Raw genomic sequence first — 115343 nt, 5'->3', positions numbered from 1 at the left:
GCGTGTCCTCGTGGGCTTACTTCCCGTTCTCTTGCCCCTGTCAGTCATTGTTGTGCCCATGGGGGATCTGGTCGCTACCTCCCTGATTCGTATGAAAAACGGGAAGAGTCCCTTCCATGCAGACCGGTCGCACTTCCACGACCGTCTGCTTGCCCGCGGCCACACCCACCGCGGCGTGGTGACAATCCTGTGGTTGTGGACGGCGCAGGTGTCACTGTCTGCCGTCTCCCTCTTGAATTTCCCCTGGCATTACGTCGCTTTGGTGTCGGTGCCAACCCTCGTCCTGGTGTTGATCTTCACCGTGGCGGAGTTTCCCTGGATGCGTGAAGCTGCTCGCAAGGCAGCTACGCATGGAAAGGATGAAGATGACCGACACTCCTGCGAATGAGGCTCAAAGCCCTTCAATCACCGTCGCTTCCGAACAGCAGGGGAGGCCAGTGACTCAGGGGAATCCTGCCCTCGCGCGTGCGGGTGAGAAGATCCGCCTCGTCACCCTTGCCCTGGGGGCGCTGGTGATGATCGGCGTGGGGGCGTGGATGGCGGCCACCACCTCGGATCTGAGGGTGCTTACTGGCCTGTGGGCGATGGGTGCTGTGGCAGCGATGGCCCTCTTTTCCGTCCTCATCGTCAAGCGTGTGTTTAGTGCTGCTCAGGCCTCCCTGCCCGGATGGTTGGGTCTGGGCTACCTTGGTCGCATTCTCATCGTGGCGTTTTCCCTCATTGGGGGGCGTTTTGCAGGGGCTGAGGTGCGCATTATTGGGGTGGCCCTCATTGTCATGATCCTGCTATCGACCCTGGCTGAAGTATGGCTGCTCAGCAGGGCGCGAATCCTCAATGTCGTGCCATTGGACACGTCTGTGTAAAACTCAATGAGATGGCGTCCATATCCCTTGACGGGACTGGTACAGTTGTCTCTGGCTGTTATTTGCGCCCAGTAGTTACGCCGTCAGTCATCGACGCCTGAGAGTCCGGAAGGATACCCTGTTGACGATCACCACGACCGAGGCTGAGTCAACCCGCGCCTACCGCACCCCCGTCTGGTACTGGGTGGTGATGGCCCTCATTCTGGCTGTTCTGGCTCTCACCGCCGTCCCCGCTTTCACGCAGGCGCCGCACGCTCCTGGCATCGGGGACTTCTTTCCCGCAGCGATCTTCGGCGAAGGTACCCTCTTTGAGTTCAACCGCCTGACCATGGCCCGCTTCATCATGGGTGGCCTGCTGTGCGTGGTTGCCCTCCTGGCTGTGCGTAAGGTGAGCCTTGTTCCCGGGCGCGGCCAGGCGTCGATGGAACTCGTCGCTGAGTTTATTCGCGGCAATATCGCCGTAGAAATGCTCGGCCCCAAGATGGGCCGCCGCTATGCTCCCTACCTGGCCATGGCCTTCATGGCGATCTTCTTCATGAACATCTCGGGCATTCTCCCCGGTATCAATATCGCCGCTACCTCCGTGGTCGCAGTGCCGATGATGTTCGCCCTCTTCACCTACGTGACCTTCATCGGTGCGGGTATCCGCGCCCAGGGCGCAGGGCACTTCTTCAAGTCCCAGCTCATGCCCTCGGGCCTGCCAGCGTTGATGTACCTCATTATCACGCCCATTGAGTTCCTCTCGAACTTCGTGGTGCGTCCCGTGACGCTCACCCTGCGTCTTTTGAGCAATATGCTCGTCGGCCACATCCTGCTGGGTATGTCCTACTTCGGCACGGCCGTCCTCCTGTCTGAAATCAATGCGATGACCTCGGTTGCGGCCCTGACCGGCCTGGCCATGGTTGTCATGACGGTCTTTGAGATCTTTGTGGCCTTCCTGCAGGCCTACATCTTCACGATCCTCTCTGCCGTCTACATCAAGCTGTCCGTCGAAAGTCACTGACGGTCCGACCCCACTCAGACGTCCACAAGGACGTCCCAACATGAAAAGGAAACCCACATGGGCATCTCCCTCGCCTACATTGGTTACGGCATCGCCACCCTCGGCCCCGCAATCGGCATCGGTTACCTCGTGGGCAAGACCCAGGAATCCACTGCTCGTCAGCCTGAGGTTGCTGGTCGTCTCTTCACCAACATGATCATCGGCGCCGGTATGGTCGAAGCCCTCGGCCTCATTGGTTTCGTGCTGCCCCTCGTCGTTAAGTGATGAAGACCCTCCTGGCAGCAGCGGGGGACCACGGCACGGAAGGCTCCGTCGTCTGGCCGCCGCTGTATGAAGTTTTCTATGCAGCACTCATCCTGCTTCTGATCTGGGTGCTCGTTGGAAAGTACGCTCTGCCCAAGATCTACGCCATCCTCGATGAGCGTCAGGCGAAGATCGAAGAAGGCCTCGGCGCAGCCGAGAAGGCCAAGGCAGACGCCGCTTCCGCCGAGCGTCAGCGTGAAGAGATGCTGCGCGAGGCAAACGCCGAAGCGCACTCCATCCGCGACCGCGCCAGCGAAGAAGCCAAGGGTATTGTTGCCGCTGCTCGTGAAGAAGCTCAGGCTGAAGCCGCACGCATCCTTGAGAACGCTCAGCGTCAGATCGAGGCCGAGCGCGCCGCCGCTGAAGGCTCGCTGCGCACCGAGGTCGGCATTCTCGCCACCCAGCTGGCTGAGAAGATCGTCGGTGAGCACCTGACCGACACGGCACTGACTGCACGCGTTGTCGATCGTTTCCTTGACGATCTTGAGAGGGAAACGGCCGCAGCCCCGGTAGGTGGAGTGAACTGATGAGAACCTCGGGAGAAGTGGCGCTCGCAAGCGCTACTCGCACATTGAACGCCGCCCTGGCTCAGCCCGGGGTGGACGCGATGCGCGTCGCTGAGGATTTCTTCGGTCTATCCGACCTCGTCCGTGAAGATGCCCGCCTGCGTCGCGGCATGACTGACCCTGCTCGTTCCGTTGAGGACAAGCGCGCTCTGTCCCGAGGCGCTGTCGGTTCCGTGGTGACCCCTACCACCGCCACCGTCCTTGACGACCTCGTGGGCTCGCACTGGTCAGATCCCATGGATCTACACGACGCCTGCGAGGTCCTGGGCATCATCGCCACCATGGAAGACGCTCGCCGCAATGGCGCTTTGGAAACCGTCGGACAGGAACTCTTTGCAGTCGCTGACTTCCTTGCCAACTACCGTGACCTGCGTCTTGAGCTGTCCGATATGGGCCACGGGAACCGCCATGAGCGTGGTGACCTGGCGCAGTCGATCTTCAAGGACCAGCTGACCAAGTGGACCATGCGTCTGGTGCGTCGCGGCGTTGGCCGCACCTCACACGGACGCCTGCTCTCCACCCTGCGTCGATTCGCTGAGCGCGCTGCTTCCATGATGAATAGCGTGCTCGTCTCGGTGCAGGCGGCGGCCCCCATGACAGACGCTCAGATTGAGCGACTGCGGGGCGTGCTGACCCGCAAGCTTGGTCGCGATGTCACCCTGACCGTGTCGATTAATCCGGCTCTCGTAGGCGGCTTCCGCTTCGAGGTCGGCAATACGGCACTCGATTCCTCCATCCAGACGCAGCTCAATGATCTGCGTCGCGCACTGGTTGGCTCGCGCTGACCACCCCACACGTACACACACTGCTCACAGAAGGAATGCTCAATGGCTGATCTTTCCATCAGTCCCGAGGAGATCCGGGCGGCGCTGGACTCCTTCGTGGACTCCTACCGTCCCTCTGAGGTTGCCACCGAAGAGGTCGGCTACGTCACCGAGACCGCCGACGGTATCGCCCGCGTTGAGGGACTTCCCGGCACTATGGCCAATGAGCTCCTGCGATTCGAGGATGGCACGCTGGGCGTGGCCATGAACCTCGATCAGCGTGAGATCGGCGCTGTGGTCCTGGGCGACTTCTCCAACATCGAAGAAGGTCAGATCGTTCATCGCACGGGTGAGGTCCTCTCCGTGCCCGTCGGCGATGGCTACCTCGGCCGCACCGTGGATCCCCTGGGTCGTCCCATTGACGGCCTGGGCGAGATCGCTGACCTTGATGGCCGTCGCGCTCTGGAACTCCAGGCCCCCGGCGTCATGATGCGTAAGTCGGTGCACGAGCCCCTCCAGACCGGCCTGAAGGCTATCGACTCGATGATCCCGATTGGCCGTGGCCAGCGTCAGCTCATCATCGGTGACCGCCAGACCGGCAAGACTGCCATCGCAATCGACACCATCCTCAACCAGCGTGAGAATTGGAAGTCGGGCGACCCCAGCAAGCAGGTGCGCTGCATCTACGTCGCTGTCGGTCAGAAGGGTTCGACCATCGCTTCGGTACGTTCCACCCTGGAAGATGCCGGTGCGATGGAGTACACGACCATCGTTGCCTCCCCGGCATCGGACCCCGCAGGCTACAAGTACATGGCCCCCTACACCGGTTCGGCCATCGGCCAGCACTGGATGTACCAGGGCAAGCACGTCCTCATTGTTTTTGATGACCTGTCCAAGCAGGCAGAAGCCTACCGTGCGGTGTCCCTGCTGCTGCGTCGTCCCCCGGGCCGTGAAGCCTACCCCGGCGACGTCTTCTACCTGCACTCGCGCCTGCTGGAGCGTTGCGCAAAGCTCTCCGATGACCTCGGGGCAGGTTCGATGACGGGCCTTCCCATCATTGAAACCAAGGCAAATGACGTGTCGGCCTACATTCCGACCAACGTGATTTCCATTACCGATGGTCAGATCTTCCTCCAGTCCGACCTCTTCAACTCCAACCAGCGTCCTGCTGTGGACGTCGGTATCTCGGTGTCCCGCGTTGGTGGCGACGCCCAGATCAAGGCTATGAAGAAGGTTGCTGGTACCCTCAAGCTCACCCTGGCTCAGTACCGCTCAATGGCAGCCTTTGCCATGTTTGCCTCTGACCTTGATGCTGTGACCCGTAGGCAGCTCATCCGTGGTGAGCGTCTGATGGAGCTGCTCAAGCAGCCTCAGAACTCCCCCTACGCTGTGGCCGACCAGGTCGCTTCCATCTGGGCGGGCACCAACGGTTACCTTGATGATCTTGAGGTTGCCGACGTGCTGCCCTTCGAAGAGCGTCTCCTGGACCACCTGCGTCAGAACTCCTCGGTCCTGACCACCATCACCGAGACCGGCCTGCTCAGCGATGAAACCGAAGCTGAACTCAAGGCTGCTGTTGAAGAGTTCCACACTCAGTGGGTCAGCGCCCGCGGCACCATGGAACTGGATGATGCCGAGGTCGAGGCCGAGCAGTCCCGCGAAGAGATCACCGTTCGTCGCGCTGGCGGAAAGGCCTGACGCATGGGTGGTCAGCAGAGGATCTATAAGCAGCGGATCGCGTCCACGCGAACGCTGAGCAAGGTCTTCCGCGCGATGGAGATGATCGCAGCCTCTCGTATTGGCTCGGCTCGCCGCGCGGCGGCAGAGCTTGGACCCTACGAAAAGGCTTTGACCCAAGCAGTGGCGGCGGTGGCCGTCCACACGGACTTGGATCATCCGCTCACTGTTCATCGCGAGGACACCTCGCGCGTGGCTGTGCTTGTTGTGGCCGCAGACCGCGGCATGGCGGGTGCCTATTCGGCAACAATCCTGCGCGAAACGGAGCGTTTGATCTCCCGCCTGCGCACAGAAGGCAAGGAGCCCGTGCTCTACGCCTGCGGCCGACGCGCCCAGAGCTACTTCCGTTTCCGTGGCGTGCCCATTGAGCGCGCCTGGGAAGGGGAGTCGGATTCGCCGACGGTCACAACCAGTCGAGAGATCGCCGCAGAACTACTCGAACGCTTCCTGGATAAGGATCCAGCGACGGCAGTGTCTGAGGTACACCTCGTCTACACGCGCTTCAAGTCGATGATGAGTCAGGTCCCTGACGTGCGTCAGATGATGCCCTTGACCATCGTTGACACTCCTATCTCGGATGAGGAACGCGGAGGTGAGATGGGGTGGACTGACAACCCCGACCTGACCTTCCCCGAATACGAGTTCATTCCTTCGGCGGAGGCCGTTCTGGATGGTTTGCTTCCCCTCTACATGGAGAGCCGCATCCATAACGTCCTTTTGCAGGCGGCAGCCTCCGAGCTGGCTTCGCGTCAGCGCGCAATGCGCACCGCCGTCGACAATGCCGAAGAGCTCATCACTAAGTACACGCGCCTGGCCAACTCGGCCCGTCAGGCGGAGATCACGCAAGAAATTAGCGAGATCGTTGGCGGGGCCGACGCACTGGTTCAGGGCTGAGTGCCCATGGAAGCGGAGAAGAACACCATGACAGAAACAGTCACCGGCGGCGAGGGCCGCGTCGCGCGAGTCGTTGGACCCGTCGTCGACGTTGAGTTCCCGCCCGACCGCATCCCGCCTCTTTACAACGCCCTCCACGTGGACGTGGATCTGGCGGGACAGGGCGAGGACGAGGGCACCTTCACCATGACCCTCGAGGTCGCTCAGCACCTGGGCGATAACCTCGTTCGTACCATCGCTCTCAAGCCCACCGACGGCCTCGTCCGTGGCGCGAAGGTGACCGACACCGGCAGCCCCATCACGGTGCCCGTCGGTGACGTCACCAAGGGCCACGTCTTCAACGTGACCGGTGAGCCCCTCAACCTCAAGCCGGGTGAAACCCTTGAGGTGACTGAGCGTTGGCCCATCCACCGTGAGCCCCCGGCCTTCGATCAGCTCGAAGCCCGCACCAAGATGTTCGAAACGGGCATCAAGGTCATTGACCTTCTCACCCCCTACGTGCAGGGTGGCAAGATTGGCCTCTTCGGTGGTGCAGGCGTGGGTAAGACCGTTCTTATCCAGGAAATGATCCAGCGTGTGGCCCAGGACCACGGTGGTGTGTCCGTTTTCGCTGGCGTCGGTGAGCGTACCCGTGAGGGTAACGACCTCATCCACGAAATGGAAGACGCTGGCGTGTTCGATAAGACCGCCCTCGTCTTCGGCCAGATGGATGAGCCGCCGGGCACCCGTCTGCGCATCGCCCTGACCGGCCTGACCATGGCCGAGTACTTCCGCGATGTTCAGCATCAGGACGTGCTCTTGTTCATCGACAATATCTTCCGTTTCACCCAGGCGGGTTCTGAGGTGTCGACCCTGCTGGGCCGTATGCCCTCGGCCGTGGGCTACCAGCCCAACCTGGCTGATGAAATGGGTCAGCTGCAGGAACGTATTACCTCTGCAGGTGGTCACTCCATCACCTCGCTGCAGGCGATCTACGTTCCCGCTGACGACTACACCGACCCCGCTCCGGCAACGACCTTCGCCCACCTGGATGCGACCACGGAGCTGTCTCGTGAAATCGCTTCGCGTGGCCTCTACCCGGCCGTTGACCCGCTGGCCTCCACCAGCCGCATCCTCGATCCGGCAATCGTGGGCCGCGAGCACTACGACGTGGCAACCCACGTCAAGGCGATCCTGCAGAAGAACAAGGAACTGCAGGACATCATCGCCATCCTCGGTGTCGATGAACTCTCCGAAGAGGACAAGATCACCGTTGCGCGCGCACGCCGCATCGAGCAGTTCCTCTCTCAGAACACCTACATGGCTGAGAAGTTCACCGGCGTTGAAGGCTCGACCGTTCCCCTGTCGGAGACCATTGAGGCCTTCAAGCGCATCGCTGAGGGCTACTACGACAAGGTGCCCGAGCAGGCCTTCTACAATATTGGTGGCATCGAGCACCTTGAGCGCCGTTGGCACGAGATTGAGAAGGACGCCTGATGGCTGGGGTTCTTCAGGTCGAGGTCGTCTCCGCCGAGGGGCGTCTGTGGACGGGCACATGCTCGCAAGTCCAGGTGCCGATTCTCGATGGCTCCTTGGGTATCTTGCCGCGCCGTCAGCCCCTGCTGGCTGCTCTGGGCACCGGACAGATTACCCTGAGCACCACTGACGGTGAGAAGCGCTATTTCACTGTCGACGGAGGCTTTGTCTCCGTGGACTCTGACTTCGTCACCGTGGTGGCGAACAGCGGTTCCGAATCCTGAAAAATGAAGGGTGGTTGGTCCTGACGAAAGGGCCAACCACCCTTCATTTATACTCGCATCACGATATTTTTTGGCCTCCCCCAAAGGCGGGGCCCGATACGAAAGGAACTGTCATGACACCTATGGGCATTATTGGGTGGGTACTCGCGGTACTGGGTGTGCTGGCAGTCCTGGCTTTGGTGTTTATTAATGTGCGTGCCCAGCGCCTCAACCGCACGGTGGGCTCATTTTCTTGTGCCCTGCAGGTGGGTGAGGAAGGTAAATGGTATGCGGGCGTTGGGCATTACGGGGCCGATCATCTGACGTGGTATCGCCTGGTGTCTATGTCGAATCGTCCCTATTTGAGGCTGGCCCGTCGCACGCTTGAGCTCTCTCCTGCTCGCCCTCATGGCACGGTGGAGGGCATGCTTGAGGTCACAATCACCTCTGGCGATGAGCAGTGGGATTTAGCCGTTGATCCGCAGACTTTCAACGGTTTGGTCTCCTGGGTGGAGTCCGGCGCGCCTCACCACACTGCCTTCTAAGTGCCGCTCATACGGTAGGCTCACCTGCGTGCGTGTTGTCTTTACTCGGTGCACCGTTGATTATTCCGGTCGCCTCACAGCTCATCTTGATCCCGCCCTGCGCGTCATCATGCTCAAGGGTGACGGCTCAGTGCTCATCCACTCTGAGGGCGGCTCCTACAAGCCCCTGAACTGGATGACTGCTCCCTGTACCGTCACTGTTTCTGAGCCCTCGGACGAGGACCACCTGGGTGAAGATACCCATGAAGTGTGGACTGTTCAGGCGGCCAAGAGCGATGACAAGCTCATTATTCGTATTCATGAGATCCTCCACGACGTCACTGAGGATCTGGGCATTGACCCGGGCCTGGTCAAGGACGGCGTGGAGGCACACTTGCAGCACCTGCTCTCCGAGCAGGTTGCCACCCTGCTCGGGCGGGGCTGGGAGCTGGTGCGACGCGAGTACCCGACCGCGATTGGCCCTGTTGATCTGCTCGTGCGGGACGCCGAGGGCGTGCATGTGGCCATTGAGGTCAAGCGACGCGGCGGTATTGATGGCGTCGAGCAGCTGACCCGCTACCTGGCCCTTCTCTCACGTGACCCTCTCCTTGAGGGGGTTCGTGGTATCTTCGCAGCTCAGGAGATTACGAAGCAGGCGCGAACCTTGGCTGAGGATCGCGGCATTGAATGCCTGGTGTTGGACTATGACGCCATGCGAGGCGTGGACGACGTTGAGTCGCGCCTCTTCTAAGTCCTTGGGGGCCAGTATGCCTAATGATTTTTCCTTGCTGCGCATGTGCTCGCTGGGCCTGGTTGAGGCCACGCGAGGTGACACGCCCGCCCAGGTTGTCCAGGCCACGCTAGCGATGCAGGGCCAGCAGGTTTCGGCCCTCCCTCACGCAATCACCGCGCGTCTGCGCAGCGGGGGAGGGGCCAGCGTGTGGCAGGCTTTTGCCGAGCAGCAGATCCTGCGTTCGTGGCCGATGCGCGGCACGGTGCATATTTCCACCCGGGAGGATCACCACTGGCTGCGTGCCGCCCTCGCGCACCGCTACGGCCCATCCCGCTTCACTGACGCTGAGTTGGCGCGCAGTGCCGAGGTCGCCGGCGAGGTGATCGCGCGCACCGGTGGGGCAACACGCGCGCAACTGCGTCGAGCCTGGGAAGAGGATGGGTTGATTGATCCTGACTCTGAGGAGGCTCAGGCTCGCAGGCGAGCTTTCCTCCTGCGCCTGCATATCGAAGGCCGTGCTGTGGGCGCCCAGCAGGTTGGGGGAGAGCACCTCATTGTTGACGCCTCGGGCTTGCCGGATGCCGATTCGAGTCCTGCAGGCGTGGGCGTGGCTTTTGGTCAGCCCAATCATGAAGTGGCTCTTGCGCAGATTGCTGCGCGTTATGCCTGGGGGCATGGGCCTGTGAGCGTTGCGGACCTGGCACGGTGGACGGGACTGAGCTTGAGCGTGAGTGCGCGTGCCCTGCTGGCGGCGGTGGAGGCCTCGGCCTCGTCGGGCGGTGGGAGCGCACCGACGTTTGTGCCCGGCCCGCTGGTGTGGGTGCGCGCGTTGTACGAGGGCGAGGCCGAAGTGGGCGTTGAGGTCTGCGAGCCTCTTTTAGCGCGTCCTGGGGGCGTGAGTATGCCGGGCTACTATGTGATGCGCGCTGACCTGCTCGATATCCTCAGCGCGAATCGGCAGGAGGCGGAGGCATTGCACTACCTGCCGTCTTTTGATGAACTCCATGTGGGATTCAAGAATCGTCTGAGTTTGACGGACGCGGCTGGGGAGAAGCTTATCTGCCCGACGAATAATGGCCTTTTCCGTCCCCTGTGCGTTGAGGGAGGGCGTGTCATCGCCGTCAACCCGGTGAATAAGGGGTTGTTGTGGGCTGATGGAGTGCGGGTGACGGAGGCGCTGGAGGCGCGAGTGCGTGAGGCGATTGAGGTTGCTCGCCTGCGCGTGGCCGAGTAGCGACAAGTATGCGGGCAGGGCGCCTTGGGATACGGGGCCAAAAGTGGGAAGATGGGAACATGTCAGACAACATGCTGGTCCTTCGAGGACGTGTGATCCTGCCCGAAACCGTCTGCGATGACGGAGTGATCCTCTGTGCTGGCGACACCATCACCGCCGTGGGTGATCGTGACATCGTCATGGCTGAGCATCCCGAATACGCCGACCTCCTCAAGGATGCTCCCCACACTGGCCTGACGTATATGCCGGGCCTTGTTGACGTGCATTGTCACGGCGGCGGTGGCGAATCCTTCCCCAATGCCACTACCCGTGAACAGGCCATGGTCGCTATTGAGGAGCATCGCGCTCATGGGACGACGACTCTTGTGGCATCGACGGTGACGGCAGCCCCCGAGGTGCTCATTGAGCGCGCGACCCTGCTGGGCGCCCTGACTGACGAGGGCGAACTGGCGGGCATCCACTTTGAGGGCCCCTTCGTGTCGCATGAGCGTAAGGGCGCTCAGGATGGCACCTACATTATTGATCCTGATCCGCAGCTCACTGCGCGCCTCATTGAAGCGAGTAATGGCAATACGGTGACGATGACTCTCGCGCCCGAAAAGCCGGGCATGATTGGTGAGGGGTCCGTGGTAGAAGTGCTCATTGAAGGTGGCGCACTGCCTTCCTGGGGGCACACGGACGCTGATCCGGCGGCTGCGAAGCTCGCTTTGGAGTATTCCCGTGAGGTCCTGGATCGCACTGCGCAGCGTCGCTCGGATCGCGCGACTGTGACGCACCTCTTTAACGGGATGCGTCCCTTACATCATCGTGATCCCGGTCCGATTGCGGAGTTCCTTGCTGATTCTTCCCAGGGGGGTGCCGTGGTGGAGATGATCTGCGATGGTATTCACCTGGATCCTGCGATCGTGCGTGAGGTGTACACGATTCTTGGGCGTGAGCAGTGTGTCTTTGTCACCGATGCGATGGCTGCTGCGGGTATGGCCGATGGTGAGTACCAGTTGGGCCCGCAGAAGGTGCGCGTGGAAGCAGGCGTTGCGCGGCTGGCTGAAGGCGACTCGATTGCTGGCGGAACCGCGCACCTGATGGATTGTGTGCGTGTTGCTGTGACGCAGGCGCAGATTCCCCTGGTCGATGCGGTATATATGGCGACTGCGACGGGTGCGGCGATCCTGGGTGACTCCACTGTGGGGCGTCTTGAGGCTGGCTGCTCGGCTGATGTTGTTGCTGTTGATGAGGATCTGGCTGTGGTGTCGGTGTGGCGTCGCGGTGAACAGGTGCGCTGATGGGGCGTCGTTCCTCGAAACGTCCGTGGGGACAGGAGCATCGCCCTCTTGATATGGGGCGCTTGGCTTCTGTTCCGCGGACAGAGAGCGGTCCTGGAGGTGAGCCCTACCAGGTGCGCCGGGTGCGTGGAGGAACGAAGGATTACGTGTGTCCAGGCTGTTTGCATACGGTGGCGGCCGGGGTGGCGCATGTCGTTGCCTGGCCTGAGGAGGCTCCTTTTGGGATGCCTCAGGGTTTGGAGGGGCGTCGACACTGGCATTCAGATTGTTGGGACAGAAGATTGAGGCCCCGTTAGCCCTGAAACACTAGAATTACATGAGTAATACTGCGTTTTCGGTGAGTTTTTTCTAATAGGGCGCTCTCATTCTGACAGCATTGCCACATTTACCGTATCGTTGTAAGGATCGCTAGCAACAGCCGTCACAAGGAGCATGACTTATGGAACGCCTTCAACAATTTGCTGCAGCGCTGGTTGCTGCAGCGCTGGCTGTCCTCAGCATGATTGTGGGCATTTTGGGACTGACAGTGTGGAAGCCTGCACAGGAAGTGGTCGCTTCGGTGACTCCCTCGCAGCCTTTCGTCATGACGCGTGATGGCGTCCTGCCGCTGTTTGGCGAGAACGTCAGGGTCACTGCTTCTGCTGCGCAGGACGAGGATGTCGCCCTCGTGGTGGGTACTCCGGCAGACATTATGGGCTGGATTGGTACCTCTGCATACACCGAGATTATTGGTGTGGAGGGCGGCTTGACGATGCTCAAGACCACTGAGCATGATTCCGCGAGTGCCCAGGCTGCTCAAAGCGCGCAGGGGACCCAAAGTGGCACACAAGCGCAGAGCGGCACGCAGGCCCAGAGCGGCGCTCAGGTGCAGAGCGGCGCGACGACTGCCCCTGCTGCAGCTGATGCAGCGCAGTCTGGCCAGAGCGTGGTCCGTGAGCTCGTCTCCAATGACATGTGGCTGCGGGAAGTTAGCGGTAAGGGCTCAGTATCCTTGGATCTGAGGGATGTCGCATCGGGGCAGGCGATTATGGCAGCTACCGAGTCGGGTACTGTCGCTCCGACGATTACCCTCACCTGGGGTGTGAAGAAGGCAAACGTTGTTGCCCTCTTTGCATGGGGGATGGCGATCCTTTTCGCAGCTGCTGCTGTGTTCTTGGCCTACCGCCAGTGGCGTCTGCAGAATGCTCGCCTTGAGCGCGCAGAACGCATTGCTGCTCGTGAGAGTGCCGATATTACGGACACTCAGGCGATCTCTTTGGAAGAGATCGCTGACTATGCGGCTTCTGTGGAGGGCCAGGACGCTGAGAGTGGCGTTTCCTCCACAGATGTGGAGGAAACGCCAGGCGATGCTGCTGAAGAAACCGCACCTGACGAGGCTGAATTGGCAGAAGCGGATGTGGAGAAGGCAGACCAGGGCGCGTTCTCTAGTGAGGCAACGCCCGAGGTGGAGGCCCCTGCACAGCCCCTTATGTCCGATGAGGGGGCTGCTAGCGGAGACGCTGGGCATACTGACGCTGGGGATTTCGCTTCCCTTGAGGAGGCACCTGCAGCGTCCCCCGGTGAGGAGGTTCGGAACGAGGATCTGCCTTCACCGGTAGAGCACACCATTGGGGTCTTCTCCACTGCCCCCGATGAAGGGTGGGCTCACCCTGAGACCTCCGATGAGCACGCCCCGGAGCATACCACCGCTCACGACGAGGCGAGCTACCTGCAGGGATACGCGCAGATGGTGGATTCCCAGGTGGAGGATGCTCACGACCTTCACGAATCCGAGTATGACGGTGAGATGGAGGTCAGTGACGATACTGCCGACGTGCCGGTCATGTCGCCGCAGGACGCTCCGAAGGCGCCAGCTGAACCTGAGCCTCGAGTATTGACCATTGGCCGTCATGCCGCCAATGGCGGGCCCATTGAGATCGACCCGCCCGAGACTGTCCCCACGGATACGGGAACTATCGACCTGTCGTCGATCCGACCGGGGGCAGCAATCCTTCCCTCGCGTCGGGCCCTGCGCGAAGCACGCGAGCGAGGCTTGGAACGCCTGGTCATCGATGGCCGCGAATTCGACACGGGCCTGTTGCCCGTGGTGACCCGCCAGGAGGATAGTCCTCGCACTGACAGCGCCGCCCCGGCGGCGGAAGAGGATTCCTCGAAGGAACATGAAGACGATTCCTCCTCCCACGGTGGGGGATGGAGCTCCTTGATGTCCTCGTGGATGAAGCGTGGTACCACCTCGAAGGAGGACCAATGACGAACGCACGACCTCTGAGCGCCCTGCTTGCTCTGGCGCTCCTCGCCTCGGGATCATTGGCAGCCTGCTCGGGCGACGTGGTGGTTGATTCCCCCACCCAATCCGAGAGCCAGAGCGGCACGCCTAACCTTGATGCGGAACGCATCGATGCGATGTTGCGCGAGGCTCAAGAAACCATTGATGAGGCGGATAAGGCGGGCAAGGCCGAGCTTCTGACCGAACGCGTGAGCGATCCTGCGCTGAAGATGCGCGCAGCTCAGTACACCCTGGCCTCCAAGACGGGTGCTGCTGTTCCTCATCTGGATCTGACTCCGCAGCTTTTGACGGTGACAAATTCGGCTGAATGGCCGCGTGTCGTTGTCGATATTTCGAAGGCAGAAAGTGGTGCCCTTCCGGCAGCCTATGTTTTCGTTCAAGAGGATGCGCGTTCTGGCTACAAGCTCCAGAACTGGACGCGACTGCTTGGCGGCACGAAGATTTCAACACTGTCTGTCCAAGAGGGCTCCCCTTATCTTGCTCCCGATGCAGCGGGGTTTGTTGTGACTCCGAAGGATGCGATTGCCAAGTACGCCGAGGTGTTGAACTCGGGTACGGCTGGCTCGGATCTGTTCACTGCTGATGAGTTCACTCAAAACAGCTACCTCAAAACAGTGAAGGACCTTAATGAGGCAGTGTCCTCTGCTGGTACGGTAACAGCGAAGGCTCAGACAGGTGATTTCCCTGTGACCGGTGTTCTCCTGCAGGATGGGTCAGCGCTTGTATCGGGTACTGTGACCTACTCTCACACGTACGATCGCACGATTGCCCGTTCAAAGATGCAGTTGGGTGGTTCTCCTGCAGCTTTGGCAGGGGATGCCAATGTCGTGGGTAAGGTAACGGTCAACTACTTGCTGAATGTGTTGATCCGTGTTCCTGTGGAGGGATCGAACGATAAGGCCAGTGTTATTGGCGTAGAGCGGGCCATTGAATCCGTGACCCGTGATGACGCCGCGAAGCCTGAAGGAGAGTGACCCTGACGATGACGCAGCCAATGGGAGCCTCTGAGCCTCAGACGCCCTCAGCCCCGGCAGATTCTCACGGGGCGATTGATTTGGCGGCGCATGCTGCCCAGGGAAGCCCTGTGGGAGTTCCTTCTGAGGGGCAGGCGCCGGTGGGTGATGCCACTCAACGCGAGGATGTGGTGAGTGTTCGTCTGGACGTGCCGCTCATTACCCAAGCTGATGAGTCCACTTTTGAGCTGGTCATGTCGACCTCGCGGGCAGTGCCGGTGGTCATTGTGCTGTGGGCGCAGGCCTCTTTGGAGTCACGCAGCACTGTCACGATGATGGAAGATGTTGCCCGCCGGTTCGCGGGTCGCTTCCAGCTTGTGGAGATTGACGCTGCCGCATCGCCTGCGATTGCTCAGGCTTTCCAGATTCAGGCTCTGCCGACGGTGGTTGCTGTTATTGGCGGTCGTCCTGTGCCCCTTTTCCAGGGGTCTGCTGCGGCTGAGCAGGTTGTGCCGGTGATTGAGGACCTTCTGGCTGCTGCCGCGCAGATGGGTGTGACGGGCGGGGTGAAGGTGTCCGAAGCCGACACCGCTGCCCCGATCCCTGAGGAACACCTGCCTGCTCTTGCCGCAGAGGAGGCCGGGGACCTGCTGGGCGCGATTGCCGCCTGGGAGAAGGTCATTGAGCACCACCCGAAGGATGAGGCAGCGAAGGCGGCTGTGGCTCGCGTGCGTCTGCTGGCGCGCCAGCAGGGCTTGTCTGACGAGGCCGGAGCCGTCGGCGAAGCCGGAGCAGAGGAAGCTGCCGCTCAGGCGGACGCCCTTTTTGCCGATGGGCAGCATGCCCAGGCTTTTGAGGTGCTCCTGGCTGCGATTGCCTCAACAGCGGGGGAGGAGCGTGACGCTGCACGACTGCGTCTCTTGGACTTGTTCCGTATTGCTGGGGCTACTGACGAGGTGCGCGCTGCCCGGCAGAAGCTTGCCACGCTGCTGATGATCTGAGGGATCAGTTCAGCGGATCGGATTGTCCGGCATCTTCGAAGGTGCTCTCTTCGGCCTCCGAGGGAGCGCCGATAGGGGGTAGTCCTTCCTCGCTGCGGCGAATCTCTTCGAGGTAGTCGGGTTCGGGCACGTCTTCGCGATTGAAGCTCGAATTGCGGCTACATTCCGAAAAAATCCACTCGGCCGTGACTGGATCACCGACGAAGGAATACGGCCTTGCACCCAGGATCTCGGTCTGCTCTTTGACCTGGTGGAAAAAGGTTTCTGTCTCTCGGTGATACTGCTCTGGCGAATACCCTGGTTCAACGATTCGGTTGCGCACAAAACAGGCAACAAGGATCTCGAAACGGTTGTAGTTCGAAGGATTTTCTCTGATGTCTCTGTAGAGGAACTCGATGGCGTGGTAGCCGGTTTGCTTCTGGCAGTTGCTCTCTGCGGCATCGTACACGGCCCGAGTGACAGTGGCATCGTTCCCACCGTCCCCAGTGAGACTTGCGGTGAAACCGCTGACACCATTGCCGATCATGCAGGCTGAATAGGCATCGAGCAGTTCGAGCATCTCCTGCTCGCTAATAATGTTGTCCTCAAGAATTTGCTGGGCTAGGGGTGAGGAGGCAGAATCACGGCGCGCCTGGTCAAACTCGGTGGCATACGCCTGGCCTGAGACCTCCGCCGTGACGCCGGTGTCCTGTGGGCCTATCGTGCAGCCTGTCAGGAGGATGCTACCCAGGCAGCCGCTGGCTAGCCAACGAATGGGCGTGCCAGCGCGCAGGTACTGGCCTGAACGCCCCGCATGAACCCGCTGCATGTCCCCGCTGTCCTTTCGCCATTGCGCGCCTATGACGCGGAGGACTGTCCTGTTCTGCCGGTGTTTTCCGTCGTTTCCCCATTGCGTTCACGGCGCATCATATCGACCCATGCGGGTTCGCTGACCGCCTGGCGGTCGAAACGATGATCGCGAGAACACTCGCCGTGGATCCATTCGGCTGTGGCTGGATCACCCAGGAAGGGGAATGACGGACCTCCAGCAACAACACTATCTTCGGTGATCGCCCGACCGAAGTCCTCAGCGACCTTGTCGTACTGTTCTGCGGTGAATCCAGGTTCAAGCACCTGATTGCGCGTGAGGCACTGAACGGTGAGCGCACTCCAATTGTAGTTCTCAGGATTAACGGTGATGCTCCGATAGAGGATGCTCACCTCGAAATAACCAGTTTTTGCGATGCAATTCTCTTGAGCGCGTTCATAGACCTCCCACGGCACCGAATCATCCCACTTCAGTGAATCCGGGTCCAGCCCCTCTTGGTAGCCTGTCACGCCATTGTCCTGCATGCAGGTCGACCACAGGTCCAACATACCGATCATCTCGGCTTCAGTGATGCGATTGTCAGCGAGGATCTCTTGTGCGAGGGGAGCGTTCGCTGTGCGTTGGCGCGCTTCTTCAAATTCGGCGGCGTAGAGCTCGGCGCTGCGAGCGGCTGAAGCGTCCTCATCCCCGCCGCTCATGGCCGCACACCCCGCACTGAAAGATATGAGGGGGATGAGGGCGGCGCAGGCGCCCCAACGCTTCCAAGAGCGTCGGTCAGCCTGGAGGGAAGGAGACAACGATGATGAATGCGCTGTGTGTGTCATAGGGCTCACCTATTCTTGAAGAAGGACAGGAGGTGCTTCTCGCGCACGCCAAGGGTGGCAAGGAAAGCGCCGATCAGGCACGAGGCCGCGCTGAGAAACAGGTAGAGAAGCACCATCATCCACATCTGACCTTGGTCAGCGGCAGGATTGCGCAAAACCATCCAGGTCATGACAGGCAGGGCCAGAATCTGTGTGGCCGTCACCCAGATGGCGCTCTCCCACATGAACTTCACGAGGATATCCGCGCGCGCCACACCAGCATGCAGATCTGAGGAGATCTCCAAGCGCCTGCGCCACACGCTGGCAGCACCAATGAGCACACCAAGCACCGCTACAAGCCACGGCGCATAAGCACTCAGACGATCGTGAAAGAGACCATTACCGTCAAAGGTAGCGCCCAAAGAAGAATTGAAGGGGTAGAGCTTGGGGCTCAGATGCGGAAGATTCTCGCCCGCCTCAACGCTTCCACGGATCATGGAATCGAGCGCAGGGTTCATCGGCCAAGTCTCCACCCAGCACTCATCGAAGCTCCCCCGGGGCGGCACCGGCAAAAAGAGGGAGTAGGCAAAACCGGGGCGGCGCCCGTCGGCCTCGTCCCACGGAAAGATCCCCATTGTCATCGTCTGCTGGCCGCCGAGGCTGAAGCGCTCGCCAGGGCTGAGCGCTAAGGTTTCGGCCACACTTTGGGACACGTAGGCTCCCACCTGCTCGGGCGCAATGTCAGTACCCGCGCGCTCCGTCACGGGGATACGAAGGATGCGCTCCACACCGGGGGTGGACTCGTAGGTACGGATCGAGGAGGAGGGCAGTGCGTCAGCGCTCACCTGCTTCTCGGGGGAACGCACGGCAACGACGGCATGAACGCCCGGCTGGCGTGAGAGCGCAAGGCAGGCGTGAGCATTGATCTTCCCCTTGGCCTCCATCACCATAATCGAGGCCATCGAGGAGCGGTAGTGCTCGGCCTGAGCATTAATCCTGCTCACCAAGAGCACGTCGGCAGCGGCCAGCCCCGTCAAGAGCACAGAGGCAACGAGCGTGAATATGACACTCCACGCAGTGCCGGTCGAGATATCGCGCCAGATTTCGCGGCGCAATGCGGAGGACTTCACGCTCCCACCTCCGCTGCTGTAATGCCCTCGTCATCATCGAAGGAGACGAAGTCGGCCAAATCAATGACCGAGGAACACTGATCGCGCACCGAGGGGTCGTGAGTGGCAATAATGACCGCCACGCCACGGCTTTGCAGGGCAGTCAAGGTTCCTGCGACCTGGTGTGCGGTGCGCTGGTCAAGCTGGGCAGTGGGCTCATCAACGAGGAGCACATCAGGAGCTGCAGCAAGAGCGCGAGCAAGCATGAGACGCTGGCCCTCACCGCCTGAGAGGGTAGCAAAAGGTCTGTCTGCGACATGGCTGAGCGCAAAGTCTTCCATGAGGGCCTGCGCGGCCTCCTGCGCTTGGGGAATAGTAAAACCGCGCGCAAAGAGAGGAACCATCACATGATCGATGGCGCTGCGGCGCGGCACGCCATGAGGATTCTGGAACACCCAGTTGAGTCTTGCCGGAGAGCCATCCGCGCGCGGGGCAATCTCCACTGCGCCCTCGGCAGCGCCAATCCACCCAGCAATAATGGCCAGCATCGTTGACTTCCCCGAACCCGACGGGCCAATCAACGCTGTCACGTCACCTGGCACGACCTGGGCGTTCACCGTGCGAAACAGCCACGGGCCACCGGGGAAACGGTGTCCAAGATCGCGCAGAATCACGGACATTTCAGGCCCTCCACCTGCAGGTCAACCTCGGTCAGAGGCTCGGCGGTGGTGATGAAACTTTGTCCCAGTTCAGAGGCAATGATCGTCACAGGTAGGATCTTTCCCCCACTGGAGACACATGCCGTCTCAGGCGTGACATCAAAGAGAGCCGCAGCAGGCACAGCCTGCACGTCAATGGGCTCAGCGAGCTTCCACGGTAAAGACAGCACCGCGTCCTCCTTGCCTTGCTGTTGCATCTGGCCAAAGGTGTAGGCCTCAGAAGCAACGATGGCCTGGAGGAGAGCTTGATCTTCGATAATGCCGGTGTCAGGAACGGGGTAGTCCTTGCCGCTGACTTTAAGGACGCGCGAGCCGTCAACAGCTCCCGGTGGCAGGGTAATGAAGCCGCTACTCGCCCCGCCTGTGAGCGTCACCAGCTCAGCGTTGGGTTCTAGCACGTCGCCCAGGTGTGCGTTGACAGCCTTAACGTTGACCTTCTGGGCAGGCAGCCAGAAGATAAGGTCGTGGGGGATCGAGGCGGGCACACCGCCATTACCGTCATCAATGTCGAGCAGGTCAGCTAGAGCATAACGTGTGCCCCAACTGCCGCGGCCGGTGACAGCAATGTCGTAACCAAGGTTAACGAGTTCGTTTTGAAGAGCTTCAATATCGGTGCCGACTGCCTCGTCATTGATTTCGCGATAGAGAGGCGTTGCAGTATGAAGAGCGATAATGCGATGACCGTCAAGGCTGAGCATAGGAGAGCCGGAGGTGAGCTCGCTACCAGGGGTAACATTCAGCGCTGTGACACGTCCGGCTCGTGGAGTAACGGCAGCATCGGCTTCTTTGATCTTGAGAGTGATAGTCACGGTGCGTTCATCAACGAAGGAGCGACTGCTCACAGCTGCTGAGGTAATGGAAGGGGGCGTGCTCAAGGAACTGGGAACTGGGGGAGCAAAGGTGAGGGCTCCGAGCGTGGCGCCCAGAGCGCCAACAATGAGGACCCCTGTCAGGCCAAGACCAATATGCCGAAGAGATAGTGCCATGGGGGTGCTCCTTCGCGTCCCGATGTGTCACAGTAAGCGGATATTCAAATATTACATACTTTTCCGTGGGGGGGGGGGAAGCCCTGACCAGCGTTGATAGGCAGCGAAGAGCGTTCACAGTAAACGCAACCCCAGCCCCTCATCGGACAGCGAGGCTGGGGCGCACTGAAAAGGTCTGAGGCTCTGCTTGGACCTGACGCCTAGCAGCCAGCGCTTACCAGCCAGTGCTTAGCAGATGGCACCTACCAGATGGTCACGAGGACATGCTGTCCCGAGGCCACCGCAGCCGTGTAGAACGCCCGCATGGCAGCAAGGCAACTCCTGATCTCCTCTTGGAGGTCATCCCACTCGTCCTCGTCATCCCACACATCGGGGTAGAGTTCAGCCTCTGCGCCCGCCCGCATCGAAAAGCCCGCCATCGCGGCCTCACAATCGAGCGCTTCAAGTGCAGCCGCAATATCGGGCACGCGGACGGCCTCGGTCAAGGCGGCATAATCGTCAATATCGAAGGCATCAACGCCGACGATCGACTCACTCAGCGCGTCATCCTCTGGTGGTTCATCAGAGGCAACGCCCGTCAGAATAAAGTGCAGGATGTCCCACATCTTGTCAATGTCGAGGCCCAGTTCAGATGCTTCAAGCAGCTGTTCAGCAAGCTCGCCAAAGGCTTCCTCGCCTTCTCCAGCGGCTTTGACCAGGGCGCGCGCCTCATCATCAGTGACCAGGCAATAATTTGCTCGTAAACCCATAGCCCCAAGAATAAGCGAGGGCGGGTACGTCCGCTCAGAATCGCACCCGCCCACGACGATCAGTCACCCGCCAAAAGAGCGAGGAACATTAGCCTCGCTTGGGACGCAGCCACACGGCGCCCAGCGGCGGTACGCGCAACTCCACCGAGTGAGCGCGCCCATTCCAGCCGATATGCTCGGCGTAGATGGTGCCCACATTGGTCACACCCGAACCACCAAAGGCCACATCGTCGGTGTTGAGGACTTCCTCCCACTCGCCCCCAAAGGGCAGGCCCACGCGGTAGCCCTCGTGGGGGTTGCCCGCAAAGTTTGCCACGCACACGAGCACATCCTGCTCGCCACCCTCCACTGCGCCCTTACGCAGGTAAGAGATGACATTGTGGTCCCCGTCAGAGGCATCAATCCACTCAAAGCCCGTGTAGTCGTCATCCCACAGGGCAGGAGAGGAGGTGTAGACCTTATTCAACGCAGCCACCAGGCGGTTCAGGCCCGCGTGATCGGGCTGGTCAAGCAGCCACCAGTCCAGGCCGTAGGCCTCCTGCCACTCCACCTCCTGAGCGATCTCCTGACCCATGAAGAGTAGCTGCTTGCCAGGGTGGGACCACTGGTAGGCAAAGAGGGCGCGCAAGCCAGCCATGCGCTGCCACTTATCGCCCGGCATCTTATTGATCAGCGAGCCCTTGCCGTGCACAACCTCGTCATGAGACAAGGGCAGGACGAAGTTCTCCGAGAAAGCGTAGACCAGCGAGAAGGTCAGCTCTCCATGATGCCAGCGACGATTCACCGGGTCTTCTTGCATGTAGCGCAGGGTGTCATTCATCCACCCCATATTCCACTTCATCCCAAAGCCCAGGCCGCCACCCGAGGTTGGTGCCGTGACGCCCGGCCATGCGGTGGATTCCTCCGCGATCATCATGATGCCAGGGTGGGCGCGGTAGGCGGTCGCGTTGGCTTCCTGGATGAACTCAATGGCTTCCAGATTCTCGCGTCCACCAAATTGGTTGGGGCGCCACTGGCCGTCATTACGCGAGTAGTCGAGGTAGAGCATTGAGGCCACCGCATCCACACGTAGGCCATCAATGTGGAACTCTTCCAGCCAGTACAGGGCATTGGCCACCAGGAAGTTACGCACCTCGCGCCGACCGAAGTTAAAGACATAGGTGCCCCAGTCAGGGTGCTCGCCGCGCAGCGGGTCCGGATCCTCATACAGGGCAGTGCCATCAAAACGAGCCAGCGCCCAATCGTCCTTGGGGAAGTGAGCGGGCACCCAGTCCAAGATGACGCCAATGCCCGCCTGGTGCAGGCGATCCACCAGGTAGCGGAAGTCATCAGGGGTGCCATAGCGTGAGGTTGGCGCATAGTAGGAGGTCACCTGGTAGCCCCAGGAACCACCGAAGGGGTGCTCGGCAACGGGCATGAACTCCACGTGCGTAAAGCCCATCTTCGTCACATAGGGCACCAGCTCGTCAGCGAGTTCGCGGTATCCCAGCCCCTGACGCCACGAGCCCACGTGAACCTCGTAGATCGACATCGGGCCCTCGTGGGGGTTGGTGGCTGCGCGCTTGGCCATCCACTCATCGTCTTCCCACTCATGGAAACGATCAGTGACCACCGAGGCCGTCGCCGGGGGAATCTCCGTGGCGCGAGCCATCGGGTCAGCCTTTTGGAACCAGTTACCGCCAGGCCCCTGGATCTCGAACTTATAGCGGGCACCCACCTTCACGCCCGGCACGAACAACTCCCACACGCCCGAAGCACCCAGGGAACGCATGGCGGTCGCGGTGCCATCCCAGAAGTTAAAGTCACCCACCACGCGCACAGCCCGCGCGTTGGGGGCCCACACGGCGAAGGCGACGCCCTCGACAGGCCCAAGCTCACCCTCGAAACGCATGATGCGCGCACCCAGGACCTTCCACAGGTCCTCGTGGCGGCCCTCAGAAATGAGGTAGGTGTCCATCTCACCCAGGGTGGGCAGGAAACGATAAGGGTCGTCCACCTCGGTGGTGTGATCCCCGTAGGTGACGCGCACGCGATAGTCGGGGATGACTGTCAGGGGCAGTACCGCCACCCACACACCCGAGCGCTCGTGAACGGCAGGGAAGGAACCCTCAGTGGTGACGATCTCGACGGCATCAGCCAGATGATGAACGCTGCGGATCGTGACGCTGTCTTCGCCCAGATGGGCGCCCAGCACGGCATGCGGCATGTAGTGGTGGCCTGCGGCAACGGCGTCAAGCAGGGACGTATCCACGGTAATTGGTGTCAGCTCCATCGGTTAATCCTCCCAGGTGGAATGCGTGCGGGACGGCACTACTGCCATGATATGCCCCAGGCGAGTCCAGGGCGACAAACGGACCCAGTTCTTTGTGCCCCAGGTGTAGTGGCGTCCGTCCAGTTCATCAACCAGGTCAACAAGGTGATCCCCGTGACCGCCGGATTCTCCGACGCCCATTTCACTCAAATCAAGTTCAATCGTGCCCTCGACGGTGTCGTGAGGATTCAACGACAAGACGGTGATGACCGTATCTGTCTCACCCGAGGTGGTAAAACGTCCATCAACTTGGCGGGAGAAGCACAAAATTTCAGGGTGGTCGGTGTGGTGGAAACGAATCTGATGCAACTGCCGCAGGGCCGGGTGCTTCGCCCGCGCGGCATTGAGCAGGGTGAAGAGCTGAGGAATACCCGTCGCCTCGGCTTCTTCCCATACGCGTGGGCGGTACTCGTACTTTTCGTTATTGTTCTGCTCTTCAAAGCCGGGGCGAGGCTCATTCTCGACAAACTCATAGCCAGAATAGATACCCCAGGTGGGTGAGGACGTGGCCGCCAGGATTGCTCGCAGCGCAAAGATCGCCGTTCCACCCGTCCACATCTGAGGGGTCAAAATGTCGTGCGTGGTCGGCCAGAAAGCCGGGCGCATAAGGTGGGCGGTCTGGGTGGAAACCTCGGTGAGGTAGTCGATGATCTCGTCCTTGTCGACCCGCCAGGTGAAATAGGTGTAGGACTGGTCAAAACCAATTGCCCCCAGCGTGCGCATCATGGCTGGACGGGTGAAGGCCTCCGCCAGGAAGATGACCTCGGGGTGGGCGGCGTGGAAGTGATCGAGGGTGTCCTTCCAGAAATTCAGCGGCTTTGTGTGGGGGTTATCGACGCGGAAGATCGTCACCCCGTGATCGATCCACACCTGGATCACATCACGAATAGCATCGCCTAAGCCTTCAGGGTCTTTGTCGAAGTTCAGGGGGTAAATGTCTTGATACTTCTTGGGAGGGTTTTCCGCATAGGCAATGGTTCCATCGGCTCGGACATTGAACCATTCGGGGTGTTGGGTGACCCAGGGGTGGTCGGGGGAGCATTGGAGGGCCAGATCAAGGGCGACCTCCATACCATTGGCCTTCGCGCGAGCGACAAAAGCGTCAAAATCGTCGAAGGTGCCCAGATCAGGGTGGATAGCGTCATGACCGCCCTCGGCGGAACCAATGCCGTAGGGGGAACCTGGGTCGCCTTCACGGGCTGTGAGGGTATTGTTTTTCCCCTTGCGGTGGGTGGTACCAATGGGGTGGATGGGGGTGAGGTAAATGACGTCAAAGCCCATCGAAGCGATACGCGGCAGGTCCTCTGCTGCGCCGCGCAGGGTGCCCGACACCCAGGTTCCGTCAGGCTTTTGGAAGGCTCCGGCTGAGCGAGGGAAGATCTCATACCAGGCGCCTGCCAGTGCGCGTGAGCGTGCCACGTCCAGGGGGTAGGCCTCGGTTGAGTCCAGGAGATCACGCACGGGGTGGGCCGCAAAGGCGGCCTTCACCTGCGAAGCTAGGCCCGCTGAAAGGCGTTGCTGGGGGGTCAGGGTGCGGTCGCGTAAGGACGAGGCCGCCGCCGTCAGCACCTCACGCAGGGCGGCGGGAGCAGGAGCCTGGGTGGGGTTTGCAATCGCCCTCCCGGCAATGCAGCGTTCCATGAGGCGCGCGCCCTCTTCGCACATGAGCTCAACATCGATGCCCGCCTTGATCTTGATCGTCGCATCGTGGCGCCAAGTGGCATAGGGGTCAGCCCAAGTATCCACGCGGAAGGACCAGTCTCCGGGCGTGGGCGCCATTACCCACGCCTCGTAGCGGTCCAGCCCCTTGGCAATGTCACGCATGAGCGTGCGGGAGTGGACAGCGCCGCTGGGGGTGAGGAGGACGGCCTCAGCGGCGAGGGCGTCGTGTCCTTCCCTGAAGACGGTGGCGCGGATGGGGAAGGGTTCTCCTTCAGTGGCCTTAGCGGGCAGGCGGCCTCCCTCAACGACGGGGAAGAGCTCAACTGCGGGAATGCGTGTCATATGGAATGTGCTCACCCCACTAGCCTACTACTGACCGAGGCAAAGGTGTGGGGCAGAGCACACGGTTGTGTGCAGGGTGCTAGATATTTACTCCAAAGAGGTGGCCCACCCAGTAGGTCAAGCCCATTGCCACACCGCCACCAATAACCAAGCGTGCCGTTGCTTTAAGGCGCGGAGCCTGCCCCAACCAGGCCGAGAGCCAGCCGGTCAGTGCCAGAGCCACCGTCACCGCAACGAAGGTCGCTCCGATACGCCACGCCACCGGCGATACAAGCATCGTGATAAAAGGCAGGAGGGAGCCAATGACGAAGGCAATAAAGGACGAGATCGCTGCAGCCCACGGACTGGTCAGATCGTCGGGGTCAATATTGTGTTCCGTCGTCAAATGCGCATCAATGGCATCATGGGCAGAAAGTTCGGCGGCCACAGCCTTCGCTGTCGTCTCGCTCAAGCCCCGATCGACCCAGAGCTTGGCCAAACGAGCTTCCTCCGCTGCAGGGTTATCAGCCAGCGCTAACCACTGCTTGCGTACCAGCTCCTGCTCGGTATCCAACTGCGTCGACACCGACACGTATTCACCCACCGACATCGACAGGGAAGCAGCAACAATACCGGCCACGCCTGCCAGAGCAATCGCCGTGGTGTTTGCGGGGTCAACGGCGGCCACACCCACCAGCAAGCCAGAGATCGACACAATGCCGTCATTGGCGCCCAACACGCCAGCGCGTAGCCAATTCAAGCGCGAGGCAACAGAGCGTCGCTTCTCGCCAGAGGTCGCGCGCTCGGCGCTCGTGCTCAGGTCAGCGCGCTGACCTTGAGCCGGTGACATCGAGGCCAGCTGCGAAGGTGAAAGTGCTGCACTCATACCAGCACCCTATGCCTCGGAAAATGGCCTGTCTACGAAGGAAAGCCGCTCCTGAAGGCCCCCAGGCAAGCCTGGCCTTAACCCTATGAATTGAGGGAGCGCAGGGCTCCGACCACCTCGTACAGGGCGCGAAAACTCGGTCGCATAGCGGCGGTTGAGCCGAAGTTGATGACGATATCAGCATCATGAACGGGATCGTGCCAGAGGTGTGCGGCACTTATTCCCAAGTGCCCAGTCAGACGCGGCCAGCGTCTGGCCCAGGGAGAGAGTTTGGCGAAATCAACGATCATTGCGCCCATCCCGTAGTCAAGACCCATGCGGAAACGATGCCTCACCGTTCCCATCTGCTCCCAGGAGTCGCGTGACATCAGCGTGCCACTGCGGAGGCTGCGGATGAGTCGAAGATAGTCACGTGGAGTGGCTGCAATGGCGCCCCCTGCCCAGTCCACCGTCACAGCCGGGGAAGTGTCGACTCGCGTTCTTCCCAGCCACATGGGAGCAATGCTGCTTGTGCCCTGCTGAGGGGCCGAGCGGTAGGGCATGAAAGCACTCGTCATCCCCGCAGGAGAAAACACCCGCTCGTGGACGAGGGCCTCAAAGGACACGCCGCTAGTCTCTTCCAGGATGCGCCCGAGCAGAACAAAACCGGTATCGCTGTAGAAAAAGCGCTCTCCGGGCTTGCCAACGGGGCGTTGATTGATACGAGTGTGGTCGAGCAGATCCTGCGGTGACCAGGCTCGGTCCAGATCATCAAGGGCGCGCTTGCTCAGTTTGCCGCCCGTAGCCCGCCCCTCGAAATAGTCATTCACGCCCGAGGTATGGGTCAGGAGGTGTTCAACGGTGACCTCCTGGTGGTGCCCCTCTGCAAAGAGGCCGTGAAGGTCTGCGGAAGAGAGGATAGTGGTGACGGGGGTGTTAAGAGTGAAAGAACCACTTTCTACCTGCTGCATGATGCAGGCCGCCGTGACGAGCTTACCCACGCTCGCCCCATGAAAGGGAAGGTCAGGCGGCCCATAGTGGAAGTCAATACCCAGATGCGGTGACGAAATGGCGACTTGAGGCTGCCAGCTGTGGGCGGAACGGTCAAAGTGGCGCGTCAAGCGCGCATGAAAACCCTGCGCGTCCATCCTGTACTTCTTCCCTTAAGGTCTGGTTCTCGTCCGTATTCATTGAGCAAGTGTGACGCCCGGTGGAGCGAAAGCTACAGGCTCATGTGGTCTGCGTCGCTTGTCCTGATGGGGTGTTCCTCCTGAACCTGAGGTGCTGAGAATGAAGGCAATGCTGAGCTGACTTTGAACGGACTCTCCATCTCGGGAGCAAATAGCTGGTCGAGGGTGGATTCTATTCGTGCTGCAATGTCGGTGTGCGACTCGGGTCGAGTGCGGAGCCGTGCTGCCCACGGTCTGCCAGGGTGGAGGGTGTCCCATACAGTATTCAAGCCGTTGTATCGGCCTTTGCCAGGATCGTGGTTTCCAAAGCCATCAACGAGTCGATTCCACAGTGGAGCAAACCAGTGAATGAGGATGCTCTCACCTAGAGGAATCCAAATTGGTTCAATCACTAACCAACGGACGTGGAAGTCGGCGATATCAAGGTTTGAGACTTGCTCAATGCTCTTTGCATGGTCAGAAGCGAGTCGATTCCACAAAGCAGTTGTCGTCTGATCTGCTGAGGTAGGAAGCCCTCCCTTGCGGGCTCCTGGAGGTACCGCCTTGCCGATATAGATCGGCGCATCAAACGCTCCATTGTGGTTACGAGCCGACAAAAGGGTGTAAGCGGGGAAGTTTCCGCTGTAGTAGATAGCGTAGATCCCCGCACCAGTGAACTTGGGAATGTTTCCTAGGGGGACGACAGCCTGCTCAAGGAGCGCATGCCCCACACTCTTGGCAAGATTCATCATGTCAAGAGGGTTGTATGGAGTTGTCATGAGACCTCCGTGAGCTGCTGGGAAATATTGAGTCCTGCATTACCCTGCTGGTCTACTCTCTTGAGTTGCGTTGCAATGCTCTGAGCGACAATCTCCGCGAGTCGAACCGGTACGGCATTGCCAAGCTGTCTCATCGCTTCTGACCATGAACCGTGTAGCTCATAAGTGTCGGGGAAGGTCTGGAGACGGGCGCTCTCGCGGACAGTGAAATATCGGACCGAACCGTCAATGTCGCGCAACATGTTCTCACCACCAGGCACACCATGCGCTCCAGCTTTGAGAGTTTTAGCGGGCTGATCCAGAGGACTTCCCGTATGCCCTGGATAGATCTTGGCACCAGGCTGGAAAGTGTGATTGAGGAAGCGTTGAGCGCTCGGTGAAGTTGGGGCGGGAAGGCCGCTAAGCGCGTCTCGTACAGTACTCCATGGATCGCCGAGGGCTTGGGGATCGGTATTGAGCAGTTGCTTGCGTTTAGTGTCCACATTTGCAGGTGCCTCAGGACGTTTCTTGAGAGGAACGCGGTGACGTTCCCAGTACTCGCCGCTCACCCACTGCGAATAGAAAAGGGCATCTGCTGAGTGTGTAGGAGAAGGAAAAGACCACTCAGCCCCAATATCGCTGCGAAAACCTACCAGAAAAACGCGGTGTCTCCGTTGAGGCACTCCGTAGTCAGCCGCGTCGACAACGGTTGGGAAGACGTTGTAATGAAGTCCTGTGTAGCACTCGGTTGTTGCTTCGGACTGTAAGCGTCGAAGATGGTCGAACCAGCTTTCGCCGTTTCGTGCAACTACTTCAGGGTACTGAAGTCTGAGCTGGATGAGTTGGTAGTAGTTTGCAAAGGCAGACCGAGTCAATCCTTTAACGTTTTCAATCAAGAAGGCTCGGGGTTGCAACTGCCGGATCACTTCGGCAGCAGCTGGGAACATGTCGCGCCTGTCGTCGGCAGCTTGTGCTTTCCCACCCATGCTGAAGGGCTGGCACGGTGGTCCTCCAGTGACAAGATCAACGGGGCCGTTGATGGAAGTCCAGTCAACATCTCGGACGTCACTCTCATGAACAGTCCATCCCGACACGAGCGGGAATCCAGCAGCTTGGTTCTCGCGGACAGTATCGCAGGCCCAACGATCCCACTCGACAAAAATCGAGGGGGTAAAGCCCGCTAGTTCTGCTCCGAGTGCAAGGCCTCCTGCCCCGCCGAAAAGCTCAACTGATTGCATGCCAGTATCGTATCCAGAGCACCCCGGATTTGAGTGCAGCATTCCAATGGGGCACATGAAAGCGCCCGTGATTCTCAATACTCGTTTGAGAATCACGGGCGCGCCACGACAGGTAATGGATTAGTACACCATCTGCATGGCCTGGCGGACCTCCTGCAAGGTGGCCTCAGCCTGAGCGGTGGCCTTCTCGTTACCGGCAGCCAGCACGGAACGCAGGTAATCCTCGTTCGCCACCAGCTCCTCACGGCGGGCACGGATGGGAGCCAGCATGTCGTTGAGGGCCTCAGTCACGGTGGCCTTGAGGACGCCACCACCACCATCACCAATACGCTCGGCGATCGCCTCGGGAGCCTCGCCAGAGGCCATCGACGCCATCATCAGCAGATTCGACACCTCAGGACGATTCACCGGATCAAAGGTAATGACGCGATCGGCATCAGTCTTCGCCTTTCGCAAGATCTTCGCCGTCTCATCAGCGGTCATGGCTAGCTCAATGGTGTTGCCACGCGACTTCGACATCTTCGTACCATCGGTGCCCAGCAGCAGGGGCACCTCCGACAGCAAAGCATCAGGACGCGGGAAGACAGGACGCTCAGGATCAACGCGGCCATAGCGCTTGTCGAAACGTTGAGCAATGAGACGCGACTGCTCCAGGTGGGGCAGCTGATCCTGGCCGACGGGCACAATATTGGCCTTGCAGAACAAAATATCGGCAGCCTGATGCACCGGGTAGGTCAACATCAGTCCCGACATCGCACGCCCATCGGTAGCCTCCAACTCGGCCTTCACCGTGGGATTACGGTGCAGCTCCGACTCAGTGACCAGCGAGAGGAAAGGCAGCATCAGCTGGTTGAGGGCCGGAATCGCCGAATGGTTAAAGATCGTCGTGCGCTCCGGATCAAGACCCACCGCCAGGTAGTCCGCCACCAAACCCATGACGCGCTCGCGGATAGGACCCACGCCATCGCGGTCGGTAATCACCTGATAGTCGGCGACCAACACCCAGGTATCCACGCCGCGATTTTGCAAAATCACACGGTTTTGCAGGGTGCCAAAGTAGTGGCCCAAGTGCAGGCGGCCCGTTGGACGGTCACCGGTGAGCATACGGAAACGCGAAGGATCAGTGTCGATCGCAGCATCAATCTCCGCGCTGCGAGCGCGAGAACGCGCCAGGGAAGCCTCGTTCGTGGAATTAGCCAGGATGTCTTCGGAAGTAGTCACCCGACAAGTCTAAACGCCGAACTCACGAGAGCAGAATTACCACCGACTGCGGCTCCAAACCAATGCTCGTCTTATCACTCTTGAGCATCTTGAACTCTGGGGTAGCGCCACTATCAAGGGCATCGAGATCAATTTCGCCATCACGGGGAGTGGTCCATGCAGAGTCAAACGCGATGCTCCACCCCTGCTTGTGGCCTACAGGGAAGTGCACGGTGTGAGGTTCCAGGGTGCCATTGATAACAATGAGGGCATCCTCGCCGCCCCAACGCTGCCCCGAACGCATGAGCTGGAAGACGCGATTACGCTGATCACCCCACCCGTGGTCAGGCATCGGCTCGCCCTCGGCTGTCCACCAAGACACATCGGGAATAGAGTCCCCATTGATGGCCTTGCCCTCACCAAAATCGCAGGGGCGCAGCGCAGGGAACTGGCGGCGCAAATACAGCAGCCAACGGGTCGTATCAAAGAGGTCACGCGGGGCCTGGGCAAGATCCCAATTCACCCAGGAAATCTCATTATCCTGGCAGTAGGCGTTGTTATTCCCAAACTGAGTGCGACACATTTCATCGCCGCCAACGATCATGGGCGTGCCGGCCGCGACCAGCATCGTGGCCAAGATATTACGGCGCGTGCGCAGCCGTGAGGGCATGAGGTCCTCAACAAGTTCGGCAATGTCAGCGTTGGGGACGCCATCAACCAAGCCGCGGGCAGTGGTGCCCTCAATGCCGTGATTCCACGAACGATTATCGTTCGTGCCGTCACGGTTCTCCTCAAGGTTGGCCATATTGTGCTTGTGATCAAAGCAGGTCAGGTCAGCCAGGGTGAAACCATCGTGAGCGGTCACAAAGTTCAGCGACGCGCGCGGGCCACGCAGGTAGCCCACGCCGTTGCCGAAGAGGTCCTCAGAGCCCTGCAAGCGGGTGGCCAGGTCATTGGGGCCGGGGGCGCCGCGGCCAGCGGCAAGCTCACGCATATCGACCAGCCAGAAGTTACGCACGGAGTCACGGAAGCGGTCATTCCATTCCGAGAAGGTGCCGGGGAAGTTACCGGTCTGCCAGCCACCCATACCGACATCCCAGGGTTCGGCGATGATCTTATCGAGGCTGAGGCTCGCGTCAGTGGTGATCGCCATGAGCAGCGGGTGGGTGGGGGTGAAGCCGGTGGCGAAGCGGCCAAGGGTTGCCGCCAGGTCGAAACGGAAGCCGTCCACGCCCATGTCCTCGGACCAGTATCGCAAAGAGTCCATGATCATCTGCATGGTGCGGACATTCTCGACCGCTAAGGTGTTGCCGCAGCCCGTGACGTCGACAATATGGCGAGGGCGTTCGGCGCTGTGGCGGTAGTAGGTGAGGGAATCCAGGCCGCGCCACGACAGTGAGGGGCCTTCATGGTTGCCTTCGCAGGTGTGGTTGTAGACGACGTCAATAATGACTTCGATGCCAGCGTCATGCAGGATCGACACCATGCCGCGGAACTCATCCACAACTGCCTGAGGGCCGCGTTGGCGGGAGATCTCCGTGGCGTAGGAGGGCTCTGGAGTGAAGTAGTTGAGGGTCGAGTAGCCCCAATAGTTCGTCAAACCACGCTGGGTGAGGAAGGTTTCCTCGTACTTGGCGTGGATGGGCAGCAGCTCAACGGCGGTCACTCCCAAGCGCTTGAGGTGCTCAATTGCAGCCGGGTGAGCTAAACCAGCGTAGGTGCCGCGCAGTCCCTCAGGGATGGCCGTCATGAGCTTGGTGAAACCCTTGACATGGATCTCGTAGACGACGGTGTTCTCCCAGGGAGTGCGAGGCTTGGGAGCAATCGGGAAGGAAGAGTCGACCACGACAGAGAAGGGCATATGCCCCGCTGAATCCAAGTCGGAGCGCGACGCGGGAGTGGAGGTGGGCGCCAGATCAGAGTTCACGACATGGGCGTAGACCTCAGGGGAGAGATCAACCGCACCATCAAGACCGCGAGCGTAGGGGTCGATGAGGAGCTTGGCGGGATTGTGGAAAAGGCCGCCTTCTGGGTCCCACTCGCCGTGGACGCGGAAGCCGTAGCGTGTGCCCACGCCGTAGCCTTCCAGGCGCCCATGCCACACGCCATTATCAGGGCCGAGCAGCGTGTAGCGTTCCTCGTGGGCAAGGTCCCCGCCAGGGAACACACAAAAGTCCACTGCGCTTGCCTGCGAGGCAACCACAGCAATGTTGAGCGCGCCATCTTGGTAGTGCACGCCCAGCTTTTCCGGCAGGGGATTAGGCACAGTCAAGGGGTGGGCGGTAAACATAGGGCTCCTGGGATGGGGCGAAAGGGATTTAATGACGCTCTATCCTAATACCGGAGGCTGAAGAAGAGGATCTAGGCCGCTGTGAACTACGCCCATGTGATGGCCTTTTCCTGGGAAACACTGAATATGTGACATGTTACGGGACGGGCTGTCAGGGGCAGGTTTTTTCGTCATTTTGTGGCACCCTTAATGGCATGAGAATCGTAGTGTGTGTCAAGCACGTTCCTGATGTGCAATCCGAACGTCGCTTTGAAGACGGTCGTCTGGTGCGCGGCGAGGACGATGTCCTCAACGAACTTGACGAAAACGCCGTAGAAGCAGCCGTGAGCCTCGTCGAAGAACACGGCGGTGAAGTGATCGCGCTGACCATGGGTCCCGCCGACGCTGAAGACGCGCTCATGCGCACCCTGCAAATGGGGGCCGACCGGGCACTACTGATCTCCGACGATGCCCTGGAAGGCACCGACGCCGTCGGAACCGCCGCAGTCCTGGCAGCGGGGGTTGCCCGCATTGAAGACGAACACGGCCCGGTTGATATGGTCGTCACCGGCATGGCTTCCCTTGATGCCATGACCTCCCTGGTGCCCGCAGCCCTGGCCGCCCACTTGGGCCGCCCTCTGCTGTCCCTCGCCCACGCCCTGGACATCTCCGGTGAGGGCCCCTGGACGGCTACCATTACCCGCAGCGTTGATGGCATGGACGAGGTCCTCTCCGCTTCTACCCCACTGGTCTTGTCGGTCACCGACCAGATCAACGAGCCGCGCTACCCCTCCTTCAAGACTATGAAGGCCGCCCGCTCCAAGCCCCTCGACGAGCTCAGCCTCGACGACCTGGGGTGCGAAGCCCCCCGTTGTGCCACCATCGTCAACCAGACGGTGGAACACCAACGTGACGGCTCGGGCACGATCGTCACCGACTCCGGTGACGCCGGCGAGCGCCTCGCCCTCTACCTGATTAACGAGGTGAAGTGACATGACTCTGACCAGCCCTATCCTCGCCATCGTTGACCACGACGAGGCCGGCGCCCTCACCGCCCCCTCCGCTCAGGTGCTCACCGCCGCCCGCGCCCTGAGCAGTGGCCCCGTTGTTGCCCTCACCCTGCAGGCGCCCGACGCTGAGGCCCTCGCGCGCTACGGTGCCGCCCGCGTCCTCGTTGCCGACCTGGGTGGGCGCAGCCCGCGTCTGAGTGCCGTCGTCGCCGAAGCCGCGCAGGCCGCCATGCAGGCCGTTGGCGCAGAAGCTGTCCTGTGCGTCTCCCACTACCTGGGTCGCGAGGTTGCCGCCCGCCTGGCCGTCGCCGTTGGCGGCGCCCCCATCGTGGACGTCACCCGCACGTGGGAAGAAAACGGCAATATCCACGCCTCCAAGCCCGCTCTCGCTGGAGCGTGGGAGACCTCGATCCACGTCGAGGACGTACCCGCGATCCTCGCCATCCGCCCCTCGGCTATTGACGAGGTCGAAGCCCCTGCTGAGGCCGCCGTTGAAGCTCTACCTGTGGACTTCACCGCCGCAGCTGACGCAATCAGCGTCGTCTCCTCCACCCCGCAGGAACGCACCGGACGCGTGCCACTGACCGAGGCGCGCACCGTCGTTGTGGGCGGTCGCGGTCTGGAAGGCGACTTTGGCCCCGCTGAAGAACTCGCCGATCTGCTCGATGCAGCCGTGGGTGCCACACGCGTCGCCACCGACGAAGGCTGGGTCTCGCGTAGCCTGCAGGTGGGGCAGACCGGTGTGTCGATCTCACCCAACCTCTACATCGGCCTGGGCGTCTCGGGCGCTATCCACCACACCGTGGGCATGCAGTCCTCCCGCCACATTGTGGCCGTCTGCGATGATCCTGACGCGCCGATCTTTGAGATCGCAGACTTCGGCGTGGTGGGCGACCTTTTTGAGGTCATCCCCCAGGCCATCGAGGTCCTGCGTCGTGAGGGCTACGGGCAAGCGTGACCGCAGCCGCCACAACGGCCTACCTGGACTACGCAGCAACAACACCCATGCTTCCTGAGGTTGAGGAAGCATGGGTTGCTGCTGTGCGCACCCTGCGCGCCAACCCGGGCAATCCCGCTGCCCTTCATGGCGGCGGGCGCACCGCGAAGTGCATGTTGGAAGATGCCCGCGAACGCGTGGGCGCCGCCCTAGGCGCGGAGCGGGCAGAGGTGGTTTTCACCTCCGGAGCCACAGAATCCTGCGCACTGGGGGTGAGCGGCGCAGCCCGCGGGGTGCGTGCCCGCCACCCTCAGCGCAACGTCGTGTACTACTCCCTCGCCGACCACGATGCCGTCGCCCACCAAGAGGGCGTCCTGACAGCAGCAGGCTTGGATGTGCGTGCTTTTGCTTTGGACGAGCAGGGCGTGAGTGTCCTACCCGAGAACCTGGAAGAAGAGCTGCCCCGCACGGCGCTGCTCACCCTCCCAATGGTCTGCTCTGAGCTGGGCAGCGTGCAGCCCCTGGGTGAGCTTGTTGCGCGCGTACGCGCCGCTGATGGGCACAGTCCGCAGGAAGGTGGCCACGGCCCGGCAGGGGAGGGGCGCGCCCTCATCCACACCGACGCCGCCCAAGCCCTGCGCACCCATCCCATTGACTTTGCCTCCATGGGCGTGGACCTACTGAGTTTTGGCGGGCACAAGATTGGCGCGCCTGTCGGGGTCGGTGCCCTGCTGGCCAAACGCGGCACGCCCCTGATGACCGACCGCCCCGGTGGCGGCCATGAACGAGGCCTACGCTCAGGCACGCCCGACGTTGCCGGAGCCGTGGCGCTCGCGGTCGCCCTCGAATATGCGGTGAAAAAGCGCGAGGCACACCATGCCCACCTGAGTGAGTTGCGCGATTACCTCGTGATGGAGCTGCGCCGAAGCCTTGCCGAGGCTGAAGGCGCCTCCCGGCTGGACGAGGTTGCCCTGACGGTTCCTGCGGGGGTGGCCTCGCCGGCCATTATTCACCTGTCCATCCCCACCACCCACCCCGAAGCCGTCCTTATGGCCATGGACATGGCTGGGGTCATGGTGTCAGCAGGATCGGCCTGCCACGCGGGGGTGACGCGCCCCTCTGCGATGGTCATGGCCATAGGGCGCAGCGCCGACCAAGCCCTCGGCGTCCTGCGTGTCTCTATGGGAGAGGCCACCACTCGCGCCGACCTCGACAGATTCCTGGCGGCCCTGCCGACCGCCATCCGAGCCGGGCAGGCCCTTGACGCCCGCGACGCACGAAAAAACCGCTCACACGCTACTGATGAAAGGGGCGCACAATGAGAGTCCTTGCCGCACTATCGGGTGGCGTTGACTCCGCAGTCGCCGCCGCAAAGGTCGTCGAAGCCGGACATGACGTCGTCGGCGTACATATGGCTCTGTCTACTAACCCCCAAGAATGTCGTATCGGCTCGCGAGGCTGCTGCTCGGTGGAGGATGCTGGAGATGCCGCCCGCGCTGCCGAAATCCTTGGCATCCCCTTCTACGTGTGGGACCTGGCCGAAGAGTTCGAAGAAACCGTCATTGCGGACTTTGTTGAGCAATACCAAAAGGGCCACACTCCCAACCCCTGCGTGCGCTGCAATGAGTTCGTCAAATTCCGTGAGCTCGCCGAACGCGCCCGTGCACTCGGATTCGACGCCGTCTGCACCGGCCACTACGCCCGCATTGTCGACGGCCCGACAGGCAAGGAATTGCACCGCGGATATGACACCCTCAAGGACCAGTCCTATGTGCTGGCTGTCATGGGCGAAGACGAGCTTGAGCGAGTCCTTCTGCCCCTAGGGGAGGCCCCTAATAAGGCGTGGGTGCGTGCCGAGGCCGACCGTATGGGCCTGGGTGTGGCTGATAAGCCCGACTCCTACGACATCTGCTTTATTCCTGATGGCGATACGCAAGGCTTTCTGCGAGCCCGCTTAGGTTCCACGCCGGGGCAGATCGTTGATGCACAGGGACAGGTCGTGGGTGAGCATGACGGCTACTGGAACTTCACCGTCGGCCAGCGCCGAGGCCTGCACCTGGGGAACCCCGCAGCAGATGGGCGCCCACGCTACGTCATTGAGACGCGGCCAGAGAGTAACCAGGTGATCGTTGGTGCTGCTGAACTGCTGAGTGTGGACCGGATTGAGTGTGAGGACGTCATCTGGCTGGCAGGGGATGACCAGGGTGAGGATCCTCACGACCTGTTCGTCCAGGTGCGCGCTCATGGTACGCCGGTGCCGGTTGCTGCTCTTCGCCATGAGGGGCCAGGATTGCGCGTTGATCTGGAACAATCCCTGCGGGGCGTGGCTGCCGGGCAATCCCTGGTGGTCTACCGTGGAAGCCGTGTGCTGGGCGAAGGAACCATTCTCAAGGCTTCGCGGCGGGAGTGACACGTGGGCACACTCTGCGGGATGTCTCCGGCAGCCTGTAGCATTGAGTCCTGGCAACTAATGAAAAGTCTGAAAGATTGAGTGAGGGCGTGACGCCATGCTGACCTTGCCAGAAAACATCCAAGCCCAAGTGGGTGCGGCGCGACATAAAGTCAACGCCTCGGCCAATATCGGTCACTACCTCGTCGGCGCCATCATGGCCGGCCTCTTCATCGGCCTTGCCGATATCTTCATGATGACCGGCGGAGGTCCTCTCCGCCTGGCAGGCTCTCCCTGGGCATCCCTCGTTGAAGGCGGCGTCTTCGGTATCGGCCTGATCCTCGTCGTCTTTGCTGGTGGCGAGCTCGCCACCTCCGCCATGATGATCCTGCCCATTGGCCTGAAGGAAAAAGGTATTTCCTCTTCCGGGGCGGCGCGCGCCTTCATCATTATGATCGTGGGCAACCTGCTCGGCTCTATCCTGGTGGCCGCCCTCGTGTGGGGTGGCGGCATTATGGCTGACGACACCGTGCCTGGGGCGGCCCTGGCCTCTGTCGTCGCCGCCAAGGCCCATAAGACCACCGTGGAACTCTTCTTCCGCGCCATCCTGTGTAACATCCTCGTCTGCCTGGCGATCTGGTCAGTCTCACGCGCTCAACACGAGGTCGCCAAGATGATCCTCATGGCCTGGTGCATGGCTACCTTCGTTGCCTCTGGCATGGAGCACGTCGTCGCCAATATGACGACCTTCGCCCTGGGTATCATGCATGGTGTTGACGGTGGCACCTGGGCTGAGGCTGCCCGTAATCTCTCTGTGGTGCTGGCAGGCAATATCGTCGGCGGGGCGCTCTTTGTGGGCGCCACCATGTGGTTTGCCGCGCAGGCTGACCGTAAGCTCGTCCACTAAAATCCTGGCTCTCGCCCGTGGGGGACCCCTCATTAACAGTGGGTGAGAGCACCACCAAGGCTGATCAGCAGGGAAGAAAAACCCTGTAGAATAGCCACGGTACGCGTGAGTGGCGGAATTGGCAGACGCGCTGGATTTAGGTTCCAGTGTCTTCGGACGTGTGGGTTCAAGTCCCATCTCGCGCACGAAATGATATGCCGCGACATCTTCTGATGTCGCGGCATATTGCGTGGAGCTCATCTCTTAGGCTGTGGGGGTTGTGGGGCTGTGGGCCGGAGGATGGGAGGGTGGAGAACCGTCGCATCGGGTGCGCTGGTGCTGGATGCGCGATAGAGTGCTGCCGGTCGTCCGACGCCGCTTGAGGTGTTCCCCGTGACCTCAATGAAATCCTTGGCGCCTGTGGCCTTGCGGTGGAAATTGCGCGGGTCAAGAGAGGTTCCCCAGACTGTCTCATACACTCGCCTGAGCTGTTCGATGGTGAACTCTTTGGGGCAAAAGGCAGTGGCGAGCCCGGAGTATTCAAGTTTTGCGCGTGCGCGCTCCACTCCATCGCGCACAATCTGGACATGATCAAAGGCGAGGGTGACCTCGTTGCTGAGGATTGCGTCAATGGGTGCCCACTGGGCTGCGCGGGCGTCGCCTCCGGCGGTGGGGAGGTTAAAGGTCGGCGCGATGACGAGGTAAGCCACTGACAAGACTGGGCCGCGGGGGTCACGGTCAAGGGGGCCGTAGGTGCGCAGCTGTTCGAGGTGTCCGGTGGGGGAGATGCCTGTCTCTTCGGTAAGTTCCCGGCGAGCAGCCTCGTCAAGGCTCTCGCCCTCCAGTATGAAACCTCCGGGAAGGGCGAGCGCGCCTTCGAAGGGCGGAAAGGCGCGCTCAATGAGGAGGGTGCATAGTTTTCCCTCCTGAATGGTTAACAGGACCACGTCAACGGTGGCGGGGAAGTGTTTGGCGGTTTCGGGAAAGGGTGGGTGGGGGTCCGTGTCGATCATGAGACCACCCTATCTTATCGTCAAGTTGACAGAAAAGGGGGTCGTCGATTATCGTCATAGTGACATTAATTAAGGAGGTCATCATGGGACACATCAGCCGCTACCCCTTCATCGCCCACTACCAAGGCGCCCCCACCGACCACATCGTCCACCTCATCAACGGCACCCCCCGCCACGAAGGCGTCGGACGCACCTTCTGGTTCCGCCCCACCACCAGCGCCCTGGCCGAAGTGCCCGCCATCGACCACGAGCACTCCGCCCTCTTCCATGCCGTCACCCAAGACCGCCAAGACCTCGCCGTGCAGGCCGTCGTCACCTACCGATTCTCCAACCCCGCACTGGTCTCCCAGCACTTCGACTTCAATATCTACCCCGTTGCCAAAGACCACCAACCCAATGGCCCGCGCCAAGTCGCCAAACTCATCGAACAACTCGCACAATCCATCACGACCCACGTCATCGCGAACCTGCCTCTCGCAGAAGCTCTCCACAGTGGCATCTCTCGCGTCCACACCGCCCTCGTCGAACAACTCTCCCAACAAACGCGCCTCAGCGACGCTGGAATCAGCATCTACGACGTGCGCGTCCTCTCCCTACGCCCAACCCCCGAGGTAGAAAAAGCCCTCCAAACGCCCCTGCGCGAACGCCTCCAAGCTGAAGCCGACCGCGCCCTCTACACTCGCCGCGCTCAAGCCGTCGAACAAGAACAGCGCATCTCAGAAAACGAAGCCGCCGCCAAACTAGAACTTGCACGCCGACGCAAAGAAATCATCGCCCAAGAAGCCGCCAACGAACGCCTCCAGGCCGAAGAAAAAGCCGCCTCCTCCCTCATCGCCGCACGCGGCGCCGCCGAAGCCACGGAAGTGAGCGAAAACGCTCGCGCTGCCGCACTGCGACTCATCGGCCAGGCAGAAGCAGACAATGAACGCGAACGCCTCGCCGCCTACAACGCCATCTCGCCCGAGATCCTCCGCTCCCTCGCCCTGCGCGAGCTCGCCGCCAACCTCCCTGCCATCGGGCAACTCAACCTCACCCCCGACATGCTCAGCACAGCACTCGGACAACTCGTCGCAACCTCGAAGGAGTAACCCATGAGCATCCTGCGCCCGCGCCTCGTCCTCGTCTATCGCAACAGCGAACTGACCGAACTCCTCGCCCGACACTCCACGCGAGGACAAGCGGAATTCTTCCTCCGCTCGCGCGGGCGCAGCCTCGACGACGTCGACAAAGCCCACGCCACCACCGAAGCCGCCCTCGGCGCCATACGCGCAGCCGTCCCCACTGAATGGAACGTCGCTGAGGTTGAACGCAACGACCTCTCACGCTTCCTCTTCCTCCCACAGGACGTCATTGCCGTCGTCGGCCCCGATGGGCTGGTCGCCAACGTCGCGAAATACCTCAAAGGACAACCCGTCTTCGGCATCAACCCCATGCCAGGCGTCAACGCCGGAGTCCTCGTCCCTCTCTCCGTCCAAGCAGGAGCGCAACTTCTCGGTCACTACGCCGCAGGCCGCACCCCCACAACCACACCACTCACCATGGTTCGCTGCGAACTCGACGACGGCCAAGAACTCAACGCACTCAACGACATTTTCATCGGGCACACCTCCCACCAATCCGCCCGCTACCTCCTCAATGCCGACGGTCGCCAAGAACGGCAATCCTCCTCAGGCATCATCGCCAGCACAGGAGCAGGCGCTACCGGCTGGGCAGCCTCCCTCGCACCCGCCTACGGAAACCCGTCACTACCAGGCCAAACAGATCGTGCCATTGCCTGGTTCGTCCGGGAAGCCTGGCCCTCACCCACCACAGGAACAAGCCTCATCTGTGGCACAGTGACCGAGTCCGACCAGCTCACCCTCACCGTCCAATCCGAAAGCCTTGTCGCCTTCGGCGACGGACTCGAAGACGACCGCCTGAGAGCCCAATGGGGCCAAACCCTGACAGTGGGCGTCGCCAAGGAACACCTGCATCTTGTCCAGCCCCCACGGCGCTAGGACACCACAGACGCGCCCCACATACGAGGCGCCCCTGTGAGCACCGTACACACGCGACTCACAGGGGCGCCTCAGAATCGAAGCAGTGCCCGAAGCTACTCTAATCAGCTGTTTTTTCTGCAGGTGGGTCAACCTCGACAGTCATCAACTTACGGCGACGACGCAAAATCTTCGGGCGATTAAAGGAACGCAGCACCGGCTCCGTATCATCCGACATGAGGATCGCCAAGGGGCGGGTCGCCGGAATCTCCTTGAAGATGATCGTCAGAATGGACGTCAACGGCACAGCAAGGATCGCACCCGCAATGCCCCAAATCGCCGACCAGAAGGACAAAGCCACCAGCACCACAAAGGGGGAGAGGTTGACCTTGCGGCCCAGCATCTTCGGTTCAAGCACATTACCGGTAATGAGCTGCACAACCTGCAAAGCAATAAAGAGGATCAAGGTCTGCGTCCAGGACCCAAATTGAACAAGGCTCAACAGCGTGGGCAAGAGCACCGCAATGATCGAACCAATGTAGGGAATGTAGTTGAGCAGGCCAATCAACAACGCCCAAAAAGCCGCGTAATCCAAGCCGAAAGGCAGCATCACCAGGTAAGAGACGATGCCGACGATGATATTAATCAAGGTCTTCGCACCCAGGTACTGACCCACCGACTCATTGATCGCCGTAATGATGTTTTGCGTGCGCTCTGCCTGCTCCGGATTGGGGAATGCCTCCCGCAACTTCGTCGCAAAACCTGCGCGCTCACCAGCCAGGAAGAACACGTAGATCAGGATGAGGAAGAACATGCCGCCAGCAGAGGACAACTGCGAGGCAGTCGCAGATAACCATGCCTGAATATCGATACGCTTAACGATCGCTGCGCGCGCAGTCTCCCAGTCAGGGAGGCGTTCAATGGGCAGTGCCGAGGTGAGCTCGCCAAAGAGCTTCGTAAGGTTTTCCTGATAGAGAGGCGCTTGGAAGATCAGCTGCTGCACCGTGCTGGAAATCAGCGTGGCCAAACCCGCAACGAGGGCGATAAACACTAGGTATAGGCTGATTTTACGCAGCCATGTTGGCAGGTGACGGAGCAGAGGAACTCGTCCGAGGAACTTATCGAAGGCCGCAACAATGTAGACGAAAATCAGTGCCAGAATAATTGGCAACAGCAGAGACTGCCCGATAACGAGCAGCCACCCGATGAGCACAGTGAAGATCGTCGCATAGGTGATGTTCTGAAGCGTCCGACCTTGAGGTTTCTCAGGGTTCACAGGGGCTTTCCTTCCTTTTTAACGGAGAATAGCCTAGCGGTAGATATCGCGTTGCGCGCGAGAGCGTGCGAACATGGACCAATGACTGAACTTGTTGCTGGGCAAAAAGCCCCAGAATTCACCCTTGAATCCACCGTTGGCCCCCTGACCCTCTCCGCCCTGTGCGAGCAGGCCGACAAGGGTGTCATCATCTACTTCTACCCCAAGGCTTCCACCCCCGGCTGCACGACTCAGGCCTGCGACTTCCGCGATAGCCTCAATTCCCTGCTGGGCGCTGGCTACACAGTGGTGGGCGTTTCGGCCGACTCCATGGAGGCCCTGCAGCGCTTCACCGAGAAGCAATCCCTCAACTTTCCTCTAGCCACCGACCCCTCCAAGGGGATGCTCACCGAATGGGGAGTGTGGGGCGACAAGAAGAACTACGGCAAGATCTTCCAGGGAATTAAGCGCTCCACCATCGTCATCGACAAGGACGGTGTGATCGTCCTGGCCAAGTACAACGTCAAGGCCACCGGGCATGTCGCGCGTCTGCGTAAGGAACTCGGAATCGACGACTGACGGTCGTTTGTCACGAAACAGCCCATCGGCGTTTGCCTCGTTGGTCAATGGCTCATTGATCAACGAGGTCGACGCTGCGGGCGTGAGAGTGTGGAGAATCAACGTGGCGTGGGTGGTACTGATTGGTTCAGGCCTGTTTGAGGCAGTGTGGGCGACGGCTCTGAGTAAAAGTGAAGGATTTACCCGCCTGGTTCCCTCGTTGGTGTTCCTCGTCGGTCTGATCATCTCAATGGCGGGCCTGGCCTGGGCGCTGCGCGAGATCCCCGTTGGGACGGGCTACGCGGTGTGGGTGGGTGTAGGTGCTGGTGCCACCGTCGCGTGGGCAATGGTCACCGGCGCGGAAACCGTTTCTGTCGTGCGCGTCGCACTGTTAATCGGTTTAATTGCCTGTATTGCTGGTCTGAAAGTAGTGGGGGAGTAGCCCAATGTTTGGACGCTCAAAGAAAGAGATCATGCCCGCAGGTGAGGGTGTGAGCAGCCTGATCCCTGGCGCGAAGGCCCTCAGCCCTGAAATGGCCTCTTTTGTGGACGGAGAAACCGAAGAATTCGCCGCCTCTGTTCTGCGCAGGGCAGCTTCTCTTCCGATGGTGAAGGTCAATCGTGAGGCATTCTTGCGTAAGGAGATCGCACGCCACTACCCGGGTGTCGATATTGAGCGTGCTGTTGCGCTCTCTCCCACCGCTGCAGGCTTGACCCTCGCTCAGATCGACAAGATTGCCCGCAGGGTCATTCAAGCCGAAACGAAGCAGACCGCAGGCCTGTCCTTCCTGACCGGTTTGCCGGGCGGTATTGGCCTGGCTGTTGCTGTGCCCGCCGATGTTGCCCAGTATTTTGCGCACGTCATGCGCGTTGAGCAAAAGCTTGCCTACCTCTACGGTTGGCGGTCCATGCTCAATGAGGACGGCGAGGTCGACGACAACACCATGAACCAGCTCATGCTCCTCATGGGCGTCATGCTGGGAGTGGAGGCAGCTGAGAAGGCCGTGACCTCCCTGGCGACAACGGTCGCCCAGCACTCTATGGCAAAGGCTGCCAAGCGTAAGGCCCTGATGGCGACCGCTGAGTCACCGGTCCGGCGCTTGATCCTGCGTGTCCTGGGCATCAAGCTCACCGAAGAGGCCGCGTCGAAGGCCGTAGGGAAGATGATGCCCCTCGTGGGTGGCGTGATCTCCGGTGGCATGACCTATGCAACCTTTAAGCCTTCGGCAAAGCGCCTGCAAGCCTATCTGCGGACTTTGCCGCCCGCTAAGGGGGTTGGCGTGATTGAAGGGCACGTCGTGCATGGGCAGGTTGTAGACGCGCAGGGCTAGGCGACGCTGCTAGGGGCGAGCATCCGAGTGAAGGGCAGGAGCGCTTGTCGAGGGGAGACTCCGGGCCGGATGTCCAGAGGGCTTGCCATGCGCGAAGGCAGTTGCGTGGTTGGCCGCCCAGTGCATGTCGGCCTGCTCAGAGCTTGCTTTGCGCGAGGGGAGTTGCGTGACACTTGTTGCATGAAGGAGCATGTGTGTCCTTGCGTGACAGGTAGAGATGTCACAAAAAGTCGCAACTGTCACCCAGCGCAACAAGTGTCACCCAGCGCAACAAGTGTCACCCAGCGCAACAAGTGTCACCCAGCGCAACAAGTGTCACCCAGCGCAACAAGTGTCACGTCATCAACAAGCAAGATCAGACCGCGGCCGTGATTCCAGGTATTCGTTCGTGGGGTGCACCCTCGCCCTTCATCGGTCGAAACCTCGCCTCACACACGAAACAAAGGGGGCACAGGACTGCTATCTTGTACACCCGACAGCATCTCGGCGAGGTCAATGCGCGGGGCAGCACTGAGGCGCCCAGGAGCCCGGCAAGACAAAACCCCGAACCGTTATACGATCCGGGGGAAAAGTGCGTCATGAGGGAATCGAACCCCCAACCCGCTGATTAAGAGTCAGCTGCTCTGCCAATTGAGCTAATGACGCGGGATCTGCATGATCCACAACTAGTGTTGAGCACCATTCAGATGGTGCGTCATGAGGGAATCGAACCCCCAACCCGCTGATTAAGAGTCAGCTGCTCTGCCAATTGAGCTAATGACGCGGCGTCTTTCGACAAAAGAAAACTCTAGCGGGGGAGCGGCCCACCTGGCAAATCCATAGTGTGCGGATCGGGCCACATTTTCTGACCGCTACGCGCCCCGCGAAACCCCCTATGCTTAGCTATGACTCGCTAAAACTAGGGGGAGGATGGCATGAGCACCGAGGCGAAAAGAGCCCGCACCGCTGTCACCGAGGACTACCTGAAGGCCATTTGGTCGGCGGAGACCCGCGGTCAGGGTATCTCAATCAATGAGCTCGCCGCCAAAATGGGCGTCGTTCCCTCCACCGCATCCGAGAATGTTAGCCGCCTCAAAGAGCAGGGCCTTGTTGATCACGCCCCCTACCAGAAGGTGCACCTTTCTGACGAGGGGCGGGCCATCGCGGTGGGGATGGTGCGTCGCCATCGTATTATCGAAACCTACCTCCATGAAGCGCTCGGTTTTGAGTGGGACGAGGTGCATGTTGAAGCTGAGATCCTTGAGCATGCCATTTCAGACCGCTTACTCGACCGACTCGATCAGGCCCTGGGCTACCCCACACGCGATCCTCATGGTGATCCGATCCCGACAGCGACGGGGGAGTGGGTAGCGCCCCTGACCCGGCCGCTCAGCGAGTCGCCTGCCGGAGACGAGGGTGTGGTCGCCCGCATCTCTGATCGAAACGCCCAAGTCTTGCGGGATCTCGAGCGCCAGGGGATCGCCCCGGATGTGCGGATCCGCGTTGTGCAGATCCATGAAGGACGAGGCTTGAGCGTGACCATCCTCGGTGAAGACAGCGAGCGTCGCGTCGTGTTAGGTGTTGAGCACGTCCAGTCTGTGCACCTCGTGGCTGAAGAGGCCAGCGTCTGATACCGGCCAAGCCCTGTGTGAGGCGGGCTAGCGCAGTGCGAGGCGGCTTGCCATGTCGGGCTCAAGGATTAGCGTGAAGTCGGCGGGCAGACGTTCATCTCCGGGGGTATGAACTCTCCGAAGCCAGCCTCGACCAAAGCGGTGCGTAGACGTGCAGTGGTGTCGTCGAGAGCCTCATCGGAGGCGGGGGTAGCGTTAGCCAATGAAACATCAGCCTCCGAACGCAAGGGGATGACGTGAAGGTGCGTGTGGGGAACCTCGAAACCGGCGATGACCAGGCCTGAACGTGGCACATCGAAAACCGTTTCCTGCACGCTGCCAATAATCCGCGCCACCTCAAAGAGGCGGGCGGCAACCTCGGCGGGCAGATCCGTCCACTTCGCCCACGGCTCACGTGGGACAACCAACATATGGCCAGGGGCGGTGGGCGCAATGGTGGCAAACACGACGCAGGAATCTTCTGCCCAGCAGAAACGCCCCGCCCACTCGCCGCTGATGATCTTTTCAAACACGGTACTCATGCCTCCCATTGTGCGCTAGCACGCCCTCCAAGGCCAGCGCGGAGCGACGCGATGACAAGCTGGCCTGCACTGAGGTGAGCGCGCCAGAGCACTCCGACACGCGCACCCCAGAAAATGGGTCAATCTCACCCGGACGTCTCCAAGAAAAACGGGGTGAATGAGCTACCCTTGAAGGGTTGATTTCACGGAAGAAATGGGAGACACCACGTGAGTGAGGACCAGGCCGTTCAGGCGCCTGTGGCAACTGAGCCCACCTACCGCTACACCGCCGAAATGGCCGGTGACATCGAACAAAAATGGCAGGAACGCTGGGAGGAACTCGGCACCTTCCACGCTGACAATCCCGTCGGCGACCTTGTCGGCCCCCTCGCCGAGCGTGCCCCCTTCTTCCTTCTGGACATGTTCCCCTACCCCTCGGGTAAAGGCCTGCACGTGGGCCACCCCCTGGGCTACATTGCGACCGACACCGTCGCACGATTCCGCCGCATGAAGGGCGACAACGTCCTCTACACCATGGGCTACGACGCCTTCGGCCTGCCCGCCGAGCAGTACGCCGTCCAGACCGGCCAGCACCCGCGCATTACCACCGAAGAAAACGTGGCGAATATGCGCCGCCAGCTGTCCCGCATGGGCCTGTCCTACGACTCTCGCCGCAGCTTGTCCACCACTGACGTGGACTACGTGCGTTGGACGCAGTGGATCTTCCTCCAGATCTTCAACTCCTGGTTTGATCCGGAAGCCACCGCCCCCGACGGCTCTATTGGCGCTGCCCGCCCCATTGACGAATTGCGTGCGAAGCTCACCTCCGGTGAGGTCGCCGTTCCCGACGGCCGCAACTGGGCTGAACTGAACGCCGTTGAACAAGCAAAGGTGGTTGACTCCTTCCGCTTGGCCTTCATCTCTGAAGCGCCCGTCAACTGGTGCCCCGGCCTGGGCACCGTTCTCGCCAACGAGGAAGTCACCGTCGATGGCCGCTCCGAACGCGGCAACTACCCCGTATTCAAGCGCAACCTGCGTCAGTGGATGATGCGTATCACCGCCTACGGCAAGCGCCTCACCGACGACCTTGACGGCATCGACTGGCCTGAGAAGGTGCGCACCATGCAGCGCAACTGGATCGGCCGTTCTGAGGGCGCCACCGTGCGTTTCGAGGTGCCCGCAGCCCACGAGGTCGGCGCCGCAACCTCGAGCCTGGATGTCTACACCACGCGCCCCGACACCCTCTTTGGTGCGACCTTCATGGTGGTCGCCCCCGAGCACCCGATCCTGGGGGGCACCGTCGCCGGTGAGGCCGCAGACGCCGAGGCGCTGACCGTGCCCGCCACCTGGCCTGAAGGCACCAAGGATGCCTGGACCGGAGGGGCCGGCACCCCCGTGGAAGCCGTCGCCGCCTACTGCGGGCAGGCAGCAGCCAAGTCTGAAACGGAACGCACCGCTGACGACCGTGAAAAGACAGGTGTCTTTACCGGCCTCTTCGGCGTGAATCCCGTGGATGGACGCCAGGTGCCGATCTTCGTCGCCGACTACGTCCTGTGGGGCTATGGCACGGGCGCCATTATGGCCGTCCCCGCCCATGACGAGCGCGACTGGGCTTTCGCCACGAAGTATGAGCTCGACATTATCCGCACTATTGGCCCCGCTGATGACCCCTACGGTCACGACCTGAGCGAGAGCGCCTACACGGGCGATGGCATCGCTGTTGACTCTGCCAATGACGAGCTCTCCCTCAACGGCCTGTCCAAGGACGAGGCTAAGGCCGCCATGATCGAATGGCTCGTTGCCAAGGGGCTGGGCGAAGGTACCGTCACCTACCGCCTGCGCGACTGGCTCTTCTCCCGCCAGCGCTACTGGGGTGAGCCCTTCCCCATCGTGTGGGACGAGGACGGCCTGCCCCACGGCGTGCCCGAGGATATGCTGCCCGTCGAACTGCCTGAGATCAGCGACTACTCGCCCCGCACCTTCGACCCCGAAGACGCCAACTCTGAGCCTGAAGCTCCGCTGGGCCGCGCTCAAGAATGGGTCAATGTTGAGCTTGATCTGGGGGATGGCCCCAAGATGTACCGCCGCGAAACGAACACTATGCCCCAGTGGGCAGGCTCGTGCTGGTACGAAATGCGCTACACCGATCCTCATAACGATGAGGCCTTCTCCGCCTTGGAGAACCTCAACTACTGGATGGGGCCGCGCGAGGGCAAGCCTATGGGCGGTACTGATCTGTACATCGGTGGCGTCGAGCACGCGGTGTTGCACCTGCTCTACGCGCGCTTCTGGCAAAAGGTCCTTTTCGACCTGGGCCACGTGCCTGACGCTGAGCCCTACCATCGCCTCTTCAACCAGGGCTACGTCCAGGCTTACGCCTACAAGGACGCGCGCGGCCAGTACGTGCCAGCTGACGAGGTTGAGGGCGACGCTGAGGCTGGCTTCACCTGGCAGGGCGAACCCGTCACCCAGGAATACGGCAAGATGGGTAAGTCGCTGAAGAACATCGTCACCCCCGACGAGATGTATGACGCCTACGGCGCCGACGTCTTCCGCGTCTACGAGATGAGCATGGGGCCGCTGGACCTGTCCCGCCCCTGGGACACCCGCGCCGTTGTTGGCTCGCAGCGTTTCCTCCAGCGCCTGTGGCGTAACGTCATTGACGAGGCCACCGGTCAGGTCACCGTTTCTGACGAACCTGCCGATCTGGAAACCAAGCGCCTCGTGGCTCGCACGATTGCTGATGCCACTGTTGAGTTCGAGAACCTGCGTATTAACACGGGTATCGCCAAGCTCATCGTCCTCAACAATCACCTGACGGGTCTGCCCGTGGTGCCTCGTGAAGCCATCGAGCCCCTGGTTCTCATGGTCTCTCCGGTCGCTCCGCACATTGCTGAGGAGCTCTGGGAGCGTCTCGGCCACAGTGAGTCCCTGGCCCGCGTGCCCTTCCCCCTGGTGGAGGATGAGTCCTTGCTGGTGGAGGACTCTGTCACCTGCGTTATCCAGGTCAATGGCAAGGTGCGTGCCCGCCTTGAGGTTGCCCCCTCGATTAGCGAGGACGACCTGCGTGCTGCCGCCTTGGAGTGTGAGCCGATCGCTCGCGCTTTGGATGGTGCTGAGCCGCTCAAGGTCATTGTGCGCGCACCGAATCTGGTGAATGTGGTGCTGCCGCGTAAGTGATGGCTACCTCGGGCGCGAGAGCCGAATATTGTCCATGATGGTGTTGGCAGGGGCGCAAGCCTCTGCCAACACCATTGTCATCACGCCACTGCATGATAGGTCTGCGATGAAAGAAGAGTTCCATGCCTGAAGGTGATGCCGTGCGGCGTCTTGCCACCACATTGACCGATGTCTTTGGTGGGCAGAGCTGTGAATTGAGCTCCCCGCAGGGGCGTTTTGCCTCCTCAGCGGCATTGCTTGACGGGTGGGTGATGGAGCGCGTCCACGCTCACGGCAAGCACATGTTTATTGGCTTCGTCCCGCCGGAGCTCTCCGACGGCGGCGAGGCAGACATTGATCACTGGATCCACATCCACCTAGGACTGTATGGCACCTGGCGATTCAGCGGCGATGAAAGCCTCGTGGACCACGGGCATGGCGTGGTTGAGCGCCTCGCCCCCGAACCTGCGCGCCCCGGCCCCGAGGGCGCCCACAAGGCCGAGCGGTGGAATTCAGGTGGTTCCTACGAGGGAGGCGCCTGGAATCCGCCTGCTCCTATCGGCCAAGTGCGGCTGCGTATCCTCACCCCCTACGCGGTGGGAGACCTGTCTGGCCCCAACCGCTGCGAGGTGATTACCGACGCTGAACGGCAGGTGGCCCTGGCAAAGCTGGGCCCCGATCCGCTGGTTCCCGGCGCGCGCGACGATCAGGAGGCGACAGAAGCATTCGTTCAGGCTGTGCGCTCTCGTAAGCGAGCAATTGGAGAGCTCATGATGGATCAGTCGATTGTTGCAGGAGTGGGCAATATCTACCGCGCAGACATTCTTTTCCTCGCGGGGCTTTCGCCCATGAGGACAGGGAATCGCATTGCTGCTTCGCGGGTGGCAGAGCTGTGGCGACTCACCTGTGACATTATGAACCGAGGGCTGGCGGCCGGGCGCCTCGATACGATGGACCCGCAGGAAGCCCCCGAACAGGAGATTCCAGGGGATGCGGAGGCCTCGCGCTGGTACGTCTACCACCGGACGGGCCGCCCCTGCCTACGTTGCGGGACGCCCGTGGCGGAAAAGCCCATGCAGGGGCGTCGTTTGTTCTGGTGCCCCAGTTGCCAGCGCTAAGGGCGCTCTCCGCGACTTTTAGGCGGGGACGTCGGTGAAGCCCAATAGCTCGTAGAGCTTTGCAGCAGCCCCGTGACGTGGCCCTACCCTGAGGGTCAGGGATCCCCAACCCCATTCGATAGCGCGCCGCGCCAGTTCGGCAACGAGGCCGGTGGCGATGCCGCGGCGACGATACTCGGGATCAACCATGAGGTCGATGACGCATGGGCCAGTGGGGAAGTCATCCCAGGGGGATTGGGCAACGCAGAGAATAGCTCCCACCAGCAGCCCGTCGTCCCAGGCTCCGATAAAGGAATGATCGAGAGGCTCGCCAAAAGCTCCCTCGAAACACATGCGCATTTCTTCCGCTGATTCCCACAGGTTCTCTGCGGTGGGGGGTTCGTCATAGGCGACGACGTGCAGCGCTGCGAGTGCGGGAATGTCGTAGCGCGTGAGAGAGGCGACCTCGAGGCCTTCAAGACGCTCGACATCCGCCAATACATCCAGATCTGCTCGTAAGGTACGTTCGCTCATACACCCAGTGTAGGTGAGCTGGGCCACAAAAGATAGGCAATTGCGGGAGTGGCGCACGAGTGCAGCGAATACGCCTTGGGTGAGGGGAGGTCGCCTCGTCGGAGACTAAGAGCACTCTCAACACGAAGGCGCGTCTTGGAGACGCAGCTCAGCAAGCGCTACCGGCCTCAGATAAAGAGGGACGGGTCGCCTTCCTCAGCCATCTGCTGTGCGCGCTTGGCCAGCAACTCAGCGGCAATGCGCTCTGCCTCTTCCTCAAAGCCCGCCTCGTGGCAGTTCGGATCAACAATCAGATCCTCATCGCACTCATCGTGGACCTTCGGTGGACGAATCGAGGCTGGAATACCAATGGCCACTGAACCGCACGGCACATCCTTCGTGACCACCGCATTGGCGCCGATCTTGACATTATTGCCAATCTCAATGGGGCCCAGAACCTTCGCCCCGGCACCGATCATCACGTGATTACCGACAGTGGGGTGTCGCTTGCCAGGATTCATGGACACGCCACCCAGGGTCACGCCATGGAAGATCACGACATCCTCGCCAACTTCTGCCGTTTCGCCAATAACAACGCCTGTCGCGTGATCAATAAAGACGCGCCGACCAATGGTGGCGCCGGGGTGAATATCCACCCCGGTGAAGGTACGGGCAAAGGAAGAGACCATACGAGCGGTTGTCGACCAACGGCGTTTCCACAGGCCATGAGCCATACGGTGAGCCCAGATCGCGTGCACTCCCGGATAGGTCAGGGCAATCTCCACGCGTGAGGTCGCAGCGGGGTCGCGGCGACGCACATTATCAAGGTCCTCACGCATCAGGGCGAAGAATCCCGGGCGCGGTGTGGGACTGTGCGGTGTTGAAGTCATGGTGGCCTCACTTGGGGGACGGCAACTGGGATACACGCTAACAGTGCGTGCGCGAGGTGAGTGGTGCGGGGGCCGCATATTGAGCGTGACGGCCCCCGCAGCACTCCACGGCGAGCGTCAGTCGCGCAGATCCTCAAACAGGGGGGTGGAGAGGTAGCGCTCACCCGTGTCAGGAAGGATCACGACGATCGTCTTTCCGGCATTCTCAGGACGGGCTGACACCTCGGCGGCAACCGCCAGTGCAGCACCGGAAGAAATGCCCACCAGCAGGCCCTCCTCAGCGGCAGCGCGGCGTGCGAAAGACATGGCGGTAGCAGTGTTGACGTCAATGACCTCGTCAACGACGGAAGCATCGTAGGTCTGTGCGACGAAGTTCGGCCCCATGCCCTGAATGCCGTGGGGGGAGGGGGAGCCGCCGGTCAGTAGGGGAGATTCCTCGGGTTGGGCGGCGATAATCTGAACGCCGGGGACGCGCTCCTTCAGGACGGCGCCCACGCCCGACACGGTGCCGCCAGTGCCGACGCCCGCAATGAAGATATCCACTGCGCCATCGGTATCGGCCAGAATCTCTTCCACGGTCGTGCGACGGTGGACGGCAGGGTTGGCAGGGTTCGTGAACTGGGAGGCAATGATGGAACCGGGGCGCTCATCGCGGATTTCCTCAGCCTTCGCCACCGACCCCTTGATCCCTTCAGCGGGATCAGTGAGGATCAGCTCTGCGCCGAAAGCGCGCATGAGAATACGGCGCTCCACCGACATGGACGAGGGCATCGTGATGACCACCTTGTAGCCGCGAGCTGCCCCCACCATTGCCAGGGCAACACCGGTGTTCCCCGAGGTGGCTTCGATGATGGTGCCGCCGGGCTGGAGATCGCCCGACGCTTCGGCGGCGTCAATAATGGAGGCCGCGATACGGTCCTTGACAGAGGAGGCGGGGTTGAAAGATTCGACCTTGGCCAGGACCGTCGCATCGGGCGAGGTCAGGCGGTTAATGCGCACCAGGGGAGTGCGGCCAATGAGTTCAGTGATGTTTTGAGCAATAGCAGCCATGGGTTTTCCTTCAATAGGTTGTGTCGGCAAAGAGTGCCGTGAAGAGGCATGAATCTCGCGCGGGAGAGGATGGGCGGATAGGGCGAGTGTGGGCGCGGAGAAGCTATCCGCCCTACATACAGTCGGCGTGGCAATGCGCAAAAGAAATAACGTAGGCCCCACGCATGGGCAGCGCGAAGGAATCCCCATCTGGGTGGATATCAATACGCACGCTGTTCATCACGAAAACACTTTATGCCTGTGGGGAAGGGATGTCGACTTCAACGACTGTGGCTCCCGCCATCTGAAACTCTGCCACGCCGCCCGTGAGTTGGGCGAGGCGTTCCTGTAAGAACGCAACCTCGGAAGCGTCGGTGCCGATGCGGAGCGCAACGTCAGCGCCCCATTGGGTGTCGAGCACCTGGGCGCCGCAGTGGCGCAGGTCGGCCTCGATACGCCCCGCATCAGTGGGGGAGAGGTGCGCTTCAAGGACGGTCATGGCGCGCAACTCTGCACGGGGAGCCAGGGCGAGGGCTTCGGACACGGCGGTAGAGTAGGCGCGCACGAGGCCACCTGCGCCCAGTAGGATTCCGCCAAAGTAGCGCGTCACGACGGCTGTCACATTCCACACGCCTGCGGCGCGCAGGGCTTCAAGCATTGGTGTGCCAGCTGTGCCTGAGGGTTCGCCATCGTCACTGGAGTGCTGGTGGGGATTACGCCCATCAACCTGAATGAGGTATGCCGAGCAGTTGTGGCGAGCCTGAGGGTGTTCGCTTTTGACGGCGTCAATGAGGGCCTGGGCGTCTTGGGGGGAATCGGTGCGTGCGATCGTTGCGATGAAGCGGGAGCGCTTAATCTCGATGTCGTGAGTGAGGAGGGTGCCGGAGCGGATCGTGGAGATCGCTGTCATCTCTCCTCCATGACGTGGGACGTGGGTGGTGCTGGTGGGTGGGGCGGATACGAGCGATGATGAACGAGGCTCACGCCGCCTTCCTTTAGCCTAGTGCCTCGCGTGAGAAGGTGGCGAGTATCGCATGGGGAAAGGCGGATGTGGTTGGGAGAACCTGGGGTTAGCGTGCTAACCTTGTCGGGTTGCCGGAACGCGATCGATCTCAATGCGTCGCACCGCAGCGCACTTGACCGAGGCTATCGCCAGGTAGTTAGGGAGGGTGCTGCGCCGGTAAGTCGACAATCAACCTGAGAGATAGAGGAGCGGTAGGGTCATGGCAGTTCCCAAGCGCAAGATGTCCCGTGCAAACACCCGCACTCGCCGGTCTGCATGGAAGGCCGACCTGACCGAGCTGAACACCATTAAGGTGAACGGCCGCGAGGTCCGCGTCCCCCGTCGCCTGGCGAAGGCCTACAAGAACGGCCTGCTGGACGTCGAGGCCTGATTAACGCACGAGGAAACCCGGTACCGCATGGTGCCGGGTTTTTCTTATGCCCAGCCTGCCCTGTCAGTTAGGCGGAGGGCTTCCCATGAACTTGGGCCCCTGAGTGGCGCGTCGTGTCCGTAATGGAAGGCGCAACTCAGGGGCCCGAGTCAGGAACGAGCGGGCGTCACTCGGCTGCGGGGGTCGCATCCTTTGTGTGTGCTGAAAGTTCCTCACCAATGGCCCTGCCCATGGCAGCACCCTCGATGCGGCCCTGAATGAGGGCACCCATATCGATACCGGTGGCTGCCTTCACGGTGGCGAAAGTGCTGGCAAGAGCGGTGCTCTGCTCGCCGTTGAAGTGTTCGGCCATGGACGAGTCAGCACCTCCAATTAGTGTTACTTCACCGACGTTGGAGTAGCCCTCAGCGAAGGAGGACATAAGAGAGGGCAGGGTTTCCAGAGCACGGACGGCCAAAAGTGCCTGCTGGTTGTAGGACAGAGCGTCGGCTTCTTGACGCAGGGCCTCGGCGCGGGCGCGGCCCTCAGCCTCGATAGCCTCGGCATTAGCACTGGCCTTCAAGCGGATGCCTTCTGCTTCCTTTTCAGCTTGGAAGCGGCGTGCCTCGGCATCCTTTTCTGCCTCGAAGAGGCGGGCCTCAGCCTGACGTTCGATAATGCTGGCCTTTGCTTCAGCATCCTTGATCTGCTCGTAGGCGCGGGCCTCAGCAGCCTTCGTTTGCTCGTAGGCCTTTGCCTCGGCGTCCTGCTCGCGGCGGTAGCGGTCGGCTTCTGCCGTGCGGCGAACCTCGGCGTCAAGCTGAGCTTGACGGTTGAGGGCTTCCTGCTCGAGGACACGCTGTTGGGCTTGAGCGCGTGCGAGGGCTTCGGCCTGCTCGGCTTCTGCCTGGGCCTTGCCGACTTCAGCTTCGGCGTTGGCGCGGTTTTGATCAAGGCGCGTCTGTTCGACGAGGTTTTCTTCGTCGGTGGCGATTTGGCGCTGAGTGATCGCACGCTCGGCGTTGGTTTGGGCGATCTCAGCTTCGCGGCGCTTGGCCTGGATCTGAGGAACGCCGAGGCTTTGGATGTAGCCCACAGCGTCGGTAATGCCCTTGATCTGGAAGGAGTCGAGGATCAAACCCTGCTCTTCAAGCTCAGCGGAGACATCGGTGGCAATCTGATCGGAGAACTTCTTGCGGTCACGCATGAGCACTTCGACGCTCAAGGTGGCGACGACGCCGCGGAGGGCGCCTTCGAGCTGCTCGGTGGTGAAGTGCTCAATGGCGCTGTCTTGGCTGGCAAAACGTTCGGCGGCGCGACGTACGAGGGTGGGGGAGGAGCCGATCTTGACGATGGCAACGCCCTCGACCTGCAAGGTCACGTTGTCTTCGGACTGCGCTTCAGCCTGCAAGGACACCTGGCGTGAGCGCAGGGAGATTGTTTCAGCGCGCTGTGTAATGGGGTTAATGAGGGCGCGACCGTTGACGACGACAGTCACGGGAGAGGTCTCTCCATCAATGGTCTGCTTGCGACCACTGATGACCAGGGCTTCGTCGGGCGAGGCCACGCGGATCCAGCGGCGCAGGCCGAAAAGGATGAGGCCAAAGACGAGGGCAAAGAGGGCAAGGATGATGAGGAAGGGGATAAGGAGCTCAATGAGCACGGTGGTCATGCGATCAGACTTTCATTGGGTGTCCGGACATGGGGGGATCATGGGGCTCAGGAGAGCGAAGCTCCAAGAATCCTGTAATTGACCTTAATAGCGTAACTGTTTCTGAGGGAAGATGTGGGTGAATTGGAGGGGAGTTGGTGGTTGGGGTGGGGCGAAACGCCCACCCTGGCTGGATTTGTGCTGGGATCTTCCTGATTTTTGTCTGTGTAATAACGCTCTCGATGGGGGAGGGGGAGGGGGGAGGTGCTTCTTCTTTCCCTGGGGCAAAGTGTTCGAAGCGGCGTGTTCCTGCGCCTCTTCGGGTGCTGATCCATCGCCTCCCGATGCTGTGGCACGGTGAGAATGCTGACTGGGTGAGCTCATCTCAATGTTGCGATTGTGTCGCATTGTCAGCATTGGTATTTCGTATGTCTTTACAAAGTAGTCTTCTGGTGTACGATCGTGAACAGAGCGACAAAGTAGTTGCTCGCTAAAGGAAGCGATGATCGTCTCCTGTATAGGGAGGCCCCAAAGGAGGGGTCGAAATCGGTCAAAGCGCCAGAAAATCTCATATTTGTCCAAGGGCGGACGAATGGCGGGATCAGTGACAATGCAAGGAGACTGCAGATGACGCAGCAGCACAATGAGAAGGCGACCCGTATCGCCCTCATCGGAGTTGGACGCATCGGAGTGGGCCACGGCGCAGCGCTAGTGACAATCCCTGATATACACCTAACAATCTGCGATGTCGACCCTCACCGAGCACAGCAAGTCGCCGACGACCTCGCCACCCAACACCCTGGCACCACCGTCAACCATGCCACTCCCGACGAAGTCTTCGCCCACCCCGAGCACTACGACGGCATTGTCATCGCCACACCCACGGCAACCCACGAAGAACTCATCCTTCGCTGCGCCGCAGCGAAACTCCCCTTCTTCTGTGAAAAGCCCGTCGCCGTCGACCTTGACGGCACCCTTCGTTGCATTCGAGCCGTCCAAGCCGCCGGCATCGCCTCGCAAATCGGCTTCCAACGCCGCTTCGACCCCGCCTACGCCGAAGCCCGCCGCCGCGTCCACAACGGAGAACTCGGCGAAGTCCACCGCGTCCACATGATGACCTGCGACCAAAACCCACCCCCCGAATACTTCGTCGCAGAATCCGGTGGCATCTGGCGCGACTGCCTCATCCACGACTTTGACATCCTCCGCTGGGTCACCGGCCGCGAAGTTGACGAGGTCTTCGCCTACGGAGCAGTCCGCGGAGCCGACTACTTCCGCACCCACGGAGACGTCGACGAAGGCGTCGCCCTCCTACGAATGGACGACGACACCCTCGTCACCGCCCACACCTCACGAAACAACGGCCAAGGCTACGACGTCCGCATGGAAATCTCCGGCACCACCGCCAATGCCACCGTCGGACTCGAACCCAAGGTTCCCCTCGTCAGCGTCGAACCAGGTGTCACCTTCCCCGACGACGAACCATGGGTGGACTTCATCGCACGATTCCGCCACTGCTACGACATCGAACTGCGCGCATTCGTTGACGTCGTCAGAGGGATAACGCCAAGCCCCTGCCCCATCGAAGACGCCCTCGAAGCACTCCACATCGCTTTAGCCGTTGGCAAATCACGCGAAGAAGGACGCCCTGTCAAGCTGTCGGAAATCCGCCAGCACTAAACCATCACCCCCGCGGCACACGAGAGAAAAGGAAGGACCACATGGCTATTGACACCACTGTGGTGCCTCTCATTGAGGCAAAAGGGATAACAAAGAAGTTCCCCGGTGTGCTAGCTCTCGATGATGCGCAGTTCGCGCTGCGCCCAGGAGAGGTACACGCCCTCGTCGGCGAAAATGGCGCCGGCAAATCCACGATGATGAAAGTCCTCGGAGGTATCTACACCCCCGATGCTGGAAGCGTCTTCCTTGATGGACAAGAGACCCGCATCAGCGGACCCCTTGACGCCCAAAACAAGGGCATCTCCATCATCCACCAGGAGCTCAACCTCATGCCCGACCTGACGGTCGCAGAGAACATCTTCTTCGGGCGTGAACCCTGGACAGGCACCCGATTCACCCTCTCACCCAAGAAACTCCTTGCAGAGACGCGAGAACTCCTGGACCGAATCGGCCTCGACCTCGACCCAGAAGTCAAGGTCGGACACCTGACAGTAGCCAACCAACAGATGGTGGAAATCGCCAAGGCCCTCTCCTTCGAGGCAAAAGTCCTCATCATGGACGAGCCCACGGCAGCGCTCACCCAACGCGAAGTCGAAGCCCTCTTCCAAGTGATGGAAGACTTCGTCTCACCCACCACCGGTATCGTCTACATCTCTCACCGCATGGAAGAGATCAAACGCGTCTCCAATGCCATCACCGTCATGCGAGATGGGCGCTGGATCTCCACCGACGCCGCCGAAGACCTCGAAATCGACGACATCATCGAGCGCATGGTCGGGCGCCAAATCGTCTCCAACATCCGCCCCGAACCCCTCCCAGACGGACGAGAAACCGTCCTTGAAGTGCGCGGACTCTCCACCCGCGATCTCCTCAAAGACGTCTCCTTCGACCTCAAACGCGGCGAAATCCTCGGCTTTGCCGGTCTCGTCGGCGCCGGACGCACCGAAGTAGCGCGAGCCCTCATCGGCGCTGACCCCATCACCGCAGGGGAAATCTTCATCAAAGGCGCAAACGTCAAGATCAAGAGCCCCGAAGACGCCGTCCGCCAATCCATCGCCTACCTCTCCGAAGATCGCAAACAATTCGGTCTGCTCTTGGATAAAGACCTCATTATTAACACGGGCCTGCCGTCCTACCGCATCTGGTCACGAGCCAGCATCGTTGACGACTCTAAAGCCGAGGAAGTAGCCGAAACCTACGTCAAGCGACTCCGCGTCAAAACCCCCTCCGTCCACCAACGCGCCAAGAACCTCTCCGGCGGCAACCAACAAAAGGTCGTCCTCGCCAAATGGCTGGCACGTGACTGCGAGATCCTCATCTTCGATGAACCCACCCGAGGGATTGACGTCGGCGCGAAAGATGAAATCTACGACCTGCTCGGCGAACTCGTCGCCCAAGGCAAATCCATCATCGTGATCTCCTCTGAGATCCCAGAAGTCCTCCGTCTGTCCCAACGCATCGTTGTCATGTGGGAAGGCCAAGTGACCGGCATTCTGACCAATGAAGAAGCCACCCAAAACTCGATTATGACCCTCGCCACCGGGCAGGGAATCAGCACGACAAAGGAGTCAGCGTGAGCACCACACCCACTTCCGCAGCCTCGGCCCCCGCCGACGTGACACGCCCCAGCGACGCAATGTTGTACTTCCGTCGCCACGCCTCCCAAGTGCTGGTTCTCGTCTCCGAAATCATCCTGATTATCGGATTCTCCCTGGCGAGCCCCTACTTTTTCCAGGTCAACAACTTCTCCGCACTCCTCCTTGACGCCTCCGTCTACATCCTCCTGGCCCTTGGCCTGACCTTCGTCATCGCTACCGGCGGCATCGACCTGACCCCGGGCTTTGGCATCGCCTTCACCGGCGTCTGCCTCGCCGTGGCCATGAAATGGGCGCTCAACGCAGGCCTACCCATGTGGCTGTGCATCCTCATCGGCGTCATCGTCGGCATAGCCTCAGGCGCAGTCCTCGGCGCCGCCAACGGCCTCATGGTCGCCTACCTCAATATGCAGCCCATGATCGCCACCCTGGCCATGATGCTCGTCGCCTGGGGCCTGGCCATGGTCCTCTCCGGCACCTCTGCCATCCCCCTCACTGAGTTCACCACCTTCCTTGAACTCGGACAAGGACGAACCCTCGGCCTGACGAACGCCATGTACCTCATCCTCATTGCCGCCCTCATTGCCGCCTTCCTCCTCAACCGCACCCTCATCGGCCGTTACGCACTGGCAATGGGCTCCAATGAAGAAGCTACCCGCCTGTCCGGTGTTAACGTCCAACGGTGGAAGTTCCGCGTCTACATGCTCGCCGGTTCCTTCACCGGCCTAGCAGGCGTGCTCATGGCCTCACGCCTCGCCTCCGGTAAACCCGACGTCGGCCAGTCCTACGAAATGTACGCCATTGCCGCGGCCGTCCTCGGTGGCGCCTCCCTGCGAGGCGGTAAAGCCTCCGTATTCGGCTCGGTCATCGGCGCCATTCTCATCGCCACCATCCGCAACGGCGCCGTACTCATGGGCATTCCCGACCAGTGGCAAAAGGTCCTCCTCGGTGCCGTCGTTCTCGCTGCGGTCTACCTCGATACCCGCCGCCGCGACCAATAATCCATCCACCCCCCACGCGGCAGCCAGCCGCATCCCAGATTTCAGTGTCCAGCAACAGCTGGTCTGACAAGAGAAATGAGGAAGAACATGAAGCTCACCAAGCCGCTCGCACTGGTAGCAGCACTGGCGCTGTCCGCCGTGAGCCTGAGCGCATGCTCGGGTGACACTGCCTCCAGCTCGGGCGCCTCCGGCGCTCCCACAGCTGATGGCACCAACAAGTCCATCGCCGTCGTCGCCAAGGGCTACGCCAGCCCCTTCTGGGCAGCCGTCAAGTCCGGCGTCGAAGCTGCAGGCAAGGACCTCGGCTACGAAGTCACCTTCAACGGCCCCGACAATGAAACGGACGTCACCCGCCAAAACGACCAGCTCAACCAGGCGCTCGTGCGCAACCCCGCTGCACTGGCCTTCGCAGCACTTGACTCCACCGCACAGTCCTCTGTGCTGCAGCAATTTGCAGACGCTGGCATTCCCGTCGTCGCCTTCGACTCGGGCGTTCCCGGTTCCGACATTCCCCTGACCACCGTCGCCACCGACAACAAGGCCGCCGCAGCAGAAGGCGCAAAGAACCTCTCCGACCTCATCGGCAAGAAGGGGAAAGTCGCCATCATCTGCCACTCGCAGACCTCGCTGACCGGCCAGGACCGCGAGCAGGGTTTCCGTGAATGGCTGGCAACCAACGCCCCTGAGGTTGAGGTCGTTGAGGTCCAATACAATAACTCCGACCAGGCTGTCGCCCAGCAGCAAGCAGGCGCAATCCTGCAGGCACACCCCGACCTAGCTGGCCTCTTTGCCACTGATGACGACGGTGCTGTCGCCGCTGCGCAGGCAGCGAAGACCGCCGGGCGTGGTGAAGTGAAGATCGTTGGCTTCGACTCGGGTAAGCCCCAGCTTGAACTCATCAAGGAAGGCGTGATTGCAGGCTCGATCACCCAGAACCCCTTCCAGATGGGCTACGACACCATTGTCTCCGTCGATAAGGTCCTCAAGGGTGAAAAGCTTGAGAAGTTCACTGACTCCGGCTTCTACTGGTACGACGCGAGCAACCTTGACGATCCGAATATCCAGAAGGCTGTCTACGAGTGATCGGTGGGGGCGCATCTCCCCCCTTCCTCCAGCCTTCGCCTGTAGTCTCCCGTGATTGACTCCACGGGGTGATGGAAACGCGATGCCCGCCACCGGAAGAACCCGGTGGCGGGCATCGCTGTTCACAAAGGAGAAAACTGTGACAGCTCCTGTGTTTCAGGCATTGCTGCATGAGGCGCCGAGGTCAAGCGAAGGATCGTCATACAAGCAGATACAGCGACGACACGACGGTGAGAGACACAATCAGAGGAGTGAAAAACTCTGGCTTGATTGAACGGATGAATGCGCGCCCAATAGCAATGCCAAGAAGGAGCGGAGCTAGCAAGGCAAGAGCTGTTGAAAGAGAAGTCGCTGAGTACAGCCCCAGGCTGTACTGGAAGGGAATCTTCATCAGATTCACGGCAAAAAAGAAATACGCCTGGGTGCCGAGGAAACGAACCATATCCATCCCAGAAGCGACAAAATATAAGGTCATTGGAGGCCCGCCAGCATTTGCCACCATCGTCGTGAAGCCTCCAAGAGCGCCATAGAACCAGCGTGCGGGAGCACTACGAGAAAACAATTGAGCATCATGCCGTGTGGAATGTAAAAGAACGAGGGTCCCTGCGGTGAGCAGTAAAAGGATCACGCCGATCAGGCGACGAAGTTGCTCACTGCTCAGAAGCCACACAATGAGAACCCCACATAACAGGCCGATGAGAACCGGTGGAACGAGGCGTCGAAGTATCAGCCAATCTACATGGTGGCGGTATAACCAAATAGCAAATAGATCCCCCACTAGTAAGAGGCCGAGCATAATCGCTGTGGATTCTCGTGCTGGAAGAATCGCAGCGAAGAGAGCCATAGAAAAGGTGACAAGACCCGGTAGCGCAGTCTTTGCAATCCCAATAAGAAATGCCGCAACCACAAGAATGCCCCAAGCAACGGGGCTCAGATCGTACAGAGGCAGCATAAGACTAGTAGTGGACTCTGTGGGTGAGGGAGGGAGATAAACGAGAGTCGAGGAGATAGAGGGAGGTTGGGAAGAGCGGGCAAATAAGAGAATAGGTGAGGGGAATACCGATGGCATTCCCCTCACCTATATGCGGGTGTCAAATGCTCATCGATGAATCACTGACGCGTGCGTGCACGAAGAGTGATCATGGCAATCGCTCCGCCACCGAGCGCGAGGAGAGCAACAAGAGAGAGCAGGGTGGAATCGAAACCAGTCTTGGCAACCTTCGGTTTAACCGAGGTGCTCTTCGCATCCTTTGCCTTCGAGTCTGCCTTAGGCTTTTCCGAAGTCTGAGGATTCTTGGGAGTTTGGTTGTCATCCGGCTTAGAAATGCTCTTGCAGTTCAGTGTTGCTGGATCAACGAGGGTGAGGGTTTTAGCCTCGCCGCGCTTGATGAATCGATCAGACTTACCAACGGTGAGTTGGAGTGTGGTGTCATACAGGGCGGGGGCGTAGGCCTTTTCCGCATCGAACCAGTAGGCCTGGACAGTGAGAGGCTTGGTGTAGTCGAAGACGAAGGCCGGGTAGGCGGCCTGAATGTCCTTGGCGGTGAGCTTGCCTTCGGTCCAGAGCTTGTCGCGCAGTTCTTCCTTGAGGGAAATGCTCTTACCGTCGTAGGTTGCGACGAAACGATAGTTGGCGTGCTTTTGAGCCTTGTCCACCATCATCGCGTTATCGGTGGGCTTACCAGCCTCACACTGAGCAGCAGTGAGAGTAAAAGTGGGGACGGTAATGTCGTCTGCGCTGTCCTTAGGAGCAGGAACAGCCGGAGTGCAGTTCAGTGTTGCCGGGTCAACGAGGGTGAGGGTCTTGGCCTCGCCGCGCTTGATGAAACGAGCAGAGTCGCCGACAGTGAGTTTGAGCGCGGTGTCGTACAGGGCGGGGGCGTAGGCCTTTTCCGCATCGAACCAGTAGGCCTGCACCATCAGCGGCTTGGTGTAGTCGAAGACGAAGGTTGGGTAGGCGGCCTTGATGTCGCTAGCGGTGAGCTTGCCTTCGGTCCACAGCTTGTTGCGAAGCTCTTCCTTGAGGGAAATGCTCTTACCGTCGTAGGTTGCGACGAAACGATAGTTGGCGTGCTTTTGAGCCTTGTCTACCGTCATGACGTTATCGGTAGCCTTACCAGCCTCACACTGAGCAGCAGTGAGCGTAAAAGTGGGGACGGTAATGTCGTCTGCGCTGTCCTTAGGAGCAGGAGCAGCCGGAGTGCAGTTCAGTGTTGCCGGGTCAGCGAGGGTGAGGGTCTTGGCCTCGCCGCGCTTGATGAAACGAGCAGAGTCGCCGACAGTGAGTTTAAGTGCGGTGTCGTACAGGGCGGGGGCGTAAGCCTTTTCTGCATCGAACCAGTAAGCCTGCACCATCAGCGGCTTGGTGTAGTCGAAGACGAAGGTTGGGTAGGCGGCCTTGATGTCGCTAGCGGTGAGCTTGCCTTCGGTCCACAGCTTGTTGCGAAGCTCTTCCTTGAGGGAAATGCTCTTACCGTCGTAGGTTGCGACGAAACGGTAGTTGGCGTGCTTTTGAGCCTTGTCCACCGTCATCACGTTATCGGTAGCCTCACCAGCCTCACACTGAGCAGCAGCGAGAGCGAAAGTGGGGACGGTAATGTCATCTGCGCTGTCCTTCGGAGCAGGAGCAGCCGGAGTGCAGTTCAGTGTTGCTGGGTCAACCAGGGTGATCTCATTCGAAGCGCCCAGAAGTACGGCCTCATTGAGAGGGCTACCGATTTGGAACTCAACAGTGGCTTCACGGTCTGCCAGGTGAGACAGCTTATTTTTGCCATTATTGAACCAATAGGATTTGATGACAACTTTTTGTCCGTAGGCGACTTTTAACTCAAGGGTAGAAAAGAGCGTTTTAGCATCCTGAGGGCCCTCCGCCAGCTTCTTTCGAAGTGGTGTTTTTATCTGCTTCGCAGGCTTGTTGTTAATCTCAATGACCAAGCGGTGTCCATTAGTGCCGAGGGCATCGAGACCGCTGACACTGATGGTGTTGCTCGGAGCACTGCACGTTGCTGCCGTCAGCTTAACGACGGGAACTGCTGGCTCAGATGAGGCCATTGCGCCGGGGATTGCAACAACCCCGAGTGTGGCGGCAAGGGCGCAGGTAGCCAGTGCCGCTCCAAACTTCTTGAACATGATGTCATTTCCTTCTGCGGGCGCAGGGGCCACCCGCATGGTTTGTACATCATTACCCTATCAGTGCGGCAAAGGATCGTGAAGGGTTTTAGGTAATGAAAATAGAAGCATTGTCACATTGGAAAAGGTGATATTTGGTCAGGAATACCTTCAAACCAGTGGTGATCTGCGATAGCACCCCCGACAGGACTCGAACCTGCAACCTCGGGATTAGAAGGCCCTTGCTCTATCCATTGAGCTACGGAGGCTGGTGTGTGAAGCGCCCACAAGTAGGCACCCCTAGCTTAGCGCCTTCGCGGAAAGTAGAACAATGAGCTGGTCAGAAGGAAGATGAGCCGACTGTGGGACGCTGAGAACGCGAAAGATGTTGCGGTGACAGGCGCACGGAAAAGCTTTGTGAGGGCGCGCTTTACGGAATCTCACTATATGGGCATCTTCTGCTTGATCCATGTTGGGGACTCACACTTAGTGTCATGACAACTTTCGTGACGCCGACATGCCGCCTGATGGGTGGCGTATGCGCACGAATGTGTATGTGACCGACTATCCCACGTCCGTCACAGCCGAACCGACTCCCCATAGATCTTTTGTGCGCATTGTTGCGTGATTTCAGGGTTCGGCGCCAAAAGAAATTGGATACACCGTCATGGCCCTCGTCTACACGCCCGAAGACACCTGTACCTTCGACTCCGCAGCAGACACCACCTACGAACAATTCCTCGATATCCTCGCAGGCCTCACCCTCACTCAGGTAAGCCTGACCATCGACATTGATCGCAAGCGAGTTCGCCGCAACTGCGAAGACATTGAACTCACCACCCAGGAATTCGCTCTCCTCGCACACCTCGCGCTCAACGCTGATCATGCGGTTTCTCGCGACGAACTCTTCTCCACCGTCTGGGCGCACCGCGACCTCGACGCACAATCACGCACTGTGGACGCTCACATCCGACGCCTCCGCGTCAAACTTCACGACCGTGACCTCATCTCGACCGTCAGGGGAGCAGGCTACCGACTCAACACCTCCCCAACAGTCGCCATCATCGCCACCCAAGCCCGCGCGCGCTGCATCGCCCTCGCCGCCTGAAGCGTACCCCTTGCGCTCAGATCAGCAGGCGGAAAATCTCAGAATCGGCCGGTACTTCCTCCACATGCAAAGGAGAATCCTCCATACGCTGACGCAAGCCATGAATATCATCGCGGCTTGAAAGGTCAATGCCCACCAACGCCGGACCCGTCTCACGAGTGTTTTTCTTCGTGTACTGGAAGTGGACAATGTCATCGCCAGGACCCAGCACATCGGCCAAGAACATCCTCAACGCACCGGGCTGCTGAGGGAAGGTCACCAGGAAATAATGCCGCAGGCCCTCATGACGCAACGAGCGCTCTTGAACCTCGGCATACCTCGTCAAATCATTATTTCCACCCGAGGTCACGCATACGATCGCCCCCGATGCAGAGCCCGTCAAAAGAGCGCGTTGTTCGGGTGTTGCAAAGTAGTTGCGAGCCGCCGTTGATGCCAGAGCGCCAGCAGGCTCAGCAATCACACCATCAGAATGGTAAAGATCAAGCATCTCGGTACACACTGCCCCCTCAGGGACGACCACGACATCGTCAACCAAGTGGCGAACAATGTCAAAAGCCACACTACCTGCGCGCCCCACAGCCGTACCGTCAACAAAAGGATCAACGCCAGGCAAGGTCACAGGCTCACCCGCATCAAGGGCGGCGCGCATCGACGCAGCACCCGCAGGCTCAACACCAATCACACGGATCTCAGGACGCTGCGCCTTCAACAGGGTGGCAATACCCGCCAGCAGACCACCACCGCCAACAGGGACAAGCACACACGAGGTATTCTCGGGCATCTGCTCGCACAGTTCGGCAGCAATCGTCCCCTGACCGGCAATAGTGCCAGCATCGTCATAAGGATGGACATAGACACGACCCGAGGTGCGGGCGGCTTCTTGCGCCAGAGCATTCGCACGATCGAAAGTTCCATCAACAATGACCTGCTCTACCCAATCCCCGCCAATAGTCTGGATACGGTCACGCTTTTGCTTGGGCGTATTTGACGGAAGAAAGATCGTGCCTCGCACCTTCAACTGCGAACAGGCGTAAGCAATGCCCTGCGCATGGTTACCAGCCGACGCACACACCACGCCCGCCTGACGCTGCGCCGCGCTTAACGCTGACATGCGCGCGTACGCACCACGAACCTTAAAGGAACGGCACTTTTGAGTGTCCTCACGCTTCAGGAAAACAGGCACTCCCAGGGCGTCTGATAGGCGCTCCGAACGATCCAACTGCGTCTGATGCACCACACCGCGAAGAATCTGCGCTGCCTCGTCAATGTGAGCGGGGGTGACGGGAAGGGCTGGCAGCGACGTCATGGGTTCTCCTCCAGAAACGACAATGATGTGCACAAATCTTAACCCCCGTTGCCATTGCTCGGCTCATAGCGTTCATATTGCTGTTGACAAGCAGACGTCCGCCCTCAGGTTGGCCATCATGGCGCGTGTCGTGCCGTAGTTCCCTCTTGGCCGCGACAATTTCTTTCCCAGGCCACCGGTAGAATAAGAGTGTGAGTACACGTGTAAAAGATCCGCTGGTGTGGATTGACTGCGAAATGACTGGCCTTGACGTCGCTAAAGATGCGCTCATTGAAGTGGCCGTCGTTGTCACCGATGGTGATCTGCGCATCCTTGATCCCGGCATTGATATTCTCATCGTTCCTCCTCAGGATGCCTTGGATAATATGAGTGATTTCGTCCGCCAGATGCATACCTCCTCTGGCCTGCTTGACGATCTTGCTCAGGGCATCACGATGGAAGAAGCTCAGCGCCAAGTCCTTGAGTACATTCAGCGTTTCGTTGCCTGCCCGCGTAAGGCCTTGCTGGCGGGTAACTCGGTGGGGACCGACAAGATGTTCCTTGAGGCCAATATGCCTGAGGTCATCAACTACCTGCATTACCGTATTGTTGACGTGTCTTCTATTAAGGAATTGGCCAAGCGCTGGCACCGCTGTGCCTTCGAGGAATCCCCGGTCAAGCACGGTGGGCATCGCGCTTTGGCCGATATTCTTGACTCCATTCAGGAGCTCGAATACTACCGCCGGGCGCTCTTCCCGGCCCAGCCCATCACTCGGGAGCATGCCCGTCAGGCTGCTGCAGAGGCACTTGCTTTGGACATTCCCGCTTTAGGGCACTCCCAAGGTCAGGCATCACCCCAGGTAGAGAGCTAGTCACTGGAAGTTATCCACCATCTGAAATATCCCCCAAAGAGGTTATCCACAGCCTCGACGGGGGATTTTCGTTATCCACAGGCAGGCGACGTGCGTTGTGGCAAGGGGCTTGTTTTCGCGCAGAGTGGAAGTGGCCCTTCTACTGAGGGTCGAAGAATCGCCATTCACGACGCGAAAAGAGGAGCATCATGACTGACTCAGCAACCTTGACCTTCCGCGCCAGGGTCGGCTCAGACCTGACATCGGGACGAACCACCAGGGGAGTGCCCGTGGTGCGTTTCCGGATTGCCGTTCCCCAGTGGCGGCGCACTGATTCTGGAGACTATGAGGATCTTGAGCCGCGCTGGTACACAGTGCGAGCCTGGGACCGCCTGGCCCTTAACCTCGGAACCTCCTTGACCAAGGGGCAGCCCGTCATTGTCGTGGGCCGCCCGGTGGCCAACGCGTGGGTTGATTCCGCCGGGCAGATCCACAGCGAGATCGTCATCAACGCCTCCTCCATCGGCCACGATCTGTCGCAAGGCAGCGCCATGTTCTTCAGGCGTGGTCAGGCCCCTCACACGAATGACCCCAGCGCTGAAGGTACAGCGTCCTCTTCGACTAACGAGGCGAACGCGCGCGCTTCCTCTGCCGCCACAGACGCCGATGTGGTGGGGGAAGAAACACCGGTTGAGCGTACCCACATCGGGGAGCACCACTCGGATGTTGAGGACGCCGATTTCCTCACCAGCTCTGATCATCCTGGCACAGAAAACAGCGACGATGCTGTGGCGGTAGGAAGTGGGGAGCCGAGCGAGTTGATGAGCGATCAGGGAGCAGAATCGGTATTTGCCGATGCATACTACTCAGGGGGTGCCGCATAAGCGGTGTTCATTCGTCCTTTCCGAGGCCGCCTGTGGCAGCTTCCAGGACGACGTAGGCAATCGCATGGGGTCCGTCGTGGCTGAGGGACAGATGCCACCGCAGTCTATCCACGGTGGCCACACGGTCCTGCAGGCTGTGGCGAACACTCTCAGCAAAACGCCCGTGAAGGCGGAGTGCTGGCCGCTGCCAGTGGTCATGGATGACCTCGATCTCACGCCAGTCAACCTCTTCAGCAGCAAGAGGAGGAGACATGCCGTACAGGGCCCCAGACCAGGCTTTCACGACCGCCTCTTTCGCGGCCCAGCGTGCCGCCAGATGCGGCACTGCGGCCGAGGGAAGAGGGTCGCCCATCTGGAAGGAGAGTCCGTGTTTTTCTTCCAGGCGGCTGGCAAGCGTTCGCCATTCTCTGGCAGTGAACACTCGCGAGAGGAAGACTGAACCGGGTTGAGCGAGCTGCTCACTCAATGCCGCGCAGTCAACCAGGTCAATGCCAATCCCAAGGATCATGAGGATAAACCTAACACGCGCCGCCTCAGCAATCCCTTGCACAAAGGCATGATGACAGAAAAGGAGAGGACACAGACGCCTAGCCCGGATAGGTCTGTGGGCCGGTCGGGATTCCTCCCGACCGGCCCACAGACCTCATATGCTACGCGGTAGCTCAGTGCCACAGCGCGTCTGCCGCCAAGGCGTTATGCGCTGCCTCGCTTGGCGAAGCAGGCGCAGCGGCGTCTACTGTGAGCGAGAGGTGTAGACGCCTTCAGCACTCAAACGAGCGTTCGGATCGAGGAGCATCGCGGCCTCAACCTCGTGAGCGTCTCCACCAGCGGCCTCCAGGGCAGCACCGGTAGGCAGGCGACGGGCGGGAGCGGCCTCGAAGAGTTCGCGGTGACCCATCATGCCCGCCTCACGATGACGGTGCGCCGCCATGAGGCGCGCATCCGAACGCTTGCGCCACTGGGCGAGCAGGCTCATACCAGCCTCACGATCGTGAACGCTGGACACCACCAGAGCCTCAAAAGCTGCGGGGTGAACCAGAGCCACCAGGGAGGAGACGTGACCAAAGCCCAGCGAGGTCGCAAAAGCAGCCTTAATCGGGCCTGATGCACCCAGGTTGAGCGGCGAACGCAGCCACACCAGGTGCGGGTAAGCCGCCATTGCATCATCCACACAATCCAGGGACGCATTCGCAGGAATGACACCCGTCTGGAAGAGCTGAGTGATGCCACCGACCTGGAAGACACAGGCGCCACCCTTCGCGTGGCCCGTCAGGGTCTTCTGGGAGACGACAAAGAGCGGGTTGCCAGCGTCGCGTTCCAGCGCGTGACCAATACGAGTATGCAGGTCAGACTCATTGGGGTCATTGGCGTTGGTGGAGGTGTCATGCTTGGACACCACCGCCACGTCATCAATGCTCACGCCGTAGGCAGCAAGCTGGCTGGCCAGACGCGAGGCCTTCCCGCCGCGAGCTGATGCCAGGGCGCCAATACCCGGAGCCGGGATGGATGTATGGAAACCATCAGAGAAGGTCTGAGCAAAAGCCACCACACCCAGGACAGGCAGACCCATCTCCAAAGCCACAGAGGCACGGGTGAGCAGTACGGTGCCTCCACCTTGAGACTCCACGAAGCCACCGCGACGGCGGTCATTCGCACGCGACACAAAGCGCTCGGAAATACCCTGGGCGAGCATGTCATTGGAGTTGGCGGTGGCGTTCATCGAACCAAAGCCCACCACAGACTCAACCTGAATATCATCAATGGCACCAGCCACCACGAAATCGGCCTTACCGCAGTGGATCTTATCCACGCCCTCTTCAATGGACACCGCTGCCGTTGCGCAGGCGCTGACCGGGTTAATCATCGAGCCGTAACCGCCGATGTAGCTCTGCATGGTGTGTGCGGCCACAACGTTGGGCAGAGTCTCTTGGAGGATGTCCTGGGGGAATTCCTCACCGAGGAAACGATCCACAAAGAGGCGGTGCATGGAGGTCATGCCACCAAAGCCCGTGCCCTGCGTGGAAGCCACGTCAGCCGGGTGGACGATCTGCAGCAGCTCGGTGGGGCTAAAGCCAGCCGAGACGAAGGCATCCACAGCGGTGACAAGATTCCACACCGCAATACGGTCGATGGAGTCAATCATCGAAGCGGGGATACCCCAACGCGACGGGTCAAAGTCCGTGGGGAACTGGCCGCCGATACGGCGGGTTACCGTCGCGCGGCGAGGCACGCGAGCCTGACCACCGGACTTACGGGTGACCTGCCATTCGCCGTCGACCTCGGTGACGATGGTGAATTCCGGATCTGCCACCTGGTAGGACATGGCCTCCTCACGGGTATCGACCGTGAAGGTGATGTCACGATCAAGGAAGATCGTGGTCAGCTCCGGAGTCCACCCGTCATGGAGGGGGCCATCGTCAGTGAAGAATCGCACGCCGGAACGCGCCACGACCTCGTCACGGTAACGATCGAAGATCTGCGCTTCAGGGACGAGCTGATCATCAGCGTCGTACCAGCCGCCAACGGGCGTGTCCGACCAGGTGAGCAGGCCAGTCATCCACGCCAGTTCGAGGACGCCAGCGGGGGTGAGCTCAACGGTGCCGTCGGACTGGATACCCAGCTCTGCCTCCAGACGAGTACGCGCCGAACCCCAGGGGCCGACCTCGCCGTGACCCACGATGACGACCGTCTCGTGCAGGTCGGCATTGACCGCTCCCCACTGGGCAGGGTCAACGTGGGTGGGCAGGGACAGGGTGGGGGAGGGCAGAGCCTCAACGGTGGCAACTGCGGCGGCAGTACCGGCCGTCTGCGTGGGAGCGTTCTCCATTGCCTGCTGACGCAGAGCCACGAGGTCAATGCCGCCACCCAGGCCGCCGGTCAGGTCAGCCTCGACAGGTGCCGCAGAGGCAGCTGGTCTGAGCCGAGCACAAAGCCATGAGCTGGTCAGCCATTTCCTCGGTGGACCACGTGCGCACGCCGGTGGATTCTACGGCGGCGACCATCGGGTCGTTCCCACCCATGAGGCCCGTGCCGCGCACCCAGCCGATACGCGGGTGAGCGAAGGACACGCGAGAGGACCAGACAGGCTCGGAGTGCCACTTAGCGAGGATCGCGTCGAAGGATGCCTTGGATTCGGCGTAGGCGCCATCCCCACCGAAGAGGCCGCGGTTAGGTGAGCCGGGCAGCACCACGTGCAGGCGGTGATCCACATCGGTGTCGGCAGCGATTGCAGCCAGAGCAACGATCGAGCGCTCTACACTCCACAGGAGCAGGCGCATCTGGTTTTCCGTCTGAGCACCCGAATCAGCCATCGTCCCGCTGACCTGTGGGGCAGCGAAGGGGAAGAAGAGCGTTGGGGTCAGCGCAGGTTTGAGCTCCACAGCTGAGCCGCCCACCGAGGTCGAGTAGGGGCTACCCACCCATTCAGCCAGGGCGTCAACGTCACGGTAGGAGGACAGGTTCGCAGGAACCAGCCACAGGCGCGCACCCGGAGCAGCATGCTCACGGTAGAGACGCTTAGCAAAGCCCAGACGGCGAGCGTCCACACGCGAGGAAGTCGCAATAACGGTCGCGCCACCAGCCAGCAGGCGAGCCACCACGGCGCCACCAATGGAGGTAGGCGTCATACCCGTCACCACGGCCACATCTGCTGCGTAGCGCGTCGCTTCTGCATCGCCCGGGGTCAACGCCTGCGTGCTGATGGAGCGGTAGAGCTCAGCCAGTTCATGGCGGCCAGCCTTGTGCGCACGCTCAGCCCACCACGATGCCTGGTCGGCAACGGCCTGACCCGCGCCAGCAAAGACCGGCGAGCCAGCCAGTTCCCCGTCAGCCCACAGGCGGGCGAGGTCTTCGCGGGCACTGGCCCAACGGTCATCAATGAGCACGGCCTTACGAGCATCGAAGGCGGGAGACACCATGTCCACCCACTTCGACCCGAGCTCAGCGGCAACAGCCTCGACAACGCGGGCAGCCTCGTCATCAGTGTCAGCAACGGGGACAACCGGGGCGTGGCCCAGCTGGGTGAGGATATGGCGAGCAGCAGAAGCGAGCACACCATCAACACCGGTGACCTTCTCAGCGAAAGCATCCAGGGCAGCAGAATCAACAACGCCGCCGCCAGCGCCACCGCCGGCCTGAGGCATGGTCACGCTGATGCCATGACGCTGACCCACTGAACGCACAGCAGCGTCAATGAGTTCATCAACGCCAGCAGCATTGGCAGGAGCTGCAGTGGACAGGGTTGCAAGTTCACCCTCACGGGTCGAGGCTCCCTCACGGGTGCCCAGCAGGATCTCAGCAGTGACGTGGTCCACCCAGCCTGAGCCCAGCTGCCAGGTGCCGGTCACACGCTCGGCGATGCGGGTGGCCTTCGCGCCGGCACCACCGAAGAGCTTACGGACGCGATCCTTCACCTGATCGCCCAGGACCGGGCCGAAGGCCGCGTAGCCCTTGGCGAGGCGGTCAACGGTAGCACCCAGGGTGGCGACATCCGCTTCGGCTGCGCCATCAATGGAGGACAGGCCAAGCTCAGCGGACATGTCCATGAGCAGCTGGTTACGGCGTGAGGACACGCCATTGGTCAGGGTTTCAGTGGTGTCGCGGCCGCCAACCTCGTCGGCGCGGATCTTGGCTGCCAGAGCAAAGAGGGCCAGGATCGCGTCGGAGGCCTTGAAAGGCAGATCGGCAACGTCGGCGCCCGACACGCCACCGCCAGCAGGAGCAGGCGGGGCAGCCACGGGAGCTGGTGCGGCCTCAGCAGCGGGAGCAGGGGCAATCTGCGAAGCATCGGGTGCAGCGGCAGGCGCAGCAGCAGGAGCCGCGGGCGCTTCATCCTCGACCTCTTCGGCCACGGCAACATCAGTGCGCAGCACGCGTGCCTCATCACGCTGAGCGTTGAGCACCGTCACCGCGCGGCCCGTGAAAGCAGGCAGCTGCAGGGTTCGGGCGGCCATATTCGCCAAGGTCGGGGCAGCACCCAGACCCACCTCAACGACCTCGTCCACACCTAGGCCACCGGCCTCGGCGGTACGCAGCAGCACGTCCTGGGTTTCGATCCAGCGAACGGGGGAGGCAAACTGCCAGGAGAGCAGCTCAATGAGCAGCAGGCGCGTCAACTGTGCGGGTGCGGCCACGGCGGCCTCCCACGCCGACTCAGAATCGAGCAGATCCTGGAGTGCGCGGGCGGGAACGACCTCGCAGATCGACTCCACGAAGGAGCGCGTCAACTCGAAGGGGCGAGCCACAAGGTTCGGAATGTAACGGCCCACGAGGAGATCGGGGTCAACCTCGGCGGGAATACGCTCGTCAAGGCGCTCACGGAAGTCAGCCACGCCATCACGCAACACGGTGGAGTGGAAAGGCACGTCGATGCCGGGCACGTACATGAATGCGCCCTTGCCGCCAGCCTTGGCAGTGCGCTCGGCAGCGTCGGTTGCGAGGGCCTCAAGGCCAGCAACCGTGCCGGCCACAGAATACTGCTGGCCAGCCAGGTTGTAGTTGACGATCTGGAGGAACTCACCCGAGGCCTGCGCAATGGAGGACACGTAATCCTCAACCTCTTCATGGCTGATACCGAACTGGCTGGGGCGCAGGGCACCCATGCGGTAGTTCGATGCGCCATGCTCATCGCGGCCCACCAGGGCGTGCATGGTCGAGCCACGGTGGAAGACCAGATCAAGGACTGTCTCCAAGGGGAAGACCTGCGCGTAGGCGGCCAGAGCGTCGTATTCACCCAGGGAGTGTCCTGCGAAGGCGGCGCCATCAACGAGGGCACCTTCTTCACGTAGGCGCTCAGTCTGGGCAATGGCCAAGGTAGCCAGAGCAACCTGAGTGAACTGGGTGAGGTTGAGGACGCCCTCAGGGTGACGGTGGGTGAGGCCGCGGACGGTGATTTCCGTGGGATTATCACGCACAATCGTCAGGATCGAGAAGCCCAGGACCTCACGAGTAAAGACGTCAGCCCGCTTCCACGTGGCGTCAGCAGCCGCAGACTTGGCGCGCTCATCCAGACCCATGCCGCGAGACTGAATGCCCTGGCCGGGATAGATGTAGGCGGTGCGAGGAGCAGTCGTGTGCGCGGTCGCGCGAGAGACAATATTGCCCTCCACGCGGCAGGTGACCTCCAGCGCCAGGCCGCCACCCACGACACGGCCCACGCGCTCAACGGTGATCTCCACCTGGTCGTTGAGTTCGACAGCGCCGTACATGGAGTAGGTCCACCCGCGCAGCTCCAGGCCCACGCCGCCAGCCACCGATGCGCTCGCCGCGTGCTGGGCAGTAGCCGACAGCCACATGCCATGCACGAGCGGGGCATCCATACCCGCAACCTTCGCCGCAGCGTAGGAGGTGTGGATGGGGTTGAAGTCACCCGACACGATCGCAAAGGGCGTCATATCAGACGGAGCAGTCACCATCACGCGGCGCAGAACGGAACGTGGCGTATCAATGACCTTACCCTCAACGCCGCCAGCAGCGGGTGCGTCATCGGGAACATTCGTGCCGGTGGCGCGCCCGCGAATCGCGAAGCGCTCGCGGGTGGAGCCCACGGGCTGACCGTTCGCCGACAGGCTCAAAGCCACGGTCACAATACGACCCGAAGAGGATTCGTCAATAGCCGCCACGTGGGAGACTACGTCGATACGCTCCACGCCCTGAACTCGCAGCTCTTCGGGGGCGGTGGAGAACTCAATGAGGTGATCAAGATGAACGGCGTTGAGCAGGCCCTCAATGACCGGGTAATCACGGTAAATGGCTGACCCCAGGGCCGCGTAAATCGCCGGCCAGGCAGGGCCAAGCAAAGCGTCGGGCACGCAGCGCGTGGGGACGAGGCCACCGGGCAGGCCAGCGCCCGTCACCGCGTAGTGGTCGGGGCCAAGGGAAGCAGGCAGAGCAAAGCTCCAGTGCGCCTCACCGAAGGGCGACAGCTCCGAGGGCTGCATGACCGGCATGGCGGTGATCGCATCGCCCGTAATCGAGGTCGACCCCACGCCCGCGGTAGCAGCGAGCATGGCATACATATGTTCGGGCAGGCGATCCTCGTCAATGACGGGCACACCACCTGAAGCGCCGGTTCCAGGCAGGACCAGGGGGAAGATGAGCTGGCGGACAGCGTGCTTTTCAGTGCCGCGCAGATCAGCATCCCACGCAGTGTCGAGGTGGATGACCATGTCGACACCGCGCTCGGTGTCACGCAGCTCCACCTGTTCTTCAGGAAGGACGGCAGCAGGGTTGAGCATGAGGTGGCCGGTCCACATAATGTGGGGCACCTGACGCAGCCACTCGTGGGCAGAGGTCGAGGGAGCCACAGATCCCAGTCGGGAGTACGCGGGCTGAGCCGTCACGCCCATGTCAGCGACGCGGGCCACGGCAGCAGCCTCGAAACGGCCAAGGAGTTCAGCGACAGGCTCGTTCACACGGTCAATGCCAGCCACCGACACAGGGCCGGGGATAATACGTACTGAATCAGCGGTGTAGCGCGCATCCTGGGCCTGCCACAGGCCATCTTGGCCCCACCAGCGCAGCAGGTCATCATCAAGGACCGGCACGAAAGGCATGGGCTTGGGATAGGAACGGCACAGGGTGGGGAACCACGCCTGGTCAATGGCCGTGACAAAGGTCGTATGAGCGGTGGGGTAGGCCTCAAGGATGTGAGCCACAGCTGCGGGAGCATCCTCCACGTCGGCGACGGTGGGGAAGAGTGTCTCGACCGTTCCGTGGTCAACGGGAGCCAGGCGAGCCTCCACACGCTGCAGCAGGTCATGGAAACGCAGGGTCCAGGTCGGATCCACCCACGGGTAGGACAGGTCAGCAAAACGGGTCACCCACTCGGCGTAGGTCATTTCCGCTAGGTCGCCGAAGTAGGGCTTTGCCGTGCGGCCCAGAACCTCAATGATCTCCTCACGGCGAGCCTGAACAGCGGCAGCATCCGACCCGAGGTCTGCAATGAGGCGGGCGGCAGCAGCCGCAGCGTTGTCAACCTCGTGCATGTCGGCACGCAGGTGCGACAAGCCAGAGGTCATGCCCCCGTCAGTGGCACCAACACCTACCCAGCCGCGGCGTAGGCTGTGAGCGTCAATGCCGGGGGTATCGACGAGGCGCTGCTTGACCTCTTCACTGGTACGCGCTTCCTTCACCGTCATCGCAGCAGTACCAATAAGGACGCCGTCAACGGGCATGAGGGGACGGCCATGCTCTAGAGCCCATTGGCCAGACAGGTAGTCGGCGGCGCGCTCAGGAGTGCCAATACCGCCACCCACACAGAGCACCACGTTATCGACGGCGCGCAGTTGAGCGTAGGTGGACAAGAGAAGATCATCCAGGTCCTCCCACGAGTGGTGGCCACCAGAGTGACCATCCTCGACCTGCACAATGACAGGCGTGGGGGCAACCTGCTTGGCAATAGCCACCACCTGAAGGATCTGGTCAACGGTGCCAGGCTTGAAAGCCACCCACGGGAAGCCATCACCGCGCAGCTGCGCAACGAGGGCGGCAGCCTCATCCCCTTCAGGGATACCAGCAGAAACGACGACACCATCAATGGGAGCACCCTGGGCGCGCGAGCGCGACACAATACGCTGAGAGCCGAACTGCAGATTCCACAGGTAGCGGTCCAAGAACATGGAGTTGAACTGTGCGGACACGCCAGGTGCGAGCTGTTCACGCAAGCTGGCGAGGTTTTCCATGTACACCTCTTCGGTGACCTGGCCACCGCCCGCGAGCTCCGCCCAGTAGCCAGCATTCGCGGCTGCCGCGACGATCTCTGGATCCACGGTGGTGGGGGTCATGCCCGCCAGGAGCACAGGGGAACGGCCGGTCAAGCGGGAAAAAGCGGTGTCCATGACGGTGCGACCATCAGGCAGGGTAATGATCGAGGGCGCCAGGGAGGACCAGTCAGCCGGGACGGGCGGAGTCCACCCGGGAGTGACGAGGCGGTCGCGATCCTCTGTACTGCCAGCCTCAACAATGCCGACGCCCTGGCCCTGAATAAGAGGTGCAGTGAAGGAGGCCAGCGTTGAACCGGGGCCAACATCGACCAGCCAGCGCACGCCAGCGGCAAGCTCTGCATGAATCTGAGCAACCCAATCCACAGGCTCAAGCAGCACAGCGCGAGCCAGCGCAATATTTTCCTCCGAGTCAAGACCACAGGCCTGAGCCCAATGCTGAACCTGCTCAAAAGCACCCGTCATCAGGGCCGAATGGAAGGGGATATCCACGCACAGGTAATCAAACACCGGCGACAGGGGCGTGCCGCCAATCTGCTTGGCCTCACGGGCAGCGCGCTCAGTAGCGCTGCGCTCTTCAAGGAGAGCACGCAGGGTCGCCAGATCGGTGGGGGCACCCGAAAGTACGAAGGATTCCCCACCATTACGCAAAGCGAGGCTAATCGGACCATCACCAGCGGCGGCGGCGCCCTCGTTCCACTGGGTGACCATCTCTTCAATGACAGCGGCGGGCACCTTACGTACCGACAGCATCGGGGTGGCATCGCCAACAGCGTGGACGCCTTCGCGAGCCACAGCCTGCTGAGCGGCCGCACCAATCAGGCGCGCCAGAGCAAAGACCATGCCCGCTCCCGGGCGATCCCCCCGAGCCCACGCTTGCGAAGCCGCCACACCCAACACGCCCTGCGAGTGGCCGAGGAAGCGCGCCGCGCTCAACGTCATACCCTCAGACTCCAGGGCGGCAACCGCAGCGAGCTGAGTAGCGAGGATTCCCGGAATGGAGAAGCCCGCGCCCGAGGTATTGGGGCGCGCAATGTCAGCAAAGAAATCGAGGGAGGCCAGCTCCATCGTCGCCAAGGACATACGAACAGGAGAGAGGTAAGCATCGGAGGCCTCGCACAGCTGCGTAATGAGCGTGCGCGCCTCAGCATCCTGAGAGAGGGCCTCAAGGGTGCGCTGCCACGGAGTGGACTGCCCCGCAAAAAGCAAGGTGGTGGGAGTGTTGTTCAGCTCAGCCAGAAAAAACGAAGAAGACATGAATCATCCAATGTAGAAACGGGTGGGGAGTAGAGAACGACGTGGCGTCACAGCGGACCGTTGTCGTGCTTCTTGGGGCTGTGAGTGTCTTGGTCCTTACTCTCCAAGAGTCGAAGCGAGTTGATGAGGACTGAACGAGTCGACGCGGGCGTGATAATCCCATCGAGTTCGCCGGTCTTAATGGACAGGTCAGGAGAGACGCATTCGCTCTCGTAGGCATCCACCAACGAGGCTCGCGTCTGCTCAAAGCTGCCGTCCTCATGGGCGGCGGCAAGTTCACGTCGGTGCAGGATCGACACAGCGCCCTCCGCACCCATCACGGCAATCTGAGCGTTCGGCCACGAGAAAGCCAGGTCAGCGCCAATGGACTTCGAACCCATGACGATGAAGGCGCCGCCATAGGCCTTGCGCAAAATCACCGTCACCATCGGAACCGTGGCGTTGGCATAGGCGACGATGAGCTTCGCGCCGCGGCGAATAATGCCCGCCTGCTCCTGCTCGGTGCCTGGACGGTAGCCGGGCACATCCACCAGCGTGATAATCGGCAGGCCGAAAGCATCACAGAAACGAACAAAACGCGCGCCCTTTTCAGAGGCATCCACGTCCAGCGTGCCGGCATCCTCCATCGGCTGGTTCGCCACAATGCCCACGCTGCGCCCATCAATACAGGCAAAACCAATGACGATACGCGGAGCGAAGAAGGACTGGATCTCCACGAACTCACCGTGGTCCACCAGACTCTCAATGACGTCCACGACGTTGTAGGGCACGCGAGGCTCGCAGGGCACCAGATCACCCACGGCCTGGGCGGCGGCTTCATCCTCAGGGAGGGGCGTGTACTCGTAGCGGGGGGCTTCCTGCTCACAGTTCGAGGGCAGGTAGTCCAGCAGGGAGCGCACGTAATCAATGGCCTCCTGCTCCGAATCAGCCATGTGATGGGCAACGCCGGACTGGAAGTTATGGACAGCGGCACCGCCCAGCTCCTCAAAGGACACGTCCTCGCCGGTGGTTGCGCGCACCACATCAGGGCCGGTGACGAACATATGCGAGTTCTCCCGCGTCATGACAATGAAGTCCGTCAACGCAGGCTGGTACACGGCACCACCCGCGCAGGGGCCCAAGATCAGGCTAATCTGCGGGATCAGCCCCGAGGCCTCGCAGGATTTGCGAAAGATTCGCCCATACTGGGACAGCGCGACAACACCTTCTTGAATGCGCGCGCCGCCCGAATCCTGGATGCCAACAATCGGGATACGCATCCGGATCGCGGTGTCAATAATGGCGATGATCTTATCGCCCTCAACACGCCCCAGCGTGCCGCCCTTAATGGAGAAATCCTGAGCGTACACGGCAACCATGCGCCCTTGAACAGGGCCATAGCCGGTCAGCACCGCCGACCCCATGTCGCCCTTGCGCACATCTCCACCGATGAACTGGCCAACCTCGGTCCACTGGCCATCATCGAAGAAGGCGGCCATGCGCTCGCGGGCGGTCATCTTCCCCTTGGGGTGTTGCCGGGCGGCGGCGCGTTCCTCAGCTTGAGTGACGACGGCCTCGATCGCCTGCGTGTGAGCGCTTCGGCTTCGATCTGCGGGAGGCGGTGCGCTGGTCATGCGTTCTCCTTCTCGATGCGGACAAGGTGGTCGCCGGTGCTAATGGAAGTGCCGGCGGCAACGAAGATTTCCGCGACGGTGCCCGCGTGGGGAGCGTGCACGTACTTTTCCATCTTCATTGCTTCAAGGACAGCAACGAGGTCTCCCTCGGCGACCTTTTGGTTTTCGGTGACGGCCATGTGGACGACGATGGCCTGCATGGGGGACACGAGTGTGCCGTCAGCCAAGACAGTCTGGGTCGACGCGGCGGGGGCGGCCGCTGCGGCGCGCTCCTGGCGGGCCTGGCGTAGGGGCTGGGCAGGGCGTTGGGCGGGAGCAGGGCCACCAAAGACGCCCTGGAAGAGGTCGGGCGGCAGGGAGAGGGTCATGCGCTTGCCATCAAGTTCGATGGTGAATTGACGCTTCGCCGGCGGGAGTGCGCAGGCGCTCTCTTGAGCGTTGCTTGCCTCGTAGGTGTGGGTGGGCAGGAAGGAGTTTTCCAGCCAGCGGGTGGAGACGGTGAAGCCGCCTTCTCCTTCGCCGCTGAAGGCTGGATCGTTGATGATGTCAACGTAGAGGTCGCGCGGGGTGGGAACGCCGTCGAGGCAGAACTCAGCGAGCGCGCGACGCGAGCGGGCAAGGGCTGCCTCGCGGGTGGGGGCGGTGACGATGATCTTGGCGATCATGGAGTCAAAGCTGGTGTGGACGCTGTCGCCGCTGACCAGGCCAGAGTCGATGCGGATGCCGGGGCCGCCGGGCCAGGTAATGTGCGTGACCTTCCCGCCGGAGGGCATGAGGTCAGCGGCGGGGTCTTCGCAGGTGATGCGGAACTCGAAGGAGTGTCCGCGCGGGGGCAGGGCTTCGGAGATTGCCAGCCCCTGGGCGATGCGCAACTGTTCGCTGACGAGGTCCACGCCCGCGACCTCTTCGGAGACGGGGTGTTCGACCTGGAGGCGGGGGTTGACTTCAAGGAACCACAGGGAGCCGTCGGGTTCGAGGAGGAACTCGCAGGTGCCCACACCCACGTAGTTCACGGCCTCAAAAAGCTGACGTGACCAGCGTTCCAGCTGGGCGTCCGTTTCGGGGGAGAGGAAGGGAGCGGGGGCTTCTTCGATGAGCTTTTGGTTGCGGCGCTGAACCGAGCAGTCGCGGGTGGTGACGACGCGAAAGTTCCCGTGGGAGTCGCGCATGCACTGGGTTTCGACGTGTCGGGCGACCTCCACGAATCGTTCGACAAAGTGCATGGGCAAGGTGGTGTTGCCTTCGGCGTCGGGGGTGGTGTGGCGGGCGATGAACATGTCGGTGTCGGCGTCGGTTCGCAGCACGGTGATGCCTCGTCCGCCGCCGCCATCGGAGCGCTTGCACACGACGGGGTAGCCGTGTTCGGCGATGAAGTCGGTGATCTGCGCGGGGTCGGTAATGGGGGTGAAGATACCGGGCACGGGGTCGACGCCGCAGGAGTGGGCGACGTTGCGGGCGCGGATCTTGTCGCCCAGGGCATCAATGACGCTGCCTGCGGGGCCGATCCAGGTGATGCCCTTGTCGGCGAGGGTGTTGGCAAAGTCAGCGTTTTCGGAGAGGAATCCGTAGCCGGGGTGAATGGCGTCAGCTCCGGTAGCGTCGGCGATTTTGAGCAGGGCCTCGACGTTGAGGTAGGTGCTGGTGGCGTCGGCCCCGCCGAGGGCCCAGGCCTCGTCGGCGGCGTGGACGAAGGGTGCTTCGGCGTCTGCGTCGGCGTAGGCGGCAACGGTGGCGATATTCATTTCGCGGGCCGTGCGAATGATGCGCAGGGCGATCTCGCCGCGGTTGGCAACGAGCAGTCGGTGAATCGGACGCATGTAGTTGTCTTCTTCCTTCGTTAGTGTCACTCGTGAGGTCGGTGGTTCTGGTGGTGGCGGACGCGAGCGTGCTGATCAGGGCTGGTATTCGTGGGGGAGGAGGACGTCGCCGGTCGTGATGAGGCTGTGTGTGCCGTCCTCGCGTTCCACGATGAGTGCGCCTGAGCGGTCAAGAGCAAGTGCTCGCCCGTATTCCATGGGCGCGCTCTGCGTGTCAGGGCTGGGCTGGTGAGGCTGGGGGAGTGCGACGCGTTGGCCGAGGGTGACGCAGTGGGCCTGGGCTTCCTCGTGCAGGCCGCTTTCGGAAGGGTCCCATTGGGCGGCGTGGAGGGCGGTGAAGCGTGAGTTGATGCCGTCAACGATGGTGGCTAGTAGTGCGTCGCGTCGAGCAAGGGGAGAGGTTGCTGCGTCGCTGTCGCCTTCAAGGCTCAGGGCAGTGGCGTGAGGGGCGGGGCGAGCATCGGCGTCCATGACGATATTCACCCCGTATCCGACGGCCAGGTAGTGGGTGCCGTCGCGTTCTCCAAGGTCTTCGGCGAGGATGCCACAGATCTTGCGTTGACCATCGATGAGCACGTCATTGGGCCATTTAGTGGTCACGCGGTGGCCGTGGGGGCGCAGCAGTGGGGCGAGTGCGTCGCGGATGGCGAGGGCGGCGGCGTGGAGGCACCATGCGGGTGCTTCGTGAGGAAGAGGGGAGGGGAGGCGCAGGAGGGTGGTGGCCGTGAGGGCATTGTGGGCGGTTGTGACCCAGGTCCGGCCGAGGCGTCCGCGTCCGGCGCTTTGGTGGTCGGTGACGATCGTGGTGAGGTGCGCGGGGGCCGTGGTGCCAGAAAGGAGTGAGCGGGCGTAGGAGTTGGTGGAGTTGACGGTGTCGAGGTGGATGAGGGGGTGGGGTAAGGCCGCTTCGTGGCGTTCGCGACCGGGGTGCCCGGTGTTGGGGAGTTCCGTGTGGGGGTGCTCGTGATGAGAGTGCTCAGCTTCAGAATACTTAGGTTCAAGATTTGAAACATAAGGCATGGGTGCACCCCTTTCGCAGAAGTTGATCGTTGGATATACGGAGGAGGAATGGTGTGGGTTGAGTTATAGGTCAGGTAGAGCGTGATGATGGGGCCGCGCCCTGCCTCAAGCTTTGCTTCAAAGCGTGAAATATAGGATAATTATATGCCTGTTTTTATCCGCGCGTGCGGCCTGTCTCAGTTGGGCGTGTCACTGTTGCGCCACCTCAACGGTGTAGAGCTGTCTCAAAAGCCCCGAAGTGGCCTAGCATGGTAGAGACACCATTGAGGGCATCTCAGGCGCAACGCCGCGAAAAATACGCTCGCACAAACGCCCTCGACAATCACTTCATTGGATGGAGAAACGTGGCAGAGTACATCTACCAGATGATCAAGGCACGAAAGGCGCACGGGGACAAGGTCATCCTCGACGACGTCTCAATGTCCTTCTTCCCCGGCGCAAAAATCGGCATGGTCGGCCCCAACGGTGCCGGTAAGTCCTCAATCCTGCGCATCATGGCCGGCCTAGACGAGCCCTCCAACGGCGAAGCCCGCCTCACCCCCGGCTACACCGTCGGCATCCTCGAACAAGAACCCAAGCTCGACGACGACAAGACCGTCGTGGAAAACGTCCGCATGGGCGCAGGCGAAATCTACGCCAAGCTTGAACGCTTCAACGCCATCTCTGAAGAAATGGCCAACCCCGACGCCGACTTCGACGCCCTCATGGATGAAATGGGCAAACTCCAGATGGAGATCGACGCCGCCAACGCCTGGGACATCGACTCCCAGCTCGAGCAGGCCATGGACGCTCTACGCTGCCCGCCGCCCGACGCGCCCGTCAACGTCCTCTCCGGAGGTGAACGCCGTCGCGTCGCACTGTGCAAGCTCCTCATCGAAGCCCCCGACCTGCTTCTCCTCGACGAGCCCACCAACCACCTCGACGCCGAATCCGTCCAGTGGCTGGAAAAGCACCTCTCCACCTACCCCGGTGCCGTCATCGCCGTCACCCACGACCGCTACTTCCTCGACCACGTCGCCGGCTGGATCGCCGAAGTTGACCGCGGACACCTCTACCCCTACGAAGGCAACTACTCCACCTACCTGGAAACCAAGCAAAAGCGCCTCCAAGTGCAGGGCCAGAAAGACGCCAAACTCGCTAAGCGCCTCAAGGAAGAACTCGAATGGGTGCGCTCCAACCCCAAGGGGCGCCAGGCAAAGTCCAAGGCACGACTCGAACGCTACGAGGAAATGGCCGCTGAAGCCGAGCGCACACGCAAACTCGACTTCGAAGAAATCCAGATCCCGCCCGGCCCCCGCCTGGGCTCGGTCGTCATCGAAGCCAAGGACCTCGTCAAGGGCTTTGGCGACCGCACCCTCATCGACGGCCTCTCCTTCTCCCTGCCGCGTAACGGCATCGTCGGCGTCATCGGCCCCAACGGCGTGGGTAAGACCACCCTGTTCAAGACCATCGTTGGCCTTGAACCGCTCGATGGTGGCGAACTGACAGTTGGTGAAACCGTCAAAATCTCCTACGTTGACCAGAACCGCGCAGGCATTGACCCCAACAAGTCTCTGTGGGAGGTCGTCTCTGACGGACTCGACTTCCTCCAAGTCGGCAACGTTGAAATGCCCTCGCGCGCCTACGTTTCGGCCTTTGGCTTCAAGGGCGCTGACCAGCAAAAACCTGCCGGCGTGCTCTCCGGCGGTGAACGCAACCGCCTGAACCTTGCCCTCACCCTCAAGCAGGGCGGCAACCTGCTGCTCCTAGACGAACCCACCAACGACCTCGACGTTGAAACCCTGGGGTCCCTGGAAAACGCCCTCCTTCAATTCCCCGGCTGCGCCGTGGTCGTCACCCACGACCGTTGGTTCCTTGACCGCGTTGCCACTCACATTCTCGCGTGGGAAGGCGACGAGGAAAACCCCGCACGCTGGTACTGGTACGAAGGCAACTTCGAGTCCTACGAGAAGAACAAGATCGAGCGCCTGGGTCTCGAGGCCGCAACGCCTCACCGCGTGACCCACCGTAAGCTCACCCGCGACTGAACGCGCTGAGGACGATCCGTACCGTCGTCTCCTCGAATGATTCACCCGTGGGGGCCGCAGCATCAAACTGCAGCCCCCACGGGTGTTTTCGCCATTGGCACCGTCGTCCGCCCACCTGTCAGGGGCCTAACTTGGCCATCCGATAGTTCCTGTGACGAAGGCAATAGCCGAAGAAACAAACCTCCTGCCAATGGGCGCCGAACACCCAGCGACAAGCAGCTAGGCCAGGCACTCGCCGTGCCGAGACCGAGAAGGACTCTTTCATGACCACAATGCAGCCGCAGCCCGAAAAGCCCCAAGACGAGCAGCACAGCTCACCCCGCGTGAAGCGACGCCGTACACTCATCGCTCTTGGCGCAGGCGCCCTCGTCCTTTTCGCCATTGCCATGGCAGTGTTCCAACCGTGGTTGCTCTTCGTCAACACGGAAATCAATGACGAAATCCCCACGGCCACAGCCCCGCAAAGCACCCCAGCACCAGCCGCACAGCCTCAAAGCTCTCAGGAGACTTCCTCAACTGAAGGCGCTCCTTCAACCCCAACTACTCCTGCACCAGCTCCAGAGCCGCAGGCCCCAGCAGGTCCCGCTCTCATCGCACAAGGCTCCCTCATCTCCCACGAGCACGAAACCAGCGGTCAGGTCAGCATCTTCCGGCTGCCCGACGGCAGCCATCAGCTCGCCCTCGAAGGCCTTGAAACCACCACCGGCCCCGACGTGCACGTCTGGCTCTCCCAAGCGCCCGTCATCGAAGGTTTCGACGGCTGGTTCACCGCAGCCAACTACGACCACCTTGACCTCGGTGAACTCAAAGGCAACCGCGGCAACCAGGTGTACGCGATCCCAGCCGACGCCACCATCGAGGACTGGACGTCCATCACCCTGTGGTGCGAGGCCTTCTCCGTCTCCTTCGGTGCGGCAGAACTACGTCCCGTCAACTAAGTCCCGGCAGGTAAGCCAGCGTCATAACCGAGCGTCAGTGCTCAGGCAGTGGCTGAGGGGTCGTCCGGCACAGCACCAAAACCCCACTGACCAGAGCCCTGCTTGCCATCACGCGGCACACGCAACATGCCCTGCTGGCTGGCCTCGGCTACCAGCACGCCATCCTCAGTAAACACCCGCATATGAGACAGCATGCGCCCGTTATTCACCGATAGGCAGATCGCGTCATAGAGCAACCAATCATTGATATCAACATCGCGGTGGAACCACATCGCGTGATCCAACGAGGCCGCCGACATCCCCGGCGTCATCCAGGAATTCCCCGTCACGCGCATGGCCGGCTCAAACATCACCTGATCAATGACATAGGCCAAAAGCGCGCGATGAACGTACTGATGGACGCCCTCGCCGATCGGAAAACGTGGACGCATCCACAGCTGCTGGATATTGCCGCCCTCAGGATCAGCGCTGGTGTACAGCTCCTTTTGGACATGGCGCACGTCGAAAGCAGCGGTCTTCCCCAGGAAACGCCCCACCGGGTGATCCATCATGCGGAAGATCTCCAGCGCCGAACGCAATTCGGACGCGTGAGGAACCTGCGGCATCGGAAGAGCCGTGTCATAGCCCTCCTCTGGCCCCTGGAAGGAGCAGGTCATGGAGAGGATCTCGCGATCATCCTGGGTGCAGGTCACGCGGCGGCTCGAGAAGGAACGTCCGTTACGGAGGCGCTCCACCTGCAGCTCGAAGGTCGCCGAAGGGTCGCCGCCGCGCAGGAAATAGGCGTGGAAGGAGTGAGGAAGGCGCTCAGCGTCCTCCAGTGAGGCGCAAGCAGCCAGGAGGGACTGGGCGAGGACCTGACCACCGTAAACACGCCTGACCTGCGGTAAGGAGTGTGCTTCGAAGCGATCGTGGCCGGTCTCGGTGAGTTCGAGGATGCGAAGAACAGAGGCCACAGGCTCATTCGAGCCCTGAGGAATAGTGATCGGAGTGGTCATAGCACCATTCTTTAACGAAATGAGGGGATAAGCGAGGCGGTGGACATTGCTTGATATCACACAGCAGATTATTATGTGATCCGAGTCGCAAAAGAGGATTGTGGAAGAGGTAATGAATCAAGAAATCGCCCATGCTCTCGTTGAAGCTTTAGGCGGTGCGGAGAATATTTCCGATATCGAACCCTGCATGGTTCGCATTCGGGTGGAGGTGCGTAACCCTCTGAAAGTCAACGATCAGGCACTGCGCATCGGGCCGGTCATCGCCCTCGTCCGCGTCGACGAAGTCATTCAAATCGTCGCCGGAGAGATCTCCGAAGAAATCGCCGCAGACATGATCCAGGTCTGCCAAACCCACCAACACCCCCAGGCCTCGGTGACGGCACCCCGCCACGCGTCATAAAATCATCCCTAGCTGATAAAACATCTCAACACTGAGGAGAAGGTGTGAACATGAACGCGCCTGCCGTTGACGATCTGGGGCTGCTCCAGCACCTCGCCGACCGAAATGGTGTCGCCACCACTTTCTGGGATTGGTACGGCAACCAATGCAATGTCGGATCGCGTTCACTCCTTGCCGTACTTGAAGCCCTGGGTGTCCCCGTCACCGCCAACGCCACCATCAAAGACGTCCACGAAGCCCTGGCATGGACCGAAGACCAATTCTGGCTCCAGACCCTGCCTGACTGCGCCGTCGTTCGTGAAGGCGCTACGAAGGAAATCCACGTCCACGTGCCCCACGGCTCGTGGGTACACGTCGACTACTCCCTCGAAGAAGGCGGCAAGGGTGACCTCCACCAGCTCGACCGCTGGGTCGAGCCCCGCGTCGTCAATGACGTCCTCACCGGCCGCGCGACCTTCGAGGTTCCCGCTCACCTGCCCCTTGGGTGGCACACCCTCACCGCAACTGTCGAGGGCGGCGCCGTCTACTCCGCGCCGCTCATCGTCGTCCCCAACCGCGTCAGCCCCTCCGTCCTCCACCAGGGACGCCACTGGGGTGTCGCCGCACAAATGTACTCGGCGCGTTCGGCCTCGTCCTGGGGCATGGGGGATGCCGAAGACCTTGCCAACCTCGCCGCAGTGTGCGGCCAAAAGGGCGCAGACTTCCTGCTCATCAACCCCGTTCACGCTGCGGCCACCGTCGCTCCGATGGAGAACTCGCCCTACCTTCCGGTGACTCGCCGCTGGGTGAACCCCATCTACGCCCGCCCTGAAACCATCGCCGAATACGTGAACGCGCCCGAGTCGATGCGTGTGGCCATTGCGGCCCTGCGCGAGAGCGCAGCGGCAGACAATGGTGCGCCGATTGAGCGCGACCGCACCTGGGCAGCGAAGAGCAAGGCCCTCGAACTCGTCTTCACCCTGCCGCGCAGCTACCACCGCCAGGCCGAATTTGAAGCTTTCGTCGCCCAGGGCGGCCAGGATCTGGCGAACTTCGCCCTGTGGTGTGCGCTGGTGGAAAAGGAAGGCGGCCTGCTTCTTCCTGAGGAATTTGCTAACGCTGACATGCCTGCTATTGACGCTCAGCGTGAAGCCTTGGCTGATCGTGTGGAGTTTTGGCAGTGGTGCCAGTGGGTGACCCGTGAGCAGCTGGTGAAGGCCCACGAGGTTGCCCGCGCAGTGGGTATGAAGATGGGTATCATGGCCGACCTGGCTGTTGGCGTGCACGCTAATGGTTCGGAGATCTGGTCCGAGCCGGGTGTCTTTGCACCGGGCATGCAGGTGGGCGCGCCGCCGGATATGTACTCTCAGCAGGGCCAGAACTGGTCCCAGCCGCCGTGGTCGCCCCGCGCTCTGGCTCGCACCGGTTACCGTCCACTGCGGGAGATGCTGCGAGCCGTGTTGGCGCACTCCGGCGCGATTCGTATCGACCACATCTTGGGACTGTTCCGCCTGTGGTGGATTCCTGCTGGCCGCCCGGCATCTGAAGGCACCTACGTCTACTTCGACCACGAGGCAATGGTGGGCGTCGTCCTGCTGGAAGCCCAGCGTGCAGGCGCTGTGGTGATCGGCGAGGACCTGGGCACCGTGGAGCCGTGGGTGCGGGACTACCTGGCAGACCGTGGCATCCTGGGGACTTCCGTCGTGTGGTTTGAGAAGGAAGGCTCGGGGTGGCCGTTGCACGCGGGCCACTACCGTTGGGGTGCGCTGTCGACGGTCAACACCCACGACCTGCCTCCCACCGCCGGCTACCTGGCGGGCGTCCAGACCGAGCTGCGTCATAAGTTGGGCCTGCTGGTGGAGGATATTGATTCTGTGCGCGCGGCTGACCGCCGTGAACTGGAGCAGATGATGGTTCGCCTGCGCGAGTACGGTTTCCTGGAGGCTCAGACCCCCACAGTTGACGAGGTCGTCGTCGCCCTGCACCGTTACGCTGCTGCAACCCCATCGGCGCTGGTGGGTGTGTCATTGGTGGATGTTGTGGGCGATGTGCGCCCGCAGAACCTGCCGGGTACCTCCACGGAGTACCCGAACTGGTGCGTGCCCCTGTGTGACGGCAATGGTAGGGAGATCTACATTGAGGATCTGGCGACGGATGCTCGTGCTGCTGCGATCTTCGAGGCCGTGGATTCGTCGCTGCGCTGATCATGACGTAGTGCCAGAGCTTCAGAGCTGAATCTTGGAGAGGGTGTGTCCCAGACGCTGAGCGTCTGGGACACACCCTTATGTGGAGTCAGATAGGTATGTTGACGTCTTCGGCGGTCTGAGGAGCGATTGCATTGCGATGAGAGGGCGTGGGGTGGCGCTAGGAGCCTTCTGACACCAGAGAGGAGGCTACGATGCGATCGCACGCGATCAGTCTCAATGCACCTTATGGCGCTAGGAGCCTTCTGACGCGAACTCACAAATTGGGAAAAATCCTACTGGAAGAGTCTCAATGCACCTTATGGCGCTAGGAGCCTTCTGACATGAGCGGCATTTCACTACCGCTAGTCGTCTTAACGGTCTCAATGCACCTTATGGCGCTAGGAGCCTTCTGACTCCTCGTGTTTTTCACCCCGTCTGACCTGCGGCTTTACTTGCGTGTGCGCCGCCGACCAAAAATGGGGTGTTGACGAAGGCTCGAACACCCTCCATTCAAGCACATAATCCCAGGTCAACGCTATAGCGCCGCCGATCGCATTTTTGGCGATTCTGGAACCGACTTGCCGACGTAAACATGCGGAAAAGTCCCCTTGTCTGACAACTTATCCCACGCCCGCGACCGTCTTGCTCTCAACGCGTGAGAAATCCAAGTCGCGGTGATTCCTGATGTGAAGCAAGGCCGACCGTGTGTGACCTCTGCCTAGTGGTGGCTGGGAGGTGTCGACAGATTATTCAGTCACTCGTGGTGTGGCGTTGTAGTGTGCGAGCGATGATTTTTTGAAGGCATCAAAGAAATCCGGTGCTGTGCGACCATGCGCTGTGGTGGATGCAGTGCACCCTCAGGCGGATTCTCCTGATGATCTGGTGGGTATGTCAGATGGCACCAGGTGACCCGTGAAGGTCAGTTCTTGCCATATGTGTCCATCCCGCCTACCGACAAGCCTGAACTCAGCGACGCTGCAAAGAATGAGGACACGAACGGGGCAGAGGCTTTCGCTCGATACTTCACCACAATGACGCACCTGAATCTGCCTGATCTGTGCCTTGGGATAGCTGCATTGCTGGCGATTCCTTGCACTGCCCTGAACGCCTTGGCAGCAACCAGGAGCAGTGCCGGAAATGGAGATCAGTTGTCGCTGACCGCCAGGATCGCGTCAACAGGCGTGACCTCGCTGTCGTAGTCGCCGGTGACGTCGACCCTGCGGGTCTTGGAATCAAGGATGATGACAGGCACGGTGGGGGCCAGGCCAGCATCAACAGCGACCTGAGGGTTCCAGTAGGTCAGGGGATCACCTGCTCGCACCTGATCACCCTCGCGTCGAATCGGTTCAAAGCCCTCGCCAGCAAGGTTGATGGTGTTGATGCCCATGTGAACAAGCACCGGCACCCCGGAACGAGACACGACAACAAAAGCGTGACCCATCATCTTGGCGACGGTGCCATCAATGGGGGAGAGGACCTGTTGTCGTTCAAGAGAAGCCGGGGCAAGTGCTGCGCCGGGGCCAACGATTTCATGGGCGAATACAGGGTCATCAACTACCTCAAGGGGCTGGAGAAGGCCAGCAAGAGGAGCGTGGATTGTCAGTGTCATGGAGCAAGTTCCTGGATGTGAGAAGCGAGGACGTCAGCGTCGGGTCCGACGACAACCTGGGCGGTAGACGCCACGAGGATCACGTCGTGGGCGCCTGCCGCTTTGATGGCGTCGGGGTCAATGAGGGTGGGGTCTTTGATTTCCACGCGGAGGCGGGTGATGCACGCATCAAGTTGCGAAATATTGGACCACCCTCCGAGGGCGTCAAGAATCTGCTGCGCTGCAGACATGGGGACCTCCTTTGACCCACAGCAAGCGATGAGAATTCGCGTGCCTATAGCTATTAAGCCTACACCCGGACTGTTGAAAGTGTGCGTTTCGCGAAGAGTTTTCTCTGGTCGGGGTATGAAAGGGGAGGGGCGGGTGGTGAGCACGTTGAGTGCTCACCACCCGCCCTCCTCGGGCAGTGTCCCTGCTCGGGCCGCGCTGTTACAGCCTATCGGCGCTTGCGCAAGGCACTCAGGGCTGCACCGCCAAGGAACAGAGCAAGAATCGCCCCAAGGGGTCCGGCAGCGCCGGTTGAGGCAAGTTTCGCCTGAGGATGGTTCTTGGCGTTCCCCGAGCTGCCATTGTCTGTGTGACCGGGGTTGGGCGCCGAGGGGTTCCCTGGATTCGGCGTCGGATTATTCCCCGGTTTGGGCAGCGAGGGGCCGGTTGGCGGCACATTCGGCGGGGGAGTGTGCCCACCAGGAGTATCCCCACCAGGGGTGTGTCCGCCCTGGTTGCCGTTCCCGCCAGGAGTATTCCCACCCTGACCACCGGAACCTCCCTGGTTGTCACTACCACCAGGAGTGCTACCGCCCTGATCGCCAGTACCGCCCTGATCGCCAGTACCACCAGGCGCGTTCCCACCTTGATCGCCTGTTCCTCCTTGGTTGCCCGTATCGCCGGGCTCCCCGGGGGTGGGTGTCTGAGCTGCGATGACGACCTCGTGCATAGCCTGCGCAGTCGAAGCGTCAGGATAGGTGAAGAGCACGCGGATGACTGCACGGTCTCCGGCCTTCGCATCAGCAGCAGTGACAACATGAATGTCACCCACACGCGGCAGGCTTAGGTTTTCCAGCGGCAGGATCCTCACGGAAGCACCGTTACCAGCGGGCACCGAGGCACCCTCGATGGTGCGTTCGGTGACGGTCACCGTCCACCCCTGCGGAATGACAGAGCTGTCCATGAGCGCCGCAGTGACGCCCGCAGGCAGGTCAAGATTCGTCTGGGCAATTCTCACAGTGGCGCCAGGCGTTGTCCCGCTGATGCTCTCGGCATAAGCCGGGGCCTCCACCTCGGCCACAGCCTGACGGACCTCAAGCTCAACGCGCACGACCTCGCTAGAGCCATCCGCATAGGCGACACGCACGCCAAAAGCCAAGCGGCCAGGCTCAACGGAAGCACTCGGTGCCAGAGTAAGCGCGCCGGTGGCGGGATCCACGCTCACCCACTCGGGGGCCGCAGGGATCTGCGCAGCCTCGTCAGCGTCAGCCAGAGCGAAAGCGATACCAGCAGGGAGCGCCTCTCCGCTAGTCGAGGTATTCGTCGGCGCCGCTGTGGTGGTGACTGTCGGCAGGCCGCGCGTGACCTCGACGGGCGCGTAGGTGGGGTCGTAGAGCTCAGCCTCGGGTGTCGGGCGGGCCACGACGGTGACCTCGGCGCGCAACGCGTCCTCACTGCCGTCGGCGTAGGCGACCACAACATTCAGTGCCACGGCGCCAGCTTCAACGTCGCTGCCAGGAGCCAGGGTGATCGCACCGTCCTCGGCGAGGGTCGCCCAGCTGGGCCATCCCTCGCCTGCGCGGAAGCGCGTGCCATCAGGCAAAACGCCCTCAGCAGCGGTGGGGGCGGCGAGGCTCACGCTCTGCTCCTGCGTCACCGAAGCAGCCGAGTAGGAGGGCGTGAACTTATCAGCGCTATTGAGGACCACCGTCACGGCCGCGACAACTGAAGAGGTCGTCTGATCCGCGAAGGTCACGTCCACGCGAACCTCGTAAGCGTTGGCCTCGACAGACCCATTCGGATGGGCGCTCAGTGCGCCGCTTGCAGGATCCACGCTCAGCCACGCACGCACGGCCTCGGGGGTCGAATCGGCGAGGGCGAAGCTCGTTCCTGCAGGCAGGGTACTCCCGCCGGGAGCGAGGTCGGTGGGCGCGGCTCCCTTCGTCGCCGCGGGCAGGCCACGAACAACGCTGAGTGGCGAGTACCCGGGGACATGCGTGACATTGAGAGGCTGGGCCTTCACGGTCACAGTGGCGCTCACCTCATCGGTGGAGCTATCCGCGTAGGTGATGGTGACTGGAAGAGCGTACTCGCCGGGGGCCACGTCGGTGCTCGGGCGGACCAGGATCTGCCCGATGTCCGTCACTTCCGCCCACTCGGGCATCGAAGCACCCGCAGTGAAGCTGGTGCGCTCTGGCAGAGCACCTTCGGGGGCGACGGGCGCGGTGAGGACCTCACGTGCGCCCTGGTGGACGCTGAGCGGAGAGTACGTGGGGGTAAAACCCTCGGCCTGTGATGCTGCGATCGTCACCTTCGCGGACACCTTCTCACGACTGCCATCAGAGTAGGTCACAGTCACAAAGACCGTGTGCTCGCCGACAGCGACATCCGAGCCGGGGGTCAGCGTCAACGCGCCGGTTGCGGCATTGACCGCCACCCAACGGGCCTGATCGGCAGCCACCTCAACGGTGGGAGCATCCGCAGTGTCGGCCTGGCCCGCGCTAGGAGGAGGAGTCAAGGCAAAGCGAGTGTTCTCAGGCAAGGCGCTCCCTGCCGGATCAGCATCCAGCGGAGCCGCACCCACCACGGGCCTTGCCAGACCGCGCACAGCGTTCATATCCGCGTAGGTGGCAGTGTGGCGATCAGCCAGGCGCGCGGGGAGTCCATCGAGGACGGCCACGGTACGTGCAGGAATGGTGATCGTGCCGCTTGCCTCATCCCAGGTCGTGGTCTTGACAACCGGGTCCACGCCCTCGCGCTGAATAGCTGACAGTGCGAAGCGGCGTCCCTCGAAACCATCAATCTTATGGGTGATGGCATTGGGGGAGGGGTTGAACACGGCCATGATCGCATCGCGCTCAGGGTCAATGTCAGTGCCAGTTCGGTCATCGATATGCATGACAATCAGGCCAGCCGGGGCATTGGGGCCAGAGGCAGGGAAGGTCACGCGTTCATTGATGAGTTCTGCCGAACCCAGTCGCATGAGAGGCGAGGCATAACGCAGGCGAACAAGGTCCAGAGCCATCGCCTTGGAGGCAGCCAGATCAGCGGGGGAGGCCTTCAGCGCAGGATCACGCAGCAGCGGAGCCTGGTAGTCCCATGTGCTCTGGTTCTTCTCTGCCGGAGGCAGACCAACACCGAAGTTGTGGGTCTGACCCGTCCAGTCAATGGCATTGAAGTGATCGCCCGAATTGTAGGAATCACGGTCCAGAGACTTCGACCTCATGAGGTCTGTTCCTGCATGCCAGAAGGCAGGGCTCTGGCCAAGGGCGACGGTGGCAAGCTGCACCGTGTTCATGCGCACGCGGTCAGCCATGGTCAGGCTTTGCGGCATGCGCATCACAGTGATGTCGTAGAGCGTCTGATTGTCGTGAGCGTCCACGTAGTTGACTGAATCAGCAGGGTCGTCAGCGTAGCCAGCCGAGCTTGACCCATAGCGCAGGTCAGCGCCGGTCTTCCAGTTGCCGTCAGAGGCGAGGAATCGGAAGGACTTGAGGTTACCCGCCAGGCCCACGCGAATAAGGTCGGTCTGGTAGCGCAGCTTGCCCAGGTCGTAGCCGCCGTCGTTTCCGGGTCGGGTTTCCATGGCCTGGCCGGTGCCCCAGCCCTGGCCAGTCAGGCCCTCACCGTGGACGCCATCACGCAGACGGTCATTGAAGGTGCCGATCTGCGTGTTTCCCAGCTGGCCTTGGGTGGCCTGGTCGAAGCGCGCATTATTAGCGACCTCACCGAAGTTCCAGCCTTCGCCGTACATGTGGATGGTCGAGCCATCGATACCGTCCTTGTCCAGGGTGAGTTCACGCAGGCGCGACTGGATGGTGGTGAGGTTAGAGGCGCTGTGGTGGCCCATCAGGTCGAAACGGAAGCCAGAGACCTTGTAGTCGCGGGCCCAGGTCAGGACCGAGTCGATCATGAGCTCTTCACCCATTTGATGCTCGGTGGCGAGGTTCTCACAGCAGGTGGAGTTTTCGACCACGCCCTGCCAGTTCAGGCGGTGGTAGTAGCCGGGCACGATCCTGTCGAGAACCGACTTTTCCCCCTGGCCGGACTGGGCGGTGTGGTTGAACACCTGGTCAGCAATGACACGCATCTTCAAACCGGCGAGGGCGGCAACCATCTCGCGGTATTCCTTGACGCGTCCAGCCGCTGATGGGTCGGATGCGTAAGAGCCTTCAGGTGCGAAGTAGTGGTAGGGGTCGTAGCCCCAATTGAAGCCGTCGGTCGCTGCCGCAGCAGCAACCGCTGCCTGCTGTTCAGCGTGGTCAGGGCCCGCCGCGGGAACCACGGGGTTGGTTTGCTGCGAGCGCGGTTCAGGGATGGTGGCAATGTCGTAGGTGGGCAGAAGGTGAATGGCGTTCACGCCCGCTGCGCCAACCTCCGCCAGGTGTTTCATGCCCGCAGAGTCGCTTTGCGTGAAGGCCTTGTAGGTGCCACGCAGGTTCTCAGGCACGGTGGTGTCGTTGATGGAGAAGTCACGCACATGCAGTTCGTAGATCATCTGGTCAACGGCGCGGGCAATGGTGGGAATAGTCATGGAGGTCCACGAGGCTGGTGCCAGGGCGGGGTCCTTCATGTCGAGTAGCACCGAGTGAGTGGAGGCCACTGCCAAGCCGACAGAGTAGGGGTCAGTGACACTATTGGTTTCAATCTGACCGGTGCTGGGCACGTAGACCTGAACCTCAAACTTGTAGGCCTTGTTCTTCCAGTCGGCTTGACCGGTGACAGTCCAGATACCAGTGTCCGGGTTAAGGGTCATCGGGTGGAGTGTGCCCTCACCCTCAGCCGCTTCAGTTTCCCACAGGCGAGTGTGAACCGAGGTAGCGGTCGGCGCCCACAGGTTCAGGGTCGGCGTCGCTGTATCGGTAGCGGCGTTTTCCCATGTCACGCCAAGGTTGGCTGCTCGTGCCGCAGTAGCGTAAAGGGCATCGAGTGCGCCGGGAATCTGCACGCCGGTAAGGGATACCGGAATGCCCTTGGCTTCAACAGCAACGTGCAATGCGCCCTTGAGAAGCTCCTTCGCCCGTGCCTGCTGGTCGGCAGGTAGAGCGTAGGTGGAGTACCCGAAGAGGTGTCGGAAGTTCTTCAGCTGTTCGGCGTTCGGTGCTGCCCCCACACGTTCCAGGGTGATTGTCTCCACGTCACCGATGGTGCTCACCGCCTGGTTACCAACAATCGACACGCGGCCATTGGGCGCTGCCAGGAGTTTAACCGTCGCCTCTCCAGGGAAATTGCCCTTAAAGAGCGAGGCCGGTAGAGCAATGGTGGTCGCGTCAATCCACTGGGCTTCAGCGTTGGTGGATTCGATAGAGGCCAAATCCTTGGTGGTTAGCGTCAGGTTGTGGATGCTTAGTGTGTAGGTGAAGGTGGCGCGTTGTCCTGCGGGAATGTGGAAGCGGTAGTTTCCGCCGCGATTGTCCTCAGGCCCGTAGGATTCGTCCCAGCCGAGTTTGTGAGCAGCCTTGACCTCGATCTGTCGACCGGCCAGGGCGTCGGTGGTGAAGGTAAAGGTGTCAGCGTCGGTGCGTTCCATGAGGGTGGCAAGGCACGCCGGATCCCAGTTGCCTCCTGCGCCGCCGGTACAACCCATCGCCTGGGTGAAGTCGCCCGGCAGGGTGATGGGGTCGTGCTCAGCGGTGTTGAAGAAGTAGTGGGTGATCGGGTTGTAGTAGAAGGTGACGGGCTCACCTGTGCTGGTGAAAGCAACATCGGAGCCGTCGGGGGCGACGGTGAGTGCGCCCTGCTCGTTGGCGTTCTTGCCGTAGTTTTCTGCCCAGCTTCCACCAACAGCAATCTTGTAGTTGTGTTCGCCTGCGGGGATGGTGAAGGTACCGCTATACCAGGGAGAGTTTGCGTCCTTGGTCAGGGCGATCTTTTCGCAGCTCGGGTCCCAGTTCCCGTCTGCGCCCTTGGTACATCCCAGTGCCTTATTGAAGGTGCCGGGAATGGTGACCAGTGCAGAGGTGTCGGGTCCGGCCGATGGCCCTCCAACGAGGTCAACGCCGACGACCCCCCACCCTGACGAGGCCTGGGAGTTCCCGGCAGCATCCGTGGTGATGGCACGGTATTCAACGACAGTACCAGCAGGCAGGGCGGAAACATCGTGGTAGACGCGGGCATTCTGACCGGTGTCAACGCCCAGAGGCATCCAATCGGTCTGCCCAGCAAGGCGGTAGGAGAAGGAGGTTTCTGACCATTGGTTGCCTGAAACGGTTGTGCCAATGGGTGCTCGACCGGAGAGCTTGTGTCCGGCTACGGTGAGCTCGCCGGTGACTTCACCTGATGCGACAGTCGTGTTCGCCTTGTAGACCACAGCACCGTAGGCGGGAACTGTCACGTTCACAGCACCTGACGCGTCAGAAGTGAGGGGTGTGCTCGCCCCGTAAAGGGGCTCAAAGCTCGCGTTCGCGGTCAGGGTGAATGGCCGCTGGGTGACGGGAGCACCGGAGTTGTTCAGTGCGATGAAGTATTCGATCTTCTCGTCACGGTCGACGCGGGAGAAGGCATACAAGCCGGGGCCGCTGGTTGCCCAGCGTTCGATTTGCCCACCGGTGCTGAGCGCCTTGTGGGCGGAACGTAGCTTGGCCAGTTGCGCGATATGGCCATAGAGGGGAGCGTTTTCGTCAAAGCGATCCTGGGAGCCAAGGGTTTGGCCGTCAAGGAGCTTCTGGTTGGCAAAGTGAGAGGTTCGCGTGGCGAACATGTCCTGACGGGCTTCCTTATCGGTACCATCGCCTTCACCGACGAAACCTTGTTCGTCACCGTAGTACACGACGGGTTGACCTCGCGTGAGGTACATGAGGGAGTGCGCCAGCTTCGAGCGCTCCACACCTGAGCCGGGGACGTTCACCAGGTAGCCCACTCGGCCCATGTCGTGATTACCCAAGAAGGTGGGCATGAGGCCCGCATGTGAGGTGGGGGTGGTATAGATGTCGTCGGCTGCGAACAGCTCGCTCAGGGTTTCGGTGCTGTCCCCCTTGGCGAATTTGACGGCGCGATTTTGGAACATGAAGTCCAAAATGCCGTTCATCGAGGTGTCGCGCGTGTAGGGGGCAAGGTCAGCGGCCTCAAAGTTGTAGACCTCACCGAAGGTGAAGAACTCGTTTTTACCGGCGGCCGTGGCATGGTCAGCGATCTTCTTTGTCCACTGGTCCCAGAACACATTATCGACATGCTTGACGGTGTCAATGCGGAATCCGTCCAAGCCAAAGTCAATCCACGCCTTGTAAATGTCGGCCATGCCATTGATGACCTTTGGGTGTTCGGTCATGAGGTCGTCAAGTCCGATGAAGTCACCCAGTGTGGTGGATTCACCCGTCCAGGTAGAGTCGCCGCGATTGTGGTAGAGCGTGACGTCATTAAGCCACTCAGGTTTCATAACGTCGTTGCCGACAGGGCGGTAGGGCGTGTAGGGGAAGGACGTGTCAGCACTGAGAGGCGGGAAGGGGTCCTTCCCGGCTACCTCTGCGAGGTTGAAGGGGATTCCAGCCGACGTCTTGTACGGGTGGGTGGCGGTGTCGCGATAGACCTTCCCGTCACCTTCACGGTACTTAATAAGGTCAGCGGTGTGGTTGACAACGATGTCGAAGTAGACCTTCATGCCCTTAGCGTGAGCAGCAGTGATGAGTTCCTTGAGGTCCTCGTTGCTGCCCAGGTGGGGATCGATGGAGGTGAAGTCGGTGATCCAGTACCCGTGGTAGCCCGCAGAGGGGTTTTCACCGTTGGTGTCGGTGAGGACGGGCATATTGGTGAAAGAGGGGGTGAGCCAGATGGCGGTAGTGCCCAGGTTCTTGATGTAATCGAGTTTTTGAGTCAGGCCCTTGATGTCGCCACCGTGGTAGAAGGCTTTGTCTGTGGGGTCAAAGCCGGTGACAAGTCGATCTGTCGAGGCCGATGCGCCGTGGTCATTAGCGGTGTCGCCATTGGCAAAGCGGTCGGTGAGGACGAAGTAGAACTGCTGGCCCGCCCCTGGGTGCGTGGCAGGTTCTTGGATCAGTGCAGCGTCTGTGGCGGGATCGTAGGCGCCGGGGAGCTGGGGGAGGCGGATGCCAATGTTCTTCGAGCTGTAGTCGAAGGTGAAGGCAACTTGGGTGGGGCCTTGAAGAATGAGGGGAACGTTATTGTCGGGGAGGCCGTCTTTGCCGTAAGCCTCGTTCCACGCCCCATCCATGGCGACTTTAAACTTCCATGAACCTGCTGGAACTGTCGTAACAAATTCGTAGAGGTTTGGGTCATCGGAGGATTGAGTCATCCGAGTGTTCGCACATGCGGGATCCCAGTCGCTCCCGCAGGAGAGTTCGCTCTGAAAATCTCCCACCAGGGTTGCAGGGCGCCCCGGAGCGGCGTTTGCTGCTGGTGGATTGAGAAGGGGAATCCCAGAGAAAACAGCGCTTGCCAGCGCAAATGTGGTGAGAGTGGCGGTAATTCTGCGCCTCATCAACGTTGATGACATGTATTCCATCCTGATGTCGGAGAAGAAAACTATGAAAAGTCACTGTAAGAATACATGCAAGGCAATGAAAAACGGAACCCCTGTCCGGTCAGATCACACCGGACAGGGTTCCGTACACGATCAGGTCAGGCGAAAAGCCTTACCATCCCAACTCAGACATCTGCCGCTTGGGCAGTGAGCATACGCTCCACCACAGAGATGCGCTCGCGAAGGATACGGATCAGCGCCTGCGACACATCGGGGTGTTCAGCGATCCAGGCATTGCCAAGCGCAACCAGATCAACCTCGGTGCTGTAACCAGCAATAGCTGAGGGGAACATAAGAGTCACCATATCCTCAGCGGTGTGGAAGGTGTTCTCTGCCCACACGGACTCAAGGGAAGAGAAGTAGTCCTCAACGAAGGGGATGTAGAGCTCGGGGGTCACACGAGCCTGTGCCCAGAAACCCGCCACCATCGACCAACGCGTGTCATTGGGCAAAGACGGATCGCGTAGGATCGATTCCCACGCCTCAGCCTTGACATACGCATCCGAACGAGCAGCGCGAGCACACGCAGCGTTCTGACGTCCCGTCATCGTGTCATCCTCGGCCTCAAGTGCCGCGATGTCGGCTTCATCAGCAACCCCACCACGCACCAGAGCAATGAGGAGTTCCCACTTCAGGTCAACGTCAAGGTCAAGACCCGACAGGGTCTCTTCGCCCGAGTACAGCAGCTTGAGGGCATCAAACTGGGCGGGGGTAGCGGCGTTGTGGGCGGCAGCACGCACCAGCATTTGCTGCTGATCCGAACCGGATGCGGCCGTGCGAGCCAAGAGCAGCAGACGCTCAGCAACCTCGGCAATAGTCTCGGTGCGGTACTCAGGCGACACGAAGGTACGCAGAGCTTCATCCAGGCGGCGCAGGGCCAGCTGAAGCATCATAGCGTTGTCCTCAACGGGCAGGGCAGCCAGAGCGAGGTTGAGGTAGGCGCGAGCAGGCATCTCACCGTCGCGGCACATATCCCATGCCGTCGACATCAGCACACTACGAGTCAACGGGTCAGTGAAAGAAGCGATGTTTGCGGTGGCAAAAGCCAAAGATTCCTCATCAAGGCGAACCTTGGCGTAAGCAAGATCGCCGTCGTTGACCAGAATCAGATCCGGGCGAGCAATACCGGCTGCTGATTCAACCTCGGTCACCTCACCGTCAACGTCAAGTTCCTCATGGAAGACGCGCTCAATCGCACCATCTACCAGGGAGTAGCCTGCAACTGCCAGGCGGTGGGGACGCAGGGAGGAACCCTCAGAGAAGGATTCCTGAGCGATCGCCAGGCGGGTCAGGACGCCGTCCTCGCCGGTCTCAATCACGGGACGCAGCAAGGTGATGCCGGCTTCCTCCAGCCACACCTTCGACCATGCGGTGAGGTCGCGGCCCGACGCAGCCTCCAGCTCAGAGAGAAGGTCGGCCAGAGTGGCGTTGGCGTAGGAGTGCTTCGTCAGGTACTCGTGGATGCCCGTGAGGAAGGCGTCGCGACCAACATAGGCGACGAGCTGACGCAGCACGGCGGCGCCCTTGGCGTAGGTAATGCCGTCGAAGTTCACCTCAACATCGGCCAGATCGCGGATCTCAGCCTTGATGGGGTGGGTGGTGGGCAGCTGATCTTGACGCATGCCCCAGTCCTTACGCAGACCAAAACCGATCCACGCGTCAACGAACTCAGTGCCCTCCGCCAAAGCAAAGTGAGACATGAATTCAGCGAAGGACTCATTGAGCCACAGGTCATTCCACCACTTCATGGTCACCAGGTCACCGAACCACATGTGAGCCAACTCGTGGAGGATCGTGTTGGCGCGGGTTTCCAGCTGAGCGTGGGTGGGACGAGTGCGGAAGATGTACTGGTCACGGAAGGTCACGCAGCCAGCGTTCTCCATGGCTCCAGCGTTGTACTCGGGCACGAAGATCTGATCGTACTTGGTGAAGGGGTAGGCGATACCGTACTGCTTCTCGAAGAACGCAAAACCCTTCTTGGTGGTGTCAATAATGCGCTCGTGATCGAGGTGCTCAAGCAGGGAAGCGCGGCAGTAGACACCCAGGTCGATGGTGCGGCCATCAGAGGAAACGAGGGAATCGGTCACGCCCTCGTAGGGGCCCGCCACCACGGCAGTGATGTAGGTGGACATACGCTCGGTCTCAGCGAAACGGTAGGTCCAGGTGGCTTCGTTCTTCTCCGGCTCAGGGGTGGGAGCGTTTGAGAAGACCATCCAGCCAGCAGGCACGGTCACCGTGAAGGTAAAGGTGGCCTTGAGGTCAGGCTGTTCGAAGGAGGCGTACACGCGACGCGCGTCGGGCACCTCGAACTGGGAGTAGCAGTAGGACTTGCCATCAGCGGGGTCAACGAAGCGGTGCAGGCCCTCACCGGTATGCATGTACTGGCAGTTTGCATCCACGACGAGGGTGTTGTTTTCCGCCAGATTCTCCAAAGCGATGCGGTGGTCAGCGTGAGCGCTGGCCGGCACGGCCTCGCCATTGAGTTCGATGGAGTGAATGAAGTTCGAGACCAGGTCAGCGAAGGACGCCGAACCCGGGACTGCATCGAAGGTGATCGTGGTGCGAGAACGGAAGTCCTTGTCATCGCCGCTCAGATCAAGCTCGATGTTGTAATGATGGACAGCCGTAATCGCTTGAGCGCGCTGCGCGGCTTCGTCACGGGTGAGATTCAGACCCGGCATTCGGAGACCTTCCTTGTGTAACGGATGGAATAAGCAGTGATATGCACCAGCATCCGAGGATGCTCAACCGTGCCATTCTCCCACGATGTTCCAACAAACGCACGAATCAACACTGGGAGCAGCTCAAATGTGCACTACCTGCGGTATGAGCCCTGCGATCAGGCGCGCGACACGGCGTTGAGCAGGGGAGACGTGCTCGCAACAGGGGACATGAGCACCCGGCCAGTGCCCGAGTAGACATTCACCAAGCCCTCACCCGAAGCCATAGAACCCATCAGGCTCTTCGAGCTGCGCTCCACGGTGAAGTTCAGGGAACCTGACCACGCCACAGCCAAAGACCCGTCGACCTTGAGCACATCGTCTTGGAGTTCAACCTCAATGAGTTCGGCCCGAGGGACGAAAGACTCCAGCAGCACCACGCCCTGCCCGGCCAGAGCCAGGTTAAAGAAGCCTTCGCCACCAGCGAAAGCAGAAGACATGCTGCTCCGGTGAACGAGCTTTTGCTGGACCGTGGACTCACAGGCAAGGAACATGCCGTCTTCAACAACGAGGTTGCCGTTCCAGTCAGCCAGATCCACCGCCAAGAGGTGCTTGTAGGTGGGTTCCAATGCGACCAGGCCAGAACCGCTGTATTCGGGCTTCACAGCGGACTCGCCCGTGACTGTGCTGCGCAGCATCTTGCCGAGCATGTCACCAGCCCCTTTAACGCCGCTGGTGAGAGAGACATTGCCCACCATCCACTGCATGGCGCCAGCCTGAAGAGTGACAGCTGAGTTATTCAGCTTGGCGATGGCCTGGCGGCGGCGGACATTCATCTTGCCTGCGAAGTAGGCGGTCTGCGCCGAAGACAGATCGACAGACAGATCACGGTTGTACTCGATGATGTCGAAAGCCCCGAGGGACTGCACAAGGGTGATGTCGTCATTGTCAATGAGGTTACGAACGAGGAAAGCCATGGGGTGCTCCTTCTAGTCAGAATGATTCGTCTCGAGATATCTAAGTGAAAAGGCGTGGTTGGCGCCGCTTGAGTGCAGGCGCCGACCACGCCCTGAGGGTGCTACCAGATACGCACGCGGTCCTCAGGGGCGATCCACAGCGCGTCGCCCTCGGCAACATGGAAACTCTCAGCGAAAGCATCCATATTGGCCAGCACCTGGTTACAGCGGAACTCTGCGGGGGAGTGGGGGTCAATGGCGAGCAACTGGATGGCGTACTCATTGCGAGTCTTCGTGCGCCACGCCCTGGCCCACGCAGCAAAGAAACGCTCAGCACCGGTCAGACCATCAATAATCGGGGCATCCTCAACGCGCTCAACACCCTGTTCCTTAAGTAGTGCCACCCACGCCTTCCATGCGATGGTGAGGCCACCGAGGTCGCCAATATTCTCACCAATCGTCAGCGCGCCATTAACGTGGTAGCCGCCCTCGGGGCCCTCCACATCTGCCAATGCGGCTGGCACACACACGTCGTATTGAGCGATGAGTGCGCGGGTGCGTTCCTCGAAGCGCTCGCGGTCCTCGTCCTCCCACCAGTTCGTCAGGTTGCCCTGAGCATCAAATTGGGAGCCCTGATCGTCAAAACCATGCCCGATCTCGTGGCCAATAACCGCGCCGATCGCACCAAAGTTCACAGCGGGGTCAGCCTCGACATCAAAGAAGGGAGGCTGGAGGATTGCTGCGGGGAAGACAATCTCATTCATCGTGGGGTTGTAGTAGGCGTTGACTGTTTGAGGGGTCATAAACCACTCGTCGCGGTCAACGGGAGTGCCGAGTTTGCCCCACTCGTAGTCGGTTTCAAAGTCTGCGGCTGCGCGGATGTTGTCGACCAGGGAGGCCTCGGGAGAGATTTCGAGGCCGCTGTAGTCGCGCCACTTCGTGGGGTAGCCGATCTTGGGGTTAAAGGTGGCGAGCTTTTCCAACGCGCGTGCCTTGGTTGCCTCGCCCATCCAATCCAAGGAACGGATGGATTCACCATAGGCGTCCAACAGGCGACGCACGAGGTCGTCCATGGCCTCCTTATGCGTGGGCGGGAAGTGGCGCTCCACCCACAGGCGCCCCAGGGATTCGCCAAGGGTGCCTTCGACGAGGGACATGGCCCGCTTCCAACGCGGGCGCAGTTCCTCGGTGCCAGCGAGGGTGCGCGAGTAGAAGTCGAAGGATTCGTTGACGAAGTCACTGGACAGCAGTGAGGAGTAGGAGTCAACGATCTTGCGTGCGAGCCACGCCTTCAGAGTAGTCAGGGGAGTGTCACGCCACAGGGCGGCAGCACCCTGGATGCAGTCCGGCTGGCCGACATTGAGATCGGGGCCTTCGGTGGGCACGTATCCGGCGTTGCGAGCCCATGCGTCCCAGTCGAAACCGGGGTAGTCAGCAACGATTCGAGCCCAGGAATGGGGGTTATTCGCCTTTTGGGTGTCGCGCAGGGTGACGGCATCCCAATGGAGGTCAGCCAGGGCGGTTTCAAAATCCATGACAGCCTGGGCGAGTTCAGCGGCATCCACCTTGGCGTAGTCGCTGGCCCAGGTGCTCATGTGGAGGGCGCGCTCAATGTGGGCAAGGTAGGCCTGGCGGATGGGCGCGTAGGCGTCCTCGTGGTAGTAGGACTCATCGGGCAGGCCAAGGCCGGCTTGTCCAAGGTGTGTCACGTATCGGGTGGTGTCGTTGAGGTCGTTACCGACGTAGGCACCAAAGAAGATGGAGATGCCTGTTCGCGCCAGCGCGCCAGTCAAGGCGGCGAGTGCATCATGGTCGCCTGCGGCGGCGAGGTCTGCGAAGAGGGGGAGGATGGGGGTAACTCCTGCTGCTTCGATGGCCTCTTCGTCCATGAACTGGGTGTAGAGGGTGGCGATTTTGGCGGCGTCTGGGTCGTCAATGTTGCCGGCGATGGCGTCGGTGACGATTGCTTTACCGCGTTCTTCTGACAGGTCACGGAGCGTATAGAAAGCGCCGTCTGTGGGGCGGTCGGCGGGGATGGTGTGTTCGCGCAGCCATGTGCCGTTGATGTGACGGAAGTAGTCGTCCTGGGGGCGGATCGTGCCATCCATTAAGGAAGTATCGAGGACGCGGGCCAAAAGGGTGTTTTCCATGTAGGCAAGCCTAGAGCGTTGGGCGCGCAGCTGAAGGGAGGACAGTGCGGCTGTGTGCTTTTGTCCGCTATTAGCGTTGCTGTTGAAAAAATCGCATCTGTGCCCTATGGGCTGTGATTCTGACAGTGTGTGCACATATGTTCATGAGGGGTGAACGTCCCACCATCTGGGATGAAAACACGAGATGATTTATTCCAGATGGTAGGCAATGGCGCCCTGTGACAGCACACATGCCACAAGGACGGACATGAAAAGAGTGATGCAGACATGAAGACTATGAGGACTGATGTCGTAGTCATCGGCGGTGGTTCCACCGGTGCAGGCGTCATCCGCGACGTCGCAATGCGAGGATTCGACGCCGTACTCATCGAACGTGGCGACCTCGCCCAAGGAACCTCCGGTCGCTACCACGGTCTACTCCACTCAGGCGGACGATACGTCGTCTCCGACCCGCACTCGGCCACCGAATGTGCCGAAGAGAATGCCATCCTCAAACGCATCAACGCCAACGCCGTGGAATCCAGCGGGGGCCTCTTCGTTGTCACCCCCCACGACGAAGAAGATTATGCCGATGGCTTCCTCGCAGCAGCCAATGCCACCAAAGTTCCCGCCGCTGAAATCTCCATCGCTGAAGCCCTCCGCCGTGAACCCCGACTCCACCCCGGCATCAAGCGCGCCTTTGAAGTTGAAGACGGCACCGTTGACGGCTGGCAAATGGTCTGGGGTGCCGTCCGCTCAGCGAAGGCCTACGGTGCCAAACTCTTGACCTACCACCGCGTCACCCAAATCCTGCGCGAAAACGACCAGGTCAGTGCCGTCATCGCCCACGACGAGCGCGGCGGTGAAGACATCATGATCGAGTGTCGCTTCGTCCTCAACTGCGGAGGCCCTTGGGCGGGCAAACTCGCTGAAATGGCCGACTGCCACGGCGTCGAGGTCGTCCCCGGCGCCGGCATTATGATTGCCATGAATCACCGCCTCAGCCAAAGTGTGATCAACCGCTGCGTCTACCCAGCCGACGGTGACATCCTCGTTCCCGTCCACCCCGTCTGCATTATCGGCACCACGGATATTCGCGCCGAAGATCCTGACGACCTTCCGATCCCGCAACTGCAGGTCCAGCAGATGCTTGACGCTGGCGAAGCCATGATCCCCGGCTTCCGTAAGTCCCGCGCCATCCACGCCTGGGCGGGCGCGCGTCCCCTCGTGAAGGATTCGCGTGTCTCTGAATCCGACACCCGCCACATGGGCCGCGGCATGAGCGTCGTCGACCACAGCCAGCGCGATGGACTCCAGGGATTGCTGACCATCGCTGGCGGTAAACTCACCACCTACCGCCTCATGGCCGAACGTATCGTCGACCACATGTGTGAGCAGATGGGGGAGAGCCGCCCCTGCCGCACCGCCGACGAGGCCGTGCCTGCCGCCGAAGATGGCCACACCTACGCCATCGGTCACCGCCTTGACGCGGTCGAACACGCCGGAAAGTCGCCGACCTCCCAGCAGATCATCTGCGAATGCGAGCTGGTGACCAAGCAGATGCTAGAAAAGGCGATGGACGACCTGCCTCAAGGCAACCTTGACGACGTACGCCGCCAGGTGCGCCTGGGCATGGGCCCCTGCCAGGGCGGCTTCTGCTCCCAACGAGCCACCGCCATCGCCCACGAACGCGGCGACGTGGACATCGAGCGTGCGACTGGCCTGCTGCGCCTCTTCTTGAAGAACCGTTGGATTGGCCTGTGGCCCATCCTCTATGGCGGGCAGGTTCGCCAGAGCGCGTTGGACGAGTGGATCCATGAGGGAATCTTGGACGTTGAGCACCTGCCTGAAGGGGCTAAGGAGGTCGTGCGATGAGGGACGCGGTCGTTATTGGAGCCGGTATTGCGGGCTTGGCAGCTGCCATTCGCCTGGCTGACGCGGGCGCTTCGGTCACCCTGGTCACCAAGGGTATTGGTGGTTTACAGCTCAGTCAGGGCACCATCGATATTCTTGGCTATGCTCCCGAAAAGGTCGGTGCGCCGCTGGAAAAGATCCCCGCCTACATCCGCTCGCGCCCCGGCCACCCCTACACTCACTTCACGCCCGCTGAGATTGGAGAGGCTGCCCGCTGGTCGCGCGATCTGCTCGGAGAAGATCTCCTAGTGGGGGACCCGGAGCACAACGTCATCTTGCCGACCGCTGTTGGTGCGCTTCGCCCCACCGCTTTGCCCCAACCGTCAATGATGGCTGGTGTGCCCACCCACGGTAAGCACTATGTGATTGTCGGACTGGAGCGCCTCAAGGACTTCTCTGCCCTGCTTATTGCCAATAATCTGGCCCGCCAGACGACGATCCAGGGCGGCCCCTTGCAGGCGCGTGCGATCACCGTTGACGTGGAGATCCGCCCCGGTGAGTACGACACCAACGGCGTCAACCACGCTCGGGCTTTTGACACGGAGGAGGCGCGCGATCGCCTCGTTGCTGCCATCAAACCTCACCTGCGTGAGGGCGAGGTCGTGGGGCTGCCCGCAGTGTTGGGCTTGAATGACCGTGATGCGTGGAAGGATATTCGCGACAAGCTCGGCCACGAGGTCTTTGAGATTCCGCTGCCGCCGCCGTCGGTTCCGGGCATGCGCCTCAATCAAGCGCTGACCGAGATCGCTAAGGGCAAGGTGCGTATCCTCATGGGAGCGGCTGTTATCGACCACGAAGAAAAGGACGGCCGACTCGTATCCGTGACCGTCTCTTCGGCGGGTCACCACAAGGTTTTGCGTGCTTCGCATTTTGTCCTTGCTGCAGGCGGTTTTGAATCTGGGGCTTTGGAGATGGATTCCTATTGCGTGGTGCGCGACACCGTTCTTGGTCTGCCGCTGGTGGGCACCGAAGGTCAGTTGCTTCACGCTGACTTCTGGGGTGCCGATCAGCCCTTGTTCCTGTCGGGTATTGCTGTTGATGACCAGATGCGCCCCATTGACGAGGACGGCGCAGTGGTGCTGGAGAATGTGCGCGCAGCGGGCGGGTGCCTGGCGGGCGCGACCCGTTGGCGTGAAAAGTCTGGTGAGGGCATTGCCTTGGCAACGGCTCTGCGGGCTGCTGATTCGATTGTGGAGGCACTGCGATGACCATCGAACACATGTCAATCCTTGACCTGAGCGAAGAAGACTTTGGCTTGCGTTCTACGCTGGATGCCTGCGTGAAGTGCACGATTTGTGAGACGCAGTGCCCGGTTGCCCGCGTAACCGACCTCTTTCCCGGCCCGAAGTTCGTTGGCCCGCAGGGCGAGCGCTACCGCAAGGACGGCCAGATTGTTGATTCCTCGATCGACTATTGCTCTTCGTGTGGCACCTGCACGCTGGTGTGCCCGCAGGGTGTGAAGGTTGCTGAGATCAACCACCACGCGCGCACAGCCATGAAGCAGGAGAAGGGTATTTCTCTGCGTGACAAGCTCATCGCCCGCACGACCTTCATGGGGAAGGCAATGACGCCGGTGGCGCCGATTGCGAACTGGGCGCTGGGTGTGAAGCCGATCCGAATTATTACCGAGGCTGTTATCGGTATTCACCGTTCTGCTCCCATGCCGACAGCTCAGACGAGGACTTTCGAGTCGTGGTTTAGGAAGCACACGCCACTACCGAAGGCGGGGACGAATGGCCAGCAGGTGATCTTCTTCCACGGCTGCGCGGGTGAATATTTCGAGGTTGAGACCTCCATCCACTCGGTGCAGGTCCTGGAGCATCTGGGCTATGAGGTGCTTGTCCCGCCCCATGGATGTTGTGGGTTGGCTCTACAGTCCAATGGCCTCTACGACGACGCCCGCAAGTACGTGTCTAGGCTGAGCAATGACCTGCGTGCCGCGAACCGTGACGCGTTGATTGTCACGGCCTCAGGGTCTTGTGGTGGCATGCTCAAGCATGAGGCGAAGGATATCTTGCGTATGGATACGCCGGAGCTGAATGACGTATCGGTGCGTACTCGCGATATCTGCGAGTTCCTCATGGACCTGTACGACGAGGGCAAGCTAGATCTGAACTTCCAGCATATGGATCTGACCATTCCCTACCATGCTCCCTGCCAGCTCAAGAGCACCGGCATGGGTATGCCCGCAGTGGAGCTCATGGGCTTGATTCCTGGCGTGAAGGTGGTCGAGTCTGGCCAGCCCTGCTGCGGTATGGCCGGTACCTATGGTGTGAAGAAGGAAAAGTACGACATCGCCCAGGCAGTGGGCCAGCCCGTCTTTGACTTCATTAAGCAGGTCAATGCTGAGCTGGCGGCCTGCGATACGGAGACCTGCCGTTGGCAGCTGCGCACCGCAACGGGTGCCAATGTCGTCCACCCCATCTGGCTAATTCACAAGGCCTATGGCCTGAGCTGAACGCGTCCGCGTGGAGTGTGGCCCGCAATCCGCGATCAGAGTTCGTCGGGGAAGAAGATACTCTCCAGAGGCTGTTCGAAGGTTTGAGCAATGGCAAAAGCCAGGGGCAGTGAGGGGTCGAAGCGTTCTTTTTCGATGGAGATGATGGTTTGGCGTGAGACTCCCAAGAGCTTTCCGAGTTCTTCTTGAGATAGGCCGCGTTCTTTGCGCAGTTGGGCAACGATATTTTTCATGCCGTCACTTCCTACGTGTTTCATACATGTAGGCGGCCAGGACGACCAGTACTTGGGTGGACACGACAGCGTTGAGGACGTTGGCAATCTCCTGATAGCCGAAGGCGGTGCACACCGCTAAAGCGATGGAAAAAATAGCCATCGTCACCAGATACGCGTTGAAAGTGGCATTCTTTGCCCACATGCGTTCGATGGTGTCTTCAGGATTGCGCACTGCGCCGCGGATTGTGCTCGGATCGACTAGGGCAAGCCAGGCGGCTGAGGTTGCGACTGGTACAGATAGGCCCCAGTAGAAGGTCACGTTATACCACCACTGACTGGGGTCAGCATGGAAGTGGGTGGTTAAGAGTGCAAAAACAGTGGCAATGATGAGGCCGCAGGGGATGGCAACTAGTACAGCGGAGCGGCGAGGTGCTCGGCCAAACTTGATGCGTCCGAAGGTGAGTTGCGTGTCGTTCATGGTCAGACCTCCAGACAAACAATCGGTAGTAAGGAGACAGTATGTCAAGGACACTTTACTGTCAAGTGTCCTTGACATTAATTGTGTTGGAGGACCATGTAGAGTGCGTTAACGCGTATAAGCGGGAGCCTCTAAAACAATCGGCATGGGGTTTGCTGCCACCCACAGAACACTCAACTCACACAAGCTCTCCGTGGCGCCATGACCGCTAGAACCAGAAGCGGAAAGCGTGGCAATAAGTGTCCGCGCTTCTTTCAGCTTATCGTCAGCAAGCGGCGTGCCAGAAGCGAAATGCTGCTCCAATGCGCTCAACATCAGGCGATAGTCCTGATCCCAATTCACACCGCCATTCCTGCGGATTTCATCGTGCACACGCCCCGCTATGCGAATGGCCTCTCCCTGCATCGTTGTCGCTGGGCCGCTGGAAGGAACCAGCAGATTCCATAGTGTCTCGTACTGCTCCCTCCAGGGACCCTCCGCCACAACGATGGGGGAGGCCCCGTCGTGAACGCGGCGTTGCGCAACTGGCGTGACATTGAAGAGGCTATACAGTCTTTCCAGCCCCGCATCCACCTCAGCCAGACGCTCCTTGCTAAATCTCTCCCGGTGGAACTCAAACTCTTGACCGATTCGCTTCACGTTCTCGAGCATGTCCAGTGTTACCGCCTCACCCGCCTGCAGTAACTCTGCTGAAATCTCGGCCGCCTGCGGAATGTCAATATTGCGACAGGCAGAGAGTGCCACAGCAAGAGGGCTCTGCCCACGAGCGTTTCTCGCCGTAATATTCGCCCCTTTTTCCACTAGGAGGCGAACAGTATCCGCCCGAAAGTATCGCGCGGCAGCATGGAGAGGCGTACCACCGTCCTTATCGGTCGCGTTGAGATCCCCTCCCAGATCTACGAGTGCTTTTACTGCCTCTCCTCCGCAGGCCGCTTGCGCATGTAACGGTGTCTGCCCGTAATAGTTTCTGGCATTGATATCCGCGCCCTGCTCTGCGAGCCAGAAGATAAGTTCAATGGGGACATCCCGGTGATGAAGGGCTGTATTTAATCCGAAACGCCCATCGTAGGTAGCGTTCAGGTCGCACTGAGTGTAGAGGGCTATGAGGGCTTCGGTATCACCCGCTTCGATGAGTTCGTTGAAGGCCTTCGGTAGAGTGACCCTCTTCTTTTTTGCCATGGTCTCTCATCTCCTTCGATGATTACTTCTAACGCGCAGGGTTTTGATGATATTTCTGATTCTAGGGGTTGTAGAGTGCCAATTGGAGGGCCTCTCTATACTGATCTCGATAGATCTTTCCTCGTCAGGAGGCCGCAATGGCTGAGAATACCCCTGTTTCCCGACGCGCGGTTGTCACCGGAGCTTCGACGGGCATCGGCGAGGCCACCGTCCGCCTCCTGTGCGCTCACGGCTGGCAGGTTGTGGCCCTCGCTCGACGAGCCGACCGCCTGCAGGCTCTGGCCGAAGAAACCGGATGTCAGTGGGCCTCCATTGACCTGCGTGACGAGGACAGCGTGCGTGCCCTCGCTGCTCGCCTCCAGGACAGTGGGCCCGTCGATGCCCTTGTCAATAATGCGGGTGGAGCTTTGGGGACAGAAAGCATCGCTGACGCCGATCCCGACAAGTGGCTGGCCATGTTTGACCGCAATGTCATGACCGCCCTGCACGCCACCCGCGCCTTCCTGCCCGCCATGCGTGAGCGCGGCGGCGACCTCGTCTTTCTCACCTCCACAGCGGCGCACGACACCTACCCGGGTGGCGGCGGCTACGTTGCCGCCAAACATGCCGAGCGCATTATTGCTAATACGCTGCGCCAAGAGCTTGTCGGCGAGCCTGTGCGCGTCATGGAGCTTGCACCCGGCATGGTGAAAACCGAAGAGTTTGCGCTCAACCGGCTGGGCAGCTCTGAGGCTGCTGCGAAGGTTTACGAGGGCGTTGCCGAACCCCTCGTTGCCGAAGATGTGGCCGAGGCGATCGTGTGGATGCTGGAGCGTCCGCGCCACGTCAATATCGATTCGATGATTATTCGCCCGCGCGCTCAGGCGACGAACACTCTGATTGCACGACAGCTCTGACATCGCTGGCCGGTAGAGGAATCATGCCAACAGCCTGGGCGTAGGCTGCGGAAAGGTTGCGAGCCCATCGCTTTTCGGTAAAGAAGACTCATTGCGATTGCCAAAGCTTAGGTCATGCTTCATGCTCGACATATGGCTACTCACACTGCAATGAAGCGTCGTCGATCAGGCCTATCCGCTCTTGCGGGAGGCGTAGCACTACTTGCCCTTGCTCTTTCGTTGACTGGTTGCGCAAACTCTCCGATGAGCTCCGCCGATAGTGCCGCTGAGCCTGCCATCGGTCGAATGATGGAGTCTCAATCCCCTGACTTTAAGGACGCAGGTGAGGTCGGAGCAGCTCCCATGGCAGCGGACACAGCCGCAGGAGGGCCGCTCCCAGCGGCAACACACGCCTTGGACCAGTCGATTATTAAGAGGGGTACCGCGCGACTGGTTGCGGACAACCCTGAAGAAACCTTCACCACCATGGCCTCTGACGTGGCAGCCCTTGGTGGGAGTGTGAAGGATTCGAGCATTAACCCGTTGGATTCTGGTCCTTTCGTGTGGGCCACCTTGCGCATTCCCGCCAAGAAATTTGACGCCTTCGTCGCCACCATGTCTACCTACGGCACAGTGGAGGAAATCTCCACCTCGACCGAGGACGTCGGTGCGCAAATCGCTGACCTCGACGCGCGCATCCAGGCTTTGGAGGCATCAATTGCCCGCCTGCGTGACCTCATGGCAAAGGCCGACACGACGGCTGACCTTCTGGAGGCAGAATCCCAGATGACCAGCCGCCAAGCCGAACTGGACAGTATGAAAGCCCAGCGCTCCTGGTATGGCGATCAGGTGGAGATGTCGACCTTGGACGTGAGCATCACCAGCCCGTTGTCGTTTAAGGGTGAGTCAGGATCGGTGTGGGAGCAATCCTGGCAGGGATTCGTCTCAGGCGTCACCACGATCGTGGTGGCAATCATCTGGCTGCTCCCCTGGGCGATTCTTCTGGCCATCATCCTTGTGCCTTTGCTTATTTGGCGAGGGCGTCGCCGCCGCGCGAAGCTCGCACAGAAAGCGCAGTTGGAGGGGAATACCTCTGGTGGACTCAACGCTCAAGCCTCTTGTGAACGCTCTGTTCAACCCGGAGACTTCCCACCTCCCACAGAAGAAACGGATGCGTCCTTGCCTGAGGCGCCACGAACCTGATACTCGGCTCACCCTCGTCGGCATCGCCGCTGCGTGACAGAGAAAAGGTGTGCGGCTGCGTGCTTGTGCCTCGCAGCCGCACACTCATATCAGCCGCGCGTCCCGTACACGTGTGCAGAACAACACTGGGCAGCTTCGCCTCTATCATGCCCAATGAGTTAGCATGAGCAGTGCGTTGAACCAGCCCCACAACGGGGGTATCACTGGGGAGCATCCGGAAGAACAGAGAACGCCACGTGGCAGCCTCCCATTAGAACCGGACGGGTAAGCCCGACACAGCTGCAATGAGCGGCGAACGCTCACCCCGCGTCGACCTCGTCAAACGCCTGCAAACGGCGGACGAACAATGGGTCGACAGTGGGGGAGTGGACGCAAGCGGGGTGGTACCGCGGGAGTCAGCACACGCTGAACCTCGTCCCTGTGGACAATGAACGACGCAGAGGACACCATGACTAAGCACGGGTTCTACCCCCGCCACCGCGCCACCGAGGTTGAAGCATCCGTCTCCTTCCCCGCACTCGAAGGCGAAACCCTCGCATACTGGCGCGAAAACGGGACTTTCCAAAAGTCCGTCGACATGCGCCCCGCAGGCGACAATGGCAACAACGAATTCGTTTTCTACGACGGCCCTCCCTTCGCCAACGGTCTGCCCCACTACGGGCACCTGCTCACCGGCTACGTCAAGGACGTCGTCGGCCGCTACCAGACCATGCGCGGACACCGCGTGGAGCGCCGCTTCGGCTGGGACACCCACGGCCTGCCTGCAGAACTCGAAGCTCAGCGTCTGCTCGGCATCGACGACATCTCCGAAGTCACCCGCGACGGCGGTATCGGCATTGAGCGCTTCAACGACGAGTGCCGCTCCTCCGTGCTTCGCTACACCAAGGAATGGGAAGACTACGTCACCTGCCAGGCGCGCTGGGTTGACTTCGACAACGACTACAAGACCCTGGACCTGAGCTACATGGAGTCGGTCCTGTGGGCCTTCAAGACCCTCTACGACAAGGGCTTGGCTTACGAGGGACACCGCGTTCTGCCCTACTGCTGGAACGACCGCACGCCCCTGTCCAACCACGAACTCAAGATGGACGACGAGGTCTACCAGACCCGCACCGACCAGACCGTCACCGTCGGCGTGCGCCTGGAAACCGGGGAACTGGCCCTCATCTGGACCACCACCCCCTGGACCCTGCCCTCTAACCTGGCTGTCGCCGTTGGCCCCGACGTCACCTACGTGACCGTTGAGCCCACCGAGGGCGACCTGGCCGGTGAAAAGGTCATCCTCGCCAAGGACCTGCTGGCCGCATACGCCAAGGAACTCGGCGAAGAACCCACCGTCGTCGCTGAAACCCTCGGCGCTGACCTGGTGGGCCGCCGCTACACGCCGATCTTTGACTACTTCGACAACGAGGAAGCCCGCTCCGACAAGG

At 60.8% G+C, this 115343-nt stretch carries 90 protein-coding genes, 3 tRNA genes and 1 CRISPR repeat array (2 of these 94 cut by a window edge); of the genes, 50 read left to right on the top strand and 43 right to left on the bottom strand.

Translation table 11 applies throughout. The features are described from left to right. The 18 genes from HWX48_RS07180 to HWX48_RS07100 all read left to right on the top strand — a co-directional run. Positions 1–388, top strand: the 3' end of a protein-coding gene (locus HWX48_RS07180; protein WP_175956055.1) for an MraY family glycosyltransferase. 755 nt of this gene lie to the left of the window's left edge; only the last 388 of its 1143 coding nucleotides appear in the window; the start codon falls outside the window, past its left edge; the stop codon is at positions 386–388. After that, entirely contained in the window at positions 366–863 is a 498-nt protein-coding gene (locus HWX48_RS07175; protein WP_175956052.1) for a hypothetical protein, read from the top strand. The genes HWX48_RS07180 and HWX48_RS07175 overlap by 23 nt, the downstream gene beginning before the upstream one ends. Positions 864–1053: 190 nt before the next feature. Further along, positions 1054–1866 carry a F0F1 ATP synthase subunit A gene (gene atpB, locus HWX48_RS07170; RefSeq protein WP_175956284.1) on the top strand — a complete coding sequence of 271 codons (813 nt, stop codon included), beginning with the start codon at positions 1054–1056 and terminating at the stop codon, positions 1864–1866. A gap of 57 nt (positions 1867–1923) precedes the next feature. Continuing rightward, positions 1924–2130: an ATP synthase F0 subunit C gene (gene atpE, locus HWX48_RS07165; protein WP_124871456.1), complete on the top strand. Its 207-nt coding sequence runs from the start codon at positions 1924–1926 to the stop codon at positions 2128–2130. Further along, positions 2130–2696, top strand: a complete 567-nt coding sequence (locus HWX48_RS07160; protein WP_175956049.1) for a F0F1 ATP synthase subunit B — start codon at positions 2130–2132, stop codon at positions 2694–2696. Before atpE ends, HWX48_RS07160 begins: the two co-directional genes overlap by 1 nt. Continuing rightward, positions 2696–3520, top strand: coding sequence for a F0F1 ATP synthase subunit delta (locus tag HWX48_RS07155; RefSeq protein WP_175956045.1), 825 nt, complete (start codon positions 2696–2698; stop codon positions 3518–3520). The genes HWX48_RS07160 and HWX48_RS07155 overlap by 1 nt, the downstream gene beginning before the upstream one ends. A 42-nt stretch (positions 3521–3562) precedes the next feature. Further along, positions 3563–5197 (top strand): F0F1 ATP synthase subunit alpha, encoded by a 1635-nt coding sequence (atpA, locus tag HWX48_RS07150; protein ID WP_175956043.1) that lies wholly within the window; start codon positions 3563–3565, stop codon positions 5195–5197. Between the two features lie 3 nt (positions 5198–5200). Beyond that, positions 5201–6130, top strand: a complete 930-nt coding sequence (locus HWX48_RS07145; RefSeq protein WP_175956042.1) for a F0F1 ATP synthase subunit gamma — start codon at positions 5201–5203, stop codon at positions 6128–6130. A gap of 27 nt (positions 6131–6157) precedes the next feature. Beyond that, positions 6158–7606 carry a F0F1 ATP synthase subunit beta gene (atpD, locus tag HWX48_RS07140; RefSeq protein ID WP_175956040.1) on the top strand — a complete coding sequence of 483 codons (1449 nt, stop codon included), beginning with the start codon at positions 6158–6160 and terminating at the stop codon, positions 7604–7606. Continuing rightward, positions 7603–7869, top strand: a complete 267-nt coding sequence (locus tag HWX48_RS07135) for a F0F1 ATP synthase subunit epsilon (RefSeq protein ID WP_175956282.1) — start codon at positions 7603–7605, stop codon at positions 7867–7869. Before atpD ends, HWX48_RS07135 begins: the two co-directional genes overlap by 4 nt. 113 nt (positions 7870–7982) lie before the next feature. Further along, positions 7983–8393 carry a DUF2550 family protein gene (locus tag HWX48_RS07130; protein ID WP_175956038.1) on the top strand — a complete coding sequence of 137 codons (411 nt, stop codon included), beginning with the start codon at positions 7983–7985 and terminating at the stop codon, positions 8391–8393. Positions 8394–8421: 28 nt separating this feature from the next. Then, positions 8422–9123, top strand: a complete 702-nt coding sequence (gene nucS / locus HWX48_RS07125) for an endonuclease NucS (RefSeq protein WP_175956035.1) — start codon at positions 8422–8424, stop codon at positions 9121–9123. 16 nt (positions 9124–9139) lie between these two features. Next, positions 9140–10339 carry a crosslink repair DNA glycosylase YcaQ family protein gene (locus tag HWX48_RS07120; protein WP_175956033.1) on the top strand — a complete coding sequence of 400 codons (1200 nt, stop codon included), beginning with the start codon at positions 9140–9142 and terminating at the stop codon, positions 10337–10339. A 59-nt stretch (positions 10340–10398) separates the two neighbouring features. Beyond that, the gene (locus HWX48_RS07115; RefSeq protein ID WP_175956031.1) at positions 10399–11622 is read left to right on the top strand and encodes an N-acetylglucosamine-6-phosphate deacetylase; all 1224 of its coding nucleotides are present in this window, start codon (positions 10399–10401) and stop codon (positions 11620–11622) included. A 53-nt stretch (positions 11623–11675) separates the two neighbouring features. Then, complete coding sequence (locus HWX48_RS11240; RefSeq protein ID WP_254873017.1) at positions 11676–11918, top strand: hypothetical protein; 243 nt, start codon at positions 11676–11678, stop codon at positions 11916–11918. 143 nt (positions 11919–12061) lie between these two features. Then, positions 12062–13873: a hypothetical protein gene (locus HWX48_RS07110; RefSeq protein ID WP_175956023.1), complete on the top strand. Its 1812-nt coding sequence runs from the start codon at positions 12062–12064 to the stop codon at positions 13871–13873. After that, positions 13870–14883 carry a hypothetical protein gene (locus HWX48_RS07105; protein WP_175956021.1) on the top strand — a complete coding sequence of 338 codons (1014 nt, stop codon included), beginning with the start codon at positions 13870–13872 and terminating at the stop codon, positions 14881–14883. Before HWX48_RS07110 ends, HWX48_RS07105 begins: the two co-directional genes overlap by 4 nt. A gap of 8 nt (positions 14884–14891) precedes the next feature. Then, positions 14892–15863 (top strand): tetratricopeptide repeat protein, encoded by a 972-nt coding sequence (locus tag HWX48_RS07100; RefSeq protein WP_254873007.1) that lies wholly within the window; start codon positions 14892–14894, stop codon positions 15861–15863. 4 nt (positions 15864–15867) lie between these two features. On the opposite strand, the gene HWX48_RS07095 is transcribed toward HWX48_RS07100, so the two are convergent. The 14 genes from HWX48_RS07095 to glgX all read right to left on the bottom strand — a co-directional run bounded on the left by HWX48_RS07095 (position 15868) and on the right by glgX (position 32851). After that, positions 15868–16671 carry a hypothetical protein gene (locus HWX48_RS07095; RefSeq protein ID WP_175956019.1) on the bottom strand — a complete coding sequence of 268 codons (804 nt, stop codon included), beginning with the start codon at positions 16669–16671 and terminating at the stop codon, positions 15868–15870. Between the two features lie 29 nt (positions 16672–16700). After that, positions 16701–17495, bottom strand: a complete 795-nt coding sequence (locus HWX48_RS07090; RefSeq protein ID WP_175956017.1) for a hypothetical protein — start codon at positions 17493–17495, stop codon at positions 16701–16703. Positions 17496–17500: 5 nt separating this feature from the next. Next, a complete protein-coding gene (locus HWX48_RS07085) occupies positions 17501–18604 on the bottom strand; it encodes a hypothetical protein (protein ID WP_175956016.1) in 1104 nt (367 codons plus the stop codon). Beyond that, positions 18601–19263 (bottom strand): ATP-binding cassette domain-containing protein, encoded by a 663-nt coding sequence (locus tag HWX48_RS07080; protein WP_124871410.1) that lies wholly within the window; start codon positions 19261–19263, stop codon positions 18601–18603. Before HWX48_RS07080 ends, HWX48_RS07085 begins: the two co-directional genes overlap by 4 nt. After that, positions 19254–20288: a hypothetical protein gene (locus HWX48_RS07075; protein ID WP_175956015.1), complete on the bottom strand. Its 1035-nt coding sequence runs from the start codon at positions 20286–20288 to the stop codon at positions 19254–19256. The genes HWX48_RS07080 and HWX48_RS07075 overlap by 10 nt, the downstream gene beginning before the upstream one ends. A gap of 242 nt (positions 20289–20530) precedes the next feature. After that, positions 20531–21037, bottom strand: a complete 507-nt coding sequence (locus tag HWX48_RS07070; RefSeq protein WP_175956014.1) for a YfbM family protein — start codon at positions 21035–21037, stop codon at positions 20531–20533. Positions 21038–21125: 88 nt separating this feature from the next. Continuing rightward, entirely contained in the window at positions 21126–23309 is a 2184-nt protein-coding gene (glgB, locus tag HWX48_RS07065; RefSeq protein ID WP_175956013.1) for a 1,4-alpha-glucan branching protein GlgB, read from the bottom strand. Between the two features lie 3 nt (positions 23310–23312). Next, positions 23313–25352 (bottom strand): maltotransferase domain-containing protein, encoded by a 2040-nt coding sequence (locus HWX48_RS07060; RefSeq protein ID WP_175956278.1) that lies wholly within the window; start codon positions 25350–25352, stop codon positions 23313–23315. Positions 25353–25431: 79 nt separating this feature from the next. Next, complete coding sequence (locus tag HWX48_RS07055) at positions 25432–26217, bottom strand: VIT family protein (protein WP_254873006.1); 786 nt, start codon at positions 26215–26217, stop codon at positions 25432–25434. Between the two features lie 83 nt (positions 26218–26300). Further along, a complete protein-coding gene (locus HWX48_RS07050; RefSeq protein ID WP_175956012.1) occupies positions 26301–27344 on the bottom strand; it encodes a serine hydrolase in 1044 nt (347 codons plus the stop codon). A 74-nt stretch (positions 27345–27418) separates the two neighbouring features. Next, positions 27419–28144, bottom strand: a complete 726-nt coding sequence (locus HWX48_RS07045; protein WP_175956011.1) for an Eco29kI family restriction endonuclease — start codon at positions 28142–28144, stop codon at positions 27419–27421. Next, the gene (locus tag HWX48_RS07040) at positions 28141–29361 is read right to left on the bottom strand and encodes a DNA cytosine methyltransferase (protein WP_175956009.1); all 1221 of its coding nucleotides are present in this window, start codon (positions 29359–29361) and stop codon (positions 28141–28143) included. The genes HWX48_RS07045 and HWX48_RS07040 overlap by 4 nt, the downstream gene beginning before the upstream one ends. 120 nt (positions 29362–29481) lie before the next feature. Next, complete coding sequence (trpS, locus tag HWX48_RS07035) at positions 29482–30582, bottom strand: tryptophan--tRNA ligase (protein ID WP_175956007.1); 1101 nt, start codon at positions 30580–30582, stop codon at positions 29482–29484. 22 nt (positions 30583–30604) lie between these two features. Then, positions 30605–32851, bottom strand: a complete 2247-nt coding sequence (gene glgX, locus HWX48_RS07030) for a glycogen debranching protein GlgX (RefSeq protein WP_175956005.1) — start codon at positions 32849–32851, stop codon at positions 30605–30607. A 194-nt stretch (positions 32852–33045) separates the two neighbouring features. Here glgX and HWX48_RS07025 point away from each other — a divergent pair, with 194 nt between their 5' ends. From HWX48_RS07025 to HWX48_RS07000, 6 genes are all read left to right on the top strand, one after another. Beyond that, positions 33046–33822 carry an electron transfer flavoprotein subunit beta/FixA family protein gene (locus tag HWX48_RS07025; protein ID WP_175956003.1) on the top strand — a complete coding sequence of 259 codons (777 nt, stop codon included), beginning with the start codon at positions 33046–33048 and terminating at the stop codon, positions 33820–33822. A gap of 1 nt (position 33823) precedes the next feature. Further along, positions 33824–34798 carry an electron transfer flavoprotein subunit alpha/FixB family protein gene (locus HWX48_RS07020; protein ID WP_175956001.1) on the top strand — a complete coding sequence of 325 codons (975 nt, stop codon included), beginning with the start codon at positions 33824–33826 and terminating at the stop codon, positions 34796–34798. Continuing rightward, positions 34795–36099: a cysteine desulfurase family protein gene (locus HWX48_RS07015; RefSeq protein WP_303048073.1), complete on the top strand. Its 1305-nt coding sequence runs from the start codon at positions 34795–34797 to the stop codon at positions 36097–36099. Before HWX48_RS07020 ends, HWX48_RS07015 begins: the two co-directional genes overlap by 4 nt. Beyond that, positions 36096–37187, top strand: a complete 1092-nt coding sequence (gene mnmA, locus HWX48_RS07010; protein WP_175955999.1) for a tRNA 2-thiouridine(34) synthase MnmA — start codon at positions 36096–36098, stop codon at positions 37185–37187. Before HWX48_RS07015 ends, mnmA begins: the two co-directional genes overlap by 4 nt. Before the next feature lie 97 nt (positions 37188–37284). Further along, positions 37285–38073, top strand: a complete 789-nt coding sequence (locus HWX48_RS07005) for a formate/nitrite transporter family protein (protein WP_175955997.1) — start codon at positions 37285–37287, stop codon at positions 38071–38073. 103 nt (positions 38074–38176) lie between these two features. Further along, a tRNA-Leu gene (locus tag HWX48_RS07000) sits at positions 38177–38258 on the top strand. Between the two features lie 51 nt (positions 38259–38309). Here HWX48_RS07000 and HWX48_RS06995 read toward each other — a convergent pair. After that, positions 38310–39065 carry an NUDIX domain-containing protein gene (locus HWX48_RS06995; protein WP_175955994.1) on the bottom strand — a complete coding sequence of 252 codons (756 nt, stop codon included), beginning with the start codon at positions 39063–39065 and terminating at the stop codon, positions 38310–38312. An 83-nt stretch (positions 39066–39148) separates the two neighbouring features. On the opposite strand from HWX48_RS06995, the gene HWX48_RS06990 reads away from it, so the two are divergent. Further along, the gene (locus HWX48_RS06990) at positions 39149–40153 is read left to right on the top strand and encodes an SPFH domain-containing protein (RefSeq protein WP_175955992.1); all 1005 of its coding nucleotides are present in this window, start codon (positions 39149–39151) and stop codon (positions 40151–40153) included. Between the two features lie 3 nt (positions 40154–40156). Next, the gene (locus HWX48_RS06985; protein WP_368483984.1) at positions 40157–41062 is read left to right on the top strand and encodes a hypothetical protein; all 906 of its coding nucleotides are present in this window, start codon (positions 40157–40159) and stop codon (positions 41060–41062) included. 100 nt (positions 41063–41162) lie between these two features. Here HWX48_RS06985 and HWX48_RS06980 read toward each other — a convergent pair whose 3' ends face one another. Continuing rightward, complete coding sequence (locus tag HWX48_RS06980; protein WP_175955990.1) at positions 41163–42317, bottom strand: AI-2E family transporter; 1155 nt, start codon at positions 42315–42317, stop codon at positions 41163–41165. A gap of 81 nt (positions 42318–42398) precedes the next feature. On the opposite strand from HWX48_RS06980, the gene HWX48_RS06975 reads away from it, so the two are divergent. Genes HWX48_RS06975 through HWX48_RS06965 form a run of 3 tightly spaced genes read left to right on the top strand, consistent with a single transcriptional unit; the run spans position 42399 to position 44185 of the window. Continuing rightward, complete coding sequence (locus tag HWX48_RS06975) at positions 42399–42875, top strand: peroxiredoxin (RefSeq protein WP_175955988.1); 477 nt, start codon at positions 42399–42401, stop codon at positions 42873–42875. Continuing rightward, a complete protein-coding gene (locus HWX48_RS06970; protein WP_254873005.1) occupies positions 42835–43296 on the top strand; it encodes a multidrug efflux SMR transporter in 462 nt (153 codons plus the stop codon). The genes HWX48_RS06975 and HWX48_RS06970 overlap by 41 nt, the downstream gene beginning before the upstream one ends. Positions 43297–43300: 4 nt before the next feature. Then, positions 43301–44185, top strand: a complete 885-nt coding sequence (locus HWX48_RS06965) for an EcsC family protein (RefSeq protein WP_175955986.1) — start codon at positions 43301–43303, stop codon at positions 44183–44185. A 572-nt stretch (positions 44186–44757) separates the two neighbouring features. On the opposite strand, the gene HWX48_RS06960 is transcribed toward HWX48_RS06965, so the two are convergent. Further along, positions 44758–44830 (bottom strand) — tRNA-Lys (locus tag HWX48_RS06960). Between the two features lie 42 nt (positions 44831–44872). Further along, positions 44873–44948: transfer RNA gene (locus tag HWX48_RS06955), tRNA-Lys, on the bottom strand. A gap of 151 nt (positions 44949–45099) precedes the next feature. On the opposite strand from HWX48_RS06955, the gene HWX48_RS06950 reads away from it, so the two are divergent. Then, entirely contained in the window at positions 45100–45795 is a 696-nt protein-coding gene (locus HWX48_RS06950; RefSeq protein WP_175955984.1) for a metal-dependent transcriptional regulator, read from the top strand. A gap of 68 nt (positions 45796–45863) precedes the next feature. Here the strand turns inward: HWX48_RS06950 and HWX48_RS06945 are convergent, their stop codons facing one another. After that, positions 45864–46316, bottom strand: a complete 453-nt coding sequence (locus tag HWX48_RS06945) for an HIT family protein (RefSeq protein ID WP_175955982.1) — start codon at positions 46314–46316, stop codon at positions 45864–45866. A 273-nt stretch (positions 46317–46589) separates the two neighbouring features. Between HWX48_RS06945 and HWX48_RS06940 the strand changes: the two genes are divergently transcribed. Together HWX48_RS06940 and HWX48_RS06935 are read left to right on the top strand one after the other, a co-directional pair. Next, positions 46590–49475 (top strand): leucine--tRNA ligase, encoded by a 2886-nt coding sequence (locus HWX48_RS06940; protein ID WP_175956258.1) that lies wholly within the window; start codon positions 46590–46592, stop codon positions 49473–49475. A 122-nt stretch (positions 49476–49597) separates the two neighbouring features. Continuing rightward, positions 49598–50572 carry an Fpg/Nei family DNA glycosylase gene (locus HWX48_RS06935; RefSeq protein WP_175955980.1) on the top strand — a complete coding sequence of 325 codons (975 nt, stop codon included), beginning with the start codon at positions 49598–49600 and terminating at the stop codon, positions 50570–50572. Positions 50573–50590: 18 nt separating this feature from the next. Here HWX48_RS06935 and HWX48_RS06930 read toward each other — a convergent pair whose 3' ends face one another. From HWX48_RS06930 to HWX48_RS06915, 4 genes are all read right to left on the bottom strand, one after another. Next, positions 50591–51085 carry a GNAT family N-acetyltransferase gene (locus HWX48_RS06930; protein ID WP_175955978.1) on the bottom strand — a complete coding sequence of 165 codons (495 nt, stop codon included), beginning with the start codon at positions 51083–51085 and terminating at the stop codon, positions 50591–50593. A 167-nt stretch (positions 51086–51252) separates the two neighbouring features. Next, complete coding sequence (gene cysE, locus HWX48_RS06925; RefSeq protein ID WP_175955976.1) at positions 51253–51954, bottom strand: serine O-acetyltransferase; 702 nt, start codon at positions 51952–51954, stop codon at positions 51253–51255. 117 nt (positions 51955–52071) lie between these two features. After that, positions 52072–53004: a cysteine synthase A gene (gene cysK / locus HWX48_RS06920; protein WP_175955974.1), complete on the bottom strand. Its 933-nt coding sequence runs from the start codon at positions 53002–53004 to the stop codon at positions 52072–52074. 232 nt (positions 53005–53236) lie between these two features. Further along, entirely contained in the window at positions 53237–53893 is a 657-nt protein-coding gene (locus tag HWX48_RS06915; protein ID WP_175955972.1) for a YigZ family protein, read from the bottom strand. 313 nt (positions 53894–54206) lie between these two features. On the opposite strand from HWX48_RS06915, the gene rpmF reads away from it, so the two are divergent. Continuing rightward, the gene (rpmF, locus tag HWX48_RS06910) at positions 54207–54377 is read left to right on the top strand and encodes a 50S ribosomal protein L32 (protein ID WP_124871324.1); all 171 of its coding nucleotides are present in this window, start codon (positions 54207–54209) and stop codon (positions 54375–54377) included. A 166-nt stretch (positions 54378–54543) separates the two neighbouring features. Here rpmF and HWX48_RS06905 read toward each other — a convergent pair whose 3' ends face one another. After that, positions 54544–56028, bottom strand: a complete 1485-nt coding sequence (locus HWX48_RS06905; RefSeq protein ID WP_175955970.1) for a flotillin family protein — start codon at positions 56026–56028, stop codon at positions 54544–54546. A gap of 606 nt (positions 56029–56634) precedes the next feature. Between HWX48_RS06905 and HWX48_RS06900 the strand changes: the two genes are divergently transcribed. From HWX48_RS06900 to HWX48_RS06885, 4 genes are all read left to right on the top strand, one after another. Then, complete coding sequence (locus tag HWX48_RS06900) at positions 56635–57687, top strand: Gfo/Idh/MocA family oxidoreductase (RefSeq protein ID WP_175955968.1); 1053 nt, start codon at positions 56635–56637, stop codon at positions 57685–57687. Positions 57688–57728: 41 nt separating this feature from the next. Further along, positions 57729–59264: a sugar ABC transporter ATP-binding protein gene (locus HWX48_RS06895; protein ID WP_175955965.1), complete on the top strand. Its 1536-nt coding sequence runs from the start codon at positions 57729–57731 to the stop codon at positions 59262–59264. After that, positions 59261–60283, top strand: a complete 1023-nt coding sequence (locus HWX48_RS06890; protein ID WP_175955963.1) for an ABC transporter permease — start codon at positions 59261–59263, stop codon at positions 60281–60283. The genes HWX48_RS06895 and HWX48_RS06890 overlap by 4 nt, the downstream gene beginning before the upstream one ends. An 87-nt stretch (positions 60284–60370) precedes the next feature. Continuing rightward, a complete protein-coding gene (locus tag HWX48_RS06885) occupies positions 60371–61366 on the top strand; it encodes an ABC transporter substrate-binding protein (RefSeq protein WP_175955961.1) in 996 nt (331 codons plus the stop codon). Positions 61367–61565: 199 nt separating this feature from the next. Here the strand turns inward: HWX48_RS06885 and HWX48_RS06880 are convergent, their stop codons facing one another. After that, entirely contained in the window at positions 61566–62318 is a 753-nt protein-coding gene (locus HWX48_RS06880) for a sulfite exporter TauE/SafE family protein (protein WP_175955959.1), read from the bottom strand. Positions 62319–62476: 158 nt separating this feature from the next. Beyond that, positions 62477–64495 carry a hypothetical protein gene (locus tag HWX48_RS06875; RefSeq protein ID WP_175955957.1) on the bottom strand — a complete coding sequence of 673 codons (2019 nt, stop codon included), beginning with the start codon at positions 64493–64495 and terminating at the stop codon, positions 62477–62479. Positions 64496–65141: 646 nt separating this feature from the next. Here HWX48_RS06875 and HWX48_RS06870 point away from each other — a divergent pair. After that, on the top strand, positions 65142–65582 hold the full coding sequence (locus HWX48_RS06870) for a winged helix-turn-helix domain-containing protein (protein WP_175955955.1): 441 nt from the start codon (positions 65142–65144) through the stop codon (positions 65580–65582). Between the two features lie 16 nt (positions 65583–65598). Here HWX48_RS06870 and ilvA read toward each other — a convergent pair whose 3' ends face one another. Continuing rightward, on the bottom strand, positions 65599–66888 hold the full coding sequence (gene ilvA, locus HWX48_RS06865) for a threonine ammonia-lyase IlvA (RefSeq protein ID WP_124871299.1): 1290 nt from the start codon (positions 66886–66888) through the stop codon (positions 65599–65601). 191 nt (positions 66889–67079) lie between these two features. Between ilvA and orn the strand changes: the two genes are divergently transcribed. Both orn and HWX48_RS06855 read left to right on the top strand, forming a co-directional pair. Further along, on the top strand, positions 67080–67739 hold the full coding sequence (gene orn / locus HWX48_RS06860; protein ID WP_303048072.1) for an oligoribonuclease: 660 nt from the start codon (positions 67080–67082) through the stop codon (positions 67737–67739). Between the two features lie 188 nt (positions 67740–67927). Next, positions 67928–68602 carry a single-stranded DNA-binding protein gene (locus tag HWX48_RS06855; protein WP_175955953.1) on the top strand — a complete coding sequence of 225 codons (675 nt, stop codon included), beginning with the start codon at positions 67928–67930 and terminating at the stop codon, positions 68600–68602. Positions 68603–68609: 7 nt separating this feature from the next. Here HWX48_RS06855 and HWX48_RS06850 read toward each other — a convergent pair whose 3' ends face one another. From HWX48_RS06850 to HWX48_RS06830, 6 genes are all read right to left on the bottom strand, one after another. Beyond that, positions 68610–69110, bottom strand: coding sequence for a holo-ACP synthase (locus HWX48_RS06850; protein WP_175955951.1), 501 nt, complete (start codon positions 69108–69110; stop codon positions 68610–68612). A gap of 225 nt (positions 69111–69335) precedes the next feature. Then, entirely contained in the window at positions 69336–71450 is a 2115-nt protein-coding gene (locus tag HWX48_RS11235; RefSeq protein ID WP_254873004.1) for a beta-ketoacyl synthase N-terminal-like domain-containing protein, read from the bottom strand. A gap of 34 nt (positions 71451–71484) precedes the next feature. Beyond that, on the bottom strand, positions 71485–78579 hold the full coding sequence (locus HWX48_RS06845) for a fatty acid synthase subunit beta domain-containing protein (protein WP_254873003.1): 7095 nt from the start codon (positions 78577–78579) through the stop codon (positions 71485–71487). Positions 78580–78626: 47 nt separating this feature from the next. Beyond that, positions 78627–80192: an acyl-CoA carboxylase subunit beta gene (locus HWX48_RS06840; RefSeq protein ID WP_175955949.1), complete on the bottom strand. Its 1566-nt coding sequence runs from the start codon at positions 80190–80192 to the stop codon at positions 78627–78629. Beyond that, complete coding sequence (locus tag HWX48_RS06835) at positions 80189–82009, bottom strand: biotin carboxylase N-terminal domain-containing protein (RefSeq protein ID WP_175956254.1); 1821 nt, start codon at positions 82007–82009, stop codon at positions 80189–80191. Before HWX48_RS06835 ends, HWX48_RS06840 begins: the two co-directional genes overlap by 4 nt. Positions 82010–82084: 75 nt before the next feature. Then, on the bottom strand, positions 82085–83029 hold the full coding sequence (locus tag HWX48_RS06830) for a biotin--[acetyl-CoA-carboxylase] ligase (RefSeq protein WP_175955947.1): 945 nt from the start codon (positions 83027–83029) through the stop codon (positions 82085–82087). 344 nt (positions 83030–83373) lie between these two features. Between HWX48_RS06830 and ettA the strand changes: the two genes are divergently transcribed. Next, positions 83374–85056, top strand: a complete 1683-nt coding sequence (ettA, locus tag HWX48_RS06825) for an energy-dependent translational throttle protein EttA (protein ID WP_175955945.1) — start codon at positions 83374–83376, stop codon at positions 85054–85056. Between the two features lie 263 nt (positions 85057–85319). Further along, on the top strand, positions 85320–85994 hold the full coding sequence (locus tag HWX48_RS06820; RefSeq protein WP_217701605.1) for a DM13 domain-containing protein: 675 nt from the start codon (positions 85320–85322) through the stop codon (positions 85992–85994). Positions 85995–86035: 41 nt separating this feature from the next. On the opposite strand, the gene HWX48_RS06815 is transcribed toward HWX48_RS06820, so the two are convergent. Continuing rightward, positions 86036–86989: an acyl-CoA thioesterase II gene (locus HWX48_RS06815; protein ID WP_175955943.1), complete on the bottom strand. Its 954-nt coding sequence runs from the start codon at positions 86987–86989 to the stop codon at positions 86036–86038. 112 nt (positions 86990–87101) lie between these two features. On the opposite strand from HWX48_RS06815, the gene HWX48_RS06810 reads away from it, so the two are divergent. Together HWX48_RS06810 and malQ are read left to right on the top strand one after the other, a co-directional pair. Then, positions 87102–87389 carry a PTS transporter subunit EIIB gene (locus tag HWX48_RS06810; protein ID WP_175955941.1) on the top strand — a complete coding sequence of 96 codons (288 nt, stop codon included), beginning with the start codon at positions 87102–87104 and terminating at the stop codon, positions 87387–87389. Between the two features lie 44 nt (positions 87390–87433). Further along, on the top strand, positions 87434–89572 hold the full coding sequence (gene malQ, locus HWX48_RS06805; RefSeq protein WP_175955938.1) for a 4-alpha-glucanotransferase: 2139 nt from the start codon (positions 87434–87436) through the stop codon (positions 89570–89572). A 139-nt stretch (positions 89573–89711) separates the two neighbouring features. Further along, positions 89712–89968: a CRISPR direct-repeat array (repeat unit 37 nt; unit sequence GTCTCAATGCACCTTATGGCGCTAGGAGCCTTCTGAC). A 730-nt stretch (positions 89969–90698) separates the two neighbouring features. On the opposite strand, the gene HWX48_RS06800 is transcribed toward malQ, so the two are convergent. The 6 genes from HWX48_RS06800 to HWX48_RS06775 all read right to left on the bottom strand — a co-directional run bounded on the left by HWX48_RS06800 (position 90699) and on the right by HWX48_RS06775 (position 105612). Beyond that, entirely contained in the window at positions 90699–91163 is a 465-nt protein-coding gene (locus HWX48_RS06800) for a PTS glucose transporter subunit IIA (RefSeq protein WP_175955936.1), read from the bottom strand. Next, a complete protein-coding gene (locus HWX48_RS06795; RefSeq protein ID WP_175955934.1) occupies positions 91160–91393 on the bottom strand; it encodes a PTS transporter subunit EIIB in 234 nt (77 codons plus the stop codon). The genes HWX48_RS06800 and HWX48_RS06795 overlap by 4 nt, the downstream gene beginning before the upstream one ends. A gap of 206 nt (positions 91394–91599) precedes the next feature. Further along, positions 91600–99618 carry a pullulanase-type alpha-1,6-glucosidase gene (gene pulA / locus HWX48_RS06790; protein ID WP_217701604.1) on the bottom strand — a complete coding sequence of 2673 codons (8019 nt, stop codon included), beginning with the start codon at positions 99616–99618 and terminating at the stop codon, positions 91600–91602. Positions 99619–99971: 353 nt separating this feature from the next. Continuing rightward, positions 99972–102527 carry an aminopeptidase N gene (gene pepN / locus HWX48_RS06785; protein WP_175955930.1) on the bottom strand — a complete coding sequence of 852 codons (2556 nt, stop codon included), beginning with the start codon at positions 102525–102527 and terminating at the stop codon, positions 99972–99974. Between the two features lie 158 nt (positions 102528–102685). Next, entirely contained in the window at positions 102686–103483 is a 798-nt protein-coding gene (locus HWX48_RS06780) for an AIM24 family protein (RefSeq protein WP_175955928.1), read from the bottom strand. Between the two features lie 101 nt (positions 103484–103584). Continuing rightward, on the bottom strand, positions 103585–105612 hold the full coding sequence (locus tag HWX48_RS06775; RefSeq protein ID WP_175955926.1) for a M13 family metallopeptidase: 2028 nt from the start codon (positions 105610–105612) through the stop codon (positions 103585–103587). A 267-nt stretch (positions 105613–105879) separates the two neighbouring features. Here HWX48_RS06775 and glpA point away from each other — a divergent pair, with 267 nt between their 5' ends. From glpA to HWX48_RS06760, 3 genes are read left to right on the top strand one after another with little or no spacing between them, the layout of a single operon-like run. Then, positions 105880–107466 carry an anaerobic glycerol-3-phosphate dehydrogenase subunit GlpA gene (gene glpA / locus HWX48_RS06770; protein WP_175955924.1) on the top strand — a complete coding sequence of 529 codons (1587 nt, stop codon included), beginning with the start codon at positions 105880–105882 and terminating at the stop codon, positions 107464–107466. After that, on the top strand, positions 107463–108713 hold the full coding sequence (gene glpB / locus HWX48_RS06765) for a glycerol-3-phosphate dehydrogenase subunit GlpB (RefSeq protein WP_175955922.1): 1251 nt from the start codon (positions 107463–107465) through the stop codon (positions 108711–108713). The genes glpA and glpB overlap by 4 nt, the downstream gene beginning before the upstream one ends. After that, positions 108710–109963 (top strand): anaerobic glycerol-3-phosphate dehydrogenase subunit C, encoded by a 1254-nt coding sequence (locus HWX48_RS06760; protein ID WP_175955920.1) that lies wholly within the window; start codon positions 108710–108712, stop codon positions 109961–109963. Before glpB ends, HWX48_RS06760 begins: the two co-directional genes overlap by 4 nt. A 35-nt stretch (positions 109964–109998) precedes the next feature. Here HWX48_RS06760 and HWX48_RS06755 read toward each other — a convergent pair whose 3' ends face one another. From HWX48_RS06755 to HWX48_RS06745, 3 genes are all read right to left on the bottom strand, one after another. Continuing rightward, positions 109999–110196, bottom strand: a complete 198-nt coding sequence (locus HWX48_RS06755; RefSeq protein ID WP_175955918.1) for a helix-turn-helix transcriptional regulator — start codon at positions 110194–110196, stop codon at positions 109999–110001. A gap of 4 nt (positions 110197–110200) precedes the next feature. Further along, positions 110201–110656 (bottom strand): hypothetical protein, encoded by a 456-nt coding sequence (locus tag HWX48_RS06750; RefSeq protein ID WP_175955916.1) that lies wholly within the window; start codon positions 110654–110656, stop codon positions 110201–110203. Between the two features lie 108 nt (positions 110657–110764). Continuing rightward, positions 110765–111835: an ankyrin repeat domain-containing protein gene (locus tag HWX48_RS06745; protein WP_175955914.1), complete on the bottom strand. Its 1071-nt coding sequence runs from the start codon at positions 111833–111835 to the stop codon at positions 110765–110767. 137 nt (positions 111836–111972) lie between these two features. Here HWX48_RS06745 and HWX48_RS06740 point away from each other — a divergent pair, with 137 nt between their 5' ends. From HWX48_RS06740 to ileS, 3 genes are all read left to right on the top strand, one after another. Further along, positions 111973–112731: an SDR family oxidoreductase gene (locus HWX48_RS06740; RefSeq protein WP_175955912.1), complete on the top strand. Its 759-nt coding sequence runs from the start codon at positions 111973–111975 to the stop codon at positions 112729–112731. Positions 112732–112863: 132 nt separating this feature from the next. Then, entirely contained in the window at positions 112864–113913 is a 1050-nt protein-coding gene (locus HWX48_RS06735; protein ID WP_175955910.1) for a DUF4349 domain-containing protein, read from the top strand. 448 nt (positions 113914–114361) lie between these two features. Continuing rightward, positions 114362–115343 carry the start of an isoleucine--tRNA ligase gene (gene ileS, locus HWX48_RS06730; protein ID WP_175955907.1) on the top strand. The gene runs 2270 nt beyond the window's last position, so 982 of the gene's 3252 nt are visible here — the first part of the coding sequence; the start codon lies at positions 114362–114364; its stop codon lies off the right edge, out of view.

This window comes from Schaalia sp. Marseille-Q2122 (assembly GCF_903645355.1).
Lineage (GTDB): Bacteria > Actinomycetota > Actinomycetes > Actinomycetales > Actinomycetaceae > Pauljensenia.
The sequence above is the reverse complement of the archived record's forward strand: the minus strand, read 5'-3'. Positions and strand labels throughout refer to the sequence as shown.

What these genes read in the sequence shown, in the direction of transcription:
- HWX48_RS06840 (WP_175955949.1), bottom strand. Translation starts at nt 80,192, where the DNA reads ATGACCAGCGCACCGCCTCCCGCAGATCGAAGCCGAAGCGCTCACACG.
- HWX48_RS06830 (WP_175955947.1), bottom strand. Translation starts at nt 83,029, where the DNA reads ATGCCTTATGTTTCAAATCTTGAACCTAAGTATTCTGAAGCTGAGCAC.
- HWX48_RS06940 (WP_175956258.1), top strand. Translation starts at nt 46,590, where the DNA reads ATGGCCGGTGACATCGAACAAAAATGGCAGGAACGCTGGGAGGAACTC.
- HWX48_RS07075 (WP_175956015.1), bottom strand. Translation starts at nt 20,288, where the DNA reads ATGGCACTATCTCTTCGGCATATTGGTCTTGGCCTGACAGGGGTCCTC.
- HWX48_RS07155 (WP_175956045.1), top strand. Translation starts at nt 2,696, where the DNA reads ATGAGAACCTCGGGAGAAGTGGCGCTCGCAAGCGCTACTCGCACATTG.
- HWX48_RS07110 (WP_175956023.1), top strand. Translation starts at nt 12,062, where the DNA reads ATGGAACGCCTTCAACAATTTGCTGCAGCGCTGGTTGCTGCAGCGCTG.
- HWX48_RS06935 (WP_175955980.1), top strand. Translation starts at nt 49,598, where the DNA reads ATGCCTGAAGGTGATGCCGTGCGGCGTCTTGCCACCACATTGACCGAT.
- HWX48_RS06880 (WP_175955959.1), bottom strand. Translation starts at nt 62,318, where the DNA reads ATGCTGCCTCTGTACGATCTGAGCCCCGTTGCTTGGGGCATTCTTGTG.
- HWX48_RS07160 (WP_175956049.1), top strand. Translation starts at nt 2,130, where the DNA reads ATGAAGACCCTCCTGGCAGCAGCGGGGGACCACGGCACGGAAGGCTCC.
- atpD (WP_175956040.1), top strand. Translation starts at nt 6,158, where the DNA reads ATGACAGAAACAGTCACCGGCGGCGAGGGCCGCGTCGCGCGAGTCGTT.
- HWX48_RS07090 (WP_175956017.1), bottom strand. Translation starts at nt 17,495, where the DNA reads ATGACACACACAGCGCATTCATCATCGTTGTCTCCTTCCCTCCAGGCT.
- HWX48_RS07080 (WP_124871410.1), bottom strand. Translation starts at nt 19,263, where the DNA reads ATGTCCGTGATTCTGCGCGATCTTGGACACCGTTTCCCCGGTGGCCCG.
- pulA (WP_217701604.1), bottom strand. Translation starts at nt 99,618, where the DNA reads ATGACTCAATCCTCCGATGACCCAAACCTCTACGAATTTGTTACGACA.
- rpmF (WP_124871324.1), top strand. Translation starts at nt 54,207, where the DNA reads ATGGCAGTTCCCAAGCGCAAGATGTCCCGTGCAAACACCCGCACTCGC.
- HWX48_RS07175 (WP_175956052.1), top strand. Translation starts at nt 366, where the DNA reads ATGACCGACACTCCTGCGAATGAGGCTCAAAGCCCTTCAATCACCGTC.
- atpB (WP_175956284.1), top strand. Translation starts at nt 1,054, where the DNA reads ATGGCCCTCATTCTGGCTGTTCTGGCTCTCACCGCCGTCCCCGCTTTC.
- HWX48_RS07050 (WP_175956012.1), bottom strand. Translation starts at nt 27,344, where the DNA reads ATGGACGCGCAGGGTTTTCATGCGCGCTTGACGCGCCACTTTGACCGT.
- ilvA (WP_124871299.1), bottom strand. Translation starts at nt 66,888, where the DNA reads ATGACGTCGCTGCCAGCCCTTCCCGTCACCCCCGCTCACATTGACGAG.
- HWX48_RS07100 (WP_254873007.1), top strand. Translation starts at nt 14,892, where the DNA reads ATGACGCAGCCAATGGGAGCCTCTGAGCCTCAGACGCCCTCAGCCCCG.
- HWX48_RS06995 (WP_175955994.1), bottom strand. Translation starts at nt 39,065, where the DNA reads ATGATCGACACGGACCCCCACCCACCCTTTCCCGAAACCGCCAAACAC.
- HWX48_RS07095 (WP_175956019.1), bottom strand. Translation starts at nt 16,671, where the DNA reads ATGCAGCGGGTTCATGCGGGGCGTTCAGGCCAGTACCTGCGCGCTGGC.
- HWX48_RS06745 (WP_175955914.1), bottom strand. Translation starts at nt 111,835, where the DNA reads ATGGCAAAAAAGAAGAGGGTCACTCTACCGAAGGCCTTCAACGAACTC.
- HWX48_RS06780 (WP_175955928.1), bottom strand. Translation starts at nt 103,483, where the DNA reads ATGGCTTTCCTCGTTCGTAACCTCATTGACAATGACGACATCACCCTT.
- HWX48_RS07005 (WP_175955997.1), top strand. Translation starts at nt 37,285, where the DNA reads ATGCTGACCTTGCCAGAAAACATCCAAGCCCAAGTGGGTGCGGCGCGA.
- HWX48_RS06845 (WP_254873003.1), bottom strand. Translation starts at nt 78,579, where the DNA reads ATGTCTTCTTCGTTTTTTCTGGCTGAGCTGAACAACACTCCCACCACC.
- mnmA (WP_175955999.1), top strand. Translation starts at nt 36,096, where the DNA reads ATGAGAGTCCTTGCCGCACTATCGGGTGGCGTTGACTCCGCAGTCGCC.
- HWX48_RS07115 (WP_175956031.1), top strand. Translation starts at nt 10,399, where the DNA reads ATGTCAGACAACATGCTGGTCCTTCGAGGACGTGTGATCCTGCCCGAA.
- HWX48_RS07045 (WP_175956011.1), bottom strand. Translation starts at nt 28,144, where the DNA reads ATGACAACTCCATACAACCCTCTTGACATGATGAATCTTGCCAAGAGT.
- HWX48_RS06750 (WP_175955916.1), bottom strand. Translation starts at nt 110,656, where the DNA reads ATGAACGACACGCAACTCACCTTCGGACGCATCAAGTTTGGCCGAGCA.
- glpB (WP_175955922.1), top strand. Translation starts at nt 107,463, where the DNA reads ATGAGGGACGCGGTCGTTATTGGAGCCGGTATTGCGGGCTTGGCAGCT.
- HWX48_RS07055 (WP_254873006.1), bottom strand. Translation starts at nt 26,217, where the DNA reads ATGAGTGCAGCACTTTCACCTTCGCAGCTGGCCTCGATGTCACCGGCT.
- HWX48_RS07120 (WP_175956033.1), top strand. Translation starts at nt 9,140, where the DNA reads ATGCCTAATGATTTTTCCTTGCTGCGCATGTGCTCGCTGGGCCTGGTT.
- cysE (WP_175955976.1), bottom strand. Translation starts at nt 51,954, where the DNA reads ATGACTTCAACACCGCACAGTCCCACACCGCGCCCGGGATTCTTCGCC.
- HWX48_RS11240 (WP_254873017.1), top strand. Translation starts at nt 11,676, where the DNA reads ATGGGGCGCTTGGCTTCTGTTCCGCGGACAGAGAGCGGTCCTGGAGGT.
- HWX48_RS06875 (WP_175955957.1), bottom strand. Translation starts at nt 64,495, where the DNA reads ATGTTCAAGAAGTTTGGAGCGGCACTGGCTACCTGCGCCCTTGCCGCC.
- HWX48_RS06815 (WP_175955943.1), bottom strand. Translation starts at nt 86,989, where the DNA reads ATGACCACTCCGATCACTATTCCTCAGGGCTCGAATGAGCCTGTGGCC.
- HWX48_RS06810 (WP_175955941.1), top strand. Translation starts at nt 87,102, where the DNA reads ATGAATCAAGAAATCGCCCATGCTCTCGTTGAAGCTTTAGGCGGTGCG.
- HWX48_RS06985 (WP_368483984.1), top strand. Translation starts at nt 40,157, where the DNA reads ATGAGCATCCTGCGCCCGCGCCTCGTCCTCGTCTATCGCAACAGCGAA.
- HWX48_RS07145 (WP_175956042.1), top strand. Translation starts at nt 5,201, where the DNA reads ATGGGTGGTCAGCAGAGGATCTATAAGCAGCGGATCGCGTCCACGCGA.
- HWX48_RS06950 (WP_175955984.1), top strand. Translation starts at nt 45,100, where the DNA reads ATGAGCACCGAGGCGAAAAGAGCCCGCACCGCTGTCACCGAGGACTAC.
- HWX48_RS06755 (WP_175955918.1), bottom strand. Translation starts at nt 110,196, where the DNA reads ATGAAAAATATCGTTGCCCAACTGCGCAAAGAACGCGGCCTATCTCAA.
- HWX48_RS06775 (WP_175955926.1), bottom strand. Translation starts at nt 105,612, where the DNA reads ATGGAAAACACCCTTTTGGCCCGCGTCCTCGATACTTCCTTAATGGAT.
- HWX48_RS06970 (WP_254873005.1), top strand. Translation starts at nt 42,835, where the DNA reads ATGTCGCGCGTCTGCGTAAGGAACTCGGAATCGACGACTGACGGTCGT.
- HWX48_RS06975 (WP_175955988.1), top strand. Translation starts at nt 42,399, where the DNA reads ATGACTGAACTTGTTGCTGGGCAAAAAGCCCCAGAATTCACCCTTGAA.
- cysK (WP_175955974.1), bottom strand. Translation starts at nt 53,004, where the DNA reads ATGGCTGCTATTGCTCAAAACATCACTGAACTCATTGGCCGCACTCCC.
- HWX48_RS06945 (WP_175955982.1), bottom strand. Translation starts at nt 46,316, where the DNA reads ATGAGTACCGTGTTTGAAAAGATCATCAGCGGCGAGTGGGCGGGGCGT.
- HWX48_RS06800 (WP_175955936.1), bottom strand. Translation starts at nt 91,163, where the DNA reads ATGACACTGACAATCCACGCTCCTCTTGCTGGCCTTCTCCAGCCCCTT.
- HWX48_RS07105 (WP_175956021.1), top strand. Translation starts at nt 13,870, where the DNA reads ATGACGAACGCACGACCTCTGAGCGCCCTGCTTGCTCTGGCGCTCCTC.
- HWX48_RS07040 (WP_175956009.1), bottom strand. Translation starts at nt 29,361, where the DNA reads ATGCAATCAGTTGAGCTTTTCGGCGGGGCAGGAGGCCTTGCACTCGGA.
- atpA (WP_175956043.1), top strand. Translation starts at nt 3,563, where the DNA reads ATGGCTGATCTTTCCATCAGTCCCGAGGAGATCCGGGCGGCGCTGGAC.
- glgX (WP_175956005.1), bottom strand. Translation starts at nt 32,851, where the DNA reads ATGTTTACCGCCCACCCCTTGACTGTGCCTAATCCCCTGCCGGAAAAG.
- HWX48_RS06900 (WP_175955968.1), top strand. Translation starts at nt 56,635, where the DNA reads ATGACGCAGCAGCACAATGAGAAGGCGACCCGTATCGCCCTCATCGGA.
- HWX48_RS06990 (WP_175955992.1), top strand. Translation starts at nt 39,149, where the DNA reads ATGGGACACATCAGCCGCTACCCCTTCATCGCCCACTACCAAGGCGCC.
- HWX48_RS06760 (WP_175955920.1), top strand. Translation starts at nt 108,710, where the DNA reads ATGACCATCGAACACATGTCAATCCTTGACCTGAGCGAAGAAGACTTT.
- HWX48_RS06740 (WP_175955912.1), top strand. Translation starts at nt 111,973, where the DNA reads ATGGCTGAGAATACCCCTGTTTCCCGACGCGCGGTTGTCACCGGAGCT.
- HWX48_RS07020 (WP_175956001.1), top strand. Translation starts at nt 33,824, where the DNA reads ATGACTCTGACCAGCCCTATCCTCGCCATCGTTGACCACGACGAGGCC.
- HWX48_RS06835 (WP_175956254.1), bottom strand. Translation starts at nt 82,009, where the DNA reads ATGCGTCCGATTCACCGACTGCTCGTTGCCAACCGCGGCGAGATCGCC.
- glpA (WP_175955924.1), top strand. Translation starts at nt 105,880, where the DNA reads ATGAAGACTATGAGGACTGATGTCGTAGTCATCGGCGGTGGTTCCACC.
- HWX48_RS06930 (WP_175955978.1), bottom strand. Translation starts at nt 51,085, where the DNA reads ATGAGCGAACGTACCTTACGAGCAGATCTGGATGTATTGGCGGATGTC.
- HWX48_RS06895 (WP_175955965.1), top strand. Translation starts at nt 57,729, where the DNA reads ATGGCTATTGACACCACTGTGGTGCCTCTCATTGAGGCAAAAGGGATA.
- HWX48_RS06795 (WP_175955934.1), bottom strand. Translation starts at nt 91,393, where the DNA reads ATGTCTGCAGCGCAGCAGATTCTTGACGCCCTCGGAGGGTGGTCCAAT.
- atpE (WP_124871456.1), top strand. Translation starts at nt 1,924, where the DNA reads ATGGGCATCTCCCTCGCCTACATTGGTTACGGCATCGCCACCCTCGGC.
- HWX48_RS06870 (WP_175955955.1), top strand. Translation starts at nt 65,142, where the DNA reads ATGGCCCTCGTCTACACGCCCGAAGACACCTGTACCTTCGACTCCGCA.
- HWX48_RS06905 (WP_175955970.1), bottom strand. Translation starts at nt 56,028, where the DNA reads ATGACCACCGTGCTCATTGAGCTCCTTATCCCCTTCCTCATCATCCTT.
- HWX48_RS06915 (WP_175955972.1), bottom strand. Translation starts at nt 53,893, where the DNA reads ATGACAGCGATCTCCACGATCCGCTCCGGCACCCTCCTCACTCACGAC.
- HWX48_RS06820 (WP_217701605.1), top strand. Translation starts at nt 85,320, where the DNA reads ATGACCACAATGCAGCCGCAGCCCGAAAAGCCCCAAGACGAGCAGCAC.
- glgB (WP_175956013.1), bottom strand. Translation starts at nt 23,309, where the DNA reads ATGGAGCTGACACCAATTACCGTGGATACGTCCCTGCTTGACGCCGTT.
- HWX48_RS06855 (WP_175955953.1), top strand. Translation starts at nt 67,928, where the DNA reads ATGACTGACTCAGCAACCTTGACCTTCCGCGCCAGGGTCGGCTCAGAC.
- HWX48_RS06735 (WP_175955910.1), top strand. Translation starts at nt 112,864, where the DNA reads ATGGCTACTCACACTGCAATGAAGCGTCGTCGATCAGGCCTATCCGCT.
- HWX48_RS07070 (WP_175956014.1), bottom strand. Translation starts at nt 21,037, where the DNA reads ATGGGTTTACGAGCAAATTATTGCCTGGTCACTGATGATGAGGCGCGC.
- HWX48_RS06885 (WP_175955961.1), top strand. Translation starts at nt 60,371, where the DNA reads ATGAAGCTCACCAAGCCGCTCGCACTGGTAGCAGCACTGGCGCTGTCC.
- HWX48_RS07025 (WP_175956003.1), top strand. Translation starts at nt 33,046, where the DNA reads ATGAGAATCGTAGTGTGTGTCAAGCACGTTCCTGATGTGCAATCCGAA.
- HWX48_RS07130 (WP_175956038.1), top strand. Translation starts at nt 7,983, where the DNA reads ATGACACCTATGGGCATTATTGGGTGGGTACTCGCGGTACTGGGTGTG.
- HWX48_RS06850 (WP_175955951.1), bottom strand. Translation starts at nt 69,110, where the DNA reads ATGATCCTTGGGATTGGCATTGACCTGGTTGACTGCGCGGCATTGAGT.
- HWX48_RS07060 (WP_175956278.1), bottom strand. Translation starts at nt 25,352, where the DNA reads ATGACACGCATTCCCGCAGTTGAGCTCTTCCCCGTCGTTGAGGGAGGC.
- HWX48_RS06965 (WP_175955986.1), top strand. Translation starts at nt 43,301, where the DNA reads ATGTTTGGACGCTCAAAGAAAGAGATCATGCCCGCAGGTGAGGGTGTG.
- pepN (WP_175955930.1), bottom strand. Translation starts at nt 102,527, where the DNA reads ATGCCGGGTCTGAATCTCACCCGTGACGAAGCCGCGCAGCGCGCTCAA.